General features: G+C 67.0%; 87 protein-coding genes. 39 read left to right on the top strand and 48 right to left on the bottom strand.

Annotated elements, in window-relative coordinates:
- From QM019_RS03230 to manA, 4 genes are all read right to left on the bottom strand, one after another.
- The coding region (locus QM019_RS03230; protein WP_282851842.1) for a hypothetical protein at window positions 1-373 on the bottom strand (373 nt) is incomplete at its 3' end.
- On the bottom strand, window positions 366-3,359 hold the full coding sequence (locus QM019_RS03225; protein WP_282851841.1) for a glycosyltransferase family 2 protein: 2,994 nt from the start codon (window positions 3,357-3,359) through the stop codon (window positions 366-368). The genes QM019_RS03230 and QM019_RS03225, both read right to left, overlap by 8 nt.
- Before the next feature lie 138 nt (window positions 3,360-3,497).
- Complete coding sequence (locus tag QM019_RS03220) at window positions 3,498-3,809, bottom strand: WhiB family transcriptional regulator (RefSeq protein ID WP_282825206.1); 312 nt, start codon at window positions 3,807-3,809, stop codon at window positions 3,498-3,500.
- A gap of 199 nt (window positions 3,810-4,008) precedes the next feature.
- Window positions 4,009-5,286, bottom strand: a complete 1,278-nt coding sequence (gene manA, locus QM019_RS03215) for a mannose-6-phosphate isomerase, class I (RefSeq protein WP_282851840.1) — start codon at window positions 5,284-5,286, stop codon at window positions 4,009-4,011.
- A 68-nt stretch (window positions 5,287-5,354) separates the two neighbouring features.
- Between manA and QM019_RS03210 the strand changes: the two genes are divergently transcribed.
- Entirely contained in the window at window positions 5,355-6,842 is a 1,488-nt protein-coding gene (locus tag QM019_RS03210; RefSeq protein ID WP_282851839.1) for an O-antigen ligase family protein, read from the top strand.
- Window positions 6,843-6,928: 86 nt separating this feature from the next.
- On the opposite strand, the gene QM019_RS03205 is transcribed toward QM019_RS03210, so the two are convergent.
- The 4 genes from QM019_RS03205 to QM019_RS03190 all read right to left on the bottom strand — a co-directional run bounded on the left by QM019_RS03205 (window position 6,929) and on the right by QM019_RS03190 (window position 13,865).
- On the bottom strand, window positions 6,929-9,613 hold the full coding sequence (locus QM019_RS03205) for a hypothetical protein (protein ID WP_282851838.1): 2,685 nt from the start codon (window positions 9,611-9,613) through the stop codon (window positions 6,929-6,931).
- Window positions 9,613-10,038, bottom strand: coding sequence for a hypothetical protein (locus QM019_RS03200; RefSeq protein WP_282851837.1), 426 nt, complete (start codon window positions 10,036-10,038; stop codon window positions 9,613-9,615). Before QM019_RS03200 ends, QM019_RS03205 begins: the two co-directional genes overlap by 1 nt.
- Window positions 10,039-10,360: 322 nt before the next feature.
- Entirely contained in the window at window positions 10,361-12,160 is a 1,800-nt protein-coding gene (locus QM019_RS03195; RefSeq protein WP_282825216.1) for a rhamnan synthesis F family protein, read from the bottom strand.
- Window position 12,161: 1 nt separating this feature from the next.
- Entirely contained in the window at window positions 12,162-13,865 is a 1,704-nt protein-coding gene (locus QM019_RS03190; RefSeq protein ID WP_282851836.1) for a rhamnan synthesis F family protein, read from the bottom strand.
- A 190-nt stretch (window positions 13,866-14,055) separates the two neighbouring features.
- Here QM019_RS03190 and QM019_RS03185 point away from each other — a divergent pair, with 190 nt between their 5' ends.
- From QM019_RS03185 to QM019_RS03175, 3 genes are read left to right on the top strand one after another with little or no spacing between them, the layout of a single operon-like run.
- Window positions 14,056-14,991: an ABC transporter permease gene (locus tag QM019_RS03185; protein WP_125106926.1), complete on the top strand. Its 936-nt coding sequence runs from the start codon at window positions 14,056-14,058 to the stop codon at window positions 14,989-14,991.
- 3 nt (window positions 14,992-14,994) lie between these two features.
- Complete coding sequence (locus QM019_RS03180; protein ID WP_282851835.1) at window positions 14,995-16,251, top strand: ABC transporter ATP-binding protein; 1,257 nt, start codon at window positions 14,995-14,997, stop codon at window positions 16,249-16,251.
- A complete protein-coding gene (locus QM019_RS03175) occupies window positions 16,244-17,548 on the top strand; it encodes a glycosyltransferase family 2 protein (RefSeq protein ID WP_282851834.1) in 1,305 nt (434 codons plus the stop codon). Before QM019_RS03180 ends, QM019_RS03175 begins: the two co-directional genes overlap by 8 nt.
- A 59-nt stretch (window positions 17,549-17,607) precedes the next feature.
- Here the strand turns inward: QM019_RS03175 and rfbA are convergent, their stop codons facing one another.
- The 5 genes from rfbA to QM019_RS03150 form a co-directional block, all read right to left on the bottom strand.
- Window positions 17,608-18,483, bottom strand: a complete 876-nt coding sequence (gene rfbA, locus QM019_RS03170; protein WP_282851833.1) for a glucose-1-phosphate thymidylyltransferase RfbA — start codon at window positions 18,481-18,483, stop codon at window positions 17,608-17,610.
- Window positions 18,483-19,103, bottom strand: a complete 621-nt coding sequence (locus QM019_RS03165) for a dTDP-4-dehydrorhamnose 3,5-epimerase family protein (protein ID WP_282851832.1) — start codon at window positions 19,101-19,103, stop codon at window positions 18,483-18,485. Before QM019_RS03165 ends, rfbA begins: the two co-directional genes overlap by 1 nt.
- A 27-nt stretch (window positions 19,104-19,130) precedes the next feature.
- Entirely contained in the window at window positions 19,131-21,953 is a 2,823-nt protein-coding gene (locus tag QM019_RS03160) for a YfhO family protein (RefSeq protein WP_282851831.1), read from the bottom strand.
- Between the two features lie 154 nt (window positions 21,954-22,107).
- Entirely contained in the window at window positions 22,108-23,457 is a 1,350-nt protein-coding gene (locus tag QM019_RS03155; protein ID WP_282851830.1) for a UDP-glucose dehydrogenase family protein, read from the bottom strand.
- 58 nt (window positions 23,458-23,515) lie between these two features.
- Window positions 23,516-24,673 carry a glycosyltransferase family 4 protein gene (locus QM019_RS03150; RefSeq protein WP_282851829.1) on the bottom strand — a complete coding sequence of 386 codons (1,158 nt, stop codon included), beginning with the start codon at window positions 24,671-24,673 and terminating at the stop codon, window positions 23,516-23,518.
- Between the two features lie 53 nt (window positions 24,674-24,726).
- Between QM019_RS03150 and QM019_RS03145 the strand changes: the two genes are divergently transcribed.
- On the top strand, window positions 24,727-25,629 hold the full coding sequence (locus QM019_RS03145; protein WP_282851828.1) for an NAD-dependent epimerase/dehydratase family protein: 903 nt from the start codon (window positions 24,727-24,729) through the stop codon (window positions 25,627-25,629).
- Here QM019_RS03145 and QM019_RS03140 read toward each other — a convergent pair.
- Window positions 25,619-26,635: a lysylphosphatidylglycerol synthase transmembrane domain-containing protein gene (locus QM019_RS03140; protein ID WP_282851827.1), complete on the bottom strand. Its 1,017-nt coding sequence runs from the start codon at window positions 26,633-26,635 to the stop codon at window positions 25,619-25,621. The genes QM019_RS03145 and QM019_RS03140 overlap by 11 nt on opposite strands.
- Before the next feature lie 20 nt (window positions 26,636-26,655).
- Entirely contained in the window at window positions 26,656-27,771 is a 1,116-nt protein-coding gene (locus QM019_RS03135) for a glycosyltransferase family 2 protein (RefSeq protein ID WP_282851826.1), read from the bottom strand.
- A gap of 167 nt (window positions 27,772-27,938) precedes the next feature.
- Between QM019_RS03135 and QM019_RS03130 the strand changes: the two genes are divergently transcribed.
- Together QM019_RS03130 and QM019_RS03125 are read left to right on the top strand one after the other, a co-directional pair.
- Window positions 27,939-28,892 (top strand): glycosyltransferase, encoded by a 954-nt coding sequence (locus QM019_RS03130; protein ID WP_282851825.1) that lies wholly within the window; start codon window positions 27,939-27,941, stop codon window positions 28,890-28,892.
- 58 nt (window positions 28,893-28,950) lie between these two features.
- The gene (locus QM019_RS03125; protein WP_282851824.1) at window positions 28,951-30,909 is read left to right on the top strand and encodes an acyltransferase family protein; all 1,959 of its coding nucleotides are present in this window, start codon (window positions 28,951-28,953) and stop codon (window positions 30,907-30,909) included.
- On the opposite strand, the gene QM019_RS03120 is transcribed toward QM019_RS03125, so the two are convergent.
- Window positions 30,910-32,985 (bottom strand): glycosyltransferase, encoded by a 2,076-nt coding sequence (locus QM019_RS03120; RefSeq protein WP_282851823.1) that lies wholly within the window; start codon window positions 32,983-32,985, stop codon window positions 30,910-30,912.
- Between the two features lie 119 nt (window positions 32,986-33,104).
- On the opposite strand from QM019_RS03120, the gene rfbB reads away from it, so the two are divergent.
- The 3 genes from rfbB to QM019_RS03105 are packed head-to-tail and all read left to right on the top strand — an operon-like array spanning window position 33,105 to window position 36,087.
- Window positions 33,105-34,100, top strand: coding sequence for a dTDP-glucose 4,6-dehydratase (gene rfbB, locus QM019_RS03115; protein WP_282851822.1), 996 nt, complete (start codon window positions 33,105-33,107; stop codon window positions 34,098-34,100).
- Window positions 34,097-34,954, top strand: a complete 858-nt coding sequence (gene rfbD, locus QM019_RS03110) for a dTDP-4-dehydrorhamnose reductase (RefSeq protein ID WP_282825248.1) — start codon at window positions 34,097-34,099, stop codon at window positions 34,952-34,954. Before rfbB ends, rfbD begins: the two co-directional genes overlap by 4 nt.
- Window positions 34,948-36,087: a glycosyltransferase family 4 protein gene (locus tag QM019_RS03105; protein ID WP_282825250.1), complete on the top strand. Its 1,140-nt coding sequence runs from the start codon at window positions 34,948-34,950 to the stop codon at window positions 36,085-36,087. Before rfbD ends, QM019_RS03105 begins: the two co-directional genes overlap by 7 nt.
- Before the next feature lie 15 nt (window positions 36,088-36,102).
- Here QM019_RS03105 and QM019_RS03100 read toward each other — a convergent pair whose 3' ends face one another.
- From QM019_RS03100 to QM019_RS03080, 5 genes are read right to left on the bottom strand one after another with little or no spacing between them, the layout of a single operon-like run.
- On the bottom strand, window positions 36,103-37,836 hold the full coding sequence (locus QM019_RS03100; protein ID WP_282851821.1) for an acetyl/propionyl/methylcrotonyl-CoA carboxylase subunit alpha: 1,734 nt from the start codon (window positions 37,834-37,836) through the stop codon (window positions 36,103-36,105).
- Between the two features lie 17 nt (window positions 37,837-37,853).
- Window positions 37,854-39,446 carry a 5-oxoprolinase subunit B/C family protein gene (locus QM019_RS03095; protein WP_282825254.1) on the bottom strand — a complete coding sequence of 531 codons (1,593 nt, stop codon included), beginning with the start codon at window positions 39,444-39,446 and terminating at the stop codon, window positions 37,854-37,856.
- Window positions 39,443-40,243: a putative hydro-lyase gene (locus tag QM019_RS03090; RefSeq protein ID WP_282851820.1), complete on the bottom strand. Its 801-nt coding sequence runs from the start codon at window positions 40,241-40,243 to the stop codon at window positions 39,443-39,445. Before QM019_RS03090 ends, QM019_RS03095 begins: the two co-directional genes overlap by 4 nt.
- An 8-nt stretch (window positions 40,244-40,251) precedes the next feature.
- Window positions 40,252-41,013, bottom strand: coding sequence for a LamB/YcsF family protein (locus QM019_RS03085; protein WP_282825259.1), 762 nt, complete (start codon window positions 41,011-41,013; stop codon window positions 40,252-40,254).
- 21 nt (window positions 41,014-41,034) lie between these two features.
- Window positions 41,035-42,309, bottom strand: a complete 1,275-nt coding sequence (locus tag QM019_RS03080) for an NRAMP family divalent metal transporter (protein ID WP_282825261.1) — start codon at window positions 42,307-42,309, stop codon at window positions 41,035-41,037.
- Between the two features lie 203 nt (window positions 42,310-42,512).
- Here QM019_RS03080 and QM019_RS03075 point away from each other — a divergent pair, with 203 nt between their 5' ends.
- Window positions 42,513-43,172, top strand: coding sequence for a GntR family transcriptional regulator (locus QM019_RS03075; RefSeq protein WP_282825262.1), 660 nt, complete (start codon window positions 42,513-42,515; stop codon window positions 43,170-43,172).
- A 147-nt stretch (window positions 43,173-43,319) separates the two neighbouring features.
- Here QM019_RS03075 and QM019_RS03070 read toward each other — a convergent pair whose 3' ends face one another.
- Window positions 43,320-45,722, bottom strand: a complete 2,403-nt coding sequence (locus QM019_RS03070; protein WP_282851819.1) for an ABC transporter permease subunit — start codon at window positions 45,720-45,722, stop codon at window positions 43,320-43,322.
- A 141-nt stretch (window positions 45,723-45,863) separates the two neighbouring features.
- Here QM019_RS03070 and QM019_RS03065 point away from each other — a divergent pair, with 141 nt between their 5' ends.
- Complete coding sequence (locus QM019_RS03065) at window positions 45,864-46,562, top strand: GntR family transcriptional regulator (protein WP_282825266.1); 699 nt, start codon at window positions 45,864-45,866, stop codon at window positions 46,560-46,562.
- Window positions 46,563-46,601: 39 nt separating this feature from the next.
- Window positions 46,602-47,474, top strand: a complete 873-nt coding sequence (locus QM019_RS03060; RefSeq protein WP_235988149.1) for an urea carboxylase-associated family protein — start codon at window positions 46,602-46,604, stop codon at window positions 47,472-47,474.
- A 132-nt stretch (window positions 47,475-47,606) separates the two neighbouring features.
- Here the strand turns inward: QM019_RS03060 and QM019_RS03055 are convergent, their stop codons facing one another.
- The 3 genes from QM019_RS03055 to QM019_RS03045 all read right to left on the bottom strand — a co-directional run bounded on the left by QM019_RS03055 (window position 47,607) and on the right by QM019_RS03045 (window position 50,731).
- Window positions 47,607-48,980: an LCP family protein gene (locus QM019_RS03055; RefSeq protein WP_282825270.1), complete on the bottom strand. Its 1,374-nt coding sequence runs from the start codon at window positions 48,978-48,980 to the stop codon at window positions 47,607-47,609.
- Between the two features lie 114 nt (window positions 48,981-49,094).
- Window positions 49,095-49,598, bottom strand: a complete 504-nt coding sequence (gene purE / locus QM019_RS03050) for a 5-(carboxyamino)imidazole ribonucleotide mutase (RefSeq protein WP_125106894.1) — start codon at window positions 49,596-49,598, stop codon at window positions 49,095-49,097.
- Window positions 49,595-50,731: a 5-(carboxyamino)imidazole ribonucleotide synthase gene (locus tag QM019_RS03045; protein ID WP_282851818.1), complete on the bottom strand. Its 1,137-nt coding sequence runs from the start codon at window positions 50,729-50,731 to the stop codon at window positions 49,595-49,597. The genes purE and QM019_RS03045 overlap by 4 nt, the downstream gene beginning before the upstream one ends.
- A 159-nt stretch (window positions 50,732-50,890) precedes the next feature.
- Between QM019_RS03045 and QM019_RS03040 the strand changes: the two genes are divergently transcribed.
- Window positions 50,891-51,472 carry a GtrA family protein gene (locus QM019_RS03040; protein WP_235988147.1) on the top strand — a complete coding sequence of 194 codons (582 nt, stop codon included), beginning with the start codon at window positions 50,891-50,893 and terminating at the stop codon, window positions 51,470-51,472.
- Between the two features lie 23 nt (window positions 51,473-51,495).
- On the opposite strand, the gene ectB is transcribed toward QM019_RS03040, so the two are convergent.
- From ectB to QM019_RS03025, 3 genes are read right to left on the bottom strand one after another with little or no spacing between them, the layout of a single operon-like run.
- Complete coding sequence (gene ectB / locus QM019_RS03035; protein WP_282851817.1) at window positions 51,496-52,764, bottom strand: diaminobutyrate--2-oxoglutarate transaminase; 1,269 nt, start codon at window positions 52,762-52,764, stop codon at window positions 51,496-51,498.
- 32 nt (window positions 52,765-52,796) lie between these two features.
- Window positions 52,797-53,387, bottom strand: coding sequence for a PH domain-containing protein (locus QM019_RS03030; RefSeq protein WP_282825280.1), 591 nt, complete (start codon window positions 53,385-53,387; stop codon window positions 52,797-52,799).
- The gene (locus tag QM019_RS03025) at window positions 53,384-54,277 is read right to left on the bottom strand and encodes a biotin--[acetyl-CoA-carboxylase] ligase (protein ID WP_282851816.1); all 894 of its coding nucleotides are present in this window, start codon (window positions 54,275-54,277) and stop codon (window positions 53,384-53,386) included. The genes QM019_RS03030 and QM019_RS03025 overlap by 4 nt, the downstream gene beginning before the upstream one ends.
- 159 nt (window positions 54,278-54,436) lie before the next feature.
- Between QM019_RS03025 and QM019_RS03020 the strand changes: the two genes are divergently transcribed.
- On the top strand, window positions 54,437-56,044 hold the full coding sequence (locus QM019_RS03020; protein WP_282851815.1) for an acyl-CoA carboxylase subunit beta: 1,608 nt from the start codon (window positions 54,437-54,439) through the stop codon (window positions 56,042-56,044).
- A complete protein-coding gene (locus tag QM019_RS03015; protein ID WP_282851814.1) occupies window positions 56,044-56,307 on the top strand; it encodes an acyl-CoA carboxylase subunit epsilon in 264 nt (87 codons plus the stop codon). Before QM019_RS03020 ends, QM019_RS03015 begins: the two co-directional genes overlap by 1 nt.
- A gap of 16 nt (window positions 56,308-56,323) precedes the next feature.
- On the opposite strand, the gene QM019_RS03010 is transcribed toward QM019_RS03015, so the two are convergent.
- Complete coding sequence (locus QM019_RS03010) at window positions 56,324-57,622, bottom strand: class I SAM-dependent RNA methyltransferase (RefSeq protein WP_282851813.1); 1,299 nt, start codon at window positions 57,620-57,622, stop codon at window positions 56,324-56,326.
- 56 nt (window positions 57,623-57,678) lie between these two features.
- On the opposite strand from QM019_RS03010, the gene QM019_RS03005 reads away from it, so the two are divergent.
- The 3 genes from QM019_RS03005 (at window position 57,679) to QM019_RS02995 (ending at window position 59,663) form a co-directional block, all read left to right on the top strand.
- Complete coding sequence (locus QM019_RS03005) at window positions 57,679-57,897, top strand: hypothetical protein (protein WP_282851812.1); 219 nt, start codon at window positions 57,679-57,681, stop codon at window positions 57,895-57,897.
- Window positions 57,898-57,926: 29 nt separating this feature from the next.
- Entirely contained in the window at window positions 57,927-58,562 is a 636-nt protein-coding gene (locus QM019_RS03000) for a Maf family protein (RefSeq protein WP_282851811.1), read from the top strand.
- Between the two features lie 69 nt (window positions 58,563-58,631).
- Window positions 58,632-59,663 carry a hypothetical protein gene (locus QM019_RS02995; RefSeq protein ID WP_282851810.1) on the top strand — a complete coding sequence of 344 codons (1,032 nt, stop codon included), beginning with the start codon at window positions 58,632-58,634 and terminating at the stop codon, window positions 59,661-59,663.
- A 67-nt stretch (window positions 59,664-59,730) separates the two neighbouring features.
- Here the strand turns inward: QM019_RS02995 and QM019_RS02990 are convergent, their stop codons facing one another.
- Window positions 59,731-61,821 (bottom strand): ABC transporter ATP-binding protein, encoded by a 2,091-nt coding sequence (locus QM019_RS02990; RefSeq protein ID WP_282851809.1) that lies wholly within the window; start codon window positions 61,819-61,821, stop codon window positions 59,731-59,733.
- A complete protein-coding gene (locus tag QM019_RS02985) occupies window positions 61,818-63,551 on the bottom strand; it encodes an ABC transporter ATP-binding protein (protein ID WP_282851808.1) in 1,734 nt (577 codons plus the stop codon). Before QM019_RS02985 ends, QM019_RS02990 begins: the two co-directional genes overlap by 4 nt.
- A gap of 94 nt (window positions 63,552-63,645) precedes the next feature.
- On the opposite strand from QM019_RS02985, the gene QM019_RS02980 reads away from it, so the two are divergent.
- The 6 genes from QM019_RS02980 to QM019_RS02955 all read left to right on the top strand — a co-directional run bounded on the left by QM019_RS02980 (window position 63,646) and on the right by QM019_RS02955 (window position 68,650).
- Window positions 63,646-64,149, top strand: coding sequence for a WYL domain-containing protein (locus QM019_RS02980; RefSeq protein WP_282851807.1), 504 nt, complete (start codon window positions 63,646-63,648; stop codon window positions 64,147-64,149).
- 95 nt (window positions 64,150-64,244) lie between these two features.
- Window positions 64,245-66,026 (top strand): acetyl/propionyl/methylcrotonyl-CoA carboxylase subunit alpha, encoded by a 1,782-nt coding sequence (locus QM019_RS02975; RefSeq protein WP_282851806.1) that lies wholly within the window; start codon window positions 64,245-64,247, stop codon window positions 66,024-66,026.
- Window positions 66,027-66,195: 169 nt separating this feature from the next.
- Entirely contained in the window at window positions 66,196-66,579 is a 384-nt protein-coding gene (locus QM019_RS02970) for a hypothetical protein (protein ID WP_282851805.1), read from the top strand.
- A gap of 145 nt (window positions 66,580-66,724) precedes the next feature.
- A complete protein-coding gene (locus QM019_RS02965) occupies window positions 66,725-67,129 on the top strand; it encodes a GntR family transcriptional regulator (RefSeq protein WP_282825303.1) in 405 nt (134 codons plus the stop codon).
- A gap of 1 nt (window position 67,130) precedes the next feature.
- A complete protein-coding gene (locus tag QM019_RS02960) occupies window positions 67,131-67,829 on the top strand; it encodes an ABC transporter ATP-binding protein (RefSeq protein WP_282851804.1) in 699 nt (232 codons plus the stop codon).
- Window positions 67,826-68,650, top strand: a complete 825-nt coding sequence (locus QM019_RS02955; RefSeq protein WP_282851803.1) for a hypothetical protein — start codon at window positions 67,826-67,828, stop codon at window positions 68,648-68,650. The genes QM019_RS02960 and QM019_RS02955 overlap by 4 nt, the downstream gene beginning before the upstream one ends.
- An 80-nt stretch (window positions 68,651-68,730) precedes the next feature.
- On the opposite strand, the gene QM019_RS02950 is transcribed toward QM019_RS02955, so the two are convergent.
- Both QM019_RS02950 and QM019_RS02945 read right to left on the bottom strand, forming a co-directional pair.
- Window positions 68,731-70,113 (bottom strand): aspartate aminotransferase family protein, encoded by a 1,383-nt coding sequence (locus QM019_RS02950; protein ID WP_282851802.1) that lies wholly within the window; start codon window positions 70,111-70,113, stop codon window positions 68,731-68,733.
- A gap of 183 nt (window positions 70,114-70,296) precedes the next feature.
- Window positions 70,297-71,730 carry an NAD(P)H-quinone dehydrogenase gene (locus tag QM019_RS02945; RefSeq protein ID WP_282851801.1) on the bottom strand — a complete coding sequence of 478 codons (1,434 nt, stop codon included), beginning with the start codon at window positions 71,728-71,730 and terminating at the stop codon, window positions 70,297-70,299.
- A gap of 49 nt (window positions 71,731-71,779) precedes the next feature.
- Here QM019_RS02945 and QM019_RS02940 point away from each other — a divergent pair, with 49 nt between their 5' ends.
- Both QM019_RS02940 and QM019_RS02935 read left to right on the top strand, forming a co-directional pair.
- Window positions 71,780-72,658, top strand: a complete 879-nt coding sequence (locus QM019_RS02940) for a purine-nucleoside phosphorylase (RefSeq protein WP_282851800.1) — start codon at window positions 71,780-71,782, stop codon at window positions 72,656-72,658.
- A complete protein-coding gene (locus QM019_RS02935) occupies window positions 72,655-74,379 on the top strand; it encodes a phospho-sugar mutase (RefSeq protein ID WP_282851799.1) in 1,725 nt (574 codons plus the stop codon). Before QM019_RS02940 ends, QM019_RS02935 begins: the two co-directional genes overlap by 4 nt.
- Here the strand turns inward: QM019_RS02935 and QM019_RS02930 are convergent.
- The 6 genes from QM019_RS02930 to lysA all read right to left on the bottom strand — a co-directional run bounded on the left by QM019_RS02930 (window position 74,376) and on the right by lysA (window position 80,244).
- Window positions 74,376-74,843 (bottom strand): PTS sugar transporter subunit IIA, encoded by a 468-nt coding sequence (locus tag QM019_RS02930; protein WP_282851798.1) that lies wholly within the window; start codon window positions 74,841-74,843, stop codon window positions 74,376-74,378. The two genes, QM019_RS02935 and QM019_RS02930, sit on opposite strands and share 4 nt — an antisense overlap.
- Window positions 74,840-76,009: an adenosine deaminase gene (locus QM019_RS02925; protein ID WP_282851797.1), complete on the bottom strand. Its 1,170-nt coding sequence runs from the start codon at window positions 76,007-76,009 to the stop codon at window positions 74,840-74,842. The genes QM019_RS02930 and QM019_RS02925 overlap by 4 nt, the downstream gene beginning before the upstream one ends.
- Window positions 76,010-76,194: 185 nt before the next feature.
- Entirely contained in the window at window positions 76,195-77,007 is an 813-nt protein-coding gene (locus QM019_RS02920) for an amino acid ABC transporter ATP-binding protein (RefSeq protein ID WP_282851796.1), read from the bottom strand.
- Complete coding sequence (locus tag QM019_RS02915) at window positions 77,004-77,996, bottom strand: amino acid ABC transporter permease (RefSeq protein ID WP_125106868.1); 993 nt, start codon at window positions 77,994-77,996, stop codon at window positions 77,004-77,006. The genes QM019_RS02920 and QM019_RS02915 overlap by 4 nt, the downstream gene beginning before the upstream one ends.
- Entirely contained in the window at window positions 77,996-78,793 is a 798-nt protein-coding gene (locus tag QM019_RS02910; protein ID WP_282851795.1) for an ABC transporter substrate-binding protein, read from the bottom strand. Before QM019_RS02910 ends, QM019_RS02915 begins: the two co-directional genes overlap by 1 nt.
- A gap of 122 nt (window positions 78,794-78,915) precedes the next feature.
- A complete protein-coding gene (gene lysA, locus QM019_RS02905) occupies window positions 78,916-80,244 on the bottom strand; it encodes a diaminopimelate decarboxylase (protein WP_282851794.1) in 1,329 nt (442 codons plus the stop codon).
- A gap of 124 nt (window positions 80,245-80,368) precedes the next feature.
- Here lysA and QM019_RS02900 point away from each other — a divergent pair, with 124 nt between their 5' ends.
- Complete coding sequence (locus QM019_RS02900; RefSeq protein ID WP_282851793.1) at window positions 80,369-81,982, top strand: helix-turn-helix domain-containing protein; 1,614 nt, start codon at window positions 80,369-80,371, stop codon at window positions 81,980-81,982.
- Between the two features lie 40 nt (window positions 81,983-82,022).
- Here QM019_RS02900 and QM019_RS02895 read toward each other — a convergent pair whose 3' ends face one another.
- The 7 genes from QM019_RS02895 to QM019_RS02865 form a co-directional block, all read right to left on the bottom strand.
- The gene (locus QM019_RS02895; RefSeq protein WP_282851792.1) at window positions 82,023-83,306 is read right to left on the bottom strand and encodes a thymidine phosphorylase; all 1,284 of its coding nucleotides are present in this window, start codon (window positions 83,304-83,306) and stop codon (window positions 82,023-82,025) included.
- Window positions 83,307-83,339: 33 nt separating this feature from the next.
- Complete coding sequence (locus QM019_RS02890; RefSeq protein ID WP_125106863.1) at window positions 83,340-83,765, bottom strand: cytidine deaminase; 426 nt, start codon at window positions 83,763-83,765, stop codon at window positions 83,340-83,342.
- Window positions 83,766-83,780: 15 nt separating this feature from the next.
- Window positions 83,781-85,073, bottom strand: coding sequence for an ABC transporter permease (locus QM019_RS02885; RefSeq protein WP_282851791.1), 1,293 nt, complete (start codon window positions 85,071-85,073; stop codon window positions 83,781-83,783).
- Between the two features lie 2 nt (window positions 85,074-85,075).
- Window positions 85,076-86,335, bottom strand: a complete 1,260-nt coding sequence (locus tag QM019_RS02880) for an ABC transporter permease (RefSeq protein WP_282851790.1) — start codon at window positions 86,333-86,335, stop codon at window positions 85,076-85,078.
- Complete coding sequence (locus QM019_RS02875) at window positions 86,325-87,830, bottom strand: ABC transporter ATP-binding protein (protein ID WP_282851789.1); 1,506 nt, start codon at window positions 87,828-87,830, stop codon at window positions 86,325-86,327. The genes QM019_RS02880 and QM019_RS02875 overlap by 11 nt, the downstream gene beginning before the upstream one ends.
- A gap of 139 nt (window positions 87,831-87,969) precedes the next feature.
- Window positions 87,970-89,070, bottom strand: coding sequence for a BMP family lipoprotein (locus QM019_RS02870; RefSeq protein WP_282825317.1), 1,101 nt, complete (start codon window positions 89,068-89,070; stop codon window positions 87,970-87,972).
- Window positions 89,071-89,211: 141 nt separating this feature from the next.
- Window positions 89,212-90,330 (bottom strand): mannose-1-phosphate guanylyltransferase, encoded by a 1,119-nt coding sequence (locus tag QM019_RS02865; protein WP_282825318.1) that lies wholly within the window; start codon window positions 90,328-90,330, stop codon window positions 89,212-89,214.
- A gap of 125 nt (window positions 90,331-90,455) precedes the next feature.
- Here QM019_RS02865 and QM019_RS02860 point away from each other — a divergent pair, with 125 nt between their 5' ends.
- The 5 genes from QM019_RS02860 to QM019_RS02840 all read left to right on the top strand — a co-directional run bounded on the left by QM019_RS02860 (window position 90,456) and on the right by QM019_RS02840 (window position 95,331).
- Complete coding sequence (locus QM019_RS02860) at window positions 90,456-91,604, top strand: glycosyltransferase family 4 protein (RefSeq protein ID WP_282851788.1); 1,149 nt, start codon at window positions 90,456-90,458, stop codon at window positions 91,602-91,604.
- Window positions 91,605-91,769: 165 nt separating this feature from the next.
- Entirely contained in the window at window positions 91,770-92,192 is a 423-nt protein-coding gene (gene sdhC / locus QM019_RS02855) for a succinate dehydrogenase, cytochrome b556 subunit (RefSeq protein WP_282851787.1), read from the top strand.
- Between the two features lie 12 nt (window positions 92,193-92,204).
- Window positions 92,205-92,654, top strand: a complete 450-nt coding sequence (locus tag QM019_RS02850) for a succinate dehydrogenase hydrophobic membrane anchor subunit (RefSeq protein WP_193127558.1) — start codon at window positions 92,205-92,207, stop codon at window positions 92,652-92,654.
- A 56-nt stretch (window positions 92,655-92,710) separates the two neighbouring features.
- On the top strand, window positions 92,711-94,549 hold the full coding sequence (sdhA, locus tag QM019_RS02845) for a succinate dehydrogenase flavoprotein subunit (RefSeq protein ID WP_282851786.1): 1,839 nt from the start codon (window positions 92,711-92,713) through the stop codon (window positions 94,547-94,549).
- 23 nt (window positions 94,550-94,572) lie between these two features.
- Complete coding sequence (locus tag QM019_RS02840; RefSeq protein WP_282851785.1) at window positions 94,573-95,331, top strand: succinate dehydrogenase iron-sulfur subunit; 759 nt, start codon at window positions 94,573-94,575, stop codon at window positions 95,329-95,331.
- Window positions 95,332-95,425: 94 nt separating this feature from the next.
- Here QM019_RS02840 and QM019_RS02835 read toward each other — a convergent pair whose 3' ends face one another.
- Both QM019_RS02835 and ptsP read right to left on the bottom strand, forming a co-directional pair.
- The gene (locus QM019_RS02835) at window positions 95,426-96,235 is read right to left on the bottom strand and encodes a TSUP family transporter (protein ID WP_125106852.1); all 810 of its coding nucleotides are present in this window, start codon (window positions 96,233-96,235) and stop codon (window positions 95,426-95,428) included.
- Between the two features lie 443 nt (window positions 96,236-96,678).
- Window positions 96,679-98,337, bottom strand: a complete 1,659-nt coding sequence (gene ptsP / locus QM019_RS02830) for a phosphoenolpyruvate--protein phosphotransferase (RefSeq protein ID WP_282851784.1) — start codon at window positions 98,335-98,337, stop codon at window positions 96,679-96,681.
- A gap of 83 nt (window positions 98,338-98,420) precedes the next feature.
- On the opposite strand from ptsP, the gene QM019_RS02825 reads away from it, so the two are divergent.
- The 6 genes from QM019_RS02825 to QM019_RS02800 all read left to right on the top strand — a co-directional run bounded on the left by QM019_RS02825 (window position 98,421) and on the right by QM019_RS02800 (window position 103,554).
- Entirely contained in the window at window positions 98,421-99,740 is a 1,320-nt protein-coding gene (locus QM019_RS02825; protein ID WP_282851783.1) for a YihY/virulence factor BrkB family protein, read from the top strand.
- A 10-nt stretch (window positions 99,741-99,750) separates the two neighbouring features.
- Window positions 99,751-100,590, top strand: coding sequence for an exodeoxyribonuclease III (locus QM019_RS02820; RefSeq protein WP_282851782.1), 840 nt, complete (start codon window positions 99,751-99,753; stop codon window positions 100,588-100,590).
- Window positions 100,591-100,668: 78 nt separating this feature from the next.
- Complete coding sequence (gene trpS / locus QM019_RS02815; protein WP_193127553.1) at window positions 100,669-101,694, top strand: tryptophan--tRNA ligase; 1,026 nt, start codon at window positions 100,669-100,671, stop codon at window positions 101,692-101,694.
- A 31-nt stretch (window positions 101,695-101,725) separates the two neighbouring features.
- Window positions 101,726-102,520, top strand: a complete 795-nt coding sequence (locus QM019_RS02810) for a polyprenol monophosphomannose synthase (RefSeq protein WP_282851781.1) — start codon at window positions 101,726-101,728, stop codon at window positions 102,518-102,520.
- Window positions 102,517-103,140, top strand: coding sequence for a GTP cyclohydrolase II (gene ribA, locus QM019_RS02805; RefSeq protein ID WP_345961012.1), 624 nt, complete (start codon window positions 102,517-102,519; stop codon window positions 103,138-103,140). The genes QM019_RS02810 and ribA overlap by 4 nt, the downstream gene beginning before the upstream one ends.
- Before the next feature lie 54 nt (window positions 103,141-103,194).
- Window positions 103,195-103,554, top strand: a complete 360-nt coding sequence (locus QM019_RS02800) for a hypothetical protein (RefSeq protein WP_125106845.1) — start codon at window positions 103,195-103,197, stop codon at window positions 103,552-103,554.
- Window positions 103,555-103,612: the final 58 nt, after the last annotated feature.

Raw genomic sequence — 103,612 nt, 5'->3', positions numbered from 1 at the left:
CGGCGGTCGAGGCGGCGCCGCGCCGACGGCGTTCCTGGGCGCGCGAGCGGCCGGATGCGCGCTTGCGGCCGCGGCGCGGGCGCGGCTTGGGTGCGGCGACTTGAGGTTCGCTCGCGTCTGGCTCCGGCTCTGGCTCCGGCTCTGGCTCTGGCTCTGGCTCTGGCTCTGGCTCTGGCTCATCAAGCACCGCAACGTCGCTGCCGGGCGTGCACTCAGGCTCGGGCACATTCTCACCCAAATACGCGGGCACGCCCGTGAGCTCATCCAGGCGCAGGGGCTCGTCCTCATCGGGCAGTGCCGGGGCCGCGACGAGCTCCGGGTCGATGCCGAAGTCGCGGTACGAGTCGACAGGGCGGGGCGAGAGGTCAGGCACGGGTGTCTCCCTCGGTGTCGATGTGGTCGCCGGTGGGCTGGTCGGCATAGACGTGCACCGTCTCTTGCGACACCGCACCGAACTCGGTGAAGGTCTCGCGGCCTCGATCGAGGTCTTCCCAGCGGCGGCGGCCCAGGGCTCGGCTCGCCCGCACTCGCGACTCGAGGCCGCCGGTGGGCAGTGCGAGCAGGATCACGAATAGCAGCACCGCGAGCTGCACGATGAGCATGGTGCGACCGAGCTGGTGCTGCCAGTTCGTCGTCTCGAGCGCGCCAGCGAGGTCGGGGTCGGTCGGCGTCTCGGCCGCGTTGACGACCTGGAAGAGCGTGCCATACTCGGCGGTCTGCCCGGCCGACGAGAGCGCCTCGTTCGTCGACATCGCGGTGACGAGGCGCTGTTCGATGGCGCCGCCGCCCGAGGGCGCGTTCTCGACGAGCACGAAGCCGATGCCGAGCTCGTGCAGTTGGGCGGTGGGGTTGGATGCGCCAGCAGAGAGGAACCCAACGGCGATGTTCGCGAGCTGCTCGTCGGCCGGCGTTGGAATCAGGTTCGTCGTCTCGAGCGTCGAGAACTGGTTGAGCTTCTGCCCGGAGCCACGAATGAGCTCGACGCGCAGCGTGTCGGAGCTCGTCGGGGTGATCACGAGCGTGCCGAGCTGCTCGGCGGCGCGGCCCTGCGCGTCCACGAGCGCGGGCAGCGTGCGGCCGTCGGAGGCCGCGACCGGCGACGTGCCGGTGAGCTGGCTCGGCGCGACTGGCACGATGAGCGCGACGACCGCGAGCAGGGCGACCGCAGTGACGGGCACCCGGAAGCCGCGAATCGCGACGGCGCCCGCGCTGGCCGCGACGAGCAGGCCGAGGAAGCCGAACGACTGCGCGGGGCCGACCCACAGCGGCACCGCGACGCCGCCGGTGGTGGCGAATGCGAAGCCGCCCGCGACGCCGGCCGTGACGTAGCCGAGGGCAGCGGTGCCGAGGCCCACGAGCGCGACTCGCCAGCTGCGGGTGAAGACGCCGATGAGCGCGAGAAGCGCGAGCGGCACCTGCAGCAGGGCGAGCACAATCCAGGGGTCCCAGGTGATACCGAGCGACTGGAGCAGCTGCGCCCAGCCGTGCGCCGACTGCTCGGCGAACAGGGTCGCGGCGTGCCAACCGCGCGCGGGCTCCGCGACAACGGGCATGCCGGGGTCGGCAAACATCGAGAACGGCCGGCCGCGGTTGAGCTGCGTGATCAACAGCGGGAGGAACATGACGACCGTCGGCACCGGCGTGAGCGCGAGCCGCATCCAGCCGCGGCCCGCGATGAACACCGAGAGCAGCCAGGTGACGGTGAGTGCCGGAATCAAGCTGGGCGAGCTCGCAGCGACGACGAGCGCGAGCAGCGAGCACACCGCGGCGGCCGCCCACGACCGTGCCCCGGCGATGCAGGTGAAGAACAGCCAGGGCAGCGCGAGGTGCACGAGCACACCCGTGACGCGACCCTCGGCGAGCGCGACGTGCAGCGGTGGCGCGGCCATCCAGACCAGGCCGAAGAACGCACGAATCCAGGGGCTGCGCGTGAACCGGGCGGCGAGGAACCAGCCGCCGACCGCCGCGACGGGCAGCGCGAGCAGCCAGAGCAGCACGATGATGAAGCTCGGGTTCCAGAACGTCAGCGAGCCGAACACCGCGAGCACAAGGTTGAAGGGGTCGGCCACGCCGATGCCGCCGCCCGTGTCACGCAGGCCGTAGCCGGTCGTGCCCCAGAGCTCGCCGATGCTGCCCGACAGTGGCAACAGCGCGCCGCCCGCCAGCGAGCCCGCTCCGATGAGCGGGAAGAACAACGCGACGGCAGCGATGAGCGCGATGATGAGCACCCAGCCACCGCCGCCGGTGATGAAGTTGAAGCGATCGCGGCCATGTTGCGAGGCCGCGAGGTACTCGTCGCGCCGGTTCGCGCGCATCTTGCGCCACTCGGTGGGCGAGATGAGCAGCCGATCGACCGTGTTGAACGGCTGCTGCGTGGTGCGGTGGAACTGCCGCCGCGATGAGGGCACACCGGTCTGTAGGAAGAACACGGTGAGCGCGGCGCGCAGGTCGGGCAGGATGCGCCCGGGATTCTTGCGCAGCAGGTGCAGCAGGGTGCGCACGAGCGCCGCGGGCAGCAGCATCAGCCAGTTGAAGAAGAACTCGACGCGGCCGGCCCACACGAGCTGACGGTGCAGCTGCGCGGTGCGGCGGATGCGGTACCGCTGCAAGCCGCGGGTGCGCTGGCCGTAGCGGGCCGTGCCCGAGGCATCCTCGGCAAGCGATTCGACGCGGGCGCGCGGGCTCAGCAGCACGCGTCCGCCCGAGAGCCAGGTGCGAACCGAGAAGTCGAGGCCGTCGTCGACCGCGTCGAGGCCGCGGTCGAAGCCGTCGAGGCGGTCCCAGGTGTTGCGGCGCACGAGCATGCCGCCGGCGCCAACGCCGAGCACGTCGCTGAGGTGTTCGAACTGCCCCTGGTCGAGGGAGTCCTGGTGCAGGCGTACCGAGACGCCGGTGTGCGTCACAGACTCGCCGTACTCGACGATGACGGCGGGGTCGTCGGTGCGCACAACCTTCGGACCGGTCACCTCGAGCGAGGGGTTGCGTTCGGTTGTATCGAGGAGTTCCTCGAGCGCATCCGGGTCGGGTGCGTTGTCGGCCGATAGCAACCAAATCCAGTCGTTCGGCGTCTCGCCCTCGGTGCCAAACTCTTCGATGCGGGCGGCGTCGCCCTCGTCGATCTCGGCAAGCTGCGCGACCGCGGCGCGCACGGCCTCACCGAAGGAGGTGCGCTCGGGCAGGGTGACAAGGACGTCGGGCGACGCTGCCCGCAGGACTTCCTCGGTGGCATCTCGCGACTCAAGGCTGACGAAGATACGTCGCTCGGGCGCTCGCGTCTGTTCCTCGAGCGCGGGCAGGGTTCGAGCGAGCGCCTCGGCGGCGTTTTGCGCCACGACGATGGCCGTTACTCTTGGTCGCATTTGTCGAATGCTAGGTCGCAGGGCCCCGGCCGCGGGGATTCATCTCGGCAAGCCAAAATTTTGCTCCCCCCTCCCGGCCGGCGTGACGGAAGCATCCGGCCGGGCGTGGGTGGTGCCGGACTGCTTCCGCGGGCCTTGCTAGGCCTGCTTGCGCAGCTTCCGGCGTTCGCGCTCCGAGAGCCCACCCCAGATGCCGAAGCGCTCGTCGCGCTCGAGGGCGTACTCGAGGCACAGTGCGCGCACTTCGCAGGACTGGCAGATCATCTTCGCGTCGCGAGTCGAGCCACCCTTCTCGGGGAAGAACGCCTCCGGGTCGGTCTGCGCACACAGCGCGTCCGCCTGCCAGGCAAGCGGATTGTCGTCGCCGATCTGGTTGCTGGTGCCGGGTACTCCCAGCTCCAGCGGATCGACGTACCAGTTCTCAGGAACTGGACGGATCATCTTTGCCATATCACGTCTCCCACGCTTTTCCTCGAGCGACTTGCCCGAGCCACCGACCTAATTACATCGTTGTCATTCGGTGCTCGTCAAGTGCGAGAGCCGGAAACCCTAATGCACCACTTGAGACATTGGCGCAACTGCAGCAACGGCGTGTCGCCCGCCCTCACAACGATCTCCCGGCATTTGCCCGGCGAAGATCAATACCTGATCAGGCGAGCATCTCCTGAGAATCCCCCGCATGCGGGTTCATCGTGGCGAGCAGCAGGTTGCCACGGCCGCGCACGTGCACGGTTCGCTCGTCCGGCGTGATGAACACCGCGTCGCCCCGGCCGAGGGTCTTGGCGGTGCCCGAGGCGCCGCCCTCGAGCTGCACCGCGCCGGCGACGCACACAGCGATGCCGGGCCCGGCGCAGTCGAGGTGATCGTCGAGGTGCTCGGCGGCCGCGCGCTGCAGCATGAAGTCGGGCTCCTGCGGCACGAAAGCTGCCACGTTGCCATGCACGACGGGCGCGAGCAGCGGCGCGTCCTCGGGCACAACCGTGAGGATGCGCATGAGCTCGTCGACGTCGATGTGCTTGACGGTGAGCCCGCCGCGCAGCACGTTGTCGCTCGACGCCATGACCTCGATGCCGAGGCCCTCGAGGTAGGCGTGGAGCACGCCAGCGCGCACGTAGAGCGCCTCACCGCGGTGCAGCACGACATGGTTCATGAGCAGCGCGATGAGCGCGCTCGCGTCACCGGGGAAGGCTTTGCGGATGCGGCGGAGGTTGTGCCGCTCGACTGGGAATGCGTCGCCGTCGGCCGCGATCCACGCGTCGAGCGCCACCGCGGCCGGCGCTGCCGCCGAGTCGGTGAGGACCCAGGTGAGTAGCCCGCGCATCGCGGCTTCGTCGTCGGCCGCGCCGACGAGCTCCACGAACGGCGCGAAGTCGGCCGCAACCTGGGTGCCCGTCACCGCCTCGGCGACGTCGGCGACGAGCTCGCGCACCGAGTCGACGGCACGGAAGCCCGCGAGCGCCGACATCGTCTCGCTGAGCGCAACGAGCAGCTCGGGCTTGTGCAGCCGGTCGCGATAGTTGCGCTCGGGCGCGTCGACCGCGACCCCGGCGGCTTCCTCTGCTTCATAGCCTGCGCGCGCCTCGGCCAACGTCGGGTGCACCTGCAGCGAGAGCGGCTGTGCCGCCGCGAGCACCTTGAGCAGGAAGGGCAGCTGCGGCTCCCCCGGATGCACCTGCGCGGCCCGCCAGCCGAGCACCGCGTCGGGTGCGGTGACGATCCAGTCACGCAGCGTGGCCGCGCCACTGGCTAGCTCGGGGTCGGCAATCCTCGACGGCGATGCGGGATGCGCGCCAAACCACAGCTCCGCCTGGAGCGGCGAGCCGAGCTCGGGTTCGTCGAGGACACCCCCCGTTCCGAGCAGGTCACTGATCGCCCCCCGGGAGCCCCAGGCATAGCGCATTGGCGTGTTTTTCAGCGGCACAAACATCACCTGTGAGGGTAGCCCTTCCCCATGAGCAACGACCCGCTCGGAGCCTGCGTGCGAGAATTGGGCGCATGACTGCGTCCCCGAACTCTGCCGGCGCTCCCGGTACGGGGGCGAAACTGCTTGACCGGCTGCGGTTGCCCGACGGCCAGCCATACTCGAAGGCGATGCTGCTCACGTTCGCGGCGCTCGTCGTCGCGTTCAGCGGCGACACCTTTCGCTACACGATCGGCTGGACCGGCTACGGCGCTTTGGTCGGCCTGCTCGTCGCGCTGGCAATCGTGCTGCTCGTGCGCCGGCGACCCCAACTGCGGCTGCGGCACCTGCCGCTCATGCTCCTTTTATTTACGGCGTGGTGCCTCCTCTCGGTGATCTGGTCGGGCTACCGCATCGAGACACTCGCCGGCTCGGCGGTGCAGCTCGCGACGGCGTTTGTCGCGCTCGCCACCGCCGTTTCACTCACGCGCATGCAGTTCCTGCGCACCCTCGGCACCGCGATGCGCTGGCTTGTGTTCGGTTCGCTCGCCTTCGAGCTCTTCGCCGCGATCGCGATGCCCGCGGGTGTGCTGCCGCCGACCTACCTCCGCCCAGGCGTGCTCCAGTCACTGCTCGGCACCGACCGCATCCCCGACCCGCTGCCGGGTGGGTTTTACTGGACCCACTCCGAACTCTTCGACGGCGGCCCGCTGCAGGGCCTCATGGGCAATCGCAATCTGCTCGCGATCATCGCCCTCATCGCCCTCATCGTCACCATCGTCGAGTTGCTCGACCGCATGGTGTCGCGCTGGTACGCGCTCGTCGCGAGCGCCGCATCCGTCGCCGCCATCTTGCTCACCGACTCGGCCACGGCCTACGTCGCCGGCGCGTTCGTGCTGCTCGGCGCAGCGCTCGTGCTCATCAGCCGGCGCATCCATCGTCAGTTGCGCTGGGTGCTCTACAGCGTCGTCGGCGCCTGCCTCGTCGCGGGCGGCATCCTCGTCGTCGTGTTCAATAACGAGGTCTTCGCGCTCATGAACCGCAGCTCTGACATGTCGGGGCGCGGTTCAATCTGGCGGGCCGTACTCGCGCTCGGCAGCGAGTCGCCGGTGCTCGGCCACGGCTGGATCAGCTACTGGGCCCCCTGGTTGCCCGAGTTCCACAGCCTCGCGATCGTCGAAGGCATGCCGTATCACCAGGCGCACAATGCGTTCCTCGATGTGTGGATGCAGGTCGGCGTCATCGGCCTGCTGCTATTCATCGGCCTCGTGTTCAGCACGCTGATTCGCACATGGTGGATCTCGATCGACGTGCCCGATGCCCCGCGCATCCCGCCGTACCGCCCGGGCGGCCGCCCGCACATCTCGGCGGCAACCGCCGCGCCGTTCTTCATCATGGTCGCGCTCGTCGTGCAGGCGATGACCGAGTCGCGCCTCCTCGTCGAAGGCGCCTGGCTGCTGCTGTGTTACTTTGCGATCTACGCGAAGCTGCGCATCCAGGATCCGGCGATGTTGCCACGCCGCACCGTGAACACGAAGACGGGCCCCGTGCGAGTCGTGCTCGACACCCAGCTCAACGGTTAGGCAATCGCCCAAACGTTCATAGCTCGGCATACAAACGACGAGTGGCTCGGTACCGAAGTACCGAGCCACTCGTCGTTTGCCGCGGGTTACGCGTCCATGCGGTCGCGTCGGGCAACGATCAACAGACCCAGGCCGGCGGTCACGCCGAGGGCGACGATCGCGATGATCGGCGTCATGTTGGCGGGGCCGGTAACGGCGAGCCCGCCGGTGTCGGCCTGCGGTACCGAGTTTCCGCCGTTTGCGGGCGGGATCACCGAGAGCGGAGCCGCGGTCGACCCTTGCTCAGCGCTGACCTCGTCGCCCGCTTCGGTTTCGCTCGAGGCGGATGCGCTCGGGCTCGGCGTCGCGACGGGGTCGTCAGCCGCGGCCGCCGCCTCGGTCGTGCCAGTCTCGCTCGCAGGCTCGGATGCGGCGTCTGGCTCGGGTTCGTCCGCGGCGGCGGCAACCGTCACGTCCTGCCAGCCGAGGATTTCGCCCTCGTCGTCGTAGATGGCGAGGCGGTGGTCACCCTCCGGGAAGTCCGCCGGCACCTCGAGCGCGACCGTGCTGTCCTCGGTGATCGTGAGATCGCCGAGTTCCTGCGGCTCTGAGAACGCCACCGCGGTGACGGTGCTGCCGATCTTCGCCTCGGGCACGCTGACGATGATCGTGTCACCGGGCGCAACCGTGCCCGGAGCCTCGATGCCGCCCTCCGCATCCACCGTCAGGTCCTTGACGCTCGGTGCGAAGCCCGAAGGGATCACGGTGAGCGGGCGCTTGACCGAGTTCGTCGGCGTGCGCGTCGACGTCGGTTTCGGCGTGGCCGTGGCCGTTGGCTTCGCCGTGGCGGACTTCGTCGGCTTCGGCGTCGCCGTCGGCGTTGCAGTCGGCTTGGTGGTGGCCGCGGGGGCCTTCACCGTCACCGTTTGCGATGCAATCACGGTGTTCGAGCCGCTACCGACATTGATCGCGTACATCGTGATCTTGTGCTCGCCCGCCGCGAGCGCGCCCGTCGTGTAGTTGAAGCCGACGTTGTCGGTCTTCAGCACTTCGTACGCCTTATTCACGTCAGAGCGCTTCGCGTCAGCCGCAATCGACTTGTAGCCCTTGCCATCGATATAGATGTGCACCCGAATCGAGCTGGTCGGGGTGTCAGCATCGAACGCCCAGCCGCGCAGCGACACGGTCTGGTTCGCGTTGACCTTGACTGAGTCGAGCGTCGCCTTCGGCTTGTTCACCACGGGCTTCGGCGTCTCGGTCGGCGTCGTCACCGTCACGGTCTTCGTGGCGATCACCGTGTTCGAGCCACTGCCAACATTGATGGCGTAGAGCTTGATCGCGTGGTCACCCGCCGACAGGGCATTCGTCGTGTAGTTGAAGCCGACGTCGTCGGTGTTCAGCACCGAGTACGCCTTGTTCACGTCGGCCCGCGCCTGATCGGCCGCGATCGACTTGTACGGCTTGCCATCGACGTAGACGTGCACGCGAATCGAGTCGTTCGGGGTGTCAGCGTCGAACGCCCAGCCGCGCAGCGACACCGTCTGGTCGGAGTTGACCTTGACCGAGTCGAGCGTCGCGTTCGGCTTGTTCACCACGGGCTTCGGCGTCGAGGTCGGCGCCTTCACCGTCACGGTCTTCGTGGCGATCACCGTGTTCGAGCCGCTGCCGACGTTAATGGCGTAGAGCTTGATCGTGTGCTCGCCCGCCGATAGGGCGTTTGTCGTGTAGTTGAAGCCGACGTTGTCGGTCTTCAACACCGAGTAGGCCTTGTTCACGTCGGCCCGAGCCTGGTCGGCCGCGATCGACTTGTAGGGCTTGCCATCGACGTAGACGTGCACGCGAATCGAGTCGTTCGGGGTGTCAGCGTCGAACGCCCAGCCGCGCAGCGACACCGTCTGGTCGGAGTTGACCTTGACCGAGTCGAGGGTGGCCTGCGGCTTGTTCGCCGCGGGAGTGGGGCTCGGCGCAACGACCGGCTCGTCGTCGGTGATCGGCGCGGTCGGCGAACCGAACCAGTCGGTCCACAGGCGCCAGAAGTTGCGGTTACCGTACGCCGAGCAGCTGTCACCCGTGCCGTAGAGGTTGTTCAGCGCCGCCTTGTTCGGCTGGTACGGCGTGTAGATGTACAGCGCCGCGGTCGCCTGGTTCTGGATGTACACGGGGCCCGAACCGCAGGATGCGCTCGGGTTGTAGAGGATGTTGTTGGTGCGGCCAGCGACGTAGTTCCACGAGTTCGGCGACTGGGCGTAGCGCTGGTACTGCGCCGCCGAGTTATAGACCTGGTTGAAGAACCCGCCGTATTGGGGGGCGCACCAGCCGGGTCGTGCCGGATCGTCCGGGCAGTAATAGCCCATGGCGCGGTCGTAGCGCCAGTTCGCCGGGTAGTCGATCGTGACGAGCGAGGTCTCCTTTTCGAGGAGCACGAGCAGGGTCTTCTGCGAGATGTTGCACGCCTTGGCGACGTTGTAGATGATCTCGGCAGCGCTCTGGTTCGTCTTACCCTGGTACGCGTCACAACGCGACGTGGCGGCCATCGACTGGGTCGTGACCTTGTAATCCTTGAGGCAGTTGTTCGTGCAGTTGCCACCCTTTTGGGTCAGGAACGTCTGCACCTGCGCCGCGGTCATCGCGTTGTCGTTGTAGAACTGCGCGTCCGACACGATGTAGCCGGGGTTAAAGTTCGCGGCGTTGGCCGCGTCGGCCTGCTGGGCGCTACCGACACCGAGCACCAGGCCCGTCACCGCGAGCGCGGCCGCGGCCACTCCCGAAAGAATCTTGACGAGGTTCTTCATCAGCCAGCCTCCGCGGGCAGCGGCTCAGACTCGCCCCACACCCCGTCACCCTCGAACGCGAGCGTGACCTGCCAGTCGCCAGCGGATGCGCCCGTGATGGTGATCGGCGCGCAGATCGTGCTCTGCGCATCCGGCGTCGCCGCCGCCTCAGCCGTGAGCTCGGTGCCGTCGGCGTTCATCGCGGTAACGGTGCACGTGCCATCGCCGATGAAGCCGGTCACGGTGCCGCGCACCTCGATGGTGCCGGCCGCGGAGTCGAGGAAGGCGCTGTTGATCATGACCGGAAGCTCGGTGCCCTCGGGAGTCGCCTCCGGGGTCTCGGTCGCGTCCGGGGCCTCGGCCTGCGTCGGCTCGACGGTCTCAGCCGGCTCAGTCGCGATCGCGGTCTCGGTGGCATCGGTCGGCGTTGGCGACTCGGCGGCCACATTTCCCGCCGTGGTCCCGGTCGAGCATCCCGCCAGCAACAGCCCCGCGGCGACCACCGCTACGGAACTGGCAACAAACGGAGCACTGCGGCGGGGGTGAAGATTCCCGTTCAACATTTTCTCCTCCTCGGCGTGTCGTCACACGAGTTAACGACTTTCACAGTATTCACACCGGTCACGATTGTCACGTGAAACTGGGACTTTACGCAAAGAATTCACGCAATCATCGGCGTGTCACCCGGGGATACGTCGATTCGGGAGTACAAGCAGACGGGGCCGGGAAGCGCAACTTCGCTCCCCGGCCCCGTCATAGCTTTGCCTGCTAGCGGCGCAATTTGCTTCGCAGCGAACGCAGGCCGCCGAACACGCGGCTCATGAATCGGCCGGCGCCGGGCAGCTTCGTTTCGGCGCGAACCCAGAGCACGCGGCGAATCATGTAGAGGATCGGCCAGGTCTGCCCTCGACCGCGCAGCGTCTGCACCTGTTCAAAGCCGTAGGCGGGCAGGTACTCGCTCAGCGACGCGAGTTTGTACTCGAGCTGCGGCTCGCTCACCGACGCGATACGCGGGCTCGTCACGGTCTTCGCGTAGTAGCCCTTGCTGAACACGACGTAACTCAGCAACCGCTCGAGCACGTGCGCGAGCGAGCCGTCGCGGTACTCGTGCGCGTCGGGGAACTCGTTGATGCTGAAGTTCGCCTCGAGCAGCGGCTCGAGCGCGTCCCGGCGCGCGATGAACATCGAGCCGTACGGCGAGAGCGGCGTGTTCGCGTCAAACGGCGTCGTCAGCCCGAGCCGGGGCGCGAGCGCTTCCGCCGGCCCCCGGTTGAGCGACCAGGCGTGCCCCAGCGTCGGCAGGCCCATGTGGATGGTCGGGGCGAACACCATGCCGAGTTGCGGCTCCTTGGCGAACAGCTCGTAGACGTTACGCACGTACTGCTCGCTCGCGAAGAGACTCTCGAAGAGATGGCGACGGAACCAGCCACTCACGGACGGCGGGTCCTGCACCGAGCGCTTCGAGTGCAGCTTCACCACGAGATCGATCTCGGGGTCGCGCAGCACGTCCTCGCAGTCGACGAGGAACGCGGTGATGTCGCGGCCGAGATTGCTCGTGACCGCGCGCACCTCGACCGACTCGAAGCGGGGGTCGTCACCGATCTGCGCCTCAAGCTCGGCGCGACGAGGCTCATCCGCCGCCGTCGCGATGAGGCGCACCCTGCCGGGGATGCGGGCCGCGAGCTCGAGCAGCTCCTCGGCCATGTCGACGTAGTAGATGTGCGCGATCACCGCAGTCGTCAGCGACACGGGCGTCTCGGGCGCCACGTTCGTCGGCAGCACCTCAGCCATGGCGAGGTTCGTGTACCAGGTGCGCGGCGGCACGGCGGTGAGCAGCTTCGCCCAGAGCAGCTCGGTCGGGTAGCCGCGCTCGGCGATGAGGTCGTAGCTCTCGCGCGGCACGATGCCCCAGCGGTCATTGAGCATCGGGTCGATCGTGAACGTTCGCCACGGAATGAACTCGAGCCCCTCCCCCAGCAGCCGAATGATCGAGTCGCGCAGGAAGTAGTGCTCGTTCTCGGCGACGCGCGGATGGATTGCGCTGAGTTCGAAGCCCGCCTCGCGCAGCCCCGCGGTGAAGCGCGCGAAGTCGCCGCCGATCTCGTCGACGGCGGCCCAGAACCGCCCGTCGCCGAACACGCTGCCGCGCAGGGCGAGGTAGGGCAGGTCAGTGGCCTCGAGGCCATCACCCCGCTCGGGTTCGACGAGGGTCGAGCCATCCTGGTCGTCGCCCCGGATGCGCGGGAACGTCGCGTCGGCGCCGATCGGGCCGAGCAGCGTGTCGTCGAGCACGAGCACCTCGTCGAACTCCTGCAGCGCTGCCTTGCCAAGGCGCTGGCGGAGCACCTGGTAGGTCGTGCCAAACGAGTCGATTCGTCCCACTGGCCAGACCGAGTCGGCGATCTCACCGATGGCTTGCCATTGGGGTGCAGGCGGACGCTTACCGCCGCCGTAGACGACGACGAGCTGCTCCGCCGAGTCGCGCGCGGCGCGCACCAGTCGCAGCGTGGCTTCGCTCGGACGCTTGTCGGGCTCGCGCAGCGCGACGGCGATGAGGCGACGCGTCACGCTAGCGCCCCTTCTTCACGATGCGCGTAATCGCACGCTTAGCTGCGCCAGCTTGCTTGCGCGCCGACTCCTCGCCCTTGAGCACGACCTTGGCGGTCGACGGGGCCTTCGTGCGCAGCCAGTCGCCGACGAACGGCCGAATGAATGAGTTCGGGTGCGTCAGCGGGCCCATGAAGGGGGCCCGCTGCTCGGGCCCGAAGCGCGCGCTCGTGTCGGCAAACTTGTACTGCAGCAGCTGCGACGAGCGCACGAAGTCGCTGCGGCGCGCGGCCTCCGAGGCGACGTATCCGTTCGTCTTCGCGACGTCGGCGGCAAGCAAATCGAAGATGAGCTCGAGCTCGTCTTCACCAACGTCTGCGAGGTCAACGAGCGAGGCCCAGCCGCCGGCCGACTCGACGCGCTCGACGAGACCAGCGAGCGCATCCGCCCGATAGGCGGCAACGCCGACGAACGGCGCCATCGGTGCGTGGCGTTCGAGCGGGCCGATTAGGCGGAGGGCCTCAGCGACGCGATTCGCCGCGGTGCGCAGGCCACGCCAGCCGTAGCCGAGGCGGGTCGAGGCGCGGTGCTCGGCGAGCGGGACGAGCACGCCGAGGCGCGCATCCGCGTCGAAGGCGCCGAGCGTGTCGGCGGGGCGATCGACGATGCCGCCGCGAGCGCGCAGCAGTTGCGCCTCGTCGAGGTTCGCGTTCGTGTATTCGGCCGCGGGTCCGTCAGCGAGCTCGTCATCGCTAATGCCGTCAACGACGAGCACCTCCGCACCGTCGAACGGGTCGATACCGTCGCGCAACCAGCTGCGCCACACGCGGCCGGTGCGGCGCGCGAGGCGGGCATCCGGTTCGGTGGGCGCTGCAACGTCGTCAACGAGGTGGAGCAGGCCGAGCCCGGTCGCGAGTGCGCGGGCCGGGGTGCGACGAATCACGCCGTCGATGAGCACATCGCGGGGAAAGCCGAGTTCGAGGGCGCGCGCCGTGACCTCGCTCGCCGCGACGTCGCGCGTGTCGAGGTCAACGACGTCGTGGAAGTAGAGGCGACGCTTGAACATGGGGCAGCCGTCGTCGAGGAGGCGCAGCGGCTGCTCCATCGAGGCGTTGTTCACCGAGTAGTCGTCAGCCGGGTAGGCGCTCTCCCACGCGTAGCCGAGGTCGCCGAAATGGCGGGTGAGCGCGGTCTCAAACACCGTAATGACGTCGTGGTACGACATGCCGTTCGGCAGCGACGCCCAGTATTCGCGAAAGTCGGCGCTCGCGACGAGGCTCTTGCGGAACGCGATCCAGTACGACTGCAGGTGCTCGGGCATGACGCCCTTGCCGAGCATGGGGTGCGGTGAAACGGCGACGTGGTCGGTTATGCCCCAGAAGTCGATGGGCTTCGGGTCCATGCGCGCGAAGAGCTCGTCAAACGACGTGATCGGCCCGAAGAAGGTGTAGTTGATGAGCAGCACTTCGTCGTAGTCAGCGAGCTTCGAGTAGCCCACGCGGCCGATCGCGCTGCGGTAGGCGCCAGAGTCGAAGCCGACGTTCTCGCGCTCGAAGACCTCGTCGGCCACCGCATCCAGCCGCTTGCGCGACTCGGCCTGGAGGAAGCCGTTCGAGACGACCATGATGTGCTCGACGTGGGGGCGCAGGCCGTTCAGGGTGTGCAGCACCGCGCTGTCGACGTACCCGTCGGGGTCGTAGAGCAGAAAAAACACAAAACGTCGCACGCACATCTCCTTGATTGACTGCAGCTAAGACTAGCGAGGCGGGCCCGAGCGAGCGCTAAGGTGGCGCCGCCGTGGGTGAAATCGCCGCCGTATCAGGCGACCAACATTAGACTTTCACCAGCGTGACCTGCGATCCCCTGGGAACTCCGTCTTTTTTGCCCGCAACCCCGCAGGGTCACCCAACACTTCTATGACGTACTTCAATGAAATGCAGCAGGTTTCAGACGAGCGCATGCGCCGCCTGGCCTCACTTGAGCTCGAAACTCGCAAGCAACCCCGCAACCCGATTGCGGGGTTTGTCACCGCGATCCGCGAGCTGCGCGAGCACCGCAACCTGCTCGGCCTGCTCGTGCGCCGCGAGGTCGTCGGCAGGTACAAGGACTCGGTGCTCGGGTTCGCCTGGAGCCTGATTCGCCCGCTGACGCAGCTGCTTATCTACTACCTCGTGATGGGGCAGTTCCTCGGTGCCGCGCGCTCGATCGAAAACTTCGCGGTCTATATCTTCACCGGCCTGACGCTCTACAGCCTCTTCTCGGAGACGCTCACGGCGATGACCGGGTCAATCATCGCGAACGCCGGCCTCGTGAAGAAGGTGTACCTGCCGCGCGAAATCTTCCCGCTCGCGACGCTCGGCTCGTCGCTGTTCAACTTCATCCTGCAGATGGTGATTCTCGTCGCCGCGGCGCTGCTCACGGGCTCGCTGACGTTCGGCTGGCACCTCATGTACGGCCTCGTGTCGGTCGTCATCATTTTGCTCTACAGCACCGGCCTCGGGCTCATCCTCGCGTCGACGAACGTCTACTTCCGCGACGTGCAGTACCTCGTTGAGGTGCTCATGATGCTGCTCATGTGGTTCAGCCCGATCGTCTACTCGTGGACGTTCGTGCACGACGCCTTCGTGAACTTCGGTGTGCCGTGGCTCACCGAGATCTACATTGACAACCCCCTCACGCTCGCGGTGCTTGGGTTCCAGGTCGCCTTCTGGCAGCCGAGCTCCCCCACCGCCACGTTCCCGCCCGAGCTGATGTCACGCATGGGCATCGCGATCGTCTTCGGGCTGATTCTCGTGTGGGTCGGCCAGCGCATCTTCGCGCGGCTGCAGGGCAACTTTGCGCAGGAGCTGTAACGAATGACGAGTAAATCTACTGCGGTTGAAACGGTCCGCCCGAACGTCGTCGAGGTGCGCGACGTCTCGAAGCGCTTCGTGCTGCACAAGGACAAGTCGCTCAAGGAGCGCGTGCTGCACCCCCGCCGCTCGCACGAACACCGTGACGACTTCTGGGCGCTCAAGGGCGTCAGCCTCGACATCGAGGCCGGCAGCACGATCGGCCTCATCGGCCCGAACGGCTCGGGCAAGTCGACGCTGCTGAAGACCATCGGCGGCATCATCGAGCCGACCTCGGGCGCCGTCTACTCGCGCGGCCGCCTCGCGGCGCTGCTCGAGCTTGGCGCTGGCTTCCACCCCGACCTCACGGGTCGCGAGAACGTGTTTCTCAACGCCGCGATCCTCGGCATGGACAAGGAGGAGACGGCGTCGCGTTTCGAAGAGATCGTCGACTTCTCGGGCATCCGCCCCTTCATCGACACGCAGGTGAAGTTCTACTCCTCGGGCATGTACGTGCGCCTCGCCTTCGCGGTGGCGATTAACGTCAACCCCGACGTGCTGCTCGTCGACGAGGTGCTCGCGGTCGGTGACGAGGCATTCCAGAAGAAGTGCCTCGACAAGATCAAGCAGTTCCAGGAGGAGGGCCGCACGATCGTGATCGTGTCGCACTCGCTCGAGCAGATCATGGAGCTCTGCACCCGCGCGGTCGTCATGGGCCACGGCCAGGTCGTCTTTGACGGCCTGCCGGCGGACGCGGTGAGCATCCTCCGTGCCGGCTTCGACTCGGCCGACCAGGCCGAGTCCGAGCGGGCCCGCCTCGAGCGCGACCGCGCTCGCGAGGCCGAGATCGACCGTCGCCGCCAGCAGTTGCAGATCACGAACGTCACGTCGACGCCGAGTGAGGGCGAGGCCCTGCGTCCGGGCGCGACGCTCGACGTCGCGGTGACCTTCGAGACCCAGCTCGAGCTGAGTTCGTGGGACCTCACCGTCGCGCTCGTGAATCAGCTCGGCACGACCGTGCTCGTCACCTCGACGCACGCCTCGGGGCTGAAGAACGCGCCCCTCACCGTGGGTGAGCACACGATTCGCTTCACGCTGCCGAACCTGTCGATCGGCGCGGGCGACTACCTCGTCACGACGACGTTCCAGGATGACCAGCGGCACGAGCTCGCCCGTCGCGACGACCTCGGCGAGTTCCGGGCCGAGGCCGGGCCCGAGAGCATCGGCCCGGTGTACGCGGCCGCCGCATCGACGTTTACCAGTGGAGGAAGCCGTGCCTAGCTCACCCGAACCCGTTGTCGTCATGACCCTGATGGTGCGCGACGAGATCGATCTCATCCGCACCTGGCTCGATTACCACCTCTCCCAGGGGTTCACTCAGATCATCGTCACCGACAACGGGTCGGTCGACGGCACGCGCGAGGTGCTCGGCGAGTACGCCGACGCGGGCCGCATCGAGTTGCACGACCACCTGCAGCAGGACAAGCGGCAGTTCGAGGTCGTCACAGGCATGGCCCGCCGCGCCTCGAGCGAGTACGGCGCCGATTGGGTACTGAACTCCGATGCCGACGAGTTCTGGGTGACCGAGAACGGCGAGCCGGTGGCGGATGCGCTGGCTCGCCTCCCGGAGGCCAAGGTCTCCTACCCCGTCCAGGTCGTGAACATGTTCGGACCCGTGCTCGAGAGCGGCTTCGACATCACCGCCGCCGTCTGGCGTGACGAGCGCTCGCCCGAGGCACTGCACCGCGTTGGCCTGCACGCGCATCCGACCCAGAACCTCATCCACCCCGGCTCCGACACCGTTGAGGTCGCCCAGGGCAACCACTTCTCATCGTTCGAGCAGGCCGAGGCCCTGCCAGCCGACGTCGGCATCGAGGTGCTGCACTTCCCCATGCGCTCGTGGCAGCAGTACCGCGGCCGCGTGCGCGTCGGCGGCGAGATCTATGCCTCGAGCCCCGACCTGCACCCGAGCCCGCGCCACCACCTCATGCGTGACTACCGTTGGGACGCCGCCGGGGTGTTGAAAATGTTCTACGCCGCGCGCCACCCGCAGGGGCGCCGCGCCGAGGGATTCCGGCAGGACACTCGCCTGGCGAAGCGCCTGACCGACGCCGGGCTCAGACCCGGCGAGGCCGTCGCCCTCGGCCCGACCGAGGCGGCGGAGCTCGACGAGCGGTTCGCGCAGCTCGACGCCGTCATCGTGGCGCTTGAGGACGAGCGAACCGCCGCGCTCGCCGAAGCCGACGCACGGATTCTTGAGGCGGCCCGCCAGAACGAGTCGCAGCACGAGGCCGCTGACGGCCTCCAGGCACGCATTGACGAGCTCACGGCCGAAGTTGCCGAGCTGCAGCGGCACAACGCCCTGCAGCACGAACGCATCGAGCAGCTGGATGACTGGGCCGACGAGCGCGAACTGTTCCTCAGCCGACACGAGCAGATGAAGGAGCGCATCCGCCAGCTCGATCAGGACCTCACGCGCGCCGAGGGCGAGCTCGAAGATTTCCGCAACCGCACGATCGTGCGCATCGCCGAGGCCGCGAAGTCACCCGTCGACCGCATCAAAGGCTTCCTGCGCTAGGCACCGCCACAGAACAGCGGGCGAACCGATTGGTTCGCCCGCTGTTGTTGTTGCGCTTGCTAGGCCTTCCTACCGACCTTGAGCAGGCGCTTCAGGTACTTGCCATAGCCCGACTTCTCGAGCGGCGCGGCGAGCTCCCCGAGCTGCGCGTCGTCGATCCAGCCGGCGCGCCAGGCGATCTCCTCGATGCAGCCGAGTTTGAGGCCCTGGCGGTCTTCGATGACCTTGACGTACTCCGACGCCTGCATCATCGATTCGAACGTGCCTGTGTCGAGCCAGGCCGTGCCGCGGTCGAGCACGTGTACCTGCAGCTTGCCGCGCTTGAGGTACTCGGCGTTGATCGACGAGATCTCGAGCTCGCCACGGTCGGACGGTTCGACGCTCTTCGCGATCTCGACCACGTCGTTGTCGTAGAAGTAAAGGCCGGGAACCGCGTAGTTCGACTTCGGCTGCTCGGGCTTCTCTTCGATCGACAGCGCCTTCATGTTCTCGTCGAACTCGACGACGCCGTAGGCCTTCGGGTTCGCGACCTGGTAGGCGAAGATGAGGCCGCCGTCGATCTCGCCGTGCGAGCGCAGCGACGAGCCGAGGCCGGTGCCGTGGAAGATGTTGTCACCGAGCACGAGCGCAACCGAGTCGTCGCCGATGAACTCCTCACCGATGATGAACGCCTGCGCGAGCCCGTCGGGCGACGGCTGCTCCGCGTACTCGATGCGGATGCCGAGGTCGGAGCCGTCGCCGAACAGCGCCCGGAACTGCGAGTTGTACTCGGGCGTCGTGATGATGAGAATCTCGTTGATGTCGGCCATCATCAGCGTCGACAGCGGGTAGTAGATCATCGGCTTGTCGTAGATCGGCATCAGCTGCTTCGAGATGCCCTTGGTGATCGGCCACAGCCGGGTGCCGGAACCGCCGGCGAGAATAATGCCCTTCACTACTTGGCCTCCTTGGCGCCTGCGTTGAGCTCGTCATAGAACTTGAGGCACGCCTCGTACTCGGGCAGCAGCCCCTGCTTCTGCGCCTCAAGGAGGCCGGGGGCCTCGGTGTCCTTCGGCGAGAGCAGCAACTCTGACTCGTCGAGCTCGAAGTCGAGGCCGACCGTCTTGCAGAGCGGGTGGATGCCGTGCTCGCGCCCGGGTGCGTACGTCGATGAGCAGAGGTAGCTCACGGTCGAGTCGTCCTCGAGCGCGACGAAGCAGTGGCCGAAGCCCTCGGGAATGTAGATAGCCCGGCGGTCGACATCGTCGAGGCGCACGCTGTCCCATTTGCCGAACGTGGGCGAGCCGACGCGAATGTCGATGACGTAGTCAACGACGGCGCCGCGGGTGCAGGTGACGTACTTCGCCTGGCTCGGCGGCACATCCGCAAAGTGAATGCCGCGCACGGTGCCGCGCTTCGAGACCGAGGTGTTCGCCTGCTTGAGGTCAAGCGGGTGGCCGACGGCCTCTTCGAGCTTGTCGAAGCGGTAGTACTCGAAGAACACACCGCGGTCGTCGGGGAACTGCTTCGGGGTGACCTCGAAGGTTCCGGGGATGCTAAGTTCGCGAATCTCCATAGCGCTCATCGTACGAGACGCCGACGTCTACTCATCCGAGTACGCGGCGCCGCGCGTCGAATCCGCGATCGGCACGCTCCGCTTCCGTCGGGCGATGAGCGCCCACACGCCAATCCCAACAAACGCGATGAGGGTAACCGAAGTGACCACGAGCCCAGGGTAGAACCCCGGGGTCACGAACTCGATCCTGAGTTCGTAGGTACCCGCGGCGGGCACGTACACGGCGGAACCCGCATGCTCAGCATCGACCAGGTCAGCGGGCTCGCCGTTCAGCGTGGCATGCCACCCATCGAGACGGGTCGATTCGGCGAACACCACCCAGCCGGGGCCATCGGTGGTCACCGACGCGGTGGTGATGTCGAGGTCGCCGGAATCGTGCATCACGACGCTGCCGCTACCGCCGCCCTGGTGCGCATCCGATTCGTGCTCAAGCAGAACCTGATCGTCGCCCGCGGCCGTGTCCAGGTACGACACCCGTTCGGCCGGATCCTCGATCACCACGGCATCACTCGCCCAGCGGACTCGATCGAGCGCGGTCTCGCGCGCCACAATCGTGACGTCCCCCGTCGCGACGACGTTGAGGCCGTCGTCCTCGGGGCGCACGATGTCGAGCGCCGCGTCGCCGTCGTCCGCCCAGAGACTTACGGTGGCGTCCGGCGTCGAGGTTGACACCTCGAGATGCCATTCCTGATCCATCGCGAACTCGTCGCCGTCGAGCGCCAAGAAGATCGAGTCGTCAATCTGTCGGAGCTCTTGCTCGTTTTCGGCCAGCACCGTGCCGTCGGGTGAAACGGCGCGAACTTCGATCTGCATGCCGTCCCACGGAATTTCCGTCACACCGGCGGCGGAAATAATTACGCCCCTCGTCGGACCAGTGACATCTGCCGTTTCGACGGCTGAGTCGTCGCTGAGCACAAGAGTCGACACGACCTGGTCGGTGACGTCCTCAACCGGGCCCGGCAACTGCGCGCTCGACGGCATCGTGGCGTAATGGACGCCGTAGCGATCGAGAATGGGGCTGGTGATGGCGTCGGGCATCCCCTCGACGGTCGGTTCCGCGAACGTCACCGTCCGTTGCGCTTCGGGATCAACCGCCGCGATCAGGTCACGCCATTCCTTGGTGGTGAACCCTCGGCCAGCGAAGTCGCGCAGCTCGTAGGCGCTCGAGACGCCAATGTAGATCGAGTTTCCGAACGAGATGTATCGCTGGTCATCGAGGTGCTCGCCAAGGTAGTCCGTCGCTTGCGTGGCCGGGTAGAAAGTCGTCTCGTCGTTGACCGTCCACCACTGGCGCGCGGTTTGCGCAGCCGGGAGGGCCACGATCGCAAAAATCGCACAGCCCGCCACGACCTTCAGCCAGGGCAACGGATACTTCGTCAGCACGACCGCAATCGCGACGAACACTGTCGCCGCGATCAGCGTGAACTGGACCCAGCGGGCGGCCACCGCCGGTGCCGGCGAATTGAGGATCGCATCAGTCGACGTCATCACCAGCGCGACAACAATCGCTACGGCACCGACGAGGCACACCACTCCCAGGACTCGGCCGCCCCACGTCGTCCCGATGGCGCGATCGCTGCGCCGCAGCAGCGCGTGCAGGCCAAAGGCGGCAAGCACGGCGAGCAGGAACCCGAGGACGCTCCGGAGTCGGCCTGAGAGGCTCGAGCTCATGGTTGGCAGCTCTTGGATGAGCGCCAGCACCGGGCCGCCCCAATAGACGGCCGTGCCGAGGACCAAGACTGCGAGCACGAAGAACCACATGATCGGGTTCGGGATGGGTACCCGACGCTGCAGCACCAACGCGAGGACGACGAGGGCGGCACCACCGATGCCGAGGTACGACATCTGCTCGACCGGATGCCCCGATCCCCAGTGGAGGGTGAAGTCCGGACGTCCCATCGAGTACGGAAAGAGCGCCGTCGAGAGCGCGACGGTTTCGATGTGCGAGCCGCGGTTTCCGCTTCGGCTCCCAAAATCGATCATCGTGGTCGACGCAAGGACGAACGGAATCAGGTGAACGGCGGCGACCAGCACGCCGCTGAGGATGCCGCCGATGTAGCGCACGGCTTGCCACACAATGTCGAGCCATCCCTGCAGGGTGTTGCCCCGCCAGAGGGTGAAGGCTCTCACGATGGCGTACGCGGTTACGAGGTAGAGGGTGTAGAAGACGACCGCGGGGAAGCCTCCGAGCCACATCGCCCCGAGCACCAGGCCCACGAGCGGAATCGACGTCCACCGACGCGTGGCGATGAGCCGCTCGACCGCCCAAAAGAGGAGGGGGATGAAGGCTGTGACGCGCGTCTGCGGCCAGTTCGTCCAGGCGAGCATGAACCCCGAAGACGCGAAGAGGAGGCTCGCGAGCGGCCACGCAGCAGGCGTGATCTTCAACCGACGAAGGAACAGCGACATGCCCAACGCGATCACGGCGATCTCAAGGATCTTCACGACGGCAGGAGCCATCGCTCCCGGGAAAATCAGATATGCCCACGACAGCGGCGAAAAATAGCCGCCATTCGGCATTCCACCGAGATCAGAGCCGCCGCTTTGGAAAGGGTTACGGAAAGCAAAATCGCCCAGGCTCAGCCGATCGCTGAATAGCAGCGTGGTGGGTAGGACGCTGTCAACGGTGTCCGAAACGAACGCGTTGCCCGACTGCGTCTGGGGGTCGGCGACACTCCAGTACATCGAGGAACGCATGAGGATGTTCGTGCTCGCGAACACGTGCCCCTCGAGGAGACCCGGCACAACCGCGACGAGGACGAAGCAGGCCAGCGCTGCCCAACCGATGGCGGCGATGATCGTTTCCGGGTGCAGCAGCCTGCGAAATCGCGAACCGTTTGGATTCGCCACGCGGTGGCTGCCCACAGGGGCGAGTTCGTCGATCCGTTTTCCCAAAGGTCTCTCTCTACTTCAGACGTCGAACGGCCGGCCGGAAGACAAAATTGCCTTCGGCCCTCGCGCCGCGACTAACACCACAGTTCGCTACCCCGCGGCTCCGCGCAACCTAGCGGCCCATCGCGATGTACTCGAAGCCCGCATCCCGCCAGCGCTGCGGGGCGAGACAGTTGCGCCCGTCCACGACGACACGTCGGCGCACCTGCGGTGCCACGGTCGACGGGTCGAGGTCGCGGTAGTCCGACCACTCGGTGAGTACGGCGACCGCATCGGCGTCCGCCACCGCGGCCTCGATCGTGTCGACAAAGTCGAGGTCGGCCGCGAAGCGCGCGACCACGGGCCCCGCCTTCGGGTCGGTCACCCGCACTGTCGCACCGGCGTCGCGCAGCTGGCGCGCGATGTCGACGGCGGGCGAGTCACGAATGTCGTCACTGTCGGGTTTGAACGCCGCGCCGAGCACCGCGATGGTCTTGCCAGCGACGTCACCCCCGAGTGCATCCGCGAGCTTGCTGACGGCTCGGCTTCGCTGACGTTGGTTGACCGCATCGACGTCGTGCAGGAAGTCGAGAGTCCTGGGCAGACCGAGCTCATCCACCCGCGCCTGGAACGCGCGAATATCCTTCGGTAGGCAACCCCCACCGAAGCCGACACCTGCCCGTAGGAACTTCTTTCCGATGCGGTCGTCATAGCCGATCGCCTCAGCGAGCGTGGTGACGTTGCCTCCAGTGGCATCGCAGATCTCAGCCATGGCATTGATGAACGAGATCTTCGTCGCGAGGAACGAGTTCGCCGCAACCTTGACGAGTTCGGCGGTCGCGTAGTCGGTGACGACCTTTGGCGTCTCCGTCCAGTCGGTGTCGTTGTACGTCTCGCCGGAAAGAATCTGGCCGTAGACCTCGTCGAGGAGCGCTTCCGCGCGCGCGGCCCCATCCGTGTCGGCTGGCAGGCCGTACACGATGCGGTCGGGCCGCAGGGTGTCGTCCACGGCGAAGCCCTCGCGCAGGAACTCGGGGTTCCATGCGACGATCGCGCCCTTCGCCGCGAACTTCTCGGCGAGGCGGGCCGCGGTGCCGACAGGCACCGTCGACTTACCAGCGATGAGCGACGCGGTCGTCGGCTGCTCGGGCAGCACCGCGAGCAGCGAATCGGTGGCCGCGTCGACGTACTTCAGGTCGGCCCCGTTGCCATCCGCGCGCTGCGGCGTGCCGACACCGATGAAGTGCACGGCGGCGTCGGCCGCGTCGGCAAAGTTGGTCGAGAACTTCAGCCGACCCGAGTCGACGTTGCGCGAGAGCAACGCGTCGAAAGCCGGCTCGTAGAACGGCGCCTTGCCCTGCGACAGCAGCTCGACCTTGTTCGCGTCGGTGTCGATGCCGACAACGTCGTGCCCGAGCTCCGCCATGCTTGCGGCGTGCACCGCGCCGAGGTAGCCGCATCCGATCACAGAAATTTTCGTCACCCGCTAAGGGTACGGGATGCGGGGATTTCCGCGCGCTGTGCGCGCGGGCTTCACCCTCTCAACTACGCGCGCTGGCCACGATCTCCCGAATGATCGCCCGGTAGCGCTCGCCGATCGCTTCCTTGCTGTACCGAGTGCGTGCCGTGGTTGCTGCGGCCGATCCGAGCTCTGACCGTGCCTCGGGCGAAGTGGCCAATCGTCGCAGCGCCTGCACTAACCCCCCGCGATCACCAGGCGCTACGAGCAGTCCATTGGCTTCGTGGTCGATCGCCTCCGAAATGCCAGGAATGTCGGAGGCCACGATGGCGCAGCCCGAGCCCATCGCCTCAAGCAGCGCAACCGGCAGGCCGTCCTGGTCGCCGCTGCTCGACGGTACGGAGGGAAACACCGCAACGTCCGCTCGCGCGTACGCTTCACGTAGCTCCTCGCGGCCCTTAGTGCCCACAAATCGGACGCCGTCGGGCGCGTCACTTTCAAGAGTCTCCCGCAGCGGCCCATCGCCAATGACGGTAAGGTCCCAGTCGACACCGGACAATTCCCGCAACGCGTCGAGGAGGACGCCGAGGCCCTTCTTCTCTACGAGGCGCCCGACGAACAGCAGTCTGGTCCGACCGTCAGTGTGCACCTTTCGGGGCCGGACCGTCGAGAGATCGGCGCCCATGGGCAGCACCTCCACGGCGGCGGGATCCGCGCCCAACTCGATCACTCGCTGCCTCATGTCGGCGTTCATCACCGTTACCCGCGCAGCACCTCGAAGTACCCAGCGCTTCAGCATCCGAACCGGAGCGGCGTTGAGCGCGTAAAGATCGCCGCCCAACGTCGTCACGAGACGGGGCGTCTTCGGTGCGACGAGCGCGGCAACGATGCCCTGCGGCACGATCCAGTGGGCATGAATGACGTCGGGTTTGCCGGACCGAACGGATTTCAGCGTCGTCAACGCCTCGGCGACAAAGAACGGCAGCACTTGCAACCAGCGACTCTTTCGATTGCGAAGGTTTTCGATGATCGCCCCATCGGCGAGGTCTTCCCACCGACGAGGAAAGTATGCGAACCGGCGAACTCGGAAACCGTTGCTTTGCTCGGATCGCGGGGCCCCTTTGACCCGCGGCACGACCACCAGCGTGTCGGACTCCTGAGCTTCCTCCCCCGCGAGGTCGGCAACGAATTCCGGGGTGCCATCGCCTCGCTGTGCAGGGAACGTAGATGCAAGGACCAAGAGCCGGGGTCGAGCCAAGACGTGTATCTCCCTAGAGGATAAGGTGGTTCACTATGTCGCCAGTATTCCACAGCCTCCCCCGGGCCGATCTCGCAGTGATCGGGGCGACGGGCTTCATCGGGTCAGCGCTCGTCCGCGAAGCCAAGGCCAAGAGGCGCGAGGTTGCCGAGTTTTCGAGTCGCCACCCAGCCGTAGCGGACGGTAAATTGCGAGCTGAGATCAGAGACGCCTCGCACGTCGTATGGTCCGCTTCGCTCATCACCCCTGCCGTGGCGAATGAAGACCCCAACGCGGTCGCCGCCGAATTCCAGGTCTTTGACGAGCTCGTGTCCGCGCTCGAGCGCGAGGCGAACCAACCTCGCCTTGTCCTGCTCTCGTCGGGTGGCACGGTCTATGGGGGCGGCGACGTACCCTACGCGGAATCGACCCGACCACAGCCAGTCAACGCATACGGCGAAGCGCGGCTTGCGCTCGAACAGCGCCTGCACGACAGTAGTCTGCCCGGCTTTATCTTGCGGCTCGCGAACGCCTACGGCCCTGGACAGAAGGCCATCCGTGGGCAGGGCGTCATCGGCCATTGGCTGCAAGCCGTCTACGAGGGAAGCCCCCTCACGATCTTTGGCGACGGGTCATCGGCCCGCGACTACGTGTACATCGACGACATTGTCCAGGCAATCATGCGCGCCGCGGATTCAGACCTCTATGTTGCTGGCGCAGACACCCACGTCGTCAATATCGGATCCGGCCGGGCGACAACGCTTTCGGACCTCGCGAACCTCTTGCGAGCAGTCGTTGGTAAAGATGTGGAGATCGACTACCGCCCACAGCGAGGGTTCGACGCCAGCGTCAACTGGCTCGACATCTCGCTCGCGAAAGATCTCCTGACGTGGGAACCGCAAACACGACTCGTGGATGGCCTCGCGCACGCGTGGGAGTGGTTTCGGGCTACTCGCTGACGGGCGAATCGTCGGCGACTTTTTCGCCCCGCGTTGGTGTCGAAATCGCCAAGGAACAAACGCCGAGCACAATATCGCCGAGCGTCGACAGCACCCGAGCCATCAGGACAACGACGATGACCGCGCCGGGTTCGAGCGAGCCAGCCAGCATCGCCGCGAGCACGAGTTCCCGAGCACCGAGGCCGGCGGGCATGAAGAAGATCAAGAACCCAACAGCCCAGGAAAGCGAATATCCGCCCGCAGCCAAGAGATAGGTGCTGAGGTTCGCGTCCATCCCCAGATCGACGCAGATCCACCACACGATGAGGCCAGCCAATGCCCAGCTGACGATACCCCAACCGGCCGAGGTGCCGATCCCCTTCGCCGAGAGTTCGCCTGCCAGTGGCGGCCGCTTGGTGACTTTGAGCGCGAACGCAACCAAGCGGTTGAGGACCGGTGGAAGCAGCATGACTATGACAACGGGAACGAGCACGAACAGCCAAGCAGCCTGCGCCACCGGGAATCCGCCTGAAAACACCAGCCCGGGAATCGCAAAGATCGCCGCGGTGACCAGCGAGACCATGACGGAGATCACCATCGCGGAGAGCGAGCGAGCGCGGGGAATGCGGTGTGCTGTGCCCATCTGCACTACCGCGAGGTAGTTCCATACGCCGCCCGGCACGTACTTACCCAGTTGTGACACGAAGAACAGCTTGGACGCATCTTTGAGCGTGAGCCGACTTCCCATGTCCACGAGAATTGCCCGCCAGGACAGCATCGTGACGAACACGAACAGTGTTGCCATTAGGAGCCCCGCGACGACCGTCCACCACGACAGTTGCGAGATCGCCTCGACGATTTCTGACCACTGCGACGCCACCGCCCACACTGCGCCAGCAAGGGCGATCGCGACAAACACAAACTTTGCCACCGGTGAGCTCAGTGCCGCCAATACCTTGGCAAACGCGCCCTTCGCGCCACTCTGACTGGGTTCTGAAGCCGGCTCAGCGCTGTCGCCGCTCAGCATCGGGGATCCGGGTTCCGTCACTAGCGGTGGTCCTGGCGATCCTGCCGTGCGCGCTCGTGGTCGAGGTGCTCGCGGTTCAGGTGCGGCTGGACGATCTGCTGGATCGCGTCGGTGCGCGGGAAGCGCTGCACCTCTTCGACGCCGGCAGTGTCGTCGGGCAGGTCGATGACCGTGTACTGCGTGCCCGCAACGTGCGGGCCGCCGAGCTGCACGCGCTTGACGCGTTCGAGCACGTCCTCGAGGAGCACACGGTTCGTGCGCTGGAGGTCGGCAATCACCAACAACACATAGGACATGAACGCGGCGAGCAGCATGACCGCACCGAAGAGCAGCGATTGCACGTGGCCGCCCGCAGTGCCCATGATCATGAGGATGAGGAAGCGCACGAACGGAATCAGGCCGAGGACGAGCATGACCGTGCCGATCGTGCCGAGCACGACGTGCGGCTTGAACATGAGGAACGAGCGCGTGATCGCCGTGCCCGACTTGAACATGTGCTGCCAGATGTTCTTGAACAGGCGCGATTCGCGCGTCTTCTCGTTCGTCTCGACCGGCACCGAGGCGATGCGCAGGCGCTTGTTGCCGGCCTGAATGATCGTCTCCATGCAGTAGCTGAACTGCGTCACGACGTTGAGGCGGAACAGCGAGTTGCGCGAGTAGGCGCGGAAGCCCGACGCCGCATCCGGCAGTTGCGTGCCCGCGGCAAGGTTGACGACGTCCGAGCCGACCTTCTGCATCTGCTTCTTGAACGCCGAGAAGTGCGCGATCTTCGCCGTCTGGCGGTCGGCGATGGCTATGTCGGCCTCGCCCGCCATGACCGGCGCGAGTAGATCGGGGATGCGGTTCTGCGGGTACTGGTTGTCGCCGTCGGTGTTCACAACGATGTCGGCACCGTGCGAGAGCGCGTAGTCGACGCCGTCGCTGAACGAGCGCGCGAGGCCCATGTTGCGGGCATGCAGCACGAAGTGCTCGACGCCGAGCTCGCGGGCCACCTCAACGGTGCGGTCGGTCGAGCCGTCGTCGATCACGAGAATGACGACCTCGTCGACCCCCGGAATCTCGCGCGGGATCGAGTTGATCACGAGCGGGAGGGTCTCCTCCTCATTGAGGCAAGGAATCTGAACAAAGACGCGCATAAAAAGAGTTTCCTGACACAGGCCAAGCGAACAAGTACTCCCAAATGGTAGCCGCCCACTGGGCAAACGCTCAGGCGACGCCGCGGTGGGGCGGCCGGGCGATCTTCAAGCCGGCTCGCATACGATCGACTCCGCTGTCCCGTACTCCCCCGCCACTCGAGAGTTTTATGACCCAATCGACATTGCCGCGCATCCTCGTGCTGCTGACGACGCACAACGGTGCGGCGTTCCTCGAGGAGCAGCTCGACTCCGTGCTGTCGCAGCGCGGAGTCGACGTCGACGTGCTCGTGTCGGACGATGCCTCGACCGACGGCACCGGTAAGATTCTCGCGCGCTACGCCGCGGCAGCCGGGGGTCGGGTGCGCGTGCTCGAGCCGGGCGTGTTCGGCTCGGCCACCGCCAACTTCTTTCGCATCATGCGCGACGCCGACGTCGCCGGCTACGACGCGGTCGGCTTTTGCGACCAGGACGACGTCTGGGTGCCGGGCAAGCTCGAGCGCCACTTCAACGTGCTCGCGCTGCCAAACGGACTCGACGGACGCGGGGCGTACTGGGCCGTCTCGTCGAACGTCACCGCGTTCACCGCGGCGGGCGAGCGGCAGCTCGTGGTCAAGAACCAGCTGCAGCGCAGCGCCGACTACATGTTCGAGTCGGCCGGCCCGGGGTCGACGTTTCTGCTGCGACCCGAGGCGTTCGCTCTCGTACAGCGTCGACTCCTGGCGCCCGACAGCGTCGCCGACGCGACCGCAGCGCACGACTGGCTCGCCTATGCGCTCGTGCGCGCCTCCGGCGGCCGCTGGTTTATCGACGGCGAATCGTCGGTCGAGTACCGCCAGCACGGCAAGAACGCGCTCGGCGCGAACGAGGGGCTGAGCCAGTACGTGCGTCGGTTTCGCTCGATCGCGAACGGGCAGTTTCGCCGCAACGCGCTCGGCATCGTCGAAGCGTGCCTCGAGGTCGCGTCGCCCGCCGAGCGCGGTCGGCTCGAGTGGATGCGCGTGCGGCTCGAGCGGCTGAACTACCTCGACCGGCTGCGCCTCGCGCGCCGCGTCTCGGAGTTTCGGCGCCGCCGACGCGACCAACTCGCCCTCGCCGGCACGCTCGTGCTCGGGCTGTTCTAACCGAGAACGCTTGTCGATGGGCGATAGTAACGCCCCCGCTTGGTTAGCCTAGAAGCTTATGGCTGCCAAATGGATCCCCGAAGTCCAGGGTGTGCGCACGCTCGCACTCGCCCTGGTCGCGGCGTATCACATCTGGTTCGGCAAGGTCTCGGGTGGCGTCGACGTCTTCCTCTTTATCTCGGCGTTTCTGCTCACGCGCTCGATGATCGGGGCGGCCGAGCGGGGCGCAGCGCCCCGCCCGCTCCCGACCATCCTGCGGCGCTTCGCCCGGTTGCTGCCGCTCACGCTGACGGCAGCGCTGCTCATCACCGCCGCGTCGCTGCTCTGGCTGCCGACGTCCGAGTCGCCGATGATTCTCACGCAGGGCTTCGCGTCGTCGACGTACTGGCAGAACATTTACCTGCAGCAGCAGCAGATCGACTATTTCGCGGTCGACCGGAGTACCGCGTCCCCCTTCCAGCACTACTGGTCGCTCGCAGTGCAGGGGCAGGTGTTCGTCATCTGGCCGCTGCTGTTCGCGCTGCTCTGGTTTGTGGCGAAGATGACGAAGCTCGACACGCGCAAGGTTGCGCTCGGCGGCTTCGGGCTCGTGCTCGTGCTCGGCTTCGCGTACTCGGTGCGCTACACCGAGGTCGACCAGCAGGCCGCCTACTTCAGCATGTTCGCGCGGGTGTGGGAGTTCGCGGCCGGTGCCGTGCTCGCGCTTGTGCTGCCGTGGATTCGGCTGCCGGGCGTCGCAAAGGCGGTGCTCGGGTGGGCCGGCGTGGCCGGCATCGTGCTCTGCGGCTGGGTGCTGCCTGTCGAGGCCTCGTTCCCCGGCTGGGCCGCGCTTTGGCCGATTCTCTCGGCAAGCTTCGTTGTCGTGTCGGCGGGCGCGCCGCGCTATGGGGCGGGGCTGCTGCTCAACAACTCGCTGATGCAGCGGGCCGCGGGCTACAGCTTCGCGCTCTATCTGACGCACTGGCCGGTGCTCGTGATCTACCTGTTTGTCGCACGCACCGACTCGGTGTCGTTCCTCGAGGGCGCCGGCCTGCTCGGTATTTCGGCTGCGCTCGCGTGGGCGCTCACGAAGCTCGTTGAGCTGCCGATCGCCGAGTTTCTCGCGGGGCGCCAGGCGCCGAAGCGGATGCGCGGGCTCAGCGCGCTCGCTCGTGCCGGCGTCGTCGTGGTCGCCCTGCCGGCCGTGACGCTCGCAACGCTGGGTGTCGGCCAGGGCATCCTCTCGGCACGGATGCACGAAGCCCGCGTTGAGGCGCTCGCCGTGCCCGCCGATTCGTACGGCGCGAGCGCGCTCGACCTCGATGGGCCTCCGCAGTGGCCGAGCGAGCTGGTCGTGCGCGAGGACCTCGTGCAGCTACCGAGCTGCTCACGCGAGACGCTCGCGAGCATCGACGACGATCTCGAGCAGTACTGCTCTGGCGACGAGAATGCCGACACGTGGGTCGTCGGCAATTCGCAGGCGCAGCAGTCGATTCCGCTCATCGACGGGCCGGTGCGGGCGTACATCCTATTCTCATGCCAGTTTGGCGGCGAGGGCGTGCAACCCGACGTCGAGGACGAGTGCAACGCGTTCTGGCAGAACATGACCGCCCAGATTCTCGAGGACAAGCCAAAGACCGTGCTCGTCATGGCGACGCGTTCGTATGAGGACGACCGCGAGACGGAGCTGCCGGGGATCACCGACTGGATCAAGCGGCTCACCGACGAAGGCGTCCACGTCATCGCGGTGCGCGATGCGCCGCGCACGACGTTGAACCCGTTCATGTGCACCGAACAGTGGGGCGTCGACGCCGAGCGCTGCAGCTTCACGACGAGCCTCGCCGAGCCGAACATCGACCTGCAGACACGCGTCGAGGCCGCGGGCGGCGAGTACATCGACCGCAACAATCTCATCTGCCCCGACGGCCAGTGCGCGCCGGTGCGCGGCGACATCTACGTCTTCATGGACTCGAGTCACGTCACCGCGACGTACTTGCGCACCGTCACCGCGGCCCTCGCCCGCAACCCCGCCGCCTAGCTAGTGGGTCAGGGCGTCGAGGTGGATGCTCGCGCAGCGGCGCCAGGTGAAGGTCGCGGCGCGCTCGGCACCGGCGGTCGAGAGCGCGGCTCGCACCGGCGCATCCGCGAGTAATTCGCCCAACGCCGCGGCGATCGAAGCGGCGGTCGGCTCGCAGTACTTCACCGCGTCGCCGCCGACCTCGGGCAACGCCGAGAGCTTCGTCGTGATCACGGGCGCGCCCGACGCCATCGCCTCGAGCACGGGCAGGCCAAAGCCCTCGGCGATCGAGGCGTAGACGAATGCGTCCGCGCCGCCAAGCAGCACGCGCAGTTGCTCGAGCGGCAGGTAGCCGAGCTCCCGGATGCGCGAGCTCGCGTCGGCCTTCGCGGCGTCGAGTTTCGCGGCGGCGTCGGCGTCCCAACCGCGCTGCCCCGAGATGAGCAGCGGCGGCGCGTCGGGCAGCGAGGCGTGCGCCGAGATGAGCTCGCCGACGCGTTTGCGCGGTTCGATCGTTCCAAGGAACGCGACCCAGCGCTCGACGCCGTATTCGGCGCGGAACGCGGCCAGCTCGGCCTCGCTTGGGCGGTGAAATACCTCAAGGTTCACGCCGTGGTGCGCGACGATGATCTCGCGCCGGGGCTCGCCCGCGTACCGCACAACCTCGGCGGCGGTCGCGGCGCTCGGTGCGATGAGCTGCACGTCGGCGCGCACGCCACGCTTGATCCACTCGATGAAGAAGCGTCGTTTCAGCGACGAGTGCGCCTCGGGGTCCGAGAAGAAGGTTGCGTCGTGCACGGTGACGAGCCGGCGGATGCCCCGCGCTGACAGCGGGAAGGTGTAGTGCGGCGACAGCAGCGCCGTGCCGCCGAGCGCGCGCACGACGCGCGGCAGGCGCGTCTGCTCCCACACGAACCGCAGGCCCCGCTTGCCGACCCACTCCGGCACGGCCTGGATGCCCGCAGCCGCGTCGAGGGCGCGGAAGTGCTCGACGTGCTCGGGCTTGACGAGGTACGTGCGCGCCACGCTCTGCCCGGTCGCGTCAAGTTCGGCGAGCCCCGTCGCGAGGCCCTCGAGGTAGCGCCCCACTCCCCCGAGCTGCGGCGGCAGCGAGGTGAAGTCGAGCACGAGGTGGTCGCTGGCGGGAGCAGCAGCCGGGGCCCGCACCGAGCGCAGCGCCGCCTTCGCCGATGCCCCGGCGGTGCGCACGAGCGCCCGCAGCTTCATGTCGAATGGCCCGTTGCGCAGCGCACAGCGCAACCGGTTACGTCGGTTCCAACGCACGAAGTTCGCCGACTCGGTGCCCGACGAGCCCGCGTGGGCGTGCACCGAAACGGCGCCTGAAACGTAGGCCACGCGCCAGCCAGCCTTGCGCAGCCGCCACGAAAGATCGGTGTCTTCGTAGTACATGAAGTAGCCCTCGTCGAAGCCGCCGAGCGGCGCGACGGCCGACGCCCGCAGCATCGTGGCCCCGCCATGAAGGCCGAACACGGCCGGGGAATACTCGGTGCTCACTGGTTGCAGCCAACCGCGATCGAGGCCGTTGCCCGACTTCGTCACTTGATTGCCGGTCGAGTTGAGCAGTTCCTCGCCCGCCTCACCCTCGCGCGCATCCCGCCATTCGACCCCGTCGTGCCCGACGAGCACGCGCTCGCCCGGTTCGAAGCCCGCCTCCGAGACCCGCACGAAGCGCCCCGCGAGCCGCACCTGCGCGGTCGCGGCGCCGACGCGCGGGTCGCCCTCGAGTGCATCCGCGAGCGCCGCGATGAAGCCGGGCTGGTACACGGCATCCTGGTTGCAGATCACATAGGCGTCGGCCGGGTACGCGGCCATCGCGCGGTTCGCGGCCGTGCCGTAACCGAGGTTGTCGCCGAGCTCGAAGACCTCGGCCTCGGGCACACCGGCACAGATGCGCGCGACCGAGTCGTCGCCCGAGTGATTGTCGGCCGCGACCACCTGTAATTGGCGCGCGTCGCCGTCGCGGGTGACCCCGGCATCCTGCTCGACGAGCGACGCGAGCGCGGCGACGGTCTCATCGCCGCCGTTCCAGCTCACGACGATGGCGACGATCTTGCCCACAGCTTCGGCACTCTTCACACTTCAACGCTACCGATTCAACATGGTTTTCGGCATCGTGCCGGTAGGCTATGTGCTGTTTCTGCGCGCTGCGCGGAGTGTGGCAGGCTCGCTGCCACACGCTCATAGGGAGGACTGCAATGAAACTGCTCGTCACCGGCGGGGCCGGCTTCATCGGCTCGAACTTCGTTCGCCGCGCGCTGCGCGACGAACTCCCCGGCGTCGAGGGCGCCGAGATCGTCGTGCTCGACTCGCTCACCTACTCGGGTGTGCGCGAGAACCTCGACCCGATCGCCGACTCGCCCCGCTACACCTTCATCGAGGGTGACATTCGCGACGCCGCGCTGCTCGACGAGATCTTCCCGACCATCGACGGCGTCGTGCACTTCGCCGCCGAGTCACACGTCGACCGCTCGGTGCGCGACGCCGCGATCTTCGTCGAGACGAACGTGCTCGGCACGCAGCGACTGCTCGACGCGGCCCTGAAGCACGGCACGAAGCGCTTCGTGCACGTGTCGACCGATGAGGTCTACGGCTCGATCGAAGAGGGCGAGTGGACCGAAGAGTTCCCACTCGAGCCGAACTCGCCGTACTCGGCGTCGAAGGCAGGCAGCGACCTACTCGTGCGCTCGTACTTCCGCACCCACGGCCTGAACGCATCGATCACCCGCTGCTCGAACAACTACGGCCCGTACCACTTCCCCGAAAAGCTCATCCCGCTGTTCGTCACGAACCTCATGGACGACCGCCACGTGCCGCTCTACGGCACCGGTGAGAACGTGCGGGACTGGCTCCACGTTGACGACCACTGCCGCGGTATCGCGCTCGTGTTCGCGAACGGTCGCGCCGGCGAGGTCTACAACATCGGTGGCGGCACGCAGCTGACCAACGTCGAGATCACCGAGAAGATCCTCGAGCTCATGGGCAAGGACGACTCGTACGTCGACCACGTCGAGGACCGCAAGGGGCACGACCTGCGCTACTGCGTCGACATCTCGAAGATTGAGAACGAGCTCGGCTACGAGCCGCTGGTGCCGTTCGAGCAGGGCCTCGCCGAGGTTGTGCAGTGGTACCGCGACAACCGCGCCTGGTGGGAGCCGCTGAAGGAGCGCGCCGCCTTGGAGGCGCAGAAGTGACTCGGTACCTCATCACCGGCGCGGCGGGGATGCTCGGGCAAGACCTGCAGCGCGCACTCGCTGGCCGCGAGGTCACGGCGCTGACACGGCAAGATCTCGACGTCACCGACGCCGACGCCGTGCGCAGCGCGGTCGCCGGCCACGACGTCGTCATCAACGCCGCCGCGTACACCGCGGTCGACAACGCCGAGGCCGATGAGGACGCCGCGTACGCGATCAACGCGACCGCCGTCGAGCACCTCGCGAAGGCAGCGGCCGAGGCCGGCGCGAAGCTCGTGCACTTCTCGACCGACTACGTGTTTCAGGGCAACGCCCAGGCTCCGTACGCCGAGAACGAGCAGCGCGACCCGCTCAACGCCTATGGCCGCACCAAGGCCGCGGGCGAGGAGCTCGCGCTCGCCGCGCATCCGGAGGGCACGTTCATCGTGCGCACCGCCTGGCTCTACGGTGCCGGCGGCCCGAACTTCGCGAAGACCATGGTGAAGCTCGCCGAGAACAACCCCGAGATCACGGTCGTCAACGACCAGCTCGGGCAGCCGACCTACACGCGCGACCTCGCCGAACAGACGGTGAAGCTGCTCGACGCGCAGGCGCCGGCCGGCATCTACCACGGCACGAACTCGGGCGAGACGACCTGGTTCGGCTTCGCCCGCGAGATCTTCCACCTGGCTGGCCACGACTCGGAGCGCGTCAAGCCGACCGACTCGGCCGCCTTCGTGCGCCCTGCGGCACGCCCCGCCTACTCGGTGCTCGGTCACGACGCGTGGCGCGCCGCGGGCATCGAACCGATGCGCAACTGGCGCGACGCCCTCGAGGCGGCCGCTGAGGATGGAGTGCTCACGTCCACATGGTGACGCTGAAGTTTCTGCTCGACCAGCTCGTCGCGCCCGTGCCCGGAGGCATCGGGCGGTACGCCGAGAACCTCGCCCGCGAGGTGATTTCGCGTGCCCCAGCGGGCTGCGAGGTTGAGGGCATCATCACCCCGCCGAAGGGCGAGGGTGCGCCCACGGTCGAGCAGATCGAAGAGCGCTTCCCCGGCCTCGCACACCTCGAGGTCACCAAGCTGAGCCGCTCCACGCTCGCGCAGTCCTGGTCGCGCGGCCTGCTCACGGGCGCGATCGGCGGCGGGCTCATCCACGCGCCGAGCCTGTTCGCGCCGCTGCAGCCGCTCGGTAGCGATGGCGGCGTGCAGACCGTCGTGACGGTGCACGACACCGTGCCGTGGACGCATCCCGAGACCCTCACGACGAACGGCGTGCGGTGGCACAAGCGCCAGCTCAAGCGCGCCTGGCAGCACGCGGCCGCAATCGTCACGCCGACGCACGCGGTCGCCGAGCAGGTCGCCGAGCTCTACAACTTCGGCGACCGCCTGCGGGTGATTCCGGGCGCGCCGTCGCGCGACGTGCACCTGCCCGAGAACCCCGACGAGGTCGCCGAGCGACTCGGCCTGCCCGACACGTACATCCTCGCCGTCGGCACGCTCGAACCCCGCAAGGGCCTGAACAAGCTCGTCGAGGCGCTCGCGAAGATTCCCGACGCCCAACTCGTGCACGCTGGCCCCGACGGCTGGGGCGACGTGAACTGGGACTCACTCTGCGCCGAGGCCGGCGTCGAGCGTTCGCGCGTGAAGACGCTCGGCTTTATCTCGAACACCGACCTCGCCGTGGCCTACGACCGTGCGACGGTGTTCTGCATGCCCTCGATCGACGAGGGCTTCGGTCTGCCGATCCTTGAGGCGTTCCGCGCCGGCACGGCGGTGGTGCACACCGACGTTCCGGCGCTCATGGAGGTCGCCGGCGGCGCCGGCATCCACGTGCCCCTCGTCGAGGAATCGACCTTCGTCGAGCGCCTCGCGGTCGCGCTGAAGAACGTGCTCGGCGACGAGGAGCTCCGCCAGAGCCTCGTCACCGCGGGCCACGACCGCGTCCCGATCTACTCGTGGAGCTACTCGGCCGACCTCGTCTGGCGGTTGCACGCCGACCTCTAGGGCCGGCGCACTCCCCTACTCGGTGACGCGGGCGATCGGAGCGTCGACGATGACCGTCGCGCCCTCCTCGACGAGCCAGACGATCGTGCCGGTGCGCTCGGCGAGCACCTTCGTCTCCATCTTCATCGCCTCGCACACCGCGACGGCGTCGCCCTCGGCCACCTGTGCGCCCTCGGCGACAAGCCGGCGCACGAGCGTGCCCGAGACCGGCGCGAGCAGCGCATCCTCGTGCTGGTCGGGTGCCGCGGATGCTGCGACAGGGCCGGATGCGCCGGCGTCAGCCGCGCGCAGGCTGCCGAGCAGTTCCTCAGGCAGGCCTAGCTCGACGCGGCGGCCGTCGACCTCGATAACGACGCGGCGCAAGGCCGGCGCGGGCGCGGCTTTCGCGCGCGGCTGCGTCTCGAGTTCGGGCAGAAGTTCGGTCTCGATCCACTGCGTGTAGACGCCGAGCCGCTCCCCTACGAAGGCCGGATGCTCGACGACGGTGCGGTGGAACGGCAGCACGGTTGCGACGCCTTCGATCGACGTCTCGCGCAGCGCGCGCCGCGAGCGCGCGAGGGCTGCGGCGCGGTCGTCGCCAACCACGATGAGCTTCGCGATCATCGAGTCGAACGCGCCCTCGACGCGGTCGCCGGCCTCGACACCGCCGTCCCAGCGCACGCCGGGGCCGCCCGGCTGGTGCAGGTGCTCGACGGCACCGGGCGAGGGCAGGAAGCCCCTACCCGGGTCCTCGGCGTTGATGCGAAACTCGATCGCGTGGCCCACTGGCTCGGGGGTGTCGGTGCGCGAGAGGCCGCGGCCCTCAGCGACGCGGAACTGCTCGAGCACGAGGTCGATGCCGCTCGTGAGCTCGGTCACCGGGTGCTCTACCTGGAGGCGCGTGTTCACCTCGAGGAACGACACGGTGCCGTCCTCGCCAAGGAGGAACTCGACGGTGCCCGCGCCGCGGTAGTTCACGGCGCCGCAGATCTCGCGGGCGGCGGTATGGATGCGCTCGCGTGCGTCGGCGGGCAGGTCGGGCGCCGGCGACTCCTCGACGAGCTTCTGGTTGCGGCGCTGCAGCGAGCAGTCGCGGTCGCCGACGACGAGCACGTTGCCCGCGCCGTCCCCGACGACCTGCACCTCGACGTGGCGCGGGCGGTCGAGGAACCGCTCGATGTAGCACTCGCCGCGGCCGAAGGCGGTGACGGCCTCGCGCGTCGCCGACTCGAAGGCGTCGCCGACCTCGTCGAGGCGGCGCACGACCTTGAGGCCACGACCGCCGCCGCCGTACGCGGCCTTGATCGCCACGGGGAGCCCGGCCTCGCGCGCGAAGGCGACCGCCTCATCCGCGCTCTCGAGCGGCTTGTCGGTGCCGGGCACGAGGGGCGCGCCCACGGAGGTCGCGATCTGGCGGGCGGTCACCTTGTCGCCGAGCTGGTCGATCGACTCAGGGGTCGGGCCGATAAAGGTGAGCCCCGCATCCTCGACCGCGCGCGCGAACGACGCGTTCTCGCTGAGGAAGCCATAGCCCGGGTGCACGGCGTCGGCGCCCGCGGCCCGCGCGACCTGGAGGATGCGCGCGATGTTGAGGTAGCTGTCGGCTGGGGTCGTGCCGCCGAGCGCGTAGGCCTCGTCGGCGAGCCGGACGTGCATCGCGTCCGCGTCTTGGTCGGCGTAGACCGCGATAGAGGTGTAACCGGCGTCGGCGCAGGCGCGCGCGACGCGCACGGCGATTTCGCCACGATTGGCAATGAGGATGCGCTGCATGGTGGGGCCTTTCGTGCTTACAGTTCGGTAAATTCGCGCACGACGTGGAAGCGCACGCGCATGCCGGGCGCGAGCTGCCCGGCGCGGTCGAGGTCGGCGTCGACGACGGCGCCGATGACGGGGTAGCCGCCCGTGAGCGGATGGTCGGGCAAGAAGAGCACGGGCTGGCCGTTCGCCGGCACCTGGATCGCGCCCGTGACGGCGCCCTCGCTCGGCAGCTCGGCGGTGACGACGCGCTCGAGCGGGGTGTCGCCCTCGAGGCGCACGCCGACGCGGTCGGACTGCGCGGTCACGCGCCACTCCTGGCCCGTGAGCGTCTCGAGCGCCGCGGCGCTGAACCAGTCGGTGCGCGGGCCGAGCACAATGTCGATCTCGACGAGCTCGTCGTGCGCGGGCAGCTCGGGGCGCGCCGCGTCGTTCGGCTCGACGGCGCGCGCGGCCCGGTCGTCGCCGAGCGGGAGCACGTCGCCCGCCGCAAGCGGCTGCGGGCCGACGCCAGAAAGCGTGTCGGTCGTGAGGCTGCCGAGCACGTCGTCGACCGCGAAGCCGCCGCGCACCGCGAGGTAGCCGCGCAGCCCGCGCGTGAAGCCCGAGAGGTGGATGCGGTCGCCCGCCGACACCGCGGTCGGCACGCCGCGCTCGAACGGGTACTCGTCGCCCTCGGCGCTGACGATCGTTCGACGCCCGCTCGCGCCGGTCCACGCGATGACGCCCTCTGCGCAGGCGAGCAGCTCGGCGCCGCCGCCCGCGAGTTCGAGCACCGCGGTGTCGCTGTCGTTGCCGACGATGCGGTTCGCGGCCCGCAGCGCGCGCCGGTCGGCCGCGCCCGACGCCGCGACGCCCATCCCGAGCATCCCGGCCCGGCCGAGATCCTGCAGCAGCAGTTGGGCGCCCGGGCGCACGATCTCGAGCGCGCGCGCATCCCCCGGCACCGGCGGCAGCTCGGTCGTGCGGGGCGCGGCGCCGCTGAGGTCGACCTCGTCGCGCACGGCGCGGTAGCGCACCTCCTGCCCGGGTTGGATGAACGCGGGCGGCGTGCGCTCCAAGTCCCACATCCGCTCGGGCGTGCGGCCGATGAGCTGCCAGCCGCCGGGCGACTCGCGCGGGTACACCGCCGAGAAGTTGCCGGCGAGCGCGACCGAGCCGGCCGGGATGCGCGTGCGCGGCGATGGCCGGCGCGGCACCTCGAAGAACGGGTCGTCACCGACGCAGTAGACGAAGCCGGGCGCGAAGCCGGCGAAGGCGCCACGCCACGTCGCCTCGGTGTGGCGGCGCACGAGCTCCTCGCTCGAGACGCCGAGGCTGTCGGCGAGCCCGGCGAGGTCCTCGCCCGAGTAGACGACGTCGACGGTTACCGCATCATGGTCGGATGCGGCGTGCTCGGCCGCGGGCATCTCGCGGATGCGCCGGGCCAGGCTCCGCGCGTCGGTGAGGGTCGGGTCGAAGCGCACCATCGTCGTGCTCGCGGCGGGGATGAGCTCCTCGACGCCCGCGAGCGCGGCCGACTCGAGCGGCGCGAAGTGCGCGAGCACCGCATCCAGGTCGGTGTACTCGACGAGGATCGCGCGGTCGCTCATCGGCAGGATTCGGGTGATGCCGGGCTGGGTCATACGGTGTAGCTCTCGTTGCGCACGTCGGTCACGAACATGCGGCCCGGGGCGTGGGTGATCGCGAAGGGCACGCGGGATTCCATGATCGCCGCCTGCGGGGTCACGCCGCACGCCCAGAACACGGGCACCTCGCCGTCGCGTAGCGGCGCTGGGGCGTCGCCGAACTCGGGGTTGTCGAGGTCGATGCCGAGCACGGCGGGGTCGCCGATGTGCACCGGAGCGCCGTGCACGGCCGGGGTACGACCGGAAATCTGCACCGCATCGGCAACCCGGTCGGCCGGAATCGGCCGCATCGAGACGACGAGCTTGCCACGCAGGCGACCCGCCGGCTCGCAATCGACGGCGGTGCGGTACATCGGCACGTTGCGGCCGAGGGTCTGGTGGCGGATCTCAATGTTCGCCGCCGCAAGCCCCGCCTCGAAGGTGAAGCTGCAGCCGATTAGGAACGTGACGAGGTCGTGATGCTCGGCCCACGCCTCGCGCGCATCCGTCGGTTCTTCGGCGAGCACGCCGTCGCGCCACACGCGATACCGCGGCAAGTCGGTGCGCAAGTCGCTGCCCGGCGCGAGCTTCGACTCGAAGTCGCCGTCTTCGATCACCTCGAGCACGGGGCATGGCTTCGGGTTCCGCTGCGCGTAGAGCAACACGTCGTACGCCCAGTCCCGGGGCACCGAGATGAAGTTCGTCTGGACGACACCTGACGCGACGCCGCTGGTCGGCGCATCGTTGCCCCCGCGGGCCGCGCTGCGTGCAACCTGGCCCGAGGCGAGGTCGTCGCCGGTGGCGTAGATAAGCATCGTGTCGCCTACTTCGCGAATGCGGCGAGGTCGACGCCCTGGCCGGTGAACACCTCGCGCACCGCCGCGGCCATCTGAATCGCGCCGGCACTGTCGCCGTGCACGCAGATCGAGTCGGCAGCCAGGTGCACCTCAGTACCGTCAGCGGCGGTGATGATGCGCTCGTTGACGAGGCGCAGCATCCGCTCGGCGACGAGCTCGGCCTCGTGGAGGACCGACCCCTCCTTCGTGCGCGACATGAGCGAGCCGTCGGCCTCGTAGGCGCGGTCGGCGAAGGCCTCGCGGGCCACGGTGAGGCCCGCCCGCTCGGCGATCTCAACGCTCACGCCGCCCGCGAGCCCGAGGAACACGAGGTTCGGGTCGATCGCGCGAACCGCCGCGGCCACGACCTTCGCCTGCCGCGCATCCTTCGCGATCGTGTTGTAGAGCGCGCCGTGCGGCTTCACGTATTTCACTGGGGTGCCGACGCTCTTCGCGAGGGCCTGCAGCGCGCCGAGCTGGTACTCGACGTCGGCCTGCAGGGTCGCGTCGTCGATGTCGACGGCGATGCGGCCGAAGTTCGCGTAGTCGCGGTAGCCCGGATGCGCGCCGACGGTCACGCCGTGCTCGCGCGCCTTCGTGAGGGTGTCGCGGATGCCGACGGGGTCGCCCGCGTGGAAGGCGACGGCAACGTTCGCGCTCGTGACGATCTCGAGCATCGCGGCGTCGTCGGCGACCTGGCGGTCCGGGGTGTTCTCGCCGAGGTCGGAGTTGAGGTCGATGGTGGCCATCTGTGGTTCCTTCCTTGGCGCTTAGGCGCCGGTGATCATTTCGAAGATCGGCACGATCGAGACGGTGCCCATGTACCAGGTGAGCGCGGTCGCGAGGGTACCGAAGACGAGCAACCACACGGGGTACTTGTAGCCGTGCAGCAGGTCCTTCTGACGGAACCAGCCGATGTACATGAAGATCGTGAGGCCGATCGGCAGGATGAGGCCGTTGAAGCCGCCGACGAACACGAGGATCGACGCGGGCGCGGCGCCCCAGAGCATGTAGAGCACGAGCGAGACCGCGATGAACGCGACGGTCGCGATGCGCAGCGGCCACCCGTCGTTGAGCTTCTTGCTGAAGACTGAGAGGAACGTCGCCGACGTGTACGCGGCACCGATGACCGAGCTGATCGCGGCCGCCCAGAAGATGATGCCGAAGACGCGGAGGCCGGCCTCGCCCATCGCGTACTGGAACGCGGCGCCCGCCGGGTTGAGGTTCGGGTCGGCCATGTCGAGGGTGAAGCCCGAGGCCGCGACGCCGAGGATCGCGAGGAACAGCACGTAGCGCATGATGCCGGTGACGAGGATGCCGTTCATCGACGCGCCCAAGATGGCCTTGACGTGCTCGGGGCCGGTGAGGCCCGAGTCGAGGTAGCGGTGCGCGCCCGCGTAGGTGATGTAGCCGCCGACGGTGCCGCCGACGATCGTCGTGATCGTCGCGAAGTTGATGTCGTCGGGCAGCACGGTCTGGCGCAGGGCATCGCCGACCGGCGGGTTCGAGACGATCGCCATGACGATCGTGAGCACGATCATGCCGACGCCGAGGATCATCACGACGATGTCGACGATGCGGCCGGCGCGCTTCCAGAGGAAGATGCAGATAGCCAGGAGGCCGGTGATTATGCCGCCGAGCTTCGCGTCGATGCCGAGCATCGCGTTGAGGCCCAGGCCACCGCCCGCGATGTTGCCGATGTTGAAGGCGAGGCCGCCGATGACGATGAGGATGCCGAGGACGTAGCCGAAGCCCGGCACGGCCTCGTTCGCGAGCTGCCCGGCGCGCTTGCTTGCGACGGTGATGATGCGCCAGATGTTCATCTGCACCGCGAAGTCGACGAGGATCGACACGAGGATCGCGAACGCGAATGCCGCGCCCATCTGGAACGTGAACGTGGCGGTCTGGGTGATGAAACCCGGGCCGATGGCGCTCGTCGCCATGAGGAAGATCGCGCCGAGGATGGGGCCTCTGCGGGACTTGGCGAATTCCTTCGCCTTCTGCTTGGACGGGGTGTCGGTGGAGATGGTGCGATCGTCAGCCATGACGAACTCCTCGGCGTCGTTGACGGGGGTGCGCGTTCTGCGTACGAGCGACCCTACGTCTTGCTGAACATTCCCGCAAGGATTGTTCAACAACTTGGTGTGGATATGGGGACAGAGTACGCAGAAGTTTTCTTTACGCGCAATGTTCAATAATCTTTCTTTACATTGCGGGCCCTCGTCGACGTTCGACTACGCTCGCGAATATGACGACGCTCCCGCCCGACCGCGCCGCGATGCCCAAGGTCGCGCACGAACTGCGCGAGGCCATCACGGCCGGTCAGTATGCGCCGGGCGAGCGACTCTCGGAGATCGCGGTGGCCGAGTCGTTCGGGGTCTCGCGGAACACGCTGCGCGAGTCATTCCAAGCGCTGGCCGAGCAGCGACTCATCACGCGCATCCCCAACCGCGGCGTTTCGGTGGCCTCCCCCGAGATGGCCGACGTCATCGACATCTACCGGATGCGTCGCATCCTCGAGCTCGGCGCCCTCGCGAGCGGCTCACGCCTGCATCCCGCGTACGCCGACATGACGGCGGCGGTCAAGGATGCGCGGGCCGCCGAAGATGCTGGCGACTGGCCCGCAGTCGGTACTGAGAATATGCACTTCCACTCAGCCCTCGTGCGCTTCAGCGACAGCCCGCGGGTGGTCAGCGCGTTCGAGAACGTCGCCGCCGAGATGCGCCTCGCGTTCCTGCGACTGAACGACCCGGAGCGACTCCACCAGCCGTTCATGGGCCGCAACGAGGTGATCCTCGCGGCCATCGAAGCCGATGACTTGGCCGCCGCATCCGCCGCCCTCACCGACTACCTCGCCGACTCCGAACGCCTGCTGCTCTCGACCTACTCGCGCCTCGGCCTCAGCTAGCCCGCACGCGCGAACCCTGGGCTTGTCGAGGGGTCGAAGGATCGCCGCCCACCGCCCCACTAAAGTGCGCCCGAAACAAAGTGATGGCAAGTTACTGCGGATTTCGAGAATCCGATGTAACTTGCCGTCACTTTGTCGACAGGTGCCCTAGCTCTCGAACTTGCTGAGGAACCGCTTCGTACGTTGGTGGTCGGGGTTCGTGAAGACCTTGTCGGACGGCCCTTCTTCGACGACCTGCCCCTGATCCATCAGTACAACCCAGTCCGCAACCTCGTGCGCAAACCTCATCTCGTGCGTGACCACAACCATCGTGAGGCCCTCGGCCGCCAGCTCAGTCATGACCTGCAGCACCTCGTCGACCAACTCAGGGTCGAGCGCGCTTGTCGGCTCGTCGAAGAGCAGCACCTCCGGGTCCATAGCCAATGCTCGCGCGATCGCGACTCGCTGTTGCTGGCCACCCGAAAGCTGATGCGGGTACTTATTCGCATGGTCATCCATCCCAACCTTTGCGAGTAACTGGTGCGCACGGTCTTCGAGTCGCCGCTTGTCATCCCGGTTGAGATACTCCGGCGCAAAGATGACGTTCTCGAGCACAGTCTTGTGCGGGAATAGGTTGAACTGTTGGAACACCATTCCCACCTTGGCGCGCACCTTCGCAACATCGCGGTCCACCGCGACACTGTACTTGCCATCGGTGGTCTTGTGATACCCGACTGGCTCACCATGGAAGAGAACGTCGCCACCATTGATGGTTTCCATGGCATTGAGGGTTCGAATCAGTGTCGTCTTACCCGAGCCGGACGGACCGATGATGGCCACAACTTCTCCGGGGTGCACGTCAAGGTCGACACCCTTAATGACCTCCGTGTCGCCGTAGGACTTGCGGAGCTCCTGGACTTGGATCACTGGCTCGCCCACGTGAGGGACCCCGACACGACCATTGATTGGGGCAACCACGTCAACCACTCCAGTCGACAGCGTTACCTTCGCCGTTGCAGACCTGCGATTCACGTCCAAGCGGCGCTCGAGCAGCTTCAGGAGCTGGTCGAAAATGGTGACGATCATCACGTAGAAGATCGCTACCACGAGCAGCGTCTCGAGCACCTTGAAGTTCTGGGTGTAGAGGCGCTGACCCACCAGCAGGATCTCCGTGAGCGAGATCGCGGACACCAGCGACGTCAGTTTGATGATGGTGACGAACTCGTTACCCAACGCCGGCAGCGCAACGCGGAACGCCTGTGGGATGACGATCCGCCGCTGAACGCCGCCCCACGGAATACCGAGCGCCCGCCCCGCTTCACCCTGGCCGCCAGCAACTGACTTGAGGCCGCCGCGGTGGATCTCAGAGATATAGGCAGTTTCCGACAGCACCATTGCCAAGAGGCCGGCCGCGAAGGGAGAGCCAATGATTCCGCGAAGTTCAGGGATAACCTGCGGTGCGTTGTAGACGAAGATCAGCAGCACCAGTAGCGGCAATGACCGGAAGAACCAGACGTACACGTTGAGTATGCCGCGCAGCCACGCCTGCTTTGACTGCCGGCCAAGGGCGACAAACATACCGAGCACCGTCGAAATGACCCACGCGAGCACCGACAGCGCGATCACAACGAGCGACGCCAGCCAGAACTGCGAATTGCCGAATTGCGCGAACGTGTAGCCCCAGTCAAACGCGAAACCACCGGTGCCGGTCGAATCCGCCTCCGAACCGAGTGCCTCACGCACGGCAGCCTCATCAGGCTCCTGCAGGTTGTACTTGTCCAGGAGCGCCTGGTAGCTACCGTCGGCGCGCATCTGGTCGAGGGCACCACGCAGCTGTTCCGCCAGCTGAGTGTTTGACTTGCTTACCGCAATGCCAACCGGCACCGGCCAAAGCAGGTCATTGCTCGTAATGACGAGGCGACCGTTCGACGTGTCCACTGCCGTCTTGGCGACAGCCGCGTCGCTGACCTGAGCGTCCACCTGCCCCGACATCAGCGCCTGTGCCCCTTCAGAGTCGGTGGTGAAGTCGCGCACATCGACAGCACCTTCGCCCGCTTCGGCACAAGCGTCGCTGGCCTCGCCGCGGAGCTGGGTCGCCACTTCCCCACCCTTGATGACCGCGACGGTGAGGCCACAGAGATCCGCGGCTGACTGAAGCGGTGACGAGGACGTCTGCGTGACGATCGAGTTTCCGGTCATGAAGTAGGGAATGAAGGTGACCGACTTGGCCCGTTCTTCCGTGATGTAGAGCGCGGAGGCCACCACATCGAAGTGGTCGGACTGCAGGCTCGTAATGAGTTGCTCGAACCGGGTGTCAATGAATTCCGGCTCGCGGCCGAGTTTGCCTACAATCTCAGTCATGAATTCAGGGTCGAAGCCAGCGGGGGTGCTGCCTTCGAAGTAGGCATACGGCGGATAGGTTAGGTCTGACCCGATCCTCAGCGGCCCTTTGTCTGCCGAGGCCGCGGCCGATTGCTCGCCGCGGAGGCCAAACGGCGCCACGAGCGTGAGGACAAGGATGAAGACGGCCGCGATGCCGCCCAGGAGTCGATGTTTTCTGCGCGCTTCCATGCTCGGAGCGTAGAACTGTTGAACAGTTCTGTCAACGGAGAGCGAAAAGAACGAGCAAGGACCCACACTCGCTGATAAATACGGCGAAGTAGAGCACTTTCAGTGTTCAACAGTAGAGATTTCCTTGCTACGCTCATCACCGTGACCAGATCCACCACTGCAACCGATGCACCCGGCAAGGGTGGGCGCCGCCAGTCGGCCTCCGATGCAGTTTTCGGCGCCCTCCGGTTGCAAATCCTGCGAGGCGAACTGAAGCCTGGAACTCGTTTGATCGACGCGACCGTTGCCGTGGAGCAGAAGGTTTCGCGCAATACGGCGCGGGAGGCCTTGCGACTTCTCGTGGCGGATGAACTCGCCACCTGGACTCGCAACCTTGGCTACATGGTGCGCTCGTTGAGCCCCAATGACGTCCGAAACCTCTACCAAGCACGCCGAGTTATCGAAATCGGCGCTGTTCGCCAGAGCGCGAACGCACCTGACGAACACTTCGTTGCGTTAGAGAAAGTGACGGAGCACGCCGAAGCTGTCCTCGCCGCAGGCGCCTGGTCAGGTGTGGGCACTGCAAGCCTCAATTTCCATCAGGCGATCGTGAGATTGGCCGGCTCAGCAACGCTTGACGCATTCTTCGAGAAGATTGCAGCGCAGTTGCGACTCGCATTCGCTGTCATGAATAACGAGGCCAAGTTCCAGGCCCGGTGGATACCCCGCGATCGGGAAATCGCGAATCTCATTCTTTCCGGTAACCGCGCAGAAGCAATCACCGAACTCGAGCGATACCTCGTCGACTCAGAAACCAGCGTGGTTGATGCGATTCGCGCAGCTGAGCGCGAATCTGCATGACCAATTTTTTCCCATTGATCAGTACATAGGAGCATGACATTGGAAGAACAGCAGCGCACAGCTGCGCTTACTGAAGCGGCGTACAAGGGCCCGGCACTCGAAGTCGACAAGGAGTTCTACGGAGCGATTGCGACTGAAACTGACTCGCGAACCCACGTCGGATCCTTCGAAATCCCGATTCGAAGCGGCGTTGCTTGGGAAGTGCCCGCGGGACACGTCTGTCGTCTTGTGACAGTTGAGGGCGGCCAGGTCGGCGACCTCAACATCTGGAATCGACACAACCCCCGCGAACGATTCTGGGCAGCGCGCACCCGACAGTTGCAGGCCGCGCACGTGACGACGTTCGACCGACTTTGGTCGACGCTTCCCTATCTCCGCCCGCTCGTCACGATCACCGCAGACACCCTCGAGGATTACGGCGTCGACAACGAAGGCGGCCGAGTGCATGACACTCTCGGTACGCGGTGCGACCCGTACGTCAATCGGATGCTCACCGGTGAAGATTTCGACTACCACTGCCACTCCAACCTGACGCGGGCGGTTCGTCCATTCGGGCTCACTGAGTTTGACGTCCACGATGTGCTGAATGTCTTTCAGTGCACCGGGCTGAACGACCAGGACCAGTACTTCATGAAGACGTGCCCGGCCAAGGTCGGGGACTACTTCGAAATGTTTGCCGAGCAGGATGTGCTGATGGCACTATCGACCTGCCCAGGCGGCGATCTGTCAGTACCAATGTGGGGCGACGAAGCCCATGACCCCGTCGAGGTCTGCCATCCTATCGGCGTTGAGATTTGGAAGGTCGACGACTCACTTCTCGCGGGCTGGTCCGAGCCGGAATTTGTTGCGTACGCGGGAGGCCATGGCCTCCGTGAGCGGACGTGGCCCGAGGTGGCAGCCAGCGGGGAGTAAGACGCTCAACAAAGTGATGGCAAGTTACAACGGATATCGAGAATCCGTTGTAGCTTGCCATCACTTTGTGTCGTGGGCCCGGCCACGTGCACGGGTCGGCCCTTCGACAAGCTCAGGGACCGGATGCGCGCGCTACTGCGTCGCGTTCGGGTCGTTGCCCGCCAGGGCGTCCTCGATGAGGGTGTGGCCGTACTCGTAATCGGGCACGACGTCCTCGATCTGGAACAGCGGCGGCGCGAGGTCGAGGCGGATGTTGTCGTCGCGGCCGCGCGACTTCAGCGCGAGGTCGGCGATGATGCCGATCTGCCCCTTCGGGATGTCAGTTGTCACGACCTCGTCGAGGGAGTTCATGATTGCGCTCGAGTGCTGCACCATGGCGCCGGGCAGCTGCGCGATGATCGCGTCCTGCAGCTCGCGCTGCCGCTCCATGCGGGCGTAGTCGGTGGTTTCGTAGCGCGAGCGGGCGTACCAGAGGGCGTGATCGCCGTTCAGCGTCTGCAGGCCAGGCTCGATGTACGCCGTCGGCGGCGTCCAGCCGGGTGAGCCATCGTCGTTGATGCCCATCGCGATGCGCTCCTTGACGTCGATCTCGACGCCACCCATCGCATCCACGAGGTCGGCAAACCCCTGCATGTTGATCATCACGTAGTACTGAATGTCGAGGCCGGTGATCCACTCGACCGCGTCCTTCGTCGCCTCGATGGCCGGCTCGGAGCCGTGGTCGGCCGCATCCTGGTACATGTCGTAGTTCCACACCGTCACCTCGGTGTAGACCGAGTTGAGGTAGCAGACGTCGACGTTGCAGCCCGTGTAGCCATCGGGATACATGTCGTGCATCGGGCCGTCGACGAAGCCAAAATCGGTGAGCGTACGCGGCAGACCGATCGTCGTAACCTGGCCAGTGAACGCGTCGAAGCTCATGACGCTGATCGAGTCGGGGCGCACACCCTCGCGGTCCGCGCCCGCGTCACCGCCGAGCAGCATGACGTTGATGCGGCCGTCGGCGGGCAGCTTTAGCCCCGCGCTGCCGCCGCCGAAGATGTTGTCGACGGTGTTCCGCACGACGCCGATCTGCGTCGCGATGAAACCGCCAACGAACACCGGAATCACTGTCGCGATCAGCGCGACCACGAGCACCAGGCCGCGAGCGAGCGCATCCACGCGAATGAGCCTCGCTTGCCGCATCGTCTCGACCATCGTCACGGCCATCCAGAGGCCGTAGCCGAGGAACACCCACGCGAGCAGCCGCAGCCCCCAAGACGTGGTCAGCGGGAAGAACAGCGCACTGCGGAGCACGAACCAAAGCACGAGCACTGCGATGAGCACGTACACCCACAGCAGCCAGAGCCGCAGCCCCGCGCGCCCGAATCGGCGGTTGCCGGCAAGCAGCGGGCCAGCACCCGGCACGAGCAGGTTGGCGACGAGTAGCCACCAGGCTCGCCGAGTCATGAACTCGGGTGAGGACACGTCGGGCTGACGCAGCGGGCGGGCGAAGGATGAGTGCATAAATGAAAGGCCTAGGTCGCGGACGCGAAGGGGCGCGGCTGACGGAACACCGCAATCACGCCCCGAGGGAATATACCCGGCGCGCTCGCGAAAAACCGTCGGCCAAGCCGAACGCTAGAGCTGCGCCTTGAGCGCCGCGTTCTTCTCATCGACCATCGCGGTGAGCCCGTCCGCGTACTCCTGCAGCCGATCGGCCACTGCCGCGTCGTGCGAACCGAGGATGCGCGCGGCGAGAATTCCCGCGTTCTTCGCGCCGCCGATCGACACGGTCGCGACCGGGATGCCCGCGGGCATCTGCACGATCGACAGCAGCGAGTCCATCCCGTCGAGATACTTGAGCGGCACGGGCACACCGACCACCGGCAGCGTGGTCATCGAGGCGACCATGCCGGGCAGGTGCGCCGCACCGCCGGCGCCCGCGATAATCACCTCGAGGCCGCGCGAGCGCGCCTGCCGGGCGTAGTCGACCAGCTTGTCGGGCGTACGGTGGGCCGACACGACCTCGACCTCGCAGGCGACCCCGAACTCGGCGAGGATGTCGCGGGCCTCGTGCATGACTCGCCAGTCGGAGTCTGAGCCCATGATGATGCCCACGCGGGGCGTCGCGTCGGTGGTCATTCCGCGATCTCCTCATCGTCGAACATCGCGGCCGCGGAACGCGCGGCGTAGGCGACCTCGTCGAGGTTGCCACCGGTCACGGTCACGTGGCCCACCTTGCGGCCGGGGCGCGCCGACTTGCCGTAGGTGTGCAACTTCGCCTCGGGGTGGCGGGCCATCACGGCGGCGAAGCGATCGGTGATCGCTTCGTGCTGCGGGCCGCCGAGAATGTTGATCATGACGCTCGCGGCCTCGCGGGCGCTCGCGTCGCCAAGCGGCAGGTCGAGCACGGCGCGCAGGTGCTGCTCGAACTGGCTCGTGCGAGCGCCGTCGATCGTCCAGTGCCCCGTGTTGTGCGGGCGCATCGCGAGCTCGTTGATGAGCACGCGATCGTCGGTGGTTTCAAACAGCTCGACCGCGAGCACCCCGGTCACGTCGAGGCCGGATGCGATCTGCTCGGCGATCGCGCGCGTCACCTCGCGCTCGCGTGGGGAGGCGGAAGGCGCCGGGGCGAGCACCTCCTTGCACACGCCGTTCTGCTGCACCGACTCGACGAGCGGCCAGGCCACGATCTCGCCGGAGGGTCGGCGCGCGACAAGCTGCGCGAGCTCGCGGCGGAAGTCGACGAGCTCCTCAACGAGGAGCGCCTCGAAGTCGCCGAACCAGTCGGCGCCCTCGCTGCCGGCGCGCACGATGCGCACGCCGTGGCCGTCGTAGCCGCCGCGGGGCGTCTTCAGCACCGCCTCGCCGTCGTGCGCGGCGATGAATGCGTCAAGCTCGGCCTCGGTGCGTACCTCGGCCCACTCGGGCACCGGCGCGCCGAGTTCGGTGAGGCGGCGACGCATCGCGAGCTTGTCCTGCGCGAACTCGAGGGCGTGGGGCCCGGGATGCACGGCGACGCCGTCGTCGACGAGCGCCCGGAGGACGTCCTGCGGCACGTGCTCGTGGTCGAAGGTGACGACGTCGACACCGCGGGCGAACTCGCGCACCGTCTCGAGGTCGCGGTAGTCGCCGACCTCGGTCGCCGCGAGGCGTGCCGACGAGCCCTCTGTCTCGGCGAGCACGCGGATCTCAATGCCAAGTTCGAGCGCCTGCGGCACCATCATTCGGGCGAGCTGGCCGCCGCCGATAACACCCACGATTGGCACTGGCATGAAAATCCTCCGCTCGTTGTATGACGTGCACGCTGGCCGCCGACATCCTCTCCATTGTGGCATCCACAACCGCCAGATCAGCGTGCGCAGGGGTCTCTCATGCGAGAATGGTCGACGGCCCGCGAGGACTTTCCCTGCACCCGACCCATCGGACACGCATTGACTGAACAGCAGCATCCCCACCACGATCCGTCGTGGCGCGACACCAGGCACCCCCAATCGGGTGCGATCGCGATCATTGCTGCTGAAGAGGCCGACGCGCGAACCCACCCCGGCAATCACCCCCGCCGCGGCACCCGCGACTGGTGGGGCCACCTCTTCAAGCAGCTCATGAAGTTCGGGCTCATCGGCGGCCTCGGCGTCGTCGTCGACATGGGCGTGTTCAACTGGCTGCGCGCGACAGTGCTGTCGCCCTCCGAGGTCACGTGGGGCCCGATGGCCGCGAACATCATCGCGACGCTCGTCGCGATCATCTTCAACTGGGCCGGCAATCGCTTCTGGACGTTCCGTAAGGAACGCCACCACACCTCGACCTCGCGCGAGGCGATCGAATTCTTCGCCGTCAGCCTCGCCGGCATGCTCATCGGCCTGCTGCCGCTGTGGTTCACCCACTACGGCATGGGCTGGACGAGCCCGATCGCCGACAACATTTCAAAGCTGGTCGGTATCGGCCTCGGCTCGGTTTTCCGCTTCGTGCTCTACCGCTGGTGGGTCTACTCCCCCAGCCGCGCGACCGCCTAGCGGCCGCGCGACCGGCGGACTAACTAGCTCGCGACGGCGGCGAGGTTCCGGGCCGAGCGCGCGAGCACATCCACGCCGGCGCGCAGCTCGTCGAGCTCGATGACGAGCGGCGGCAGGAACTTGAGCACCTGATCGTCCGAGCCGGCGCACTCGATGATGACGCCGTTCTTGAAGGCTTCCTTGCTCATGCGGCCGGCCCACGTGCGGTCGGCCTTCGACTCGACGCCGTAGACGAGGCCGCGGCCGCGCACCTCGAGCTCGAGGGCGGGATGCTCGGCGGCGAGCTTCTCGAGTTCCTCACGCAGCACCTCGCTGCGCTCGGCAATGCCGCGCTCGAACTCGTCGTTGGTCCAGTACGTCTCGATCGCGCGGCGAGCGGCGACGAACGAGAGGTTGAGGCCGCGGAAAGTGCCCGAGTGCTGACCCGGCTTCCAGATGTCGAGATCGGGGCGAATGAGCAGCAGTGCCATCGGCAAGCCGTAGCCACCGATCGACTTCGAGAGCGTGACGAGGTCGGGCACGATGCCCGAGTCTTCCCAGCTGAAGAACTGACCGGTGCGGCCGACGCCGACCTGAATGTCGTCGACGATGAGCAGAATGTCGCGGTCGTCGGTGAGCTTGCGCAGGTGCTGCAGCCACTCGCGCGAGGCGACATTAATGCCGCCCTCGCCCTGGACCGTCTCGACGATCACGGCCGCAGGGGCGTCAACGCCGCCCGAGGCGTCGTCGAGCATCTTCTCGAGCAGGTCGAGCGTGTCGAAGTCGGCGCCAAGGTAGCCGTCGTAGGGCATGCGCGTGACGTTGCCGAGGTTGACGCCGGCGGCCTTGCGAAAGCCCGAGCCTGCGGTCGCCGCGACCGCGCCGAGCGAGACGCCGTGGAACGCGTTCGTGAACGCGATGACGTTGCTGCGGCCCGTCGCCATGCGCGCGAGCTTCAGCGCCGCCTCGACGGTGTTGGCGCCGGTCGGGCCCGTGAACTGCACGCGGTAGTCGAGTCCGCGGGGCGTAAGGATGTGCTGCTCGAACGCCTCGAGGAACTCGCGCTTCGCGCTCGTGGCCATGTCGAGGCCGTGCACGATGCCGTCCCGCTCGATGTAGTCGAGCAGCGCCTGCTTGAAGTTGTCGTTGTTGTGTCCGTAGTTGAGCGTTCCGGCACCGGCAAAGAAGTCAATGTACTCGGTGCCGTCTTCGGCGATGAGTCGCGACCCCTTCGCCGAGGTGAACACGGCCGGGAATGCGCGGATGTACCCGCGGACCTCAGATTCGCGTCGTTCAAATACATCCATGCTCATGTAGGCCTCCTAGTTATTGCAGTGATTTGACCCTACCGCTCGGGGTTTCCCGTCAGCTCACGCAACGCCTGGGTCACGGTGACCGCGTTCGGCACGTCGCGCAGTTGCATCCGCAGTCCAGATACCGAGAGCAACGTGATCGTGCCGCTGCCGAAAATCGCCTGCCAGGCGTTGCGGCGCATCTCGACGCTCGAAACGACATGATGCGGTAGCTCGTGGGTGGTGTTGTGCGGTTGGCCCTTGCGGGTCGAGGTGCGATAGGTGGTGATGGTGTAGCGGGTGCGCAGCCAGAGAATGATCGGCACGAAGCCGAGCAGCACCAGCGCGACGGCCGCGATGATGCCCCACCACAGCCACGGGCCCGACTCGCGCAGCTCGCGAAACGCGTAGCCAATGAACGCAGCGCACACGATGATCACGAGGCTCGGGATCACGATGCGATTCGCGTGCTGCCGGATGCGCGCAATGGTCACCTCGGCGACGCCGCGCGGCGGCTGGGCCTGGTGCGCCGGCTGCGCGTGGCGGGGCGGATACGCGGCGCCGCTCGACTCCGGTTGGCCGGCGACCTGCGGCGGGCCAGCGTGCTGCGGGTGCCCGCCTCCGGGTGCGAAGGGGCTGCTCACGCGAGCGACCCGTCGTCGAGTCGGAGGTGCTGCACGTCGCCCACGCGCACGGCGTGTTCGGTGCCGGCGTCATCGGTGACGAGCAGTTCGCCCGTCGAGGCGACGCCGCTCGCGATGCCGACGAGGTCAGTGTCTTCGAGGCGGCTGACGCGCACGCGGCGACCGAGGGTCGTGAGGTTGTCGCGCAGCTCGGCCGCGAGCCCCGAGGCTTCGGCGTCGCCGTCGTGCCCGATGAGCCCGTCGATGCGCGAGGCAAGCTCGCCGACATAGCGGGCGGCGAGGTCCTCGTGCTGCACGTGCACGCCGAGGTCGGCGATCGAGGTCGCGTTCGCGAGGGCGTCGGCGTTCGCGAACGCCTCCGAAACCTGGGCCGCGGCGAACGCCGCGCCCGCGGCGGCCGGCGGCGCGACGATCGGGATCGGCGTCGTGAGCGCCTGCGGGTCGCGCAGGTTGATGCCGGTGCCGACGACGCAGGCGAATCGCTCGCCGCCCGCGATGACACCGAGGATCTCGCCGAGAATGCCCGCGGTCTTGCGGCCCTCGATGAGCACGTCGTTCGGCCACTTCAGCTGCAGGCGACTCGCCTGGTGGGGGCCCGCCAGCTCGGCGAGGGTAGCCCGAAGCGCGAGGCCAGCGGCAAGGGTGACCCAACCAATCGACGTGCGCGCCGCATCCGCCGAGAACTCGAGATATGTCGAGATCGCGAGCGACGCATCCGGGGTTTCGATCCACTCGCGGTCGAGCCGGCCGCGGCCCGCTGTCTGGTTCGTGGTCGCGAGTGTCTGGAACTGCGCGAACTGCTCCTCGTCAGCGAATCGGCGGCGAACGGCGTCATTCGTTGAGTCGACGGTGTCGAGCCATTCGATCTTGGGTCCCCTGGCAGCAGTCATAGTGCTCCCATTATTGGCCGCATCGGCCGAGATCGGGCTGCATCCGTGCGTGATCATGGAGCACCCTGCCGCGCTTTGTGGCATTCGTCAAGAATCTTCCGCGATGTATACGAGGTTTCATCCACAGATTGGGGCCCCGGCGCGTATAGGGTGGGCAGGATGAATGACAAGCCCGCCGCGAGCGAGCCCGAGGTCGACCTCTCGACCGCAGGCCGCATCCGAGACCTGAAGCACCGCCACGCCGAGGCCGTCACCGACGCCGAAGCTCGTGCCGCCGAGAAGCAGCATGCCAAGGGCAAGAACACCGCCCGCGAACGCATCCTTGCGCTGCTCGACCCGGGCTCGTTCGTCGAGTTCGACGAGTACGTGCGCCACCGCACGACCGCGTTCGGCATGGACAAGAGCCGGCCGTTCGGCGACTCCGTCGTGATCGGCACCGGCACGATCCACGGCCGCAACGTCGCCGTCTACTCGCAGAACTTCACGGTGTTCGGCGGCTCGCTCGGCGAGGTCGCCGGGCAGAAGATCGTGAAGATCATGGAGCACGCGCTGAAGACCGGCGTGCCGATCATCGGCATCCTCGACTCGGGCGGGGCGCGCATCCAGGAGGGCGTGATCGCGCTCGGCAAGTACGGCGAGATCTTCCGTCTCAACACGCGCGCGTCGGGCGTGATCCCGCAGATCTCGATCGTCATGGGCCCCGCTGCCGGTGGCGCCGTGTACTCGCCCGCGCTCACCGACTTCGTGATCATGGTCGACAAGACCTCGCACATGTTCGTCACCGGCCCCGACGTCATCAAGACTGTCACGGGCGAGGACGTCGGCATGGAGGAGCTCGGCGGCGCGCTCGCCCACAACAAGGTGTCGGGCGTCTCGCACTACCTCGCGTCGGACGAAGACGATGCGCTCGACTACGCGCGCAACCTGCTCAGCTACCTGCCCGACAACAACCTCGCCGAGCTGCCGACCTACGACGCTGTCTCGACCCTCGAGGTCACCGACGCCGACCGCCAGCTCAACACGATCGTGCCAGACTCACCGAACCAGCCGTACGACATGCTCACGGTGATCGAGTCGGTCGTCGACGACGGCGAGTTTCTGCAGGTGCAGGAGCTCTATGCGCCGAACGTCATCGTCGGTTTCGCCCGCCTTGAGGGCTCGCCGATCGGCATCATCGCGAACCAGCCGAACCAGATGGCCGGCACGTTGAACATCGCCGCGGGCGAGAAGGCGGCGCGCTTCCTGCGGATGTGCGACTCGTTCTCGATCCCGATCGTTACCCTCGTCGACGTGCCCGGCTACCTGCCCGGCACCGAAGAGGAGTGGTCGGGCGTTATTCGCCGCGGCGCGAAGCTGCTCTACGCATACGCCGAGGCGACCGTGCCGCTCGTCACCGTGATTCTGCGCAAGGCCTACGGCGGCGCATACATCGTCATGGGTTCAAAGCAGATCGGCGCCGACCTCAACTTCGCGTGGCCGACCGCCGAGATCGCCGTGATGGGCGGCCAGGGCGCCGTGAACATCCTCTACCGCCGCGACATCAAGGCCGCCGAGGAGGCGGGTGAGGACGCCGCCGCGCTGGGCAAAAAGCTAGCCGACGAGTACACGTACTCGGTGGCGACGCCGTACCTCGCGGCCGAGCGTGGCGAGCTCGACTCGATCATCGAGCCGTCGTCGACCCGCGTCACGCTGACGAAGGCGCTGCGGTCGCTGCGCTCGAAGCGCGCGTCGCTGCCACCGAAGAAGCACGGGAACATTCCGCTCTAATGTCGAAGCAACCAAAGGTCCGGATTCCGGATATCGACCTCACCGACTCGCTCACGCCGGGCGACGCGCGACTGCTGCGCGGCAACCCGACCGAAGACGAGCTCGCCGCGATTGCGGGCACCCTCGGTGTCATGTTCGCCGCGGGTGTGTCGGTCGACCGCCCGCGCGACCGCCCCGCGCGGCTCACGCCCTGGGAGCGCACGCAGCGCGCCACCCGCGGTGGCGTCACCCCGCACCAGATCCTCACCGACCGCTACCGCTAGCGCGCGGCCGCGGACGCTAGCGGGCTGCGCGGATGAACGTCGCGACGGCCTCGACGTGGTGCGTGTTCGGGAAGAGGTCGAAGGCGCGCAGTCGGGTGAGCTCGTAGCCGCGCTCGCGCAGGAGCCCGGTGTCGCGGCCGAGCGCGACGGGGTCGCACGCCACGTAGATGAGTTGCTGCGGCGCCAACGCCGCGAGCGCGTCGATCACGGGGGCCTTCGCGCCGGCCCGCGGCGGGTCGAGCACGACGGTGCCGGCGGCGAGGGATTCGCGCAGCGACGCATCCGCCGTCGTAGCCAGCCCTCGCAGGTAGCGGTCGACCGCCGAGGTCACCGCCGAGGTGCCCTCCCAGCGGGCAAGGTTTGAGGCGGCGTGCGCGGTGGCTTCCTCGGCCACCTCGACCGACTCGAGCCGAATGCCCGGCTCCCCCGCCGCGGCCGCGAGCGCCGCACCGAGCAAGCCGACGCCGCCGTAGAGGTCAAGGTGCTGGGCTGCGGCGTCGAAGTGCTCGCGATCAAGCGCCTCGCCGACCGCGTCGAACAGGGTCGTCGCGGCGGCGCGGTGGATCTGCCAGAACCCGTCTTCGTTCACGTCGAACGCGAAGTCGTGCACTCGCTCGTGCACGATGCCGGCAGCGCGGGACGGCTTCGCATCGGGGCGGCGAAGTAGGTGCACCTCGTGGTCAGCCGGCGCGACGAAGTCAATGCGTCCGGGCGAACGCGAGCCGGCGCGGATCTCGGCGAGCGCCGACTCCTCGATATCGCTGAAGGCGAGCGGCAGGTCGTCGACATCGACGATGCGGTGCGATCGAGCGGCATACGGCCCGACGCGCTTGTCGGCATCGACGTGCAGCGTGAGGCGGGTGCGCCAGCCGGTGCCGCGCGACTCGTCGTCGCCGGGCAGGCCCGCCACCTCGAGTTCGCCAAGCAGCGCGCCATCGGCGTCAACGCCGCCGAAGCGGGCCATCGCATCGGCAAGCACGCGCCGCTTTAGCTCGCGCCCGAACTCGGGCAGGGTGTGCCCAAACTCGGCACCGCCGGCGCGATCCTCAGGCGCACGGTCGAGCGACGCCGCCGCCCAAACGTGCTCCTGACGCTCGGGCGCGGCCTCGAGCACGCGCAGCGTCTCGCCACGGGCGAAGCGCTTCTTCACTTCGGCGACGCGCACCTCGACGCGCTCGCCGGGCAACGCATCCGAGACAAACACGACCCGTCCCGACTCGTGGCGAGCGACGAAGATGCCGCCGTGGGCTACATCGCCGACGGTCAGTTCAACGATTTGGCCCGGAACGAGCTCGGATGCAGTGGTTTCAGTCACGCCAACAAGTCTAGTTGGCGCGGCCCGTTGCGGTCCCGGCTGCTAGCGTTGGCGCGATGAGTACTCCGAAGTCACCGAAGCGCAAGGGCGGCGTCACGCTCATGATCGTCGGCATCATTCTGATCGCCGTCGGCGCCCTCAGCTCCGACGGCATCCAGCGCAGCGCCGGTGACGACATCGCGATGGCCACCTCGCTCATCCTCACGCTGGTGTGCCTCATCGCGGGCATCGTGATGTTCGCGCTCGGCCTGCGCATCCGCACACGCCGCGACTAGCGTTCACCGACCTGCCTAAACTGGCGCGCATGTCGTTGATTCTTGCGTCCACCTCCCCTGCCCGCCTCGAGGTGCTCCGCGCCGCCGGCATCGAGCCCATCGTGCGCCCGAGCGACGTCGACGAGGATGCGGTGCTTGCGGCCGCGGGCTCGCTCACGCCGGCCGAGACAGTCCTGACGCTCGCGCGCGCGAAGGCGCTCGCGGTGGCCGATGGCGAGGATACGCTCGATGGCTTCGTGCTCGGCGGCGACTCGATGTTCGAGGTGAACGGCGTGCTTCAGGGCAAACCGCACACGCCTGAGCGCGCCCGCGAACGCTGGGAACAGCAGCGCGGCAAGACCGGCACACTCTGGTCGGGCCACTGGCTCATCGATCGGCGCGACGGCCACGACGGTGCGGTCGGCGTCGGTGCCGTGAAGTCGGCGACGGTGACGTTCGCTGACGACCTCGACGATGCCGAGATCGACGCGTACGTCGCCTCGGGCGAGCCGCTCTTCGTGGCGGGCGCCTTCACGATCGACTCGCTCGGCGGCGCATTCATCGACCGCATCGACGGCGACCCGTCAACGGTCATCGGCATCTCGCTGCCCGTCGTGCGCCGCCTCGTGCGCGAGCTCGGCGGCTCGTGGCCCGCGCTCTGGAACCGACCCGGCGCCGCAAGCTAGCGCGACCTTGGCAGGTGCGCCGTTTGTCATGAGACGATAGGGCACGCCCACCGATCGATGGAGATTCGTGTGATTCGACGCCTGAGCACTGGCCCGTTTGCCCTGACCACCGCCGTGCTGCTGTTGCTGACCGGCTGCGCACTTGGCGGCACGGACGCCCGCCCCAGCGCTACGACACCGCCGGTGCATGAATCGCCCGGCGCATCCGTGACGGAGACTGCCGCGCCCGAAACGACCGATTCAGCGGAGGTCTCGCCAGCAACGACGCTGAGCTGCCCCGGCGTGATGGCCGACGATGCTGCGTTCGATAGTTCAATGTCGGGCTGGGGACTCAAGGAGCAGGTGGCCGTCACCGGCGGCACATTCCAACTCGACAACACCGGTGCGACCGGCACCGCGACGCCCATCGATCGGGGCTTGAGCTGCTCGATCTACGGTAACAATTACGAGGCGGGTGTGCTCTATACCTACGTCGAGACGTCGGCCTCATTCGACGACTTCATCGCCGACCTCGACGCCAGCAACTACAGGCTCGTCGATACCCCGACGCCGAACGTCGATTTCTATCGAATCGAGGGGTCCGAGAGCGAGGGACACGGTTTCGACCACTTCGCCGCGATCGGCGATGGCTGGGCGGTCGTCGGGTGGTCGGCCCTCGACCGCGATCTCAACGCGACGCTGTTCACTGGGGAGTTCCGGGATGTCGACCCGAATGACTATGCGTCGAGCGAGCAGGGCACGCTCGGGTGCTCGATGTTTCTCGGGGAGCAACTCGAAGATGATGCGGCGACTCAGGTGCCGGTGCTGCAGGAGAGCCACCTTAGCTTGCTCCGTGGCGGCGAAAACGCGCTGACGACCAACCGAGACCCCAACTCCTCGAACTTCGACGTGGTCTGCGACCAGATCGTGTGGCACGAGGGCGAAGTGGCGCCCGATGCTCCGGGCGACGCAATCGCATCGACGCCTGAGTGCAACATCTACCAGCGTGGCGAACGCGATTACCTCGCCGACTGCGGCGAGGCGGGCTACGCCGAGATCGCCGCGAGCGACCTCACGGCCACCCAGGTGCGCACCCCGGCGTTCCGCGGCTTCGACGAGTAGTCGCGAAACGCGTGAGGGCCGCATCCTCTTCAGGATGCGGCCCTCCCGCGTTTCGGGGCGGTGCCGGTTACTCGCCCGCAGGACCGCCGACGACCGGGGTTGCACCGGTCGCCGACTGGGCGTGCTCGGCCGTGCCGTCGCCGGGGGCCTCGTCGAGGTCGGTCGCGGCGCCCGAGAACTGCGACTGGTAGAGGCGCCAGTAGGCGCCCTGCTGCGCGAGCAGCGAGTCGTGGTTGCCCTGCTCGACGATCGAACCCTGCTCCATCACGAGAATGAGGTCGGCGTCGCGAATCGTCGAGAGGCGGTGCGCGATCACGAAGCTCGTGCGGCCCTGACGCAGCGCGTTCATGGCTTGCTGCAGCAGAAGCTCGGTGCGGGTGTCGACCGAGCTCGTGGCCTCATCGAGGATGAGCACGGCCGGGTTGGCAACGAACGCGCGGGCGATCGTGATGAGCTGCTTCTCACCCGCCGAGACGTTCGAGGCGTCCTCGTCGAGCATGGTGTCGTAGCCGTCGGGCAGCGACTGCACGAAGCGGTCGACGTAGGTCGTGCGCGCCGCCTCCTTGATTTGCTCGTCGGTCGCGTCGTCGTTGCCGTAGCGGATGTTCTCGAGGATCGACCCCTGGAATAGCCACGGGTCTTGCAGCACCATGCCGGTGCGTGCACGCACGTCGTGGCGGCGAAGCTCGCCCGTCGTCTGCCCGTCGAGCAGGATGCGCCCGGAGTCGACGTCGTAGAACCGCATGACGAGGTTGACGAGCGTCGTCTTGCCGGCGCCCGTCGGCCCAACGATGGCGACGGTTTGGCCGGGCTCGACGCTGAAGCTGAGGTCTTCGATCAGCGGGCGCCAGTCGGGCGAGTCCTTGTCCTTCGAGTACGAGAACGCGACGTGGTCGAACTCGATCTTGCCGGGGCCCGGCACGAGGTCGGGCGAGTTCGGGTCGTCCTCCGGCTCATCCTCGGCGTCGAGCAGCTCGAACACGCGCTCGGCCGAGGCGGTGGCCGACTGAATGACCGGGGCCATCTGCCCGACCTGACCCATCTGACCCGAGAACTGCTGCGAATACTGCATGAACGCCTGCACATCGCCGAGGCGGAGGTTCCCGCTCGCGATCTGCAGGCCACCGATAACGGCGACACCGACGGTCGACAGTGTGCCGGCGAACTGCATGAGCGGCATCATCAGACCGCTGAGGAACTGCGCCCTGAACGATGCCTGGAACAGCTCGTCGTTCTCGTCGTTGAACTTCTCGCGCGAATCCTTCTCGCGGCCGAAGACACGCACGAGCGCATGGCCCGAGAACGACTCCTCGACGCGGGCGTTGAGACGACCCGTCGACTTCCACTGGCCCTGGTAGGCCTTCTGCGAACGCGGGCCGATGACCGCCATGATGATGCCGATGATCGGCAGCGTCACGAGCGCAATCAATGCCAGCAGCCATGAGATCGTGAACATCATGATGAGCAGACCGATGATCATCAGCACGCTGTTGATCACGTAGATGAGCGACTGCTGCAGCGCGTTGGTGATGTTGTCGACATCGTTCGTGACACGGCTGAGCAACTCACCGCGCTTCGTGCGGTCGAAATAGCTCAGCGGCAGGCTGTGCACCTTATCTTCGACGCTGCGGCGCAGGCGGTGCATCGCCTTGATGACGATGCCGTTGAGCATGTAGCCGACCCAGTAGTCGAGCAGCGTCGCGATGAGGTACACCGCAAGCACGAGCAGCAGGGTCTGCGAGAGCGCGGAGAAGTCGACGCCCTGGCCAGGCACGAGGTCCATCGCCGACACCATTTCCGCGAAGTTATGCTGCCCGTCGGCCTCGAGCTGTGAGACCACCTGTTCCTTCGAGACGCCCGCGGGCATCTGCGCCGAGATGACGCCCTCGAAGATGAGGTTGGTGGCGTTGCCGAGCAGGCGGGGCGCCCAGAGGGTGAGGAGCACCCACACCACGCCGAGCCCGGTGGCGAACACGAACTTCAGCTTCCACGGTGCCATGAGGCTCAGCAGTCGCTTGAAGCTCGGCCAGAAGTTCTTCGCTGGGCGCGAGTCGGCGCCCATGCCACCCCAGTCGCCGCCGGCAGCGGCGGCCGCGGCGGTCTCTTCGTCGAATTCGTCGACGGTTGCGGTGGAATTCGTCTTGGGTGCGTCGGTCATCGAGTTGCCTCCGCGCCGAGCTGCGACTCGACGATCTCCTGATACGTGGGGTTGTCCGCGAGCAGTTGCTCGTGAGTGCCGTCACCGACAATGCGGCCGCCATCGAGCACGATGATGCGGTCGGCGTCGGTAATGGTCGACACACGCTGGGCGACGACGAACTTCGTCGTCTGCGGCAGCTCCTGCCAGAGCGCCTCGCGCAGGCGGGCGTCGGTCGTGAGGTCGAGCGCCGAGAAGGAGTCGTCGAACACGAGCAGCTTCGGCTTGCGAATGAGCGCGCGGGCGATCGAGAGACGCTGGCGCTGACCGCCCGAGACGTTCGTGCCGCCTTGGGCGATCGACGCCTCGAGCTGGCCCGGCATATCGCTGACGAAGTCATCGGCCTGCGCCACGCGCAGCGCCCACCACATGTCGTCCTCGGTTGCGCCCTCAAGGCCGACCTCGAGGTTGGATGCGATGGTGCCGGCGAAGAGGTACGGCCGCTGCGGCACATAGCCGATCGAGTCCCAGAGGCTCGACGCATCCGCCTCGCGCACCGGTACACCGCCGACGCGCACTTGGCCGTCGGTGACGTCGAACAGGCGCGGGATGAGGTTCGCGAGCGTCGTCTTGCCCGACCCCGTCGAGCCGATCACGGCGACCGTCTGGCCGGGCTCGGCGGTGAAGTTGATGTCGCTGAGCACCGGCTTGTCGGCGCCCGGGTAGGCGAACGTCACGTTGTCGAACTCGACCCGGCCTGGGGTGGGCTGCTCGGCGATGCCCTGTTCGGGGAACTTCAGCGACGTGTCGGTCGCGAGCACCTCGCTGATGCGGGTCGCGCAGACCGAGGCGCGCGGAATCATCGTGGTCATGAAGCTGACCATGATGACGCCCATGAGGATCTGCATCGTATACGAGATGTAGGCGATGAGCGCGCCCACCTCGATGGTGCCGGAGTCAACGAGGTGGCCACCGAACCAGACGACGCCGACCGAGGTGATCTCCATGATCAGCATCGCGGCGGGGAACACGATGACGAAGAGATTACCGACGCGGAGGCCGATGTCGGCGAGGTTGTCGTTCGCCTCTCCGAAGCGGCGGCGTTCGATGTCCTCGCGCACGAAGGCGCGGACGACGCGGATGCCCGTGAGCTGCTCGCGCATCACTCGGTTGACGCCGTCGAGGCGGTCTTGAAGCTTGCCGAAGAGCGGAATCATGCGGCCGACGATGGCGCCCATAAGGAGTAGCAGGACGGGCACGGCGACGGCGATCACCCACGAGAGCTCGATCGACTGACGGATGGCCATGATGACGCCGCCGATCGCGAGCATCGGAGCCGAGACCATGACGAGCGCGCCCATGAACACCAGCATCTGCACCTGCTGCACGTCGTTCGTGCTGCGGGTGATGAGCGAACCGGCGCCGAACTCGGCAACCTCACGCTCGGAGAAGCCGGCAACGTGGTCAAACACGTCGCGGCGCAGGTCGCGCCCGACCGACATGGCGGCGCGCGCCGAGCAGTAGGTCGCGACGAGGATGCAGACGAGTTGACCGATGGCGACGAGCAGCATTACGCCACCGGTCTGCCAGATGTAGCCGACGTCGCCCTTCGCGACACCGTTGTTGATGATGTCAGCGTTGAGGGTGGGAATGTAGAGCATTGCGAACGCCTGCAGCAGCTGGAACACCAGCACGCCGATGACGAGCGGTAGGTGCGGACGCAAATACCTACCGAGCAATCTGAGCAACATGAAATACCGCCTTGTGGGCCACTTCTTCGAGACAGAGCGTCGGGCGCCTGGGTGGAGCGAGACCCGATCGTAAAAACGGGTTCTATCCTCGCAGATGCAGGTGCGCGACGCACTGACGGAGCGCATGGTTCTTGTCTGGTCACGAGCAAAACTAACGGCATCTGCGGACACTAGCTGGTACCTGCATGCCTTCGACCTCGAGAGCGATGACTGGCGCGTGTTCCGGCTCGACCGCATCCGCGAGCCGCGCGCATCCACCCTGCGCTTCACGCCCCGCGACGCCCCCGACTCGCTCGAGGCGGTGCGGCAAGCGCGCGCCTACCAGCCCGGCGAGCCGATGCAGTTGCGCATCCTCGCCCCGCTTGGCGAGGTGCGCGAGCGGATGCCCGCGTGGCTTCGCGGCGAGTTCGAGGCCGAAAGCGACGCCACGACACTCCTCAGCACTCGCGGCGACCCGCACTGGGTTGCCGTGCTCGCAACCATGAGCACCTTCGAGTTCGCGCCGGTTGGCCCACCCCAACCCGCCGAGGCCGTCGCCAATCTCGCGTCGAAACTCAGCCGCGCCGACACCGACGCGAGCCGCCCTAACCCGCGCTAGGCCGCAGCACTTCGTGATTTCCGCAACGATTTCGCGAGAAACACTGTTGGGAAGTTCCAACGCCGACGGTGCCTTTCCTCATAAGCTAGGGAATTATGCCTCGCATTGAGAAACTCCTGATCGCCAACCGCGGCGAGATTGCCGTCCGGATCATTCGCGCCGCCCGCGACTACGGCATCCCCTCGGTCGCTGTCTACGCCGACCAGGATCGCGAGGCTCCGCACGCCCGGCTCGCCGACGAGGCGTACGCCCTGCGCGGCACAACCGGCGCCGAGACCTACCTCGTCATCGAAAAGCTGCTCTCGGTTGCCCGCCGTTCGGGCGCGAACGCGGTGCACCCGGGCTACGGCTTCCTGTCTGAGAACGCCGATTTTGCGCGCGCCGTCATCGACGCGGGCCTCATCTGGATCGGTCCGTCGCCCGAGGCGATTGAGGCGCTCGGCGACAAGGTGACCGCTCGCCACGTGGCCGAGTCGGTGGGTGCGCCCCTGGCACCCGGCACGCTCGAGCCGGTGCAAGGTGCGTCCGAGGTCGTCGACTTCGCTCGCGAGGTCGGCTTCCCGGTTGCCATCAAGGCGGCCTACGGCGGCGGCGGGCGCGGTCTCAAGATCGTGCGCGAGGAGTCTGAGATCGCCGACGCGTTCGAGTCGGCCACGCGCGAGGCGGTGGCGGCGTTCGGCCGCGGCGAGTGCTTCGTCGAGAAGTTCCTCGATCAGCCGCGCCACGTCGAGACCCAGTGCCTCGCGGATGCGCACGGCAACGTCGTCGTCGTGTCGACCCGCGACTGCTCGCTGCAGCGCCGCAACCAGAAGCTCGTAGAAGAGGCCCCCGCGCCGTTCCTCACCGATGCGCAGCGCGAGCAGATGTACGCGGCATCGAAGGCGATCCTCAAGCACGTCAGCTACCAGGGCGCCGGTACCTGCGAGTTCCTGCTCGCGAACGACGGCACGGTCGCGTTCCTCGAGGTGAACACCCGCCTCCAGGTCGAGCACCCTGTCTCGGAAGAGATCACGGGCATCGACCTCGTGCGCGAGCAGTTCCGCATCGCCGAGGGCGCCGAGCTTGGCTACGACGACCCGGTGTCGACGAAGCACTCGTTCGAGTTCCGCATCAACGGTGAAGACCCGGGCCGCAACTTCCTGCCCGCACCGGGCAAGATTTCGACCTACGAGGCCCCGACCGGCCCCGGCGTGCGTGTCGACTCGGGCGTCCGCCAGGGCGACACCGTCTCGGGCGCCTTCGACTCGATGATCGCCAAGCTCATCGTCACTGGCGCGACCCGCGAGGAGGCGCTCGAGCGTTCGCGCCGCGCCCTCGACGAGTTCGTCGTCGCCGGTATGCCCACCGTTATTCCGTTCCACCGCGACGTTGTGCGCCAGCCGGCGTTCACCGCTGAGAACGGCGAGTTCGGCGTCTACACGCGCTGGATCGAGACCGACTACGACAACCAGTTCGAGCCCTGGGACGGCGAGGCCGAGGAGCTTGAGCACCCGGGCGCCCGCCGCGAGGTCGTCGTCGAGGTGAATGACAAGCGCATCGAGGTCTCGTTGCCCGAGCGCCTCGTCATCTCAGCCGGCATCGAGCACGGCGGCGTTGGCCGCAACATGGCCGGCCACGCGCCCCGCCGCCGCTCGCGTGGCTCCGTCGACACGGCATCCGGCAACGACGTCACGTCGCCGATGCAGGCCACCATCGTGAAGTTCGCCGTTGAGGAGGGCCAGCGCGTCGTCAAGGGCGACCTGCTCGTCGTGCTCGAGGCCATGAAGATGGAGCAGCCGATCTCGTCGACGCGCGACGGTGTCGTGCGCGGCATCACCGGCGGCCCCGGCGAGACCATCAGCTCGGGCACGAAGCTGCTCTCGGTCGAAGACGAATAGGCCGCACTGCGCAGGCCACGACTGCCGGCTTACCCTCGCGGGTGGGCCGGCAGTTTCGTTATTCGGGCCCCGCATAGCGAACGCATAGCGAGGTGCTGCCCTACCCATAGTTCGCCCGCCGAAGGTAGTCACAAGCCCGAAGACGAGCCGCAACGCAAGGAGCATCACCATGACCGAGCAGCACATGAACGAGACCCGAATGACCGACCGCCGCGCACGCGGTCGCCGCCGCGGATGGCGCAACGCCGCATTCGGACTCGGAGCAGTCGCAACCGTCGCCGTGACACTCGGATTCTCCACCCCGGCCTTCGCGGACGAGGCCAGCACACAAACCTCGATCACCCAGACCACCGACGCCCCGGTCCTCCGGGGCGCCGCGGCCGACTCAACCTCCGCATCCGTCGCTGCCCTCGGCCTACTGAACGAACAGCATCGCTACGACGCCGTAGCCACCTACATCGATACCGACGCCTCGAGCAATCAGGTCGAGACCACGGCCCTCGCCTACAACTCGCAGTTCTCCGACAACCTCATCGAGCTGCTGTCGGTCTAACCACCCACCCCACGCCCGGGCCGGCGTGGCAGCCAGGAGCATCCTGGTCGCCACGCCGGCTCAACTCGTTCTCCAGAAACCCTTGCGCGCATCCGCCACCTGTGCCACTGTATTAATCACCTAATACAACAACACAAGGATACCGATGGAGTTCAGCACCACCTCCCCCATTTGGGTGCAGCTCGTCGCCGAGTTTTCCCGGCGCATTGTCGTCGGCGAATGGCTGCCAGGCTCGCGTGTTCCCGGAGTGCGCGAGATTGCCGCTGAAGTCGGCGTCAACCCCAACACCGCCCAGCGCGCGCTCGCCGAGCTCGAGCGTGCCGGCCTTGCCCGCTCCGAACGTACGAGCGGGCGCTTCATCACCGACGATCTCGACCGCATCGACGCCCTACGCGCCGACCTCGCCCGCGACGCGACCGACCACTACATCTCCAGGGTCCGCGGCCTGGGCATGCACCTCAGCCAGGCCGCCGACATCATCAAACAACGATGGGACGACCCAAATGTCCACTCTGACCACACCGCACACACTCGCACGGGAGGGCAGTGACATGACCACCCCGGCAATCCAGATCCAGCACCTCAACAAGACGTTCGGCAAGACCTCGGCCCTGAACGATCTCAGCCTTGAGCTCGCGCCGGGCCACATCGTCGGCCTACTCGGCGAGAACGGCTGCGGCAAGACGACACTGCTGAAGATCCTCGCCGGCCTCATCGCCGACTACCGCGGCGACGTGCGCATCTTCGGCCACGAACCCGGCCCCGGGTCAAAGGCGATCGTCTCGTTCTTGCCCGACGCAAGCTTCCTGCCGCAGGACGCCCGCGTAGCCCACTGCATCCGCCTCTACCGCGACTTCTTCACCGACTTCGACGAGGCCAAGGCCCGCGACCTCATCGGCTTCTTCGGCCTCGACGAGCAGATGCGCCTGAAGCAGATGTCGAAGGGGATGCGCGAAAAGGTGCAGGTCGCGCTCACTATGTCGCGGCGTGCCAAGCTCTACCTGCTCGACGAGCCGATCAGCGGCGTCGACCCGGCCGCCCGCGAAGTAATCCTGAACGGCATCCTCCGCAATCTCGATGAGGACTCGATGCTCCTCATCGCGACCCACCTCATCCACGACCTCGAGCCCATTCTCGACAGCGTCGTCCTGATGCGCCACGGCAACGTCGTGCTGCAAGGCGACGCCGACGACCTCCGCGCCGAACACAACCTCAGTCTCGACGCACTGTTTAGGGAGACGTACCGATGATCGCCACACTGCTCAAGCACGAATTCCTTCGCACCCGCACGCTGCTCGGCCTGCTGCTCGGCGGCGGGCTGGCGATCGTTTCCCTCTCGACGCTGTTCGCCCTGATGAAGTGGCCCGTGCTCTCCGAGCTCGGCGTCGCGCTCGGGCTCGTCATCACCTTCGTGATGCTGCCCGCAACCCAGATCGCCCTCGCGGTCGACTACTGGCGCTCGAGCTACCGCCAGCAGGGCTACTTCACCCAGTCAATCCCGGTGAAGGGCAGCACGATCTTCTGGTCGAAGATGCTCTGGACGTGGCTCGCGTCGCTCGTCGCGATGGCGGTCACCGTCATCTCGGCCGCGATCTTCTGGACCGCCTTCGGCCCGATGGTCGGGCTCTCGGGCAATCCGTTCGCGATGCTCGGCGAGACGCTCGACTTCGTCTCGCAGTATGCGTCGTCCGGCATGATCGTCGGGCTCCTCATCGCGTTCGTGCTGCAGATGCTCGTCTGGCCGGTGCAGTACTTCTTCTGCGCCTCCATCGGCAGCGAGGCGCCGCTCAACCGCCTCGGCATCGGCGGCCCGATCGTCACGCTCATCGCGTTCTACCTCGTGACGCAGGTCATTACGACGCTGTTCATCATGTTCATGCCGATCGGCCTCGGCCTCGAGGGCGGCAGCCTCGCGTTCGTCGGCTTCGAGACGAACTTCCTCGACGCCTTCGCCGGAAACGGAGACGACGATGTCATGCCGCTCGGGTTCGTGCCGGCGCTCGCGATCATCGCCGCCGTCTGCCTCTGGCGCACGCACTACTCGTGGAACCACAAGGTGTCGCTCGCATAACCGCACCCGCACCCGTACGAAGAAGCCCGCCCCAGCATCCGCATTGGATGCTGGGGCGGGCTTTCGCGCGGAGGCGAGAACTAGCTGCGAATCGCGGCCGCGAGCTGGTCGAAGGCCTCGACGTAGGCGTCGATCGCCGCGTCGTCGTGGGTGACCGAGAGCGTCCATTCCTCGTCACGACCCGGGGTCATGAAGATGCCGCGGTTCATGTTGAACAGCCAGGCGAGGTCGGCGAGCTTGCCGCCGGTCTTCGCGTTGGCCATGTAGGACTCGTAGTCGGTGACCTTGTGGTCGCTGAATACGACGCAGCCCTTCGAACCGATGCCCACCGTGTAGGCGTCGAGCTCGTAACGCTGGATGACGTCTTCGCAGCCCGCGATGATGCGGTCGTTGAGGTGCGCGAGGTGCGCGTATGCGTCGTCGGTCATGACCTCGAGCAGCGAAGCACGCGCCGCGGCGAGCGTCAGCGGGTTGCCGTTGTAGGTACCCACCTGGTAAACCGAGCCGTCCTCGACCACGGTCGCGACCTCTTCGGTCATGCCGATCGCGCCGGCGGGCAGGCCGCCACCGAGCGCCTTGGCGAGGGTGACCATGTCGGGCAGAACGCCGAACTTCTCGGTCGCGCCGCCGGGGGCGATGCAGATACCGGTCTTGACCTCATCGAAGATCAGGATGATGCCGTACTTCTTCGTGATGTCGCGCACGGCCTGGAGGTAGCCGTCCTCAGGCAGCACGACGCCGAGGTTCATCATCGCGGCTTCCATGATGACGCAGGCGGGCTTGCGGCCCTCAGCGTCGAGCGCCTGGATGCGCTTCTCCATGGTCTCTGCGTCGTTGAACGGCACGGCGACGGTCATGTCAACGGTCGCCTGCGGCACGCCAGCGCCGTAGGGGATCGACGCGTAGTTGTCGCGAGGGCCGATTTCCTGCTCGTCGATCCACCCGATGTCAACCATGACGGTGTCGTGGTGGCCGTGGTACGAGCCGAAGATCTTCATGACGGTGTCGCGGCCGGTGATGGCGCGGGCGATGCGGATCGCGTCCATCGTCGACTCCGAACCGGAGTTCGTGTAGCGCCACTTGGGCAGGCCGAAGCGGCGAGCGAGCTCGTCACCGACGACGATCGCGTCCTCGGTCGGCGCGGCGAAGTGCGTGCCGAGCGGGTAGCGGTCGATGACCGCCTTGCCGATCGCGGGGTGCGCGTGGCCCTGCACCATCGAACCGAAACCGTTGTGGAAGTCGTAGTACTCGTTGCCGTCGACGTCCCACACGCGGGGGCCATCGCCCTTCTCGACATAGATGGGCCACGGGTCGTGCAACTGGTACGACGAGGCGACGCCGCCCGCGAGGTGCTTGCTCGCGTTGGCGTAGTAGTTCTTCGACTCCTGCGTGCGCTCGTTGAGCTTGTCGCCTTCAACCTTGGCAAGCTCTTCGACGCGGTCAAAATTAATGGGCTTTCCCACGGTGTGCTCTCTTCTCTCTGGGCCGGCCTGGCGCCAGTTCGTTTCGAGGTGATGTGTTGCAGCGACCGGCCTGGCGTCGGCAACACGCTTGGGGCTTCAGCGCCCAGAGCTGAGCCTATTATAAATATGAATCAGATTCACTGGGGCTGAGAAAGTTCTGGAATTTGCGGCCCTGCGCCGAGCCTACTCGTCGCGCACGTGCATGTCGCGCGCCGCATCCACCATCGACCCCGAGAGCGACGGGTAGACCGCCCACGACGACGCAAACTCGTCGACGGTCAGTCGCTGTTCGATCGCGATCGAGAGCGCGAGCAGCAGCTCGGATGCGCGGGGCGCGACAACCACGCCCCCGACGATCGTGCCGAGGTTGTTGCCCGCGATGAGCTTGACGAAGCCATCACGGAAGCCCTGCATCTTCGCGCGCGGGTTCTGCGCGAGGTCGAGCTTGTAAACACGGCCAGTGCGCTTGCCCTCCTCGATGTCTTTCTCCTGCCAGCCCACGGTCGCGATCTCGGGGTAGGTGAAGACGTTCGAGGCCACGTTGCGCAGCGTGATCGGGTGCACCTCGTCGCCGAGCGCGTGAAACACAGCGGTGCGGCCCTGCGTCGACGCGACCGAGGCGAGGGGGAAGAAGTTCGTGCAGTCGCCCGCGGCGTAGATGTTCGGCACGCTCGTGCCGGCAACGCGGTTAACGATGATGTGGCCCGAGTCGGTCGTCTTCACACCCGCGCGTTCGAGGCCGAGGCCCTTCGTGTTCGGAATCGAGCCGACCGCCATGAGGCAGTGCGAGCCGCGCACCTCGGCGCCGTCCGAGAGCGTCACGACGACCTCGTCGCCGTCGACGACGACCGACTCAGCGCGGGTCTTCGAGAGCACGTTCATACCGTTGCGCTTAAAGACCTCTTCGATGACGTCGGCCGCGTCCTTGTCTTCGCCCGGGAGCACGCGGTCGCGGCTCGAGACGAGCGTGACCTTGAGGCCAAGCGCGCGGTACGCCGAGGCGAACTCGGCACCGGTGACACCTGAACCGACCACGATGAGGTGCTCGGGGGTCTCCTGCAGGTTGTAGAGCTGCTTCCAGGTGAGGATGCGCTCGCCGTCGGGCTTGGCTGTCGGCAGCTCGCGCGGGCTCGCGCCGACCGAGACGACGAGGGTGTCGTATTCGATGCGGTCGAACTCTTGGCCGTTCTCGCCGGTGCTGACGCTCACGACGCCGGGCGCCGCGATGCGGCCGAGGCCCTCGACGATACGCACGCCACGGTCCTTGAGGTTGAGGCGCATGTCGTCCGACTGGTTTTGTGCGAGACGCAGGATGCGCTGGTTCAGCTTGCCGAGATTGACCGCCATTTCGGGGCGGCGCGGGTTGTCGGCGTCGTCGCGCACGAAGTACTGCAGGCCAAGTTCATCGGACGACTGCACCTGCGTCGCCGCCTCGGCGGTCGCGATGAGCGTCTTCGACGGCACGACGTCGGTCAACACCGCCGAACCGCCCACGCCGACCCATTCGACGAGCGTGACATCAGCCCCCAGCTGCGCGCCGGCGATCGCCGACTCATAGCCTCCCGGCCCTCCACCAATGACAACAATCCGATGACGTTCTGCAGCAAGCGCACCCATGTCTCCAATTTTGCCACGGAGTTCAGCGACGCTCACCTACGCTGACTCCATGGCTGAACTGATCAACAACGACGCCCAGTTCGCGCACCCCCTCGACGACCCGGCCGCCCGCCCGGTCGACGTTGCTGCCGAAGCCGCGCGCGTCATCGCAGAACGCAGTGGGGTTGCCCACCACGACATCGCTCTCACGCTCGGCTCCGGCTGGGGCAAGGCGGCGGATGCGCTGGGCGAGACCGTCGCGACGCTGGCGGCCGACGAGGTGCCCGGCTTCTCGAAGCCCGCGCTCGCTGGCCACGTCGGCACCATCCGCTCGGTGCGACTCGACTCCGGTCACCACGCGCTCATCATCGGGGCACGCACGCACTTCTACGAGGGTCACGGCGTGCGGCGTGTCGTGCACTCGGTGCGCACCGCGGCCGCGACCGGCGCGAAGATCATGGTGCTCACGAACGGCGCGGGCGGGCTCAACCCGGCCTGGGCGCCCGGCACCCCGGTGATCATCCGCGACCACATCAACCTCACCGCCGCGTCGCCACTCGAGGGCGCGACGTTCATTGACCTCACCGACCTCTACTCCGAGCGCCTGCGCACGATCGTGCACGGCGTCGAAGACCTCGACGAGGGCGTCTACGTCCAGTTCCGCGGCCCGCACTACGAGACGCCAGCCGAGGTGAAGATGGCCGGTGTCATCGGCGGTGACATCGTCGGCATGTCGACCGCGCTCGAGGCGATCGCCGCGCGCGAGGTCGGTATGGAGGTGCTCGGCATGTCGCTCATCACGAACCCCGCCGCCGGCATCTCGCCCGATCCGCTCAGCCACGAGGAAGTCATCGCGGCTGGCGAGGCCGCCGAGGCGCACCTCGCGACCCTGCTCGCCGACGCGGTCAAGCGCATCCTGACCGGCGACGCGACCGGGGCAGGCGCATGAGCCTGCCACTGATTCGCGAGTCGCAGCTTGCCCTACGCCACGCCGCGACGGCCTGGCTCGAGCAGGACCCCGACGACGCAACCCGCGCCGAGCTGAGCGAACTGCTCGGCCGACTCGGCGACGTCAACGCCGTCGGCGAGGAGATTGCCGACGACGACACCTCCGACCGCGCCGAGGCGTGGCGCGAGGTTCGCGACCGCTTCGCGACGCGACTGCAGTTTGGCACCGCTGGCTTGCGCGGGCGCCAGGGCGCCGGTTCAAACCGGATGAACCGGGTGGTCGTCGCGCAGGCGGCCCGCGGCCTCGCCGACTTCCTCCTCGCCCGCGGCGAGGCCGCCCCGAGCGTCGTGATTGGCTATGACGCCCGCCGCCACTCCGCCACGTACGCTCGCGACACCGCCGAGCTGATGCAGGCCGCTGGCGTGCGCGCGACGCTGCTGCCGAGCGCGCTGCCGACCCCGGTGACGGCGTTCGCCGTGCGCCACCTCGACGCCTCCGCGGGCGTCATGGTGACGGCCTCACACAACCCGAAGTGGGACAACGGCTACAAGGTGTACCTCGGCGGGGCCGACAACGGCTCGCAGATCGTGCCGCCCGCCGACGCCGAGATCGCGGCCGCCATTGCCGCGGTCGCGAGCGTCCGCAAGGTGAACGAGCTGCCGCGCGACACTGGATACGCGGTCGCCGATGCGTCACTCGTCGACGCCTACGTCGAGGCGACCGCGAAGGTGCTCCGACACTCCCCCGTGCCCCTCAAAGTCGCGTATACCGCGATGCACGGCGTCGGTTGGAACACCTACCGCCGAGTGCTCGAGACGGCCGGCATCGGGGCGCACGAGGTCGTGCGCGAGCAGATCGAACCCGATGGCACGTTCCCGACCGTCGACTTCCCGAACCCCGAGGAGCCGGGCGCGCTCGACCTCGCCTACGAGACCGCGAGCCGCGTCGGCGCGCAGCTCATCATCGCCCACGACCCCGACGCCGATCGCCTCGCGGTCGCCGAGTCGGACGGTGCAGGCGGCTGGCACCTCTTCGGCGGCAACGACATCGGCAAGCTGCTCGGCTGGCGCGCGGCAAAGATCGCGACGGAGGCTGGCGCATCCGGCACCCTCGCGACCTCGCTCGTGTCGTCGCCCGCACTGTCGAAGGTCGCCGAGCACTACGGCCTCGGCTACGCCGAGACGCAGACCGGATTCAAATGGATCTCGCGGGCCGACGGCATCATCTACGGCTACGAGGAGGCGCTCGGCTACCTTGTCAACGCCGAGACCGTGCGCGACAAAGATGGCCTCTCTGCCGCCCTCGCGGTGCTCGACCTCGCGTTTGCGCAGTCCGCCGAGGGCAAGACGCTGCAGGACCTCGATGACGAGTTCGGTGAGCTGTTCGGCGCGTTCGCGTCGCGCCAGGTGGCGCTGCGCTTCGACGACCCGGCACAGCTGCCCGCCGTCATGGCCTCGGTGCGCGCGACCCCGCCGACGCAGGTGGGCGCCGCGGCGGTCGCCGAGGTGCACGACTTCGAGACGGATGCGCAGCCCGCGAACATCGTGCGGCTCGTGCTCGACGATGGCACGCGGCTCATGATTCGCCCGTCGGGCACCGAGCCAAAGATCAAGGTGTACATCGACGCGGTGTCGACCGACGGAACGCTCGGCGAGCGCCGCGCCTCGGCAAACGAGCGCGCCGACGCGGCCGCCGGGGCGATGCGCGCGCTGCTGAGCTAAGGGGCGACCTCGCCGAGGGCGTCCACGAGGGCGGCGTCGGTGCTCGCGCGGATCGCGCGGTCGACGATGCCGCCGTCGTGTTCGAGCTGGGATGCGATGTCGGCGATGAGCTCGATGTGCGCCGACGGGTTCGTGGTCGCGATCGCGATGACGAGGCCGACCGGGTCGAAGTGCGCGTGGCCGAAGTTCACGCCATCGGGGAACGTCATGGCGGCGGCGCCCGGCTTGATCGAATCGGCGCTCGGCTGCGCGTGCACGAGCGCGAGGCCCGGCGCGATCACGGTGTAGGGACCGTACCGGTCGATCACGGCGATGACCTTGTCGGGGTAGCGACGCGTAACGTAGCCCGCCGACACGAGCAGGCGCGTGGTCTGCCTCACCGCATCCCGCCAGTCGACAGCCTTGCCGCCGGCGCGCACGAGCCCCGGGTCGGTGAAGATGGTCTTCGCGGTGTCTGCGCTCACGCGCCCACCTCCTGCTCGTACCCTTCGGTGATGCGCTCGGCCAGGTCTTCGCGGTCTTCGAGCGGCGCGAACGCCGCCTCGGCCGCGTTAAGTTGCAGCTGCTCGAGATCGCCGAGCCGCAGGTCGAAGGCGTCGGCGTCGGCGACAAGCTGTAGCTCTTCGGATGCGCTGGTCGCGCTCATGAGCCGGTTGTCAGTGTTCACCGTGGTCGAGAAGCCGAGCTGGTAGAGCAGATCGAACGGGTGCTGCGTGATGGTCTCGACGGTGCGGTGCTCGAACAGCGGACTGTCGAGCTCGAGACCGGTCTGCAGGTTCGACGACGGCGCGAGCTCGAGGGCGATGCCGCGCTCGCGCACCCAACTCGCGATCGGGCCGAGCGTGACGCGCGTGCCCGAGTCGTCCTGCTGCTCGAGCGTGATGTCGTCGGCGATGCGTGCCCCGTGGCCGAGGCGCAGCGCGCGACCATCGATGAGCGCGGAGGCGATCGACTCGAGGCCCGCGGCCTCACCCGCGTGAATCGTGACCGGCATGAACTCGCCCGCGAGCTTCTCGAGGGCGCGGCGGTGCTGGCTCGGTGGGAAGCCGATCTCGGGGCCCGCGAGGTCGAAGCCGCGCACGCCGCCCGACTCGCTGTCGCCGCGGTGCCGGAGCGCCGCATCCGCGATCGTGTCGGCATCGTTCGCATGGCGCATGGCGCACAGCAGCTGGCCGACCTCGATGCCCTCGTGGGCCTCGCAGCCCTCGCGCAGGCCGGCGGTGACCGCGGCGATGACGTCGTCGAGCGTGAGGCCGCCGCGCAGGTGCTGCTCGGGGGCCCAACGCAGCTCGGCGTAGATCACGCCATCTGCCGCAAGATCAGCGACCGCCTCGCGGGCGACGCGGTGCAGCGCCTCGGGCGTCTGCAGCACACGCAGCACGACGTCGAAGGTCTCGAGGTAGCGTTCAAGCGAGCCGGAGTCGGCGTTCGCGCGGAACCATTCACGCAGCTCGGGCTCCCCCGCCGCCGGCAACTCGATACCCGCGTCCTGCGCGAGGTCGAGAATCGTGTCGGGACGAAGCCCGCCATCGAGGTGATCGTGCAGCAGTATCTTGGGCAGACTGCGCGCATCCACGCCCTCAGCTAGCCAGACTTCCGCACTCTGAGTTGCGGCTCGGTCTTGTGTCACAGGAGTCCACCTCCAACCTCGTCTTCGAAATCGTGCACCCGTTGATGCTACCCAGCCTGAATGACCGGTTTGCTCAGATTTCTACAAGTCGTAACACTCATGCGTTCGGGGCTCGGCTCGAACCGGGCTGACACTGGTGGCAACGCGCCGCCTCCCGGGGCAGGCACCCACCCCGGGCCACGCAGTTACAGCACGTTACTCAGGAATGCCTTCGTCCGTTCGTGCTGCGGATTGCTGAACAATTCGGCGGGATCCCCCTGCTCGACCACCACGCCACCGTCCATGAACACGGCTCGATCGGCGACCTGCCGCGCAAACCCGATCTCGTGGGTGACGACGATCATGGTCATTCCTGCCGCCGCAAGGTCGCGCATCACATCGAGTACGTCACCGACAAGTTCCGGGTCCAGCGCCGAGGTCGGCTCGTCGAAGAGCATGAGCTCGGGATCCATCGCCAGCGAACGTGCAATCGCGACCCGCTGTTGTTGTCCGCCCGAAAGTTGGCTCGGGTAGTGATTGGCGCGGTCCGCGAGCCCGACCCGCTCGAGCAGGATGCGGCCCCTCTCCCGCGCTTGCGCTCTGGGAATTTTGCGGACGCCCGCCGGCGCCTCGATGACGTTCTCAAGCGCCGTCATGTGCGGGAAGAGGTTGAATCGTTGGAACACCATGCCGATCGATTTGCGCTGACGCGCGATTCGCTCAGGGGAAAGTTCATGCAGCACGTCGCCGCGCTGCCGGTAGCCCATGATCTCGCCGTCAACGGTAATTCGGCCGCCATCGATCGTTTCGAGGTGGTTGATGCAGCGCAGGAGGGTGGATTTTCCCGAGCCCGACGGCCCAAGCAACACCACGACTTCGCCGCGTTCGACCGTGAGGTCGATGCCTTTCAACACCTCGTTTTGTCCAAATTGCTTTCGCACGGATTCGAGCCGCACGATCGGCGCGTCGTCGTCGACGACTGCGGTGGCCTGCGTCCATGGATTCACGGTCCTACTCATCGCTGGCCCTCCTTCGTCCCGGCGTCGGCGACCTGTGCCGCACCTGTTTCGTCGTCCGTCGTACCCGGCGTCTTCGCCCGCTTTTCAGAGGCTCCCGAAACGCCCCGACCGAAGTACTTCTCGAGGTAGTGCTGGGGAATCGCGAGCAGCGAGGTGAGCAGCAGATACCAGAGACTCACGACGATCAGCAGTTCAATTTGCTTGAGGTTCTGTGCCGAGATTTGCGTCGCCACCGTGTAGATCTCCAGCACCGCAATGACCGAGAGCAGCGACGTGTTCTTCAGCATCGAGATGAACTCGTTGCCCATCGGCGGAATGATGACCCGCATCGCCTGCGGCAGCAGAATGCGACGGAAGGTGCGCACCGGCGTCATGCCCAGCGACGCTGCAGCCTCCCGTTGTCCCGAGTCGACCGAGAGCATGCCCGAGCGAACGATCTCGGCCGAGTAGGCTGCCTGGTTCAGGGTGAGGGCGAGCAGGCCGGCGACAAACGGGGTCACGAGCAGGTTGGTGGGCATCGACCAAAACATGATGCTGGTGAATGGGACGCCGATGCCAAGCCGGTCAAAGAGCAGGCCGAGGTACCCCCAGAGCACGACCTGTACGAGCAGCGGCGTTCCACGGAATGCCCAAATGTAGACCGCCGACACCGCCTGCATGACAGGGTTCTTGCTCATCCGCATCGCCGCAATCAGGATCGCGAGCACGGTCGAGATGGCCATGGCGAGGACGGTCAGCACGATGGTGAGGACGAGGCCCGAGAGGATCCTCGGGCTAAAGAGGTACTGGCCGATGGCCGCAAAGTCGAGCTTCTTGTTTGTCGCGATCGCGTGGATGAAGATCGCGACGAGGAACAGGACCGCCGCACCCGAGATCCACCGCCACGTGTGTCGCAGTGGCCGGATGGTCAGGTCATCGGCAGCGACCCGGGGTCCGCTGCGCTCGCCGGGCGAGCTATTGGGTGCCGTGGGAGAGGTCACGGTACTCATTACTTCTCCGCGAGGTTCACGTCGATGCTCTCGACCCGGTACTGCTTCAGGTCGTGCTTCTCGAGTAGCGCGTCGTAGGTGCCATCCGCCTCGATTGACTGCATGGCGAGCGTAAGCGCTTCCGTCAGACCCTCGTCCTTGAGGACGCCAACGCCGGTATACACGGGCTCAAACCCCTTCGGTGCATCGGCGAAGTCGACGAGTTCGAATGTGCTGCCGTCGCCGGCCGTGGCAACGAGGTATTCCATAATCGGGGCGTCGCCGATGAACGCGTCGGCGTTGCCTGCCTGCACCGCGGTCTGGCCGTCGTTCGTCGTGGCGAGTTCGTGAATCTGAATCTCGGCCTTGCCGGCGCTCGTGCATTCTTCGCTGAGGTCGCGCAGGATGTCGCCGCTTGTCGACGCCTTCTGCGAGGAGATCGTCAGTCCGCACAGGTCCAGCTCGTCGCTAATCCCCTCGGGGTTGCCCGCGGGCACCGCAATCGCGAAGCCAGCGTGCAGGTACTCGACGAAGTCCAGCACTTCCTGCCGCTCCAGCGTGTCATTCATGCCCGAGAGGATGATGTCGTTCTTGTTGGCTTGCAGGCTCGCGACCACGGAGTCGAACGGCTGCTTATTGATCTGCACGGGAATGTCGAGCTTCTCGCCAATCGCATACGCCAAATCGATGTCGAGCCCGGTGATCTCACCCGCATCGTCCTGGTACTCGAACGGCGGATACGGGTAGTCGACCGCCACGTTGATGACCCCGGCGTCGCGGATCTCCTGCGGCACCGCCGCCTTCGCGGCTTCATCCACACCCGAAGTGAGTTGCTCGGTCTGAGTTTCCGACGCGGAGCAACCGGTGAGTGCCAGGACGGACGCGCCCATCAGAGCAATTAGCGTACGAGTTTTCATCAAATTCTCCTTGGTGTTGTGAGTCACATCGTTGCGGCGGGGACTGCGCTGGTCGCCCAGTCGTGGTCCAGCGCAGGTTGGTGGAGGCGGAGCAGGTCGTCGGTGGTTTCGCGGCGAACGGCGAGCCGTGCCTCGCCATCCTTGACGAAGACGACCGCGGGCCGTGCGGCACCGTTGTAGTTGTTGGTCATCGTGTACGTGTAGGCGCCGGTGGCGGGGATGACAATGACGTCGTCAATGCGCGGGTTGGGCAGCTCGGCCTGGTCGATGAGCAGATCGCCGGACTCGCACTGACGCCCGACGAGCTGGACTCGCGAGTTCGGCACCGCGGTTGCTCGGTTCGCGACCAGGGCGGAGAATCGCTGGCCGGTGAGGGCCACCTCGACGAAGTCGGCCATGCCGCCATCGACCGCCACGAACGTCCGACCCGTTTCCTTAGTGACCACCGTTCGGTAGGCGGTGACTCCCGACCGAGCCACGGTCGAGCGTCCTGGCTCAATAAGGATCCGAGCATCGGCCGGCAAGTAGCGCTCGGCGGCGCCGATCAGCGTGTCGAGATAGTCGTCCACGGAGGGTGCCTGCTCGCCCTCGTGGTGGGCGATACCGAGGCCGCCACCAAGGTCGTAGACCGCGAGCCCGCCGAGCGGCTTCAACGCTTCGACCGCGCTCGCGAACTGCTCGACGCTGAGGATCTGAGAGCCGATGTGCACGTGAACGCCCGCGACCTCGAGCCGATCGTGGCCCGCGAGATGCTGAATCAGCTCGCTCACGACGCTGATCGGCAAGCCGAACTTGGAGTCGTTGCCGCCCGTGTTCATGTTCGCGTGCGTCTTCGCGTCGACGCCGGGCATGACCCGGAACAGCAACTTCTGGCGGCGTCCGCGAGGCACGAGACGCTCGAGCCGGTCAAGCTCGGCCTCGTTGTCGACGATGATGACACCGACGCCGACCTCGATTGCTCGAGCGAGTTCCGCATCTGTCTTGGCGTTGCCGTGCAGGTGGATCAGCTCCGGCGACACCCCTGCCGCGAGTGCAAGCTCAAGTTCACCCGGTCCGGCGACGTCGATGCCCATCCCCTCGGAAGCCGCGATGGCGTAGATCGCGAGAATGGGCGCCGACTTGGAGGCGAACACCGCTTCCGAATTCGGCCACCGACGGTGGAGTCCGTCGACGAGCGCACGCATCTGGTGTCGAAGGGAGGCCTCATCATAGATGTGCAGCGGAGTACCGAATTCCGCTGCGAGGTCGCTCACCCGGCAGCCGCCAATCGTCAGTTCGCCGTCGGCGTCGGCAGCAGCGGTAGGGGGCAGGACGTCCGCCAAACGCTCGAGCGACGATTGGTTCGCGGTCATGTGGTCTCCTCGCACGGTGAAGTTGCTCTGGCGTTGGCGTCCTGTGAGCACGACCAACTTGGTTGCAAGCAACGGTACGAATGCCAACCACCGCAATTTTTGGTGGATCCCATAGGCTTATGAAATGCGCCTGTCGGTATCCACAAATTCTTCGCCACAGGGGTCGACCGTTGCCGCGCTGCTTGAAGATGCCGCACCGCTCGCCTCGGCACTTTTCCTCCCGGATGCGGAGCTGCCGGCCATTGTTGGGGTCGAGTTCTACGACGATGCGGCCCCCGAGCGCGTTGCCGAGGGGCTTCTCGTGCTCGTCCCTTCGTGGCGTGCGCTCCGGCAGCAAGCGATACGCGGCCTCGTCGAGTTGGCCGCGAAGCGCGGGGCCGCGGGCGTGGTGATTCAGGGCGGCGAACCACCGCAACAAGTACTCGCCGCGTGCGCGCAGACGGGGCGTGGCGTTGCGCTTCTTCGCCTCGATGACCACATCACCTGGCGAGAGTTCGAGGCGGTCGTTGACCTCACGATCGGCGAGACGTCACCGAGCATCACGGCGTCGCTGCTGCAGTCCGATTACCTCTTCGCGATCGCGGATTCCATCGCGGAGGTCTTCGGCGGTTCAGTCGCCGTTGAGAACCATGCCAGAACGCTGCTGGCCTATTCGACCGTGGAACACCAAATCATCGACGAGACGCGCAGCGTCGGCATCCGTACCCGCCAGGTGCCGCATGCCATCCGCAACCACGAGCAGTACCGGCAGGTGCAGTTCACCGACGGCCCCGTGCAGTTCCCGCAGTTCGACGCGCACGAACTGCCCCGCGCCGCGATTGCAGTGCGGGCCGGCAGCATGCAGCTCGGCAGCATCTGGGCCATCGACCCTGACGGCGGGACCGACGTTCCGCTCTCCGAGGAGAAACGCGATGCGCTCGAGCGGGGCGCGCAATCGGCCGCGGCGCACCTGCTCGCGGCGTGGCGAGTGAGCGACGCGGAGGCGCGGCGTCGTGACGCCGCGCTCGGCCGGATGCTCGAGATCCCGCCGACGAGCGGCGATCTCGTTGCGCTGTCGCTCGCGCCCACCTCCGAGGTGCGCCTAATTTCACTGCGGTTCGCCGGCGAGGCAGCCAGCCCAGGAGACGAGCGACAGCTGCAGGCCTTCGCAGAGCGACAGTTGCAGGCACGACTCTCGGTCGTCGCTGCGGCGCTCACGAACGGCGCCTGCTACGTCGCGGTCACGGGCGCCACCGAGTCTCGGATCAGGGATGCGCTGACCGCCACGATCCGTGCCGCCGCACGGTCCTTCACGCAAGAAATTCGCGCCGCCATCGCCTGCCCCACCACTGCAGGGGTGGGCTTCGTCGCCGCGCGAGAAGAACTCGACGCGATTCTCCGCACGCCTCACGAGGGCACTCAACCGGTCAAGAGTAGCGACGACGTCCGTGCCTCACTCATCGCCGACCATCTCGGGCAGCTGTTTGCAACGTACCCGTACCTGCAGCATCCGGCGGTCACGATGGCCGACGGCAGGCGCCAGCGTGAGCGGCGCGACACGATGCTCGCCTGGTTCGAGCAGGGCGGGCCGGCGGGTGCGGCCGCCCACCTGCACGTGCACGAAAACACCGTGCGCTACCGAGTTCAGCAGGCGCTTCGCGACTGGGGTGTCCAGCTCGACCAACCAGATGAGGCCTTCGCCCTCTGGACGACACTGGTCGCGTGGCGGGCGCGCGACCGCAGCACACACACCGACTAGACCGACCAGCCCGACCAGCAATCGGCTCGCACGCCGAAACTCAGCGGATACGGTCGACGATGAGCGGTGCGGGCTCGGGTGCCGCGTCGCCGAGGGCCCACGCGCCATCGAGCGCATCGAGGGCGCGGTCGAAGCGCGACGCGTCGTCGGCGTGGAGGGTCCACAGCAGGTCGCCGCGGCGCACCGCGTCGCCGGGCTTTACGGCGAGGTCGATGCCGGCGGCGTGCACAACCGGGTCGTGCTTGCGCGCGCGTCCCGCACCGAGGCGCCACGCGGCCAGGCCGAACTGGAACGCATCCTGGCGGGTGACCACGCCATCGCGCTCGGCCCGCACCTCGTGCGACTCGCGCGGGGTCGGCACCGCCGCATCCGGGTCGCCGCCCTGCGCCACGACAAACTTGCGCCAGACATCCATCGCCTGGCCACCGCGCAGGTGCGCCGCAACGTCAACATCGCGGATACCCGCGAGCTCGAGCATCTCCTGCGCGAGCGCGACCGTGAGTTCGACGACGTCGGCGGGGCCGCCGCCGGCGAGCACCTCGATCGACTCGCGCACCTCGTTCGCGTTGCCGATCGTGAGGCCGAGCGGCGTGTTCATGTCGGTGAGCAACGCCGACACGTTGACGCCCGCATCGGTGCCGAGGCGCACCATCGTCTCGGCGAGCTCGCGTGCCCGCTCGCGCTCGCGCATGAACGCGCCCGAGCCGAACTTCACGTCGAGCACGAGCGCGCCCGTGCCCTCGGCGATCTTCTTCGACATGATCGACGACGCGATGAGCGGAATCGCCTCGACCGTGCCCGTGATGTCGCGCAACGCATAGAGCTTCTTGTCGGCCGGCGCGAGTTCGGCTCCGGCCGCACACACGACGCCGCCGACTTCCTCGAGTTGCCGGAAGAGCTCGTCGTTCGTCAGCTCCGCGCGCCAGCCGGGAATCGACTCGAGCTTGTCGAGCGTGCCACCGGTGTGGCCGAGCCCGCGGCCCGACAGCTGCGGCACGGCCGCGCCGAACGAGGCGACCAGTGGCATGAGCGGCAGCGTGATCTTGTCGCCAACGCCACCGGTCGAGTGCTTGTCGGTGGTCGGCTTCGACAGCTTCGAGAAGTCGAGGCGCTCGCCCGACGCGATCATCGCGTTCGTGAGGTTGAGGATCTCCTCGCGCTCCATACCGTTGAGGAAGATCGCCATCGTCATGGCCGCCATCTGCTCGTCGCCGACGAAGCCGTCGGTGTAGCGGGCGATCAACCAGCGAATCTCGTCGCCGCTCAGGGCGCCCCCGTCGCGCTTGCGTCGAATGAGCTCGATCGCGTCAAACTGCTCAGCCAATTTTCCTCCTCGATGCGGGCGACCGGGTCGGTACTAGGCGGGCTCGCCTCGGTCGTCAAAGTCGTTCAGGTTGCGAGGCCCGAAGGCCATGGGCAGGATGCCCTCGATGTCGGTGATACCGGCGATGGTGTCGAAGAGACACCCCGGTGCGGCGAACTCGTTGAGCAGTTGCCGACACCGGCCGCACGGCATGAGCCGCTCGCCGTTGCCGTCGCAGCAGGTAAAGGCGATGAGCTGCCCGCCGCCGGTGCGCGCGAGCTCCGACACGAGGCCGCACTCGGCGCAGAGGCCCACGCCGTAGCTCGCGTTCTCGACGTTGCAGCCCGTGACGATGCGACCGTCGTCGACGAGCGCGGCCGCGCCGACCCGAAACTTCGAGTACGGCACGTACGCGTGCGCCTGCACCTCTCGCGCGGCGGCGCGAAGCGTCTCCCAGTCGATATCGACCACGGCGCGCATCCGGTCGTTCACGAGCTACCGGCCCTGCGTGATGTAGGGAGTGCCGCTCGCAGCGGGCGCGCGGGACTGACCCACGAAGCCGACGACGGCGAACACGGTGACGATGTAGGGCACCATCGCCATGAGCTCGGTGGGCAGATCAGCGCCCACCTGCGAGGCGAGGGTGCGGAAGTTCGAGGCGAAGCCGAAGAGGATCGCCGCGAGCGTCGCGTACACCGGATGCCAGCGGCCGAAGATGAGCGCCGCGAGTGCGATATACCCCTGACCACTCGTGACCTCGGAACCGAAGGCGCCCACCAGGCCGAGCGTGTAGTACGAGCCGCCGAAGCCGGCGATCGCACCCGAGAGCAGCACGTTGCGCCAGCGGGTCGCATTGACGTTGATGCCGACGGTGTCGGCGGCCTTGGGATGCTCGCCGACCGCGCGGGTGCGGATGCCCCACTTCGAGTTGAAGAGCATGAAGACCATGAACGGCACGAGCAGGAACAGCGCGTAGACGACGATCGTGTTCGAGAACAGCAGCGGACCGAGCACCGGAATTTCGCTCAGGCCCGGGATGGACCAGGTCGGGTAGCGGTCTGGGCTGTTGTAGCGCTGCGGGTCGCTCGACATGAGGCCCGAGTATAGGAAGTCGGTGAGGCCGAGCACGATCATGTTGATCACGACACCGACAACGACCTGCTCGACCCAGTACGTGATCGAGAACAGCGCGAGGATGGCCGAGATGAGCACGCCGGCGACGATCGCGGCGACGAGGCCGGCGATCCAGTTGTTCGTGAGGCTCGCGACGAGCGCCGAGGCGAACGCGCCCGAGAGCAGCTGACCCTCGATGGCAATGTTCACGACGCCCGAGCGCTCGGCGACGAGGCCCGCCATCGAACCGAACACGATCGGGGTCGACAGCGCGAGTGTGCCGGTGAGCAGCCAGGCGAGCGGCACGTTCGCGCCGGCGCCTACCCAGATGATGAGCGCGATCGCCCAGAGCGCCGCGAACACGGCGGTGACCGACATCGGCACCTTTTGGCGCGCGAGCGAGCGCAGGACCGCGAAGACGGTGAGCGCGACCATCGCAACCGTGAGCACGGCGTTCGTGAGCATCGTCGGGAACACGAGCGGGTCGAGCTGAATCGCGCCGCCGCGGTTGCTGATGTCGATCTGCGTCGACTGGTCGCCAACGGTGAACACGAAGGCGAGCAGCGAGATGAGTGAGAAGACCGCGAGCAAGATCGGGGTCTTGAGTTTGCGAGGCGCGAGGGTCTCGCCGCCGGCGGGGGCCGCCTCGGCGCGGGTGAGCTGGTCGTTCGTCATGGTTACGCCTCCGAACCCTGCTTGCGAGCCGACAGCCGGTCGGCGAGTTGGATGCCCGTGGGCTTCGGCAGGAAGCCGAGGAACTTCGGGGCGGCGACGAAGAGCACGATGAGGCCCTGGATCACCGGGATGATGTCCTTCGGGACACCGGCGCTGACCTCCATCGAGACGGCACCGGCTTTGAGCGCACCGAACAGCAGCGCGGCGAAGATGATGCCGATCGGGTTGTTGCCACCGAGCAGCGCGACCGTGATCGCGTCGAAGCCGATGCCCGCATCCACCGACGGCTCGATGCCGGTCGGGTGCACCTCGAGCGTCTGCGTCGCGGCAGCGATGCCGATGAACCCGCCCGAGAGGGCCATTGTGAGTACGGTGACGAGCTTCACGTTGATGCCGGCGGTCTTCGCGGCGTTCGGGTTGATCCCGACGGCACGAATCTGGAAGCCGATTGTCGAGCGATCCATGATCCACCAGTACGCGACGGCCGCGAGAATCACGACGACGACGCCGGTGCCGAACACTCCCGCGATCTCGGGGAAGCGGGCGGTCTCGAGAATCGCTTTGCTCTTCGAGTAGCCCGGCGCGTTCTCGGCCTGGAACGGCTGCTGCTTGAGCAGATAGGTGACGCCCCAGTAGGCGATCCAGTTGAACATGATCGTGAGGATCACCTCGTGCGCGCCCGTCTGTGCCTTGAGCCAGCCGACGATCGCGGCCCACATCGAGGCGGCGAGGATCGCGATGATGATCGTGACGACGAGGTGGAGCACCGGGGGCAGCGCCCAGTTCGAGCCGACGTAGGCGGCGAAGAACGCGCCAACGAGCAGCTGTCCCTGACCACCAATGTTGAAGAGGCCGGCCCGGAACGCGATGCCGAGGCCGAGACCGGCGGCGATGAGCGGGGTCGCCCACTGCAGCGTCGTCAGCAGCGGCAGGAACCCGCGCTTCGGGTTGTAGATGGCGCCGTTGATGAGCGCCTGCACGGCGTCGCCGATGAGCGTGCCGGCGGCCTGGAAGAAGTGCTGCGGCGCGGCGAACACGTAGCCGAGCGTGCCCTGTACATCGGGGTCGGTGAAGACCGCGATGAGCAGACCAATGAAGAGGGCGATGACGATCGCGATGAACGAGCGGGCGAACGAGCCGCCGAGGATGTCGCGCCAGACGCCGCGCCAGGGCTCGTCGGCGAGCGCATTCGTGGAGCCGGTGCGCACCTTGTCGACCGGCGGCTGGTCGACGTCGGGCGTGAGTTTCGTGTCATTCGCCATGGGGAATACCTGCCATCATCTGTCCAAGTGTTTCGCGCGAGGTGTCGGCCGAGACGATGCCCATCGAGCGGCCGTCGTACATCACCATGATTCGGTCGGCGAGCTGCACAACCTCGTCGAGCTCGGTCGACACGATGAGCACCGGGATGCCCGAGTCGCGCGTCGCCACGATCTGGTCGTGCACGAACTCGATCGAGCCGACGTCGAGGCCGCGGGTGGGCTGGGATGCGATGAACAGCTCGAGCTGTCGCCCGAGTTCGCGCGCGAGCACGACCTTCTGCTGGTTACCGCCCGAGAGCCGGCCGACGGCCGTCTCGGTCGACGGCGTGCGCACATCGAACGACTCGACCTTCTGCTCGGCGTTCTCGTGGATGGCGGCGAGGTCGAGCGCGATGCCTTTCGAGAACGGCTTGCGGTCGAACTCGTCGAGAATCAGGTTCTCGGCGATCGTGAACTCGCCGACGATGCCGTCGACGGTGCGGTCCTCCGGCACGAAGCCGATGCCGGTGTTGAGCGCCTGCTTGACGCTGAGGCCGAGCACCTCTTTGCCGTTGAGCGTGATCGAGCCGTCGGTCTTCGGCTGGAGGCCGAGGATCGCCTCGGTGAGCTCCGTCTGGCCGTTGCCCTGCACGCCGGCGACGACGAGAATCTCGCCCTCACGGATTTCGAAGCTGAGCCCATCCACGAGCCGCTGGCCCGTCGGGCTGAAGACGGTTAGGTCGCGCACCTGGAACGACGCGGAGCCGAGCTTCGGCGCATCCTTCTGCACCGTTAGCGATACGTCGTGGCCGACCATGAGCGTCGCGAGCTCCTCGTTCGAGGCCGTTGGTTCGGCGGTGCCGACAACCTTGCCGCGGCGGATGACCGTGATGCGGTCGCTCACGTGGCGCACCTCGCGTAGCTTGTGCGAGATGAAGACGATCGAGGTGCCCTGCTGGCGCAGCTCGTCCATGATGCGCATGAGCTCGTCGGTCTCCTGCGGCGTGAGCACGGCGGTGGGCTCGTCAAGCACGAGCACCTTCGCTTCCTGCGACAGGGCCTTGATGATCTCGACGCGCTGCTGCTGCCCCACCGAGAGCTCTTCGACGACCGAGTCGGGGTCGATGCGGAACCCGAAGCGCTCGGAGATCTCGTTCACGCGGTCGCGCGCCGCCTGGAGGTCGAGGATGCCCGCGCCCTTCGTGGGCTCGTGGCCGAGCATGAGGTTCTCGGCCACCGTGAAGACGGGAATGAGCATGAAGTGCTGGTGCACCATTCCGATGCCGGCGCGCATCGCGTCGCCAGGCCCGGAGAAGTTTTGGACCTCGCCATCGAGGAGGATTTCACCTTCTTCGGGCGTGTAGAGCCCGTAGAGCACGTTCATCAGGGTCGACTTGCCCGCGCCGTTCTCGCCGAGCAGCGCGTGGATCTCCCCCTCCTCAACAGTGAGGTCGATGCTGTCGTTTGCGGTGAAGTTGCCAAAGCGCTTCGTAATACCGCGGAGTTCGAGTTTCATACGAGACCTTCTCCAACCAACGGGTGGGGTTCTGCAGGAAGCCTAACGGGCCACCGGCGCGATTTGAGCCCGGCCGAGCTACTCAGGGCTTGACCGGGCTCAAATCACATGCGGGTCGCGCGTCAGCGCGAGGGGACGGTTACTCGGAGACCGCGGGCGACGAAGGCGACTCGACCTCGATCGTGCCGTCGATGATGCCCTGGCGGATCGTGTCGAGCTCGTCGAGCATGCCGTCCGGCAGCTCCGACTCGAAGTCGCCGAAGTCCGAGATGCCAACGCCCTCGTTCTCGAGCGTGCCGGTGTAGGTGGTGCCGCCGGCGAAGTTACCCTCGACCGCGCTTTCGATCGCCTCGTAGACCGTCACGTCGAGACCCTTCTCGATCGAGACGAAGATGAGGTCTGCGTAGTCCGGCTCCTTCTCGCGAAGGTCGCTGTCAACGCCGAGCAGCAGCGCGTTGTCGCCGTCGGCGCGGATCGCCTCAGCGGCACCCTGGTAGAGCGGGCCACCAACCGGCAGGATGATGTCGGCGCCCTGGGCGAGGAAGCCCTCGGTGATCTGGTTCGCCTTGGTCTGGTCGCTGAAGTTGCCGACGAACTCACCGTTCTGGCCCTCAACGTCCCAGCCGAGCACCTCGACGTCGGCGCCCTTCTCTTCGTTGTAGTAGTCAACGCCGTCGGCGAAGCCGTCCATGAAGATGGTGACCGAGGGGATCTGGGCGCCGCCGAAGGTGGCGACCTTGCCGCTTTCGGACTGGCCCGCGGCCGCGTAGCCCGCGAGGAACGCGGCCTGCGCGGTGTCGTAGTTGAGCTGCAGCAGGTTGTCGGCGCTCAGGTAGTCGACGTCGACAATCGCGAAGTTGGTCTCGGGGTTCGCGTCGGCCGCCGCCTGGGTCGCGTCGGCGAGGTTGAAGCCGACGGGAATAATCAGGTCGCAGCTCTGGTCGACCATGGCCGAAAGGTTCGGCGCGAAGTCGTCGGGCGAGCTCGACTGTGCCTCAGCCGACGAGATGCCAAGCTGCTCGACGGCCATTTCGAGGCCCTCGTGCGCGAGTTGGTTGAACGAGCGGTCGTCGAAACCACCCTCATCCGACACCATGCACGCGAGGAAGTCGCTGTTGTCAGCCCCTGCGGCGCCGGTCGACTCGGTCTCCGCGGGCGGAGCGCCACACGCCGCGAGCGCGAGCATACTGATCGACGCGACGCTGAGCGCGCCGACAGCCTTCTTGCGAGACATACCCATTGGTTCTCCTCAAGTAGTTCCGCAGCCGTGCGGAATGTTCACCTTGAGTTGAGTCTATGTTGATTTTTCTCACAGCCGCGGCGACTAGTGTCGCGCGCCCTAACAATTTGGCTACGCCTGCCGTGCACGGCTGTCAGGTCGCTACAACACCTCGGGGTGTTCGGACTCCTTAATCAGTGAGACGACCTGCTTCACCTGCTGGGCGTTCTTGCGCGTCGTGACGAGCAGCGCATCCGCCGTATCGATGAGCACGACATCTTGCAGGCCGGCGATCGCGATGACGCGATCGGTCTCCGAAATCACGAGCCCGCTCGACTCGTAGGCAATGACGCGGTCAGGCGAGCCGATCGCGCTGACCCCCTCGTCGCAGTTGCTGACGCCCTCGTGCACGCGCGAAACCGCGGCGAAGTCCCCGACATCGTCCCAGCCAAAGAAACCCGGGATGACCGCGAGGCCACCCTTCTTCGCGGCGGGCTCTGCGACGGTGTAGTCGATCGCGATCTTGTCGAGCGTCGGCCAGACCCGGGCGACAACCTCGTCGCGCGCGGGGGAATCCCACGCTTCGGCGATCTCCTGAATGCCCGCGGCCAGCTCGGGGGCATTCTCTTCGAGCTCGGCGAGCAGGCGGCTCGCGCGCGCGATGAACATCCCGGCGTTCCAGAGGTACTCGCCCGAGGTGAGGTAGCGGCGCGCGGTTGCGGCCTTCGGCTTCTCGATGAAGGCGTCGACCTGGCGGGCCGAGGGCGCGCCGAGAATCTCGAGCGGTTCGCCGGCGCGGATGTAGCCGAACGCCGTCGACGGCTCGATCGGTTGAATGCCGATGGTCACGATGAGCCCCTCGTTCGCGGCGCGCACGGCCTCGACGACCGCGCGGCGGAAGCGCGTGTCGGCCGAGATGAGGTGGTCGGCGGCGAACGAGCCGATGACGGCGCCGGGGTGGCGACGCTCGATGATCGCTGCGGCAAGGCCGACGGCGGCGCTCGAGTCGCGCCCCTCGGTCTCGAGAATCACGTTTTGCTGCAACAGCTCGGGCAGCTGGTGCTGCACCTCCTCGCCGTGGGCAGCGCCCGTCACGACGTAGATGCGCTCGTCGCCGGTGAGGGGGGCGAGGCGCTCCCAGGTCGAGCGAAGCAGCGAGGTGCCGGTGCCGGCAATGTCGCGCAGGAATTTCGGGCGGTCCGCACGACTCAGCGGCCACAATCGAGACCCCACGCCACCTGCCGGAATCACCGCATAGAAGTGGTCCAAGTTATTGGGCATGCGCACGACTGTAGTGCGCAAGGGCTCAAGGTTCACGGCGGATACGTCCCCGCTACCCAATCTCGTCCCGAAGTTCGCCTGAGGTTCAACCCACGGCTACTGGCGGCTCCTACGGTCGATACATCATGCGAGTCGCAGTGGTCACCGAAAGCTTCCTGCCGACGCTGAACGGCGTCACGAACAGCGTGCGCAAGGTGCTCGAGCACCTGCGGCTGCGGGGTCACGAGGCGATCGTCATCTGCCCGAAGGCCGGTGCGCCGGCCGAATACGCAGGCTTCCCGGTGCATGAAGTCACGACGGTGAACCTCCGCGAGTTCCCGGTCGGCCTCCCGAGCCTCCAGGTCGACCAGCTGCTGCGCGACTTCAACCCCGATGTCGTGCACGCCGCATCCCCCTTCATGCTCGGGTGGAACGCGCTCGCGACTGCCCGGCGCCGCGGCATCCCGACCGTCGCGATCTTCCAGACCGACGTCGCCGGCTATACCGAGCGCAACCGCCTCGGCGCGATGCGCGAGGTCACGTGGATGTTCCTGCGCAGCGTGCACTCGCTGGCCGACGTCACGCTCGCGCCGTCGACGCACTCGATTCGCGACCTTGAGCGCAACCGCTTCGAGCGAGTGACGACCTGGGGCCGGGGCGTCGACCTCGAGGCCTATCACCCGAACCACCGGCTCGCACCCGACGCCGACGAGCTCCGCGCGAGCATCGCCGGCCCCGACAAGGTCGTCGTCGGCTACGTCGGCCGGCTCGCGCCCGAGAAGCAGGTTGAGCGGCTCGCACAGCTGCGCGGCATCCCCGGCATCCACCTCGCTATCGTCGGCGAGGGCCCGAGCGACGCGTCGGTGCGCGCCGCCCTGCGCGGCATGCCGGTCACCTACCTTGGTCGGCGCAGCGGCCGCGACCTCTCGCTCGCCTACGCGAGCTTCGACGTGTTCGTGCACACCGGCACCGAGGAGACCTTCGGCCAGACGCTGCAGGAGGCGCATGCCGCAGGCCTGCCCGTAGTCGCGCCCCTCGCTGGCGGCCCGGTCGACCTTGTTACCCACGGTGACGACGGCTATCTCTTCGACCCCGCGTTCTCTGGCGGCGTTGATTCGATGCGCGCCTACGTCGAGCGGCTTGTCGGCGACCGGATGCTCCGGGCGCGGATGGGCGAGGCCGGCCGCCGGCGCGTGCTCGACCGTTCCTGGGAGGGCATCTGCGATGAGCTGCTCGGCCACTACGGCGACGTGATTGGAGCGGCCAAGACGGCTGCCGCATTCAGCCTCGAGTAAGGCCCACCTAATAGCGCTCCTCGCTGAAGGTTGCCTCAAAACGGGGTAACCTGACATCACGTGTGAGTTGTGCAAAAACGCAAGATCACGTCACGTGGTGCCCTGCGCCACTCACACGCCGGGCGACGTAGCGCCGCCGGCCTAGATCAAGAGAAGGGTAGTTCCGTGTCATCATCCTCGACCGGCACCCCCGCCACTGCCACCGCACCGAAAAAGAGCGCCCTTGGCGGTCGCCTTTATCGGGGCAACGAGGGCATGTGGTCGTGGGTGCTCCACCGCATCACCGGTGTCGCCATCTTCTTCTTCCTGCTGGTGCACGTGCTCGACAGCGCGCTCCTGCTGGTGAGCCCCGAGGTGTACAACACCGTGATCGGTGCGTACAAGAACCCGATCATGGGTATTGGCGAGCTCGGTCTCGTGGGTGCGATCACCTACCACGCCTTCAACGGCCTGCGCATCATCCTCATCGACTTCCTCCCCGGCGGCACCCGCATCCAGCGCGGAATGTTCTGGGGAGTCATTGTTATCTGGTTCGTCGTCATGATCCCGTTCGCGATCATGCACCTGTCGCACGTGTTCGGTCACTAAGGGGGACGCATCATGACTATCGAAACTGTCGAATACCCTCGCACCCCGCTCTCCGAGCGCAAGAAGAGCTCCGGTAACCTCGAGCGCACCGGCTGGGTCTTCATGCGCGTCTCGGGCGTGCTGCTCATCATCCTCGTTTTCGTGCACCTCTACTCGAACCTCATCGCAGGCGACGGTGTGCACCAGATTGACTACCAGTTCGTTGTCGCCGAGAAGTTCCAGTTCTCGTTCTGGCTCATCTGGGACGGCCTCCTGCTCGTGCTCGCGATGATCCATGGCACCAACGGTCTTCGCACCATCGTGAACGACTACGTCTACAAGCCGGGCCCCCGCAAGGCGCTCATCACCACGCTGTGGATCGCCTGCGCCGTCGAGATCATCCTCGGCATCATCGTGCTCATCGCCTTCGGCGTGAACCCCTGCATCCACGGCGCCGGGTCGGTGTCGGTCTGCGCCGCATAGCGCGCCGCTGAACCCCCGCTCTCGAACGCGTAGAACGAAGGAACTTTTCGAACATCATGGCTGCTGAACAGCTGAAGGACACCACCAAGGTTGTGGACGGCGTCACCGTCCACTTCCACCGCAACGAGATCGTGATCGTCGGCGCCGGTGGCGCGGGCATGCGCGCCGCCATCGAGGCGGCCGAGCAGGCCGGCACCGGTGCGGTCATCGACGTCGTCACCAAGCTCTACCCGACCCGCTCGCACACCGGCGCGGCGCAGGGTGGCATGGCTGCCGCCCTCGCGAACGTCGAGGACGACAACTGGGAGTGGCACACCTACGACACCGTCAAGGGTGGCGACTACCTGGTTGACCAGGACTCGGCCGAGATCCTTGCGAAGGAGGCCATCGAGGCCGTCCTCGACCTCGAGAACATGGGACTGCCCTTCAACCGCACGCCCGAAGGCAAGATCGACCAGCGTCGCTTCGGCGGTCACACGCGCGAGCACGGCAAGGCGCCCGTGCGCCGCGCCTGCTACGCCGCCGACCGCACCGGCCACATGATTCTCCAGACGCTCTACCAGAACTGCGTCAAGCACAACATCCGTTTCTTCAACGAGTACTACGCACTCGACGTGTCATTCGTCGAGGTCGACGGTGTGAAGCGCCCCGCCGCGGTCATCGCGTACGAACTCAAGACCGGCCACCTGCACGTGTTCCAGGGCAAGTCGTTCATCTTCGCGACCGGTGGCTTTGGCAAGGTCTTCAAGACCACGTCGAACGCGCACACCCTCACGGGTGACGGCGTCGGCATCATCTGGCGCAACGGCCTGCCGCTCGAAGACATGGAGTTCTTCCAGTTCCACCCGACCGGCCTCGCCGGCCTCGGTATCCTCCTCACCGAGGGTGCGCGTGGTGAGGGTGCGATCCTGCGTAACGACTCGGGTGAGCGCTTCATGGAGCGCTACGCCCCGACCATTAAGGACTTGGCGCCGCGAGACATCGTGGCCCGCTCGATGGTGCAGGAAGTGCTCGACGGCCGCGGTGCCGGCCCGAACAAGGACTACGTCTACCTCGACTGCACCCACCTCGGTGCCGAGGTGCTCGAGACGAAGCTCCCCGACATCACCGAGTTCGCCCGCACCTACCTCGGTGTCGACCCAGTGACCGAGCCCGTTCCCGTCTACCCCACGGCGCACTACGCCATGGGTGGCATCCCGACGAACAACGACTCCGAGGTGCTCGCGAACGACAACGAGGACATCGTGCCCGGCCTCTATGCGGCCGGCGAGTGTGCGTGCGTCTCGGTGCACGGCTCGAACCGCCTCGGCACCAACTCGCTCCTCGACATCAACGTGTTCGGTAAGCGCGCCGGCCGCTCTGCCGTGAAGTACGCGAAGACCGCCGACTACGTCGAGCTCCCCGCCGACCCCGATGCCTTCGTGCGCGGCCTCGTCGCCGACCTCCGCGCGACTGGCGCCGACCAGCACACCGAATCGGTCGCCGAGATCCGCAAGGAGCTGCAGGAGACCATGGACACCAACGTCCAGGTGTTCCGCACCGAAGAGACCCTCGAGGAAGCGACCAAGGTCGTCCACCAGCTGCGCGAGCGCTACCGCAACGTGCACGTGCACGACAAGGGCCACCGCTTCAACACCGAACTGCTCGAAGCCATCGAGCTCGGCTTCCTCCTCGACCTCGCCGAGGTCGTCACCTACACGGCGCGCAACCGCAAGGAATCGCGCGGTGGCCACATGCGCGACGACTTCCCGAAGCGCGACGACGAAAACTGGATGCACCACACGATGGCCTACCTCACCGGTGACCGTACTTCGGCCGACCCGGCCGACCACATCACCCTGGGGCAGAAGCCGGTGCGCATGACGCACTACGTGCCGCAGGAACGCAAGTACTAGGAATTTGAAGGGAGATCATCGCAATGACTGAATCGCAGGTTGACACCGCCGCGCCGCAGGTCGAAGAGCCGGAGAAGCCCTTCAAGGTCGAGATTGTCGTGCGTCGCTACAGCTCGGAGACCGACCAGGAGCCGTACTGGCAGTCGTTCATCGTCGACATGTACTCGACCAACCGCATCCTCGACGCCCTCCATCAGATCAAGTGGGAGCAGGACACGACCCTCGCGTTCCGCCGCTCGTGTGCGCACGGTGTGTGTGGCTCCGACGCCATGCGCATCAACGGCCGCAACCGCCTCGCGTGCAAGACGCTGATCAAGGACCTCGACATCACCAAGCCGGTGTACGTCGAGGCCATCAAGGGGCTGCCGCTCGAGCGCGACCTCATCGTCGACATGGACCCCTTCTTCGAGGCGTTCAAGGAGGTGCAGCCCTTCCTGCAGGCTTCGGACAAGCCCGAGAAGGAGCGCATCCAGTCGATCGAGGACCGCGCCGTGTTCGACGACACGACCAAGTGCATCCTCTGCGCCGCGTGCACGACCTCGTGCCCGGTGTTCTGGACCGACGGCCAGTACTTCGGCCCCGCCGCGATCGTGAACGCGCACCGCTTCATCTTCGACTCGCGTGACGAGGCTGCGGCGACCCGTCTCGACATCCTCAACGACCAGGAGGGCGTGTGGCGCTGCCGCACCACCTTCAACTGCACCGACGCGTGCCCCCGTGGCATCGAGGTCACCAAGGCCATCGCCGAGGTGAAGCAGGCCGTGCTGCGCGGCCGCCCGTAGCCCGAGGCGAGCCGAGGCTCGAAGCCGGGGCGTGCATCCTTCTTCGGATGCGCGCCCCGGTTTCGTTTTCCTGCCTGCGGCCGGCGCTGGGTCGCTAGAGCCAGAACATGTCGACAGTGTCCCACGCAAGCTTGAGCGCGAGGATCGAGATGGCGACGACGAAGATCTTGCGCACGAACTCGGAGCCGCGGCGCACGGCCATACGCGCGCCGATGACCGCGCCGAGGATGTTCGCGGTGCCCATGATGAGGCCGAGCACCCAGACGACCTCGCCGTGGAGGCCGTAGAGCACGATCGCGGCGATGTTCGTGACGACGTTCGCGATCTTCGCGTTGACGCTCGCCTCGAGGAACCCGAAGCCGAGCACGGCGACCATGAGGATCACGAAGAACGAACCGGTCCCCGGGCCGAGCAGGCCGTCGTAGAAGCCGACGCACAGGCCGATGACGCCGGCGCGCCAGCCCATGGCGGAGCCTTCGTGGCGCGGCTCGTGCGTGATGCCGAGGCGCGGCTTGACGAGGATGTACACGCCGATGCCGACGACCGCGACGAGCACGACCGGGGTGAGGATCTCGCGCGGCAGGAACCGCGAGAACCACGCTCCCCCGGTCGAGCCCGAGTAGGCCCCGATGACGAGTGGCAGGATCACGATGAGCTGCGTGCGGAGCCGGCGGAGGTAGACGAGGCTCGCGCTGAACGTCCCCATGAACGCCGCGAGCTTGTTCGTGCCGAGCACGTAGGGGCTCGGGAGGTTCTGGGGCAACCCGATGACGAGCGCCGGCAGCTGGATCAGCCCGCCGCCGCCCACGACCGCGTCGATCCAGCCAGCGCCGAAGGCGGCGACCGTGAGCAGCACCAGGGTCGTTAGGGTGACCGGCAGCCACGACGCGAGCTCAGCATCCACTTCGCCAGGGTACGCCTGCCCGGGAGCGCGTCTCGTTACGGGACGCCCTCCCCGAGCGGGCAACGGGTTGCGGCCACCACCACGGGATGCGCTACCTAGGTCATCCCGAGGCGCAAACGCAACCCTTGAGCTCCAACGGGTTGCAGTCACTGCCTCGGCATGCGCTTATACGGTCATGCCGAGGCGAAACCGCAACCCTAGGGCCATTCCGCGGCAATCCGGCGCAGTTGCAGCTACACTCGCAGTCCCTGTCGCAGTCCGTCGAGCACCTCCCTACCTGCAAGGAGGGCCCCAATCGCACCGCGGAACCACGCTCCGCCGTCATGGAACGGCCGCATCAAGGGCACGGGGACGCCCAGAACGCAGAATTCCCCGCCTCGCAGGCCCGGAGCACCCAACCGCACTCCGACCCCACGAACCGGGGAATTCTCCGGATGCGCTACCTACGCCTGCTCGGCGACGTACGCGTCGAACAGCTCGCGAGCCTCATCTCCAGAAGCGGCAGCGAGCACGCGCTGGGCAACCTGGTTGGCCTGCTCTTGCGTGAACTTCTGCAGCTGCACGCGCACGGCCGCGAGCGCGGGCGGCGCCATCGACAGGCTCTTCACTCCGAGGCCGACGAGCACGACGGCGAGGCGCGGGTCGGCCGCGGCCTCACCGCAGACGCCGACCGGCTTGCCGGTGGCGGCGCCGGCGCGGCCGGTCTCCGCGATGAGGCGCAGCACTGCGGGGTGCCACGGGTCCTGGAAGTTCGCGACGGTGCCGAGCACGCGGTCGGCGGCGAGCGTGTACTGGGTGAGGTCGTTCGTACCGATCGACACGAAGTCGCTCGTGCGCAGCACCTGCTCGGCGAGGATCGCGGCCGACGGCACCTCGATCATCGAGCCGACGACCTCGAGCCCGAACTCGCGGCCGAGTGCGGTGAAGTACTCGCTGTCGGCCGCATCCGCGACCATCGGCGCCATCACCCAGAGCTCGACACCCGAGCGGTCGCGCGCCTCGGCGAGGGCTGCGAGCTGGTCGCGCAGCAGGTTCTCGCGCTCGCGCAGGATGCGGATGCCGCGCATGCCGAGCGCGGGGTTCGCCTCGGCCGCGTCGTTGAGGAACGACAGCGGCTTGTCGGCACCCGCGTCGAGCACGCGCGCGACGACCTTCTTGCCCGCGAACGGCTTCATCAGCGAAGTGTAGACCTCGATCTGCTCGTCCTTCGTCGGCGGCGTGGTGCGGTCGAGGAACAGGAACTCGGTGCGGAAGAGGCCCACGCCCTCGGCCCCGAGGTCGACGGCGGGCTGCGAGTCGGCCGGCTTGCCGACGTTGGCGAGCAGCTGCACGGGCTCGCCGTCGGCGAGGGCGCCCGGGGAGATCGGGGCGGCCGCGATCTCGTCCTGCTCGCGCTGCTTCGCGCGGGCCTCGTCGAGCTGGTGCTTCGTCGGGCCGACGATGACCTGACCCGTCGCGGCATCGACGACGAGCAGGGCGCCGTCGGGAATGTCGTCGGCACCGGCCGCGGCGACGACCGCGGGCAGGCCCTTCTCGGCGGCGATGATGCCGGTGTGCGCCTTCGGCGAGCCGTCGCGGGTCACGAACGCGAGCACCTTGTCGAGGTCGAGCTTGCCGGTGTCGGCGGGCGCGAGGTCGACGGCGACGAGGATGAACGGCTCGTCGCGCTGCGGCACCTCGGGCGCGGGCACGCCCGCGAGCTGAGCCCGGATGCGCTGCGACACGTCGTCGAGGTCGGTCGCGCGCTCGGCCATGTAGCCGCCCATCGCCTTGAGCGTGTCGGCGAACTGCTGGAACGACTCGTAGACTGCGCGCTCGGCGGTCTTGCCGGCCTCGATCGCCCCGGTCACGAGGCCCTCGATTGCGGGGTCGGCGGCCATCATCGACTGCGCCTCGAGCACCTCCTTGAGCGAGCCCTCGGCTTCGCTCGCACGCGACGCGATCTGACTCTGGGTCAGCTTGATTGCGGCCTTCGCGCGCTCCTGCTCGGCAGCAACGTCGCCACGGAACGCGACGTCCTCGGGGATGGGCAGTGGGTCGGGCATGCGCACGGCATTGCCGATCGCAATTCGAGTCCCGACTCCGAAACCGTGAAGCTCCATCGTGCAAACCTTTCGGCTCGGTTCGTGCGCTCCGGGCAGAGCGCATTAGGTCAGCGTAGTGGCGCGCCGCGTAAGGTGTCTGTGTGACCTCAGCAAAGTCGACCAAGTCTAGCCCCGACGCTGCCGCCGCTCACTCGACGGCGAAGCAGTCGTCCACCCACGCGCCCACCGAGCTCTCGATGGCCCGCGTCACCATCTTCCCGCCGTTCCCGAAGCTCCCCGACGACGCGACGTTCGCCGACCGCATCCAGGCCTTTGTCAAGTGGGTGCAGGCGACCCGCCCGATGCGCGCGATCAAGCAATGGTCGGAGCGCCGCGGCGGCACCCTCGCGAGCGGCATGGCCTACCAGGCCCTCTTCTCGGTCTTCGCGGCCCTCCTCGTCTTCTTCTCGGTGATCGGCCTCGTGCTCGGCAACAATGAGGAGCTGCTGGGCTCGCTCATCGGCTCGCTCGCCGACATGGCGCCGGGCCTCATCGACACCGGCGACGGCGGCGTGGTGAAGGCCGACAAGCTCCTCGAGCTCGACACCGGCAGCTCCTTCACCATCGCCGGTATCATCGCCCTCGCCTCGACGCTGTGGACGGCGATGAACTTCCTCAACGGCTCGCGCCTCGCGATCCGCGCGATGTTCGATCTCCCCGCCGCGCCCGAGCGCAATATGGCGGTCACCCGCCTCATCGACCTCGGCCTCATGGTTGCCGGCGGCCTCATACTCATCCTCGCCGTCGGTGTCGTCGCCGCCGGTAGCGGTGCCGCAAACTGGTTGCTGCGGGATGTGCTGGGATTCGACCTCGGCATCGTCACGGGCATCCTGATCCAGCTCGCCGGTATGGCGGTGACGCTCGCGGTCTACACCACCGTCGTCGCCGGTATGCTCCGAGTGCTCGCGCAGATCCGCGTCCCCGGCAAGACACTGTGGTCGGGCTCGCTCATCGGCGGCATTGCGATCGGCATCCTCACCTACCTCGGTAGCGCGCTGCTCGGGGGTGCGACCTCGAACCCGCTCATCGCGACCTACGCGACAATCCTCGGTGTGCTCATCTTCTTCAACTTCCTCTGCATGGTGCTCCTCATCACCGCGGCCTGGGTTAAGGTCACGATGGACGATCTAGGCCAGGCCCCGCGCCTCCTCACGCTGGAGGAGGCGGAGCGTGTCACGCACGAGGCCGAGCTCGAGGCGCACCGCGACCGCCTCGCGACCACGCGTCTGCGCCTCGAGCACGAAATGGAGCAGCTCCCCCGTTGGCGCCGCCGCAAGGTGCGCCGCCGCTACGAGCAGGTCATCTACGAGCAGGTCGAGGTAGAGAACGAGATCCGGGCCCTGCGGATGGGCTACGACCCGCTCGAGGCGGAGGCCGAGCGCGAGGGCATCGACGAGGACGACATCACCCTGCGCCGATAGGATGGCGGGCATGTCGCTTCGCATCGCCACCGTCAACGTGAACGGAATCCGCGCCGCCGCCCGCAAGGGCATGGCCGACTGGGTCGCCGAACGCACGCCCGACGTCCTCACGATGCAGGAGGTGCGCGCCTCCCTCGACCAGGCGCAGCCGCTTATCCCGTCGCACTGGCACGTCACGCTCGACGAGAGCAATCAGAAGGGTCGCGCGGGCGTTGCCGTGCTCACGCGCAACGCGCCCGTCGACGTGCGCCGCGAGCTCGGCGACGACGCCGTCGACTCGGCAGGCCGCTGGCTCGAGGTCGACGTGCAGCACGGCGAGCACGTCGTCACGGTCGTGAGCTGCTACACCCACTCCGGCGAGGCCGACACCCCGAAGCAGCAGGCGAAGTGGGGCTTCCTCGAGGCGCAGGCCGAGCGGATGAGCGAGCTCGCGTCCGAGCGCGACTTCGTCGTCGTCACGGGTGATTTCAACATCGGCCACACCGAGCTCGACATTAAGAACTGGAAGGGCAACGTCAAGCGCGCCGGCTTCCTCCCCCGCGAGCGCGGCTACCTGAGCCGGATGTTCGGGGCGACGGGCGAGGACGTCACGGGCGTCGATGGCTCGGTCGGCGCCGGCCTCGGCTACGTCGACGTCGGCCGCACGTTCGCGGGCGAGGTGCCCGGCCCCTACACGTGGTGGTCGAATCGCGGGCAGGCCTTCGACAACGACTCCGGCTGGCGCATCGACTACCAGGCGGCCACCCCGAAGTTGGCCGCCACTGTGGAGAATTACGCAGTAGACCGCGCGGCGGCCTACGATCAGAGATGGTCAGATCACGCACCCGTCGTCGTCGATTACGCCATCTAGCGCGCTCGCGTTCGCGCAGCTGGCCTGCTCCCCACGCGGTGCCGATCGCCAGATGCGCTCGAAAGGACCAAGAACTTCATGACTCAGCCTGCCACCTCGCAGCCCGTGCTCTACTCCGGGATGCAGCCGTCGGCCGACTCGCTCCACCTCGGTAACTACGTCGGCGCGCTCACCAACTGGGTGAAGCTGCAGAACGAGTACGACGCGATCTTCTGCGTGGTGAACCAGCACGCGATCACCTCGGGCATCGACCCGGAGCAGTTGCGCACCCGCACGCTCTCGACCGCGGCGCAGTACATCGCGGCCGGCATCGACCCCGAGAAGTCGATCCTCTACGTGCAGTCCGACGTGCCCGAGCACGCGCAGCTCGCGTGGATCCTCGGCTGCATGACGGGCTTCGGCGAGGCGAGCCGCATGACGCAGTTCAAGGACAAGTCGCAGCGCTACGGCAGCGACAAGACCACGGTGGGCCTGTTCACCTACCCCGTGCTCATGGCCGCCGACATCCTGCTCTACCAGACGCAGCAGGTGCCGGTCGGCGTCGACCAGAAGCAGCACATCGAGCTCACCCGTAACCTCGCCGAGCGCTTCAACTCGCGCTTCGGCGAGACGTTCACGATTCCCGAGGGCTTCATTCCGAAGGCGAACGCGAAGGTCTACGACCTGCAAGACCCGACGGCGAAGATGTCGAAGTCGGCGCCGAGCGAGGCTGGCCTGCTGTCGATCCTCGACGACGCGAAGGTGACGACGAAGAAGGTCATGCGCGCGGTCACCGACGCCGACGGCGAGATTCGCTACGACCCCGAGGCGAAGCCCGGTGTCTCGAACCTGCTCACGATCTTCGCGGTGCTGTCGGGCCGCGAGCTCGATGACGTCGCGAACGAGTACGCGGGCCGCGGCTACGGCGACCTGAAGAAGGGCCTCGCCGAGGTCGTCGACGCGACCTTCACACCCATCCGTACTCGCACGGCCGAGCTGCTCGACGACCGGGGCGAGCTCACGCGCCTGCTTCGCTCGGGGGCCGACCGCGCCCGTGAGCGCGCGGCGGCGACGCTCGACCTCGTGCACGAGCGCATTGGTTTCCCGACGCGTGCCGACCTCTAGGCCGCGCCGAACGACGAAGGACGACTTGCCCATGGCATCCCAAACCGACGGCCCGCGTCACGCTTTGCCCGAGGCGACGACCACGCGGGGCGATGTGCTCGTGGTGATTCCCACCTACAACGAGTGCGAAAACATCGCCGAGATCGCCGAGCGCGTGCTCGGGGCCTCGCCCCGCATCGACCTGCTCATCGTCGACGATGCCTCGCCCGACGGCACCGGCGACATCGCCGACCAGATGGCCGCGAGCGATACCCGCGTGCACGTGCTGCACCGCAGCGGCAAGCTGGGCCTCGCAACGGCGTACCTGCAGGGTTTCGATTGGGGCCAGGAACGCGGCTACGAGTACCTGTTCGAGTTCGACGCCGACGGCTCACACCCGGCGGCGAAGCTGCCCGAGCTCATCGAGCAGCTGGATGCGGGCGCCGAGCTCGCGATCGGCTCGCGCTGGGTGCCGGGCGGCGCTACCGAGAACTGGCCGCTGCTGCGCCAGCTGCTCTCGCGGGGCGCGTCGATCTACTGCAAGGTCTGGCTCAAGTCGCGCATCAACGACATCACCGCAGGATTCCGCGGCTACCGCGCCGCGACACTGAAGACCTTCGACCTGAGCAACATCGGCGCCGCCGGTTACTGCTTCCAGATCGAGATGGCGTGGATGTACGAGCGCAAGGGTCTCCCCGTCGTCGAGGTACCGATCACCTTCGTTGAGCGCATCCACGGCGCCTCGAAGATGTCGAGCAACATCATTCTCGAGGCGTTCTGGCGCGTCGCGGCGTGGGGCATCGGCTACCGCGCACGCGGCGTCGAGCATCTGGTGACCCGCAAGTGAGTGACGATATTCACTTCGAGGTCGAGACCCACCTCCCCACCGTGCACGGTACGTTCCGCGTTCGGGCGTATCACGATGTCGAGACCGGCGACGACCACCTCGCCCTGATCGGCGACGTGCCGGGCGACGATGTGCCGCTCGTGCGCCTGCACTCGGAATGCCTCACGGGTGAGGCCTTCGGTTCCATGAAGTGCGAGTGCGGCCCGCAGCTGCGCACGGCGATGGATGTTGTGGCCGAGCACGGCGGCGTCGTGCTCTACCTGCGCGGGCAGGAGGGGCGCGGCATCGGCCTCGTCAACAAGCTCCGCGCCTACCACCTGCAGGGGGAGGGGCTCGACACCGTCGACGCGAATCTCGCCCTCGGCCTGCCTGCCGACGCCCGCGACTACACGGCCGCCGCCGCGATCCTGCGCGATCTCGCCATCACGCGGGTGCGGCTGCTCACGAACAACCCGCTCAAGCAGGCCGCGCTCACCGAGCACGGCATCGAGGTCGCCGAGCGCGTGCCGCTCGAGGTCGGCCGCAACGCCGTCAACGACCACTACCTGCGCACAAAGGCCGAGCGAATGGGCCACCTCCTCCACCTCGACCTCCCAATCGAGGACGAACAAGACGCCTGATCGGCCACGGTTTTCGCCGCTCGCCAACAGCTCGACAACTCGTAGAATAGCGACATGGAAATTCTTAAGGACATCCTGCTCGTCTTCCACCTCGTGGGTGTTGCGGGACTCTTCGGCGGGTGGTTCCTGCAGATCAAGGCCATCGGCAAGGGCGAGGCCACGATTCCCGCGGGCATGCTGCACTCGGGCTGGCTTGCGCTACTCACGGGCCTCATCATGTTCGGCCTCAACGAGGCGCTCTACGACGTGACGATGGACATCCGCATCAAGCTCACGGTGAAGCTGCTGTTCCTCATCGTGATCATGGTGCTGCTCATGCTTAATCGCAAGAAGAACCCGGTGCCGTCGGGCGTCATGTGGACCGCCGGCGCGCTTACCTTTGCAAACATCGCCATCGCGGTGCTCTGGCACTAAGCACTAGCCGTGAGCAACTCTCGATCCCCCTTCGCGCGCGGCACCGACTCTTCGGCGC

The sequence above is a fragment of the Gulosibacter sediminis genome, from assembly GCF_030011715.1.
Classification (GTDB): Bacteria; Actinomycetota; Actinomycetes; order Actinomycetales; family Microbacteriaceae; genus Gulosibacter; species Gulosibacter sediminis.
This window is presented reverse-complemented; position numbering and strand designations above follow the sequence as displayed.

Excerpts from the sequence above, each read along its gene's own strand:
- trpS (WP_193127553.1), top strand. The coding sequence starts at position 100,669 with ATGACTCAGCCTGCCACCTCGCAGCCCGTGCTCTACTCCGGGATGCAG.
- QM019_RS02980 (WP_282851807.1), top strand. The coding sequence starts at position 63,646 with ATGCAGGTGCGCGACGCACTGACGGAGCGCATGGTTCTTGTCTGGTCA.
- QM019_RS03130 (WP_282851825.1), top strand. The coding sequence starts at position 27,939 with ATGACCCAATCGACATTGCCGCGCATCCTCGTGCTGCTGACGACGCAC.
- QM019_RS03100 (WP_282851821.1), bottom strand. The coding sequence starts at position 37,836 with ATGCAGCGCATCCTCATTGCCAATCGTGGCGAAATCGCCGTGCGCGTC.
- QM019_RS03145 (WP_282851828.1), top strand. The coding sequence starts at position 24,727 with ATGTCGCCAGTATTCCACAGCCTCCCCCGGGCCGATCTCGCAGTGATC.
- QM019_RS02810 (WP_282851781.1), top strand. The coding sequence starts at position 101,726 with ATGGCATCCCAAACCGACGGCCCGCGTCACGCTTTGCCCGAGGCGACG.
- QM019_RS02940 (WP_282851800.1), top strand. The coding sequence starts at position 71,780 with ATGGCTGAACTGATCAACAACGACGCCCAGTTCGCGCACCCCCTCGAC.
- QM019_RS02970 (WP_282851805.1), top strand. The coding sequence starts at position 66,196 with ATGACCGAGCAGCACATGAACGAGACCCGAATGACCGACCGCCGCGCA.
- QM019_RS03000 (WP_282851811.1), top strand. The coding sequence starts at position 57,927 with ATGTCGTTGATTCTTGCGTCCACCTCCCCTGCCCGCCTCGAGGTGCTC.
- QM019_RS02985 (WP_282851808.1), bottom strand. The coding sequence starts at position 63,551 with ATGTTGCTCAGATTGCTCGGTAGGTATTTGCGTCCGCACCTACCGCTC.
- QM019_RS02955 (WP_282851803.1), top strand. The coding sequence starts at position 67,826 with ATGATCGCCACACTGCTCAAGCACGAATTCCTTCGCACCCGCACGCTG.
- ectB (WP_282851817.1), bottom strand. The coding sequence starts at position 52,764 with ATGAGCATGGATGTATTTGAACGACGCGAATCTGAGGTCCGCGGGTAC.
- QM019_RS03180 (WP_282851835.1), top strand. The coding sequence starts at position 14,995 with ATGACGAGTAAATCTACTGCGGTTGAAACGGTCCGCCCGAACGTCGTC.
- QM019_RS02965 (WP_282825303.1), top strand. The coding sequence starts at position 66,725 with ATGGAGTTCAGCACCACCTCCCCCATTTGGGTGCAGCTCGTCGCCGAG.
- QM019_RS02870 (WP_282825317.1), bottom strand. The coding sequence starts at position 89,070 with ATGGGTATGTCTCGCAAGAAGGCTGTCGGCGCGCTCAGCGTCGCGTCG.
- QM019_RS03105 (WP_282825250.1), top strand. The coding sequence starts at position 34,948 with ATGGTGACGCTGAAGTTTCTGCTCGACCAGCTCGTCGCGCCCGTGCCC.
- QM019_RS03125 (WP_282851824.1), top strand. The coding sequence starts at position 28,951 with ATGGCTGCCAAATGGATCCCCGAAGTCCAGGGTGTGCGCACGCTCGCA.
- rfbB (WP_282851822.1), top strand. The coding sequence starts at position 33,105 with ATGAAACTGCTCGTCACCGGCGGGGCCGGCTTCATCGGCTCGAACTTC.
- QM019_RS02800 (WP_125106845.1), top strand. The coding sequence starts at position 103,195 with ATGGAAATTCTTAAGGACATCCTGCTCGTCTTCCACCTCGTGGGTGTT.
- QM019_RS02850 (WP_193127558.1), top strand. The coding sequence starts at position 92,205 with ATGACTATCGAAACTGTCGAATACCCTCGCACCCCGCTCTCCGAGCGC.
- QM019_RS02865 (WP_282825318.1), bottom strand. The coding sequence starts at position 90,330 with ATGCCCAATAACTTGGACCACTTCTATGCGGTGATTCCGGCAGGTGGC.
- sdhA (WP_282851786.1), top strand. The coding sequence starts at position 92,711 with ATGGCTGCTGAACAGCTGAAGGACACCACCAAGGTTGTGGACGGCGTC.
- lysA (WP_282851794.1), bottom strand. The coding sequence starts at position 80,244 with ATGACCGCGAACCAATCGTCGCTCGAGCGTTTGGCGGACGTCCTGCCC.
- QM019_RS03005 (WP_282851812.1), top strand. The coding sequence starts at position 57,679 with ATGAGTACTCCGAAGTCACCGAAGCGCAAGGGCGGCGTCACGCTCATG.
- QM019_RS03165 (WP_282851832.1), bottom strand. The coding sequence starts at position 19,103 with ATGGAGATTCGCGAACTTAGCATCCCCGGAACCTTCGAGGTCACCCCG.
- manA (WP_282851840.1), bottom strand. The coding sequence starts at position 5,286 with ATGTTTGTGCCGCTGAAAAACACGCCAATGCGCTATGCCTGGGGCTCC.
- QM019_RS02935 (WP_282851799.1), top strand. The coding sequence starts at position 72,655 with ATGAGCCTGCCACTGATTCGCGAGTCGCAGCTTGCCCTACGCCACGCC.
- QM019_RS02990 (WP_282851809.1), bottom strand. The coding sequence starts at position 61,821 with ATGACCGACGCACCCAAGACGAATTCCACCGCAACCGTCGACGAATTC.
- QM019_RS03205 (WP_282851838.1), bottom strand. The coding sequence starts at position 9,613 with ATGAAGAACCTCGTCAAGATTCTTTCGGGAGTGGCCGCGGCCGCGCTC.
- QM019_RS02900 (WP_282851793.1), top strand. The coding sequence starts at position 80,369 with ATGCGCCTGTCGGTATCCACAAATTCTTCGCCACAGGGGTCGACCGTT.
- ptsP (WP_282851784.1), bottom strand. The coding sequence starts at position 98,337 with ATGGAGCTTCACGGTTTCGGAGTCGGGACTCGAATTGCGATCGGCAAT.
- QM019_RS02875 (WP_282851789.1), bottom strand. The coding sequence starts at position 87,830 with ATGAAACTCGAACTCCGCGGTATTACGAAGCGCTTTGGCAACTTCACC.
- QM019_RS03015 (WP_282851814.1), top strand. The coding sequence starts at position 56,044 with ATGTCGAAGCAACCAAAGGTCCGGATTCCGGATATCGACCTCACCGAC.
- QM019_RS03095 (WP_282825254.1), bottom strand. The coding sequence starts at position 39,446 with ATGACCCAGCCCGGCATCACCCGAATCCTGCCGATGAGCGACCGCGCG.
- QM019_RS03045 (WP_282851818.1), bottom strand. The coding sequence starts at position 50,731 with ATGCCAGTGCCAATCGTGGGTGTTATCGGCGGCGGCCAGCTCGCCCGA.
- QM019_RS02885 (WP_282851791.1), bottom strand. The coding sequence starts at position 85,073 with ATGACGAACGACCAGCTCACCCGCGCCGAGGCGGCCCCCGCCGGCGGC.
- QM019_RS02860 (WP_282851788.1), top strand. The coding sequence starts at position 90,456 with ATGCGAGTCGCAGTGGTCACCGAAAGCTTCCTGCCGACGCTGAACGGC.
- QM019_RS02975 (WP_282851806.1), top strand. The coding sequence starts at position 64,245 with ATGCCTCGCATTGAGAAACTCCTGATCGCCAACCGCGGCGAGATTGCC.
- QM019_RS02920 (WP_282851796.1), bottom strand. The coding sequence starts at position 77,007 with ATGAGTAGGACCGTGAATCCATGGACGCAGGCCACCGCAGTCGTCGAC.
- QM019_RS03070 (WP_282851819.1), bottom strand. The coding sequence starts at position 45,722 with ATGGAAGCGCGCAGAAAACATCGACTCCTGGGCGGCATCGCGGCCGTC.
- QM019_RS03075 (WP_282825262.1), top strand. The coding sequence starts at position 42,513 with ATGACGACGCTCCCGCCCGACCGCGCCGCGATGCCCAAGGTCGCGCAC.
- QM019_RS03225 (WP_282851841.1), bottom strand. The coding sequence starts at position 3,359 with ATGCGACCAAGAGTAACGGCCATCGTCGTGGCGCAAAACGCCGCCGAG.
- QM019_RS03140 (WP_282851827.1), bottom strand. The coding sequence starts at position 26,635 with ATGCTGAGCGGCGACAGCGCTGAGCCGGCTTCAGAACCCAGTCAGAGT.
- QM019_RS02880 (WP_282851790.1), bottom strand. The coding sequence starts at position 86,335 with ATGGCGAATGACACGAAACTCACGCCCGACGTCGACCAGCCGCCGGTC.
- QM019_RS03085 (WP_282825259.1), bottom strand. The coding sequence starts at position 41,013 with ATGGCCACCATCGACCTCAACTCCGACCTCGGCGAGAACACCCCGGAC.
- QM019_RS03090 (WP_282851820.1), bottom strand. The coding sequence starts at position 40,243 with ATGCTTATCTACGCCACCGGCGACGACCTCGCCTCGGGCCAGGTTGCA.
- QM019_RS03080 (WP_282825261.1), bottom strand. The coding sequence starts at position 42,309 with ATGGCTGACGATCGCACCATCTCCACCGACACCCCGTCCAAGCAGAAG.
- QM019_RS02820 (WP_282851782.1), top strand. The coding sequence starts at position 99,751 with ATGTCGCTTCGCATCGCCACCGTCAACGTGAACGGAATCCGCGCCGCC.
- QM019_RS03185 (WP_125106926.1), top strand. The coding sequence starts at position 14,056 with ATGACGTACTTCAATGAAATGCAGCAGGTTTCAGACGAGCGCATGCGC.
- QM019_RS02945 (WP_282851801.1), bottom strand. The coding sequence starts at position 71,730 with ATGGGTGCGCTTGCTGCAGAACGTCATCGGATTGTTGTCATTGGTGGA.
- QM019_RS03020 (WP_282851815.1), top strand. The coding sequence starts at position 54,437 with ATGAATGACAAGCCCGCCGCGAGCGAGCCCGAGGTCGACCTCTCGACC.
- QM019_RS02915 (WP_125106868.1), bottom strand. The coding sequence starts at position 77,996 with ATGAGTACCGTGACCTCTCCCACGGCACCCAATAGCTCGCCCGGCGAG.
- QM019_RS03220 (WP_282825206.1), bottom strand. The coding sequence starts at position 3,809 with ATGGCAAAGATGATCCGTCCAGTTCCTGAGAACTGGTACGTCGATCCG.
- QM019_RS03025 (WP_282851816.1), bottom strand. The coding sequence starts at position 54,277 with ATGACTGCTGCCAGGGGACCCAAGATCGAATGGCTCGACACCGTCGAC.
- purE (WP_125106894.1), bottom strand. The coding sequence starts at position 49,598 with ATGACCACCGACGCGACGCCCCGCGTGGGCATCATCATGGGCTCAGAC.
- QM019_RS03210 (WP_282851839.1), top strand. The coding sequence starts at position 5,355 with ATGACTGCGTCCCCGAACTCTGCCGGCGCTCCCGGTACGGGGGCGAAA.
- QM019_RS02840 (WP_282851785.1), top strand. The coding sequence starts at position 94,573 with ATGACTGAATCGCAGGTTGACACCGCCGCGCCGCAGGTCGAAGAGCCG.
- QM019_RS02890 (WP_125106863.1), bottom strand. The coding sequence starts at position 83,765 with ATGCGCGCCGTGGTCGATATCGACTGGGAGACGCTTCGCGCCGCCGCG.
- QM019_RS03055 (WP_282825270.1), bottom strand. The coding sequence starts at position 48,980 with ATGCACTCATCCTTCGCCCGCCCGCTGCGTCAGCCCGACGTGTCCTCA.
- QM019_RS03135 (WP_282851826.1), bottom strand. The coding sequence starts at position 27,771 with ATGCGCGTCTTTGTTCAGATTCCTTGCCTCAATGAGGAGGAGACCCTC.
- QM019_RS02960 (WP_282851804.1), top strand. The coding sequence starts at position 67,131 with ATGACCACCCCGGCAATCCAGATCCAGCACCTCAACAAGACGTTCGGC.